General features: G+C 45.8%; 97 protein-coding genes and 1 pseudogene (2 of these 98 only partly in view). 80 read left to right on the forward strand and 18 right to left on the reverse strand.

Going from position 1 to position 115,343, the window contains the following annotated elements:
• Together pepT and ACKPCD_RS08420 are read left to right on the forward strand one after the other, a co-directional pair.
• On the forward strand, positions 1-1,136 hold the 3' portion of the coding sequence (gene pepT, locus ACKPCD_RS08415; protein WP_321432932.1) for a peptidase T. It extends 106 nt beyond the left edge of the window; the window shows 1,136 of its 1,242 coding nt (coding positions 107-1,242); its start codon lies beyond the left edge, outside the window; it ends in the stop codon at positions 1,134-1,136.
• On the forward strand, positions 1,133-1,396 hold the full coding sequence (locus tag ACKPCD_RS08420; RefSeq protein WP_276646665.1) for a DUF1294 domain-containing protein: 264 nt from the start codon (positions 1,133-1,135) through the stop codon (positions 1,394-1,396). Before pepT ends, ACKPCD_RS08420 begins: the two co-directional genes overlap by 4 nt.
• A gap of 41 nt (positions 1,397-1,437) precedes the next feature.
• Here ACKPCD_RS08420 and ACKPCD_RS08425 read toward each other — a convergent pair whose 3' ends face one another.
• Entirely contained in the window at positions 1,438-2,289 is an 852-nt protein-coding gene (locus ACKPCD_RS08425) for a fatty acid kinase binding subunit FakB (protein ID WP_321432933.1), read from the reverse strand.
• A 173-nt stretch (positions 2,290-2,462) separates the two neighbouring features.
• Here ACKPCD_RS08425 and truB point away from each other — a divergent pair, with 173 nt between their 5' ends.
• The 15 genes from truB (at position 2,463) to ACKPCD_RS08500 (ending at position 22,152) form a co-directional block, all read left to right on the forward strand.
• Positions 2,463-3,374, forward strand: a complete 912-nt coding sequence (gene truB, locus ACKPCD_RS08430; RefSeq protein ID WP_321432934.1) for a tRNA pseudouridine(55) synthase TruB — start codon at positions 2,463-2,465, stop codon at positions 3,372-3,374.
• Between the two features lie 22 nt (positions 3,375-3,396).
• Positions 3,397-4,359: a riboflavin biosynthesis protein RibF gene (gene ribF / locus ACKPCD_RS08435; RefSeq protein ID WP_321432935.1), complete on the forward strand. Its 963-nt coding sequence runs from the start codon at positions 3,397-3,399 to the stop codon at positions 4,357-4,359.
• Positions 4,360-5,490: a radical SAM family heme chaperone HemW gene (hemW, locus tag ACKPCD_RS08440; RefSeq protein WP_321432936.1), complete on the forward strand. Its 1,131-nt coding sequence runs from the start codon at positions 4,360-4,362 to the stop codon at positions 5,488-5,490. It begins immediately after the preceding gene.
• Between the two features lie 135 nt (positions 5,491-5,625).
• A complete protein-coding gene (gene hrcA / locus ACKPCD_RS08445) occupies positions 5,626-6,660 on the forward strand; it encodes a heat-inducible transcriptional repressor HrcA (RefSeq protein ID WP_321432937.1) in 1,035 nt (344 codons plus the stop codon).
• Positions 6,661-6,682: 22 nt separating this feature from the next.
• A complete protein-coding gene (grpE, locus tag ACKPCD_RS08450) occupies positions 6,683-7,219 on the forward strand; it encodes a nucleotide exchange factor GrpE (RefSeq protein WP_086988611.1) in 537 nt (178 codons plus the stop codon).
• 45 nt (positions 7,220-7,264) lie between these two features.
• Entirely contained in the window at positions 7,265-9,085 is a 1,821-nt protein-coding gene (gene dnaK, locus ACKPCD_RS08455) for a molecular chaperone DnaK (RefSeq protein ID WP_288927474.1), read from the forward strand.
• Positions 9,086-9,184: 99 nt separating this feature from the next.
• Positions 9,185-10,324 carry a molecular chaperone DnaJ gene (gene dnaJ / locus ACKPCD_RS08460; RefSeq protein ID WP_321432938.1) on the forward strand — a complete coding sequence of 380 codons (1,140 nt, stop codon included), beginning with the start codon at positions 9,185-9,187 and terminating at the stop codon, positions 10,322-10,324.
• 214 nt (positions 10,325-10,538) lie between these two features.
• Complete coding sequence (locus ACKPCD_RS08465) at positions 10,539-12,185, forward strand: phosphoenolpyruvate carboxykinase (ATP) (protein ID WP_321432939.1); 1,647 nt, start codon at positions 10,539-10,541, stop codon at positions 12,183-12,185.
• Between the two features lie 218 nt (positions 12,186-12,403).
• Entirely contained in the window at positions 12,404-14,227 is a 1,824-nt protein-coding gene (gene lepA / locus ACKPCD_RS08470; RefSeq protein ID WP_068560699.1) for a translation elongation factor 4, read from the forward strand.
• A gap of 389 nt (positions 14,228-14,616) precedes the next feature.
• Positions 14,617-15,177 (forward strand): alkyl hydroperoxide reductase subunit C, encoded by a 561-nt coding sequence (gene ahpC / locus ACKPCD_RS08475; protein ID WP_068560700.1) that lies wholly within the window; start codon positions 14,617-14,619, stop codon positions 15,175-15,177.
• Between the two features lie 11 nt (positions 15,178-15,188).
• The gene (ahpF, locus tag ACKPCD_RS08480; RefSeq protein WP_068560703.1) at positions 15,189-16,721 is read left to right on the forward strand and encodes an alkyl hydroperoxide reductase subunit F; all 1,533 of its coding nucleotides are present in this window, start codon (positions 15,189-15,191) and stop codon (positions 16,719-16,721) included.
• 161 nt (positions 16,722-16,882) lie between these two features.
• Positions 16,883-18,559, forward strand: coding sequence for a formate--tetrahydrofolate ligase (locus tag ACKPCD_RS08485; RefSeq protein WP_321432940.1), 1,677 nt, complete (start codon positions 16,883-16,885; stop codon positions 18,557-18,559).
• A 144-nt stretch (positions 18,560-18,703) separates the two neighbouring features.
• The gene (locus tag ACKPCD_RS08490) at positions 18,704-20,599 is read left to right on the forward strand and encodes an ABC-F family ATP-binding cassette domain-containing protein (protein WP_321432941.1); all 1,896 of its coding nucleotides are present in this window, start codon (positions 18,704-18,706) and stop codon (positions 20,597-20,599) included.
• Between the two features lie 19 nt (positions 20,600-20,618).
• Entirely contained in the window at positions 20,619-21,566 is a 948-nt protein-coding gene (locus ACKPCD_RS08495; protein WP_321432942.1) for a thymidylate synthase, read from the forward strand.
• A 97-nt stretch (positions 21,567-21,663) separates the two neighbouring features.
• Positions 21,664-22,152, forward strand: coding sequence for a dihydrofolate reductase (locus ACKPCD_RS08500; protein WP_086988667.1), 489 nt, complete (start codon positions 21,664-21,666; stop codon positions 22,150-22,152).
• A gap of 72 nt (positions 22,153-22,224) precedes the next feature.
• Here ACKPCD_RS08500 and trhA read toward each other — a convergent pair whose 3' ends face one another.
• Positions 22,225-22,875 (reverse strand): PAQR family membrane homeostasis protein TrhA, encoded by a 651-nt coding sequence (gene trhA, locus ACKPCD_RS08505; RefSeq protein WP_232309294.1) that lies wholly within the window; start codon positions 22,873-22,875, stop codon positions 22,225-22,227.
• Positions 22,876-23,055: 180 nt separating this feature from the next.
• Here trhA and ACKPCD_RS08510 point away from each other — a divergent pair, with 180 nt between their 5' ends.
• The 16 genes from ACKPCD_RS08510 (at position 23,056) to ACKPCD_RS08585 (ending at position 38,547) form a co-directional block, all read left to right on the forward strand.
• Positions 23,056-23,679, forward strand: a complete 624-nt coding sequence (locus tag ACKPCD_RS08510; RefSeq protein ID WP_321432943.1) for a YpmS family protein — start codon at positions 23,056-23,058, stop codon at positions 23,677-23,679.
• Positions 23,680-23,694: 15 nt separating this feature from the next.
• Positions 23,695-23,919: a YozE family protein gene (locus ACKPCD_RS08515; RefSeq protein WP_321432944.1), complete on the forward strand. Its 225-nt coding sequence runs from the start codon at positions 23,695-23,697 to the stop codon at positions 23,917-23,919.
• 21 nt (positions 23,920-23,940) lie between these two features.
• A complete protein-coding gene (gene deoD / locus ACKPCD_RS08520; RefSeq protein WP_086989097.1) occupies positions 23,941-24,642 on the forward strand; it encodes a purine-nucleoside phosphorylase in 702 nt (233 codons plus the stop codon).
• A gap of 21 nt (positions 24,643-24,663) precedes the next feature.
• The gene (locus ACKPCD_RS08525) at positions 24,664-26,136 is read left to right on the forward strand and encodes a S41 family peptidase (RefSeq protein WP_321432945.1); all 1,473 of its coding nucleotides are present in this window, start codon (positions 24,664-24,666) and stop codon (positions 26,134-26,136) included.
• 162 nt (positions 26,137-26,298) lie between these two features.
• Positions 26,299-26,847: a signal peptidase I gene (lepB, locus tag ACKPCD_RS08530; protein ID WP_321432946.1), complete on the forward strand. Its 549-nt coding sequence runs from the start codon at positions 26,299-26,301 to the stop codon at positions 26,845-26,847.
• 33 nt (positions 26,848-26,880) lie between these two features.
• Positions 26,881-27,543, forward strand: coding sequence for a signal peptidase I (gene lepB, locus ACKPCD_RS08535; protein WP_288924822.1), 663 nt, complete (start codon positions 26,881-26,883; stop codon positions 27,541-27,543).
• Between the two features lie 86 nt (positions 27,544-27,629).
• The gene (gene ylqF, locus ACKPCD_RS08540) at positions 27,630-28,508 is read left to right on the forward strand and encodes a ribosome biogenesis GTPase YlqF (protein WP_321432947.1); all 879 of its coding nucleotides are present in this window, start codon (positions 27,630-27,632) and stop codon (positions 28,506-28,508) included.
• Positions 28,505-29,281, forward strand: a complete 777-nt coding sequence (locus tag ACKPCD_RS08545) for a ribonuclease HII (protein ID WP_321432948.1) — start codon at positions 28,505-28,507, stop codon at positions 29,279-29,281. The genes ylqF and ACKPCD_RS08545 overlap by 4 nt, the downstream gene beginning before the upstream one ends.
• 92 nt (positions 29,282-29,373) lie before the next feature.
• Entirely contained in the window at positions 29,374-30,282 is a 909-nt protein-coding gene (gene dprA, locus ACKPCD_RS08550; RefSeq protein WP_321432949.1) for a DNA-processing protein DprA, read from the forward strand.
• 115 nt (positions 30,283-30,397) lie between these two features.
• Positions 30,398-32,467, forward strand: a complete 2,070-nt coding sequence (gene topA / locus ACKPCD_RS08555) for a type I DNA topoisomerase (protein WP_321432950.1) — start codon at positions 30,398-30,400, stop codon at positions 32,465-32,467.
• 17 nt (positions 32,468-32,484) lie between these two features.
• The gene (trmFO, locus tag ACKPCD_RS08560; RefSeq protein ID WP_068560727.1) at positions 32,485-33,795 is read left to right on the forward strand and encodes a methylenetetrahydrofolate--tRNA-(uracil(54)-C(5))-methyltransferase (FADH(2)-oxidizing) TrmFO; all 1,311 of its coding nucleotides are present in this window, start codon (positions 32,485-32,487) and stop codon (positions 33,793-33,795) included.
• A gap of 71 nt (positions 33,796-33,866) precedes the next feature.
• Positions 33,867-34,793 carry a tyrosine recombinase XerC gene (gene xerC / locus ACKPCD_RS08565; RefSeq protein WP_068560729.1) on the forward strand — a complete coding sequence of 309 codons (927 nt, stop codon included), beginning with the start codon at positions 33,867-33,869 and terminating at the stop codon, positions 34,791-34,793.
• 3 nt (positions 34,794-34,796) lie between these two features.
• A complete protein-coding gene (hslV, locus tag ACKPCD_RS08570; protein ID WP_321432951.1) occupies positions 34,797-35,321 on the forward strand; it encodes an HslVU peptidase proteolytic subunit in 525 nt (174 codons plus the stop codon).
• 16 nt (positions 35,322-35,337) lie between these two features.
• Positions 35,338-36,747 (forward strand): ATP-dependent protease ATPase subunit HslU, encoded by a 1,410-nt coding sequence (hslU, locus tag ACKPCD_RS08575; protein ID WP_086989108.1) that lies wholly within the window; start codon positions 35,338-35,340, stop codon positions 36,745-36,747.
• A 72-nt stretch (positions 36,748-36,819) separates the two neighbouring features.
• A complete protein-coding gene (gene codY, locus ACKPCD_RS08580; protein WP_086989109.1) occupies positions 36,820-37,638 on the forward strand; it encodes a GTP-sensing pleiotropic transcriptional regulator CodY in 819 nt (272 codons plus the stop codon).
• Positions 37,639-37,674: 36 nt separating this feature from the next.
• Positions 37,675-38,547: an aldose 1-epimerase family protein gene (locus ACKPCD_RS08585; RefSeq protein WP_276644960.1), complete on the forward strand. Its 873-nt coding sequence runs from the start codon at positions 37,675-37,677 to the stop codon at positions 38,545-38,547.
• A gap of 70 nt (positions 38,548-38,617) precedes the next feature.
• Here ACKPCD_RS08585 and plsY read toward each other — a convergent pair whose 3' ends face one another.
• Positions 38,618-39,220: a glycerol-3-phosphate 1-O-acyltransferase PlsY gene (gene plsY / locus ACKPCD_RS08590; RefSeq protein ID WP_086989111.1), complete on the reverse strand. Its 603-nt coding sequence runs from the start codon at positions 39,218-39,220 to the stop codon at positions 38,618-38,620.
• Positions 39,221-39,402: 182 nt separating this feature from the next.
• Here plsY and parE point away from each other — a divergent pair.
• From parE to ACKPCD_RS08635, 9 genes and pseudogenes are all read left to right on the forward strand, one after another.
• Positions 39,403-41,473, forward strand: a pseudogene (parE, locus tag ACKPCD_RS08595) (DNA topoisomerase IV subunit B).
• Positions 41,474-41,499: 26 nt separating this feature from the next.
• On the forward strand, positions 41,500-43,935 hold the full coding sequence (gene parC / locus ACKPCD_RS08600) for a DNA topoisomerase IV subunit A (RefSeq protein ID WP_321434552.1): 2,436 nt from the start codon (positions 41,500-41,502) through the stop codon (positions 43,933-43,935).
• A gap of 300 nt (positions 43,936-44,235) precedes the next feature.
• Positions 44,236-46,464, forward strand: coding sequence for a formate C-acetyltransferase (gene pflB, locus ACKPCD_RS08605; RefSeq protein WP_321432952.1), 2,229 nt, complete (start codon positions 44,236-44,238; stop codon positions 46,462-46,464).
• Positions 46,465-46,626: 162 nt separating this feature from the next.
• Positions 46,627-47,388, forward strand: coding sequence for a pyruvate formate-lyase-activating protein (pflA, locus tag ACKPCD_RS08610; protein WP_321432953.1), 762 nt, complete (start codon positions 46,627-46,629; stop codon positions 47,386-47,388).
• A gap of 100 nt (positions 47,389-47,488) precedes the next feature.
• A complete protein-coding gene (locus ACKPCD_RS08615; protein ID WP_276644968.1) occupies positions 47,489-48,418 on the forward strand; it encodes a manganese-dependent inorganic pyrophosphatase in 930 nt (309 codons plus the stop codon).
• 299 nt (positions 48,419-48,717) lie between these two features.
• On the forward strand, positions 48,718-49,542 hold the full coding sequence (locus ACKPCD_RS08620; protein ID WP_321432954.1) for a putative phosphoesterase: 825 nt from the start codon (positions 48,718-48,720) through the stop codon (positions 49,540-49,542).
• Between the two features lie 146 nt (positions 49,543-49,688).
• A complete protein-coding gene (locus ACKPCD_RS08625; protein WP_086989117.1) occupies positions 49,689-50,642 on the forward strand; it encodes a magnesium transporter CorA family protein in 954 nt (317 codons plus the stop codon).
• A 53-nt stretch (positions 50,643-50,695) separates the two neighbouring features.
• Positions 50,696-52,705, forward strand: a complete 2,010-nt coding sequence (gene pulA, locus ACKPCD_RS08630) for a type I pullulanase (RefSeq protein ID WP_321432955.1) — start codon at positions 50,696-50,698, stop codon at positions 52,703-52,705.
• A gap of 354 nt (positions 52,706-53,059) precedes the next feature.
• On the forward strand, positions 53,060-54,736 hold the full coding sequence (locus ACKPCD_RS08635) for a peptide ABC transporter substrate-binding protein (RefSeq protein ID WP_086627989.1): 1,677 nt from the start codon (positions 53,060-53,062) through the stop codon (positions 54,734-54,736).
• Between the two features lie 54 nt (positions 54,737-54,790).
• On the opposite strand, the gene ACKPCD_RS08640 is transcribed toward ACKPCD_RS08635, so the two are convergent.
• The gene (locus ACKPCD_RS08640) at positions 54,791-55,153 is read right to left on the reverse strand and encodes a DUF3899 domain-containing protein (RefSeq protein ID WP_321432956.1); all 363 of its coding nucleotides are present in this window, start codon (positions 55,151-55,153) and stop codon (positions 54,791-54,793) included.
• A 169-nt stretch (positions 55,154-55,322) separates the two neighbouring features.
• Between ACKPCD_RS08640 and opp3b the strand changes: the two genes are divergently transcribed.
• The 5 genes from opp3b (at position 55,323) to ACKPCD_RS08665 (ending at position 61,227) form a co-directional block, all read left to right on the forward strand.
• Positions 55,323-56,267: an oligopeptide ABC transporter permease gene (opp3b, locus tag ACKPCD_RS08645; protein ID WP_068560758.1), complete on the forward strand. Its 945-nt coding sequence runs from the start codon at positions 55,323-55,325 to the stop codon at positions 56,265-56,267.
• Between the two features lie 2 nt (positions 56,268-56,269).
• The gene (gene opp3C, locus ACKPCD_RS08650; protein ID WP_407702669.1) at positions 56,270-57,316 is read left to right on the forward strand and encodes an oligopeptide ABC transporter permease; all 1,047 of its coding nucleotides are present in this window, start codon (positions 56,270-56,272) and stop codon (positions 57,314-57,316) included.
• Positions 57,317-57,327: 11 nt separating this feature from the next.
• On the forward strand, positions 57,328-58,473 hold the full coding sequence (locus ACKPCD_RS08655; RefSeq protein ID WP_321432957.1) for an ABC transporter ATP-binding protein: 1,146 nt from the start codon (positions 57,328-57,330) through the stop codon (positions 58,471-58,473).
• The gene (locus tag ACKPCD_RS08660; RefSeq protein WP_106448557.1) at positions 58,473-59,417 is read left to right on the forward strand and encodes an ABC transporter ATP-binding protein; all 945 of its coding nucleotides are present in this window, start codon (positions 58,473-58,475) and stop codon (positions 59,415-59,417) included. Before ACKPCD_RS08655 ends, ACKPCD_RS08660 begins: the two co-directional genes overlap by 1 nt.
• 160 nt (positions 59,418-59,577) lie before the next feature.
• On the forward strand, positions 59,578-61,227 hold the full coding sequence (locus ACKPCD_RS08665; RefSeq protein ID WP_321432958.1) for a peptide ABC transporter substrate-binding protein: 1,650 nt from the start codon (positions 59,578-59,580) through the stop codon (positions 61,225-61,227).
• A gap of 375 nt (positions 61,228-61,602) precedes the next feature.
• Here ACKPCD_RS08665 and ilvA read toward each other — a convergent pair whose 3' ends face one another.
• The 5 genes from ilvA to ACKPCD_RS08690 form a co-directional block, all read right to left on the reverse strand.
• Positions 61,603-62,865 carry a threonine ammonia-lyase IlvA gene (ilvA, locus tag ACKPCD_RS08670; protein ID WP_288926264.1) on the reverse strand — a complete coding sequence of 421 codons (1,263 nt, stop codon included), beginning with the start codon at positions 62,863-62,865 and terminating at the stop codon, positions 61,603-61,605.
• A gap of 83 nt (positions 62,866-62,948) precedes the next feature.
• Entirely contained in the window at positions 62,949-63,944 is a 996-nt protein-coding gene (gene ilvC / locus ACKPCD_RS08675) for a ketol-acid reductoisomerase (protein WP_288926261.1), read from the reverse strand.
• 87 nt (positions 63,945-64,031) lie between these two features.
• Positions 64,032-64,292 carry an acetolactate synthase small subunit gene (gene ilvN, locus ACKPCD_RS08680; protein ID WP_119092963.1) on the reverse strand — a complete coding sequence of 87 codons (261 nt, stop codon included), beginning with the start codon at positions 64,290-64,292 and terminating at the stop codon, positions 64,032-64,034.
• Between the two features lie 4 nt (positions 64,293-64,296).
• Positions 64,297-65,994: a biosynthetic-type acetolactate synthase large subunit gene (ilvB, locus tag ACKPCD_RS08685; RefSeq protein ID WP_232309295.1), complete on the reverse strand. Its 1,698-nt coding sequence runs from the start codon at positions 65,992-65,994 to the stop codon at positions 64,297-64,299.
• Positions 65,995-66,365: 371 nt separating this feature from the next.
• Positions 66,366-67,235 (reverse strand): patatin-like phospholipase family protein, encoded by an 870-nt coding sequence (locus ACKPCD_RS08690; protein ID WP_068560776.1) that lies wholly within the window; start codon positions 67,233-67,235, stop codon positions 66,366-66,368.
• 174 nt (positions 67,236-67,409) lie between these two features.
• Between ACKPCD_RS08690 and ACKPCD_RS08695 the strand changes: the two genes are divergently transcribed.
• The gene (locus ACKPCD_RS08695; RefSeq protein ID WP_321432959.1) at positions 67,410-68,183 is read left to right on the forward strand and encodes an ABC transporter ATP-binding protein; all 774 of its coding nucleotides are present in this window, start codon (positions 67,410-67,412) and stop codon (positions 68,181-68,183) included.
• Positions 68,184-68,428: 245 nt separating this feature from the next.
• Positions 68,429-69,970, forward strand: coding sequence for a flavocytochrome c (locus ACKPCD_RS08700; protein WP_321432960.1), 1,542 nt, complete (start codon positions 68,429-68,431; stop codon positions 69,968-69,970).
• Positions 69,971-70,051: 81 nt separating this feature from the next.
• Here the strand turns inward: ACKPCD_RS08700 and ACKPCD_RS08705 are convergent, their stop codons facing one another.
• Together ACKPCD_RS08705 and ACKPCD_RS08710 are read right to left on the reverse strand one after the other, a co-directional pair.
• On the reverse strand, positions 70,052-71,776 hold the full coding sequence (locus ACKPCD_RS08705) for an ABC transporter ATP-binding protein (RefSeq protein ID WP_321432961.1): 1,725 nt from the start codon (positions 71,774-71,776) through the stop codon (positions 70,052-70,054).
• A gap of 184 nt (positions 71,777-71,960) precedes the next feature.
• Positions 71,961-72,689: a GntR family transcriptional regulator gene (locus ACKPCD_RS08710; protein ID WP_321432962.1), complete on the reverse strand. Its 729-nt coding sequence runs from the start codon at positions 72,687-72,689 to the stop codon at positions 71,961-71,963.
• Between the two features lie 165 nt (positions 72,690-72,854).
• Between ACKPCD_RS08710 and ACKPCD_RS08715 the strand changes: the two genes are divergently transcribed.
• Together ACKPCD_RS08715 and ACKPCD_RS08720 are read left to right on the forward strand one after the other, a co-directional pair.
• Positions 72,855-74,240: a glycoside hydrolase family 1 protein gene (locus ACKPCD_RS08715; RefSeq protein WP_321432963.1), complete on the forward strand. Its 1,386-nt coding sequence runs from the start codon at positions 72,855-72,857 to the stop codon at positions 74,238-74,240.
• A 1-nt stretch (position 74,241) separates the two neighbouring features.
• Complete coding sequence (locus ACKPCD_RS08720; protein WP_321432964.1) at positions 74,242-75,597, forward strand: PTS sugar transporter subunit IIC; 1,356 nt, start codon at positions 74,242-74,244, stop codon at positions 75,595-75,597.
• A gap of 94 nt (positions 75,598-75,691) precedes the next feature.
• On the opposite strand, the gene ACKPCD_RS08725 is transcribed toward ACKPCD_RS08720, so the two are convergent.
• Both ACKPCD_RS08725 and ACKPCD_RS08730 read right to left on the reverse strand, forming a co-directional pair.
• A complete protein-coding gene (locus tag ACKPCD_RS08725; protein WP_321432965.1) occupies positions 75,692-76,633 on the reverse strand; it encodes an NmrA family NAD(P)-binding protein in 942 nt (313 codons plus the stop codon).
• 82 nt (positions 76,634-76,715) lie between these two features.
• Complete coding sequence (locus ACKPCD_RS08730) at positions 76,716-77,630, reverse strand: LysR family transcriptional regulator (protein ID WP_321432966.1); 915 nt, start codon at positions 77,628-77,630, stop codon at positions 76,716-76,718.
• Positions 77,631-77,820: 190 nt separating this feature from the next.
• On the opposite strand from ACKPCD_RS08730, the gene ACKPCD_RS08735 reads away from it, so the two are divergent.
• From ACKPCD_RS08735 to addA, 16 genes are all read left to right on the forward strand, one after another.
• Positions 77,821-78,204 (forward strand): VOC family protein, encoded by a 384-nt coding sequence (locus tag ACKPCD_RS08735; RefSeq protein ID WP_321432967.1) that lies wholly within the window; start codon positions 77,821-77,823, stop codon positions 78,202-78,204.
• A 23-nt stretch (positions 78,205-78,227) separates the two neighbouring features.
• On the forward strand, positions 78,228-79,064 hold the full coding sequence (locus ACKPCD_RS08740) for a Cof-type HAD-IIB family hydrolase (protein WP_321432968.1): 837 nt from the start codon (positions 78,228-78,230) through the stop codon (positions 79,062-79,064).
• A 339-nt stretch (positions 79,065-79,403) separates the two neighbouring features.
• On the forward strand, positions 79,404-79,883 hold the full coding sequence (locus tag ACKPCD_RS08745; protein WP_140185764.1) for a DUF2975 domain-containing protein: 480 nt from the start codon (positions 79,404-79,406) through the stop codon (positions 79,881-79,883).
• A 10-nt stretch (positions 79,884-79,893) separates the two neighbouring features.
• Entirely contained in the window at positions 79,894-80,112 is a 219-nt protein-coding gene (locus ACKPCD_RS08750) for a helix-turn-helix domain-containing protein (RefSeq protein WP_119092950.1), read from the forward strand.
• A 106-nt stretch (positions 80,113-80,218) separates the two neighbouring features.
• Entirely contained in the window at positions 80,219-80,986 is a 768-nt protein-coding gene (locus ACKPCD_RS08755) for a SagB/ThcOx family dehydrogenase (protein WP_321432969.1), read from the forward strand.
• Between the two features lie 544 nt (positions 80,987-81,530).
• The gene (locus tag ACKPCD_RS08760) at positions 81,531-82,190 is read left to right on the forward strand and encodes an amino acid ABC transporter permease (protein ID WP_321432970.1); all 660 of its coding nucleotides are present in this window, start codon (positions 81,531-81,533) and stop codon (positions 82,188-82,190) included.
• The gene (locus ACKPCD_RS08765) at positions 82,171-82,848 is read left to right on the forward strand and encodes an amino acid ABC transporter permease (RefSeq protein ID WP_321432971.1); all 678 of its coding nucleotides are present in this window, start codon (positions 82,171-82,173) and stop codon (positions 82,846-82,848) included. The genes ACKPCD_RS08760 and ACKPCD_RS08765 overlap by 20 nt, the downstream gene beginning before the upstream one ends.
• A 17-nt stretch (positions 82,849-82,865) precedes the next feature.
• The gene (locus ACKPCD_RS08770) at positions 82,866-83,609 is read left to right on the forward strand and encodes an amino acid ABC transporter ATP-binding protein (RefSeq protein ID WP_276528509.1); all 744 of its coding nucleotides are present in this window, start codon (positions 82,866-82,868) and stop codon (positions 83,607-83,609) included.
• A 39-nt stretch (positions 83,610-83,648) separates the two neighbouring features.
• Positions 83,649-84,512, forward strand: a complete 864-nt coding sequence (locus tag ACKPCD_RS08775; RefSeq protein WP_068559413.1) for a cysteine ABC transporter substrate-binding protein — start codon at positions 83,649-83,651, stop codon at positions 84,510-84,512.
• Positions 84,513-84,865: 353 nt separating this feature from the next.
• Positions 84,866-87,136, forward strand: coding sequence for a DUF8426 domain-containing protein (locus tag ACKPCD_RS08780; RefSeq protein WP_321432972.1), 2,271 nt, complete (start codon positions 84,866-84,868; stop codon positions 87,134-87,136).
• Between the two features lies 1 nt (position 87,137).
• Positions 87,138-88,394: an McrC family protein gene (locus ACKPCD_RS08785; RefSeq protein ID WP_321432973.1), complete on the forward strand. Its 1,257-nt coding sequence runs from the start codon at positions 87,138-87,140 to the stop codon at positions 88,392-88,394.
• Between the two features lie 83 nt (positions 88,395-88,477).
• Positions 88,478-89,143 carry a hypothetical protein gene (locus ACKPCD_RS08790; protein ID WP_321432974.1) on the forward strand — a complete coding sequence of 222 codons (666 nt, stop codon included), beginning with the start codon at positions 88,478-88,480 and terminating at the stop codon, positions 89,141-89,143.
• A gap of 413 nt (positions 89,144-89,556) precedes the next feature.
• The gene (locus tag ACKPCD_RS08795) at positions 89,557-90,435 is read left to right on the forward strand and encodes a restriction endonuclease (protein ID WP_321432975.1); all 879 of its coding nucleotides are present in this window, start codon (positions 89,557-89,559) and stop codon (positions 90,433-90,435) included.
• A 94-nt stretch (positions 90,436-90,529) separates the two neighbouring features.
• A complete protein-coding gene (locus tag ACKPCD_RS08800) occupies positions 90,530-91,708 on the forward strand; it encodes a GTPase (RefSeq protein WP_321432976.1) in 1,179 nt (392 codons plus the stop codon).
• A gap of 240 nt (positions 91,709-91,948) precedes the next feature.
• Complete coding sequence (locus tag ACKPCD_RS08805; RefSeq protein WP_321432977.1) at positions 91,949-95,581, forward strand: PD-(D/E)XK nuclease family protein; 3,633 nt, start codon at positions 91,949-91,951, stop codon at positions 95,579-95,581.
• Positions 95,581-99,390, forward strand: a complete 3,810-nt coding sequence (addA, locus tag ACKPCD_RS08810; protein WP_321432978.1) for a helicase-exonuclease AddAB subunit AddA — start codon at positions 95,581-95,583, stop codon at positions 99,388-99,390. The genes ACKPCD_RS08805 and addA overlap by 1 nt, the downstream gene beginning before the upstream one ends.
• A gap of 105 nt (positions 99,391-99,495) precedes the next feature.
• Here the strand turns inward: addA and ACKPCD_RS08815 are convergent, their stop codons facing one another.
• From ACKPCD_RS08815 to relB, 3 genes are all read right to left on the reverse strand, one after another.
• Positions 99,496-99,957: a DUF2798 domain-containing protein gene (locus ACKPCD_RS08815; RefSeq protein ID WP_321432979.1), complete on the reverse strand. Its 462-nt coding sequence runs from the start codon at positions 99,955-99,957 to the stop codon at positions 99,496-99,498.
• Positions 99,958-100,106: 149 nt separating this feature from the next.
• Positions 100,107-100,376 (reverse strand): type II toxin-antitoxin system RelE family toxin, encoded by a 270-nt coding sequence (locus tag ACKPCD_RS08820; protein WP_407702670.1) that lies wholly within the window; start codon positions 100,374-100,376, stop codon positions 100,107-100,109.
• Positions 100,376-100,597: a type II toxin-antitoxin system RelB family antitoxin gene (gene relB, locus ACKPCD_RS08825; protein ID WP_319218270.1), complete on the reverse strand. Its 222-nt coding sequence runs from the start codon at positions 100,595-100,597 to the stop codon at positions 100,376-100,378. The genes ACKPCD_RS08820 and relB overlap by 1 nt, the downstream gene beginning before the upstream one ends.
• Positions 100,598-100,789: 192 nt before the next feature.
• On the opposite strand from relB, the gene ACKPCD_RS08830 reads away from it, so the two are divergent.
• The 7 genes from ACKPCD_RS08830 (at position 100,790) to ACKPCD_RS08860 (ending at position 108,426) form a co-directional block, all read left to right on the forward strand.
• Positions 100,790-103,666: a sigma-54-dependent transcriptional regulator gene (locus ACKPCD_RS08830; protein WP_321432980.1), complete on the forward strand. Its 2,877-nt coding sequence runs from the start codon at positions 100,790-100,792 to the stop codon at positions 103,664-103,666.
• A gap of 208 nt (positions 103,667-103,874) precedes the next feature.
• Positions 103,875-104,861: a mannose/fructose/sorbose PTS transporter subunit IIA gene (locus tag ACKPCD_RS08835; RefSeq protein ID WP_068559467.1), complete on the forward strand. Its 987-nt coding sequence runs from the start codon at positions 103,875-103,877 to the stop codon at positions 104,859-104,861.
• A 21-nt stretch (positions 104,862-104,882) separates the two neighbouring features.
• The gene (locus ACKPCD_RS08840) at positions 104,883-105,683 is read left to right on the forward strand and encodes a PTS mannose/fructose/sorbose transporter subunit IIC (protein ID WP_068559470.1); all 801 of its coding nucleotides are present in this window, start codon (positions 104,883-104,885) and stop codon (positions 105,681-105,683) included.
• Between the two features lie 17 nt (positions 105,684-105,700).
• Positions 105,701-106,627 (forward strand): PTS system mannose/fructose/sorbose family transporter subunit IID, encoded by a 927-nt coding sequence (locus ACKPCD_RS08845; RefSeq protein WP_068559472.1) that lies wholly within the window; start codon positions 105,701-105,703, stop codon positions 106,625-106,627.
• Between the two features lie 127 nt (positions 106,628-106,754).
• Positions 106,755-107,135 (forward strand): DUF956 family protein, encoded by a 381-nt coding sequence (locus tag ACKPCD_RS08850; protein ID WP_321432981.1) that lies wholly within the window; start codon positions 106,755-106,757, stop codon positions 107,133-107,135.
• A 68-nt stretch (positions 107,136-107,203) separates the two neighbouring features.
• Entirely contained in the window at positions 107,204-107,701 is a 498-nt protein-coding gene (locus ACKPCD_RS08855; protein ID WP_276647759.1) for a mannose/fructose/sorbose PTS transporter subunit IIB, read from the forward strand.
• A 92-nt stretch (positions 107,702-107,793) separates the two neighbouring features.
• A complete protein-coding gene (locus tag ACKPCD_RS08860) occupies positions 107,794-108,426 on the forward strand; it encodes a copper homeostasis protein CutC (protein ID WP_321432982.1) in 633 nt (210 codons plus the stop codon).
• Positions 108,427-108,501: 75 nt separating this feature from the next.
• Here ACKPCD_RS08860 and ACKPCD_RS08865 read toward each other — a convergent pair whose 3' ends face one another.
• Positions 108,502-109,722, reverse strand: coding sequence for a putative glycoside hydrolase (locus ACKPCD_RS08865; protein WP_321432983.1), 1,221 nt, complete (start codon positions 109,720-109,722; stop codon positions 108,502-108,504).
• Entirely contained in the window at positions 109,722-111,101 is a 1,380-nt protein-coding gene (locus tag ACKPCD_RS08870) for a polysaccharide deacetylase family protein (protein ID WP_321432984.1), read from the reverse strand. The genes ACKPCD_RS08865 and ACKPCD_RS08870 overlap by 1 nt, the downstream gene beginning before the upstream one ends.
• 261 nt (positions 111,102-111,362) lie before the next feature.
• Between ACKPCD_RS08870 and lspA the strand changes: the two genes are divergently transcribed.
• The 6 genes from lspA to pyrF form a co-directional block, all read left to right on the forward strand.
• Entirely contained in the window at positions 111,363-111,839 is a 477-nt protein-coding gene (gene lspA / locus ACKPCD_RS08875; protein ID WP_086987975.1) for a signal peptidase II, read from the forward strand.
• Between the two features lie 12 nt (positions 111,840-111,851).
• Entirely contained in the window at positions 111,852-112,757 is a 906-nt protein-coding gene (locus tag ACKPCD_RS08880; RefSeq protein WP_321432985.1) for an RluA family pseudouridine synthase, read from the forward strand.
• Positions 112,758-112,930: 173 nt separating this feature from the next.
• Positions 112,931-113,470, forward strand: a complete 540-nt coding sequence (pyrR, locus tag ACKPCD_RS08885) for a bifunctional pyr operon transcriptional regulator/uracil phosphoribosyltransferase PyrR (protein WP_086987977.1) — start codon at positions 112,931-112,933, stop codon at positions 113,468-113,470.
• A gap of 122 nt (positions 113,471-113,592) precedes the next feature.
• The gene (locus ACKPCD_RS08890) at positions 113,593-114,369 is read left to right on the forward strand and encodes a dihydroorotate dehydrogenase electron transfer subunit (protein ID WP_321432986.1); all 777 of its coding nucleotides are present in this window, start codon (positions 113,593-113,595) and stop codon (positions 114,367-114,369) included.
• Positions 114,366-115,295, forward strand: a complete 930-nt coding sequence (locus ACKPCD_RS08895) for a dihydroorotate dehydrogenase (RefSeq protein ID WP_321432987.1) — start codon at positions 114,366-114,368, stop codon at positions 115,293-115,295. Before ACKPCD_RS08890 ends, ACKPCD_RS08895 begins: the two co-directional genes overlap by 4 nt.
• Positions 115,285-115,343: the 5' portion of an orotidine-5'-phosphate decarboxylase gene (gene pyrF, locus ACKPCD_RS08900; protein ID WP_321432988.1), read on the forward strand. 655 nt of this gene lie beyond the right edge of the window; only the first 59 of its 714 coding nucleotides appear in the window; its start codon is at positions 115,285-115,287; the stop codon falls past the right edge of the window. The genes ACKPCD_RS08895 and pyrF overlap by 11 nt, the downstream gene beginning before the upstream one ends.

Raw genomic sequence — 115,343 nt, forward strand, 5'->3', positions numbered from 1 at the left:
CAAAAATGGTTTTGATGCCGGAACTGGAAGAAATCGGGCTTTCGGATATCCAATACAATGCAACGAATGGATTCGTGACAGCACGTTTGCCGCGCAACTCAGAGAAAGAGTTCCCTACAATCGGGTTCATCGCTCATATGGACACAGCTGATTTCGAGGCAGCAAATGTAAATCCGCTTATTTGGGAACACTATGCGGGCAACGATCTGATTTTGGATGCGGAAGCGCAGGTGATGCTTTCGCCCAAGGACTTCCCTGCGTTGAAGAACTACATCGGTCAGACATTGATCACTACCGATGGAAAAACGTTGTTGGGTGCTGACGACAAAGCCGGCATCGCTGAAATCATCACAGCCTTGGAAGCGATAAAAGCAGCGGATGACATAGAGCACGGGGACATCAAAGTCGCCTTCGGGCCCGATGAAGAAATTGGCCGCGGAGCCGATCTTTTTGATGTGGCCGGTTTCGGTTGCGACTTTGCCTACACGATGGATGGCGGCCCGTTGGGTGAACTTGAATACGAAAGTTTCAATGCGGCGCAAGCCATCGTGACGATCCGTGGCAAAAACGTGCATCCAGGCACTGCCAAGGACGCAATGGTGAATGCGATCAAATTAGCTATCGCATACGACGGCGCTTTGCCACAAAATGAAGTCCCTGAAAAGACTGAAAAGCGTGAAGGCTTCTATCATCTGTTGGGCATTGAAGGCAATGTGGAAGAAAGCAAGATGACCTACATCATCAGGGACCATGACAAGGAGCTTTTTGAGAACAAGAAAACAACCATGCTTGCGCTGGCAGAGCGCATGAACAAGGAATTGACCGAGGACCGCATTTCTATCGAAATGCACGATCAATACTACAACATGGGTGAAGTGCTGAAGAACGATATGCGTCCGGTCGATTTGGCGGAAACAGCGATGAAGGCATTGGGGATCAATCCGATCATCGAACCGATCCGCGGCGGGACTGACGGCTCAAAATTATCCTTCATGGGTTTGCCGACCCCGAATATTTTTGCCGGGGGAGAAAACTTCCATGGGCGCTATGAATTTGTGTCTGTCCAATCAATGGAAAAAGCAGTAGCTGTCATCGTGGAAATCATCAGACAAAGTCAAGGCTATGGAAAGCAATGAGAAACACCGTTCTGACGTATCTCGTTGTGACGAATGTTTTGCTCTTTATATTGATGGGCGTAGACAAAAAGAAAGCGCGGCAAAAAGCTTGGCGCATACCGGAACGCAATCTACTTTTGCTCGGATTTCTAGGGGGCGGGTTAGGCGGATTCCTGGGGATGCATCACTTTCGCCATAAAACAAAACACCTGATTTTCAAGGTAATCTTCGGTTTGGGTACGCTCTTGATAGGAATAACAACTTATTTCGTATTCATATGAAGAAAATGCCGCTATTCCCCATTCGGGAGTAGCGGCATTTTCTAATTGTTTTTTATCAGGAATTGGAAGGATACGGCTTCGGGGCCGGCATGGGTCATAACGCTTGCGCTGGCGTATGATGTGTGCATTTGGGCATTAGGGAAGGCGTTTTTCAGCATGCCGATGATCTGGTTCGAATAATCCGACAAACCGTCATGCGTGATGCCGATCGCTTCAACATCCGAGTATTTTTGTTTTAGTTCTGCGATGATCTCTTCGTACCGTTTTACGATTGATTTGGTGCCGCGGCCTTTTACGTCGGTAGTCAACGCACCGTCGATCATTTTCAGGTTTGCTTTAATGTTCAGCAGCGTCGTGATTCGGCCCATCGTTTTTCCGATGCGTCCGCCCTTGACCATATTTTCCAGGTTGACGATGCAAATGTACAGCAACGTGCGCTCTTTGACAGCCTGGATCCGAGGCAATGCTTCCGCGACCGTCAATCCTTCAGCGGAACATTTTGCAGCTTCCAACACTTGGAAGGCGGCAGCTCTTGCGCAAAACTGAGAATCGATGGCCGTCACCTTACCGTGGGCGAGTTTAGCCGCCTGATGAGCGGAGTTTACGGTACCGCTCAATGTTTCAGTCACGTAGATGGACAGGACTTCACTACCATCCATTGTCAGTTCATTGTATTTATCCAAGAAAGTTCCCATGGATGGTTGGGATGATTTTGGCAATTCTTTAGTGTTCATCATTTTTTCGAGGAACTCAGGTTTGGTTATGGTTATTCCGTCGTAATAAATCACATTCTCAATCATGGACGAAAGCGGGATTACCGTGATTCCATATCTGTCAATTTCTTCTGCGGACAATTCCGTTGTGGAATCGGTCACAATTTTGAAGTTTGGCATATTGATTCTCCTTAAGTACAGTCATATTTCCTTAAGCATAGCAGATTTTAGAGGAAAAGTAACGCAGTTATCCTTATGATTTGCAGGCATATTCCTCTAATCTTGATGTTTTTTCCTGTAGAATAGATTATGCTATAATAGGTTAGTTGCAGAAGAAAGTGGGTTACAAATATATGGATGGAATATTACCTTTATGGAAAGAACGCGGTATGACAAGTCACGACTGCGTATTCAAATTGAGAAAAATACTGAAAACAAAAAAAGTTGGGCACACCGGAACTTTGGATCCGGAAGTTGATGGCGTTTTGCCGATCTGCATCGGGAAAGCCACGAAAGTCGTCGAGTTTTTGACAGATACGGATAAAGCGTACGAAGGTGAAATCACTATCGGAGTCGCTACGACGACGGAAGATAGCCAAGGTGAACCGATCGCAAAGACACCTGTCGATCGAACGCTGTCATTGGCTGAAATCGACGCAGCCATGGAGGCAATGGTAGGTGAAAGCATTCAAGTTCCACCGATGTACTCCGCAGTCAAGGTGAACGGCAAGAGGCTATATGAATATGCCCGTAAAGGATTGACCGTCGAAAGGCCGCAAAGGACTATCCAAGTGATGCATTTTGAACGGATTTCGGAACCTGTCTATCATGCGGAAGACGAAACGATGTCCTGGTGTTTCCGGGTCACTTGCGGCAAAGGAACCTATGTGAGGACTTTGGCTGTCGATTTGGGGGCAGCCTTGGGTTATCCGGCTTACATGTCAAGTTTGACCCGCACGATGAGCGGAGGCTTCACGCAGACTGATTGCCTGACGTTGCAGCAAGTGGCTGAAGCAATGGCGAATGACGTGATTGACGAGAACCTGAAACCGATTGATTCGGTATTCGCATCATATCGGCAGGTAGCACTTGATGATGAGCTGTGGGATAAAGTGAGAAATGGCGCGGTTCTGTCGAAAGTGGGGCCTTTCGAAGTGATGGATGGCCCGGTTCTGTTCACCTATCAGAGCAAAATCGTGGCGATGTACGAAGCGCATCCGACTAAAGCCGGTTACATAAAACCCAGAAAAATGTTCCTATCATAATCAGCAAGGAGTTGCTAACGCAATGGAAATAATACATATACACCATCCCTATGACCAAAAACAAATACCAGACGAACAAATCGTGCTGGCTTTGGGATATTTTGACGGCGTCCATAGAGGGCATCAAGAAGTAATCAAGAGAGCAAAGGAAATTGCCGAAAATAAGAATTTGAAATTAGCTGTCATGAGCTTCAACCATCACCCGAGCATCGTGTTCCAGAAGATGAATCCAGAAACGATGCAGTATCTGTCGACCATCAACCGGAAGGCCGAAATATTTGAGAACCTGGGTGTTGATTATTTTTTTGTCGTCTCTTTCACATCTGCATTTGCCTCATTAAGACCACAAGAATTCGTCGACCAGTACATTTGCGGCTTGCATGCTAGCGCTGTCGTCGCCGGTTTCGATTATACTTATGGTCCTAGAGAAATCGCGGATATGAAACAATTGGTGCATTATGCTAAAGACCGCTTTGAAGTCATCGAGGTCGCCGAATTGAAGAACGAAGTTGAAAAAATCAGTTCCACGCATATCCGGGAAGCATTAACCGAAGGGGATATGGAAAAAGCGAATGCATATTTAGGCTATGTCTACCAGATCGAAGGCACGGTCATTCATGGTGATGCTAGAGGCAGACTACTGGGTTTCCCGACTGCGAATATTCAGACGGAAAAGCACACGCGCTTGCCTAGGAATGGCGTTTATATCGTGAGCATCAGGGTGAATGGAACGTGGCATCGCGGCACGGCTTCAATCGGGCACAATATCACTTTTGAAGCTGGCCGCGATAAGACTGTTGAAGTGTACATATTGGACTTCGATAAAATGATTTACGGTGAGAACGTAGCTGTCAGATGGCACCATTTTATCCGCAGTGAGATCAAATTTTCGGGCATCGAGCAACTGATTGCGCAGCTGAAAAGCGACGAAGCGGATACAATCGCCTATTTTCAGGACCATCCTTTGGATGAGGTGACACTCTAAATGGCAGCCGCTTATTTACACATCCCATTCTGCGAGCACATCTGCTTTTATTGTGATTTCAACAAAGTGTTTCTGGAAGGCCAACCGGTCGATGAATATGTGGATGCTTTGATAAAGGAAATGCAGTTATCTAAGCTGCTGCATCCTGAAGAAACGCTAAGCACCTTCTATATCGGCGGGGGTACGCCGACCACGCTTAATGAACGACAGTTGGAAAAGCTGTTGAACGGTATCCGCAGCACCTATTCCCTGCCTAAAAGCGCCGAATTCACGATGGAAGCCAATCCGGAGAGCGTTTCATTCGAAAAATTGAAGATCATGCGGGACTACGGTGTCAACCGACTGAGCATGGGGGTCCAATCCTTCAATAACGACATCTTAAAAAAAATCGGCCGCATCCATACAGCCGAGCAGGTGTACACTTCCGTGGCCGATGCACGCAAAGCCGGATTTGATAACATGACCATCGATCTGATTTTCCGGTTGCCGAACCAAACGATGGCTGATTTTGAAGACAGCCTGAAAAAAGCACTGGAATTGGATTTGCCGCATTACTCGATTTACGCCTTGATACTTGAGAATAAAACAGTGTTCTATAACTTGATGCGTCAAGGGAAACTGCCGTTGCCTTCAGAAGACACAGAGGCCGATATGTATGCCTTGGCTATCGAGACGATGACAAAAAACGGCAGGAACCAATACGAAATCTCAAACTTTGCACTGCCGGGCTATGAATCCCAGCATAATCTTACCTATTGGAAGAATGAGACCTATTTCGGTTTCGGAGCAGGCGCGCACGGCTATATCGATGGCATCCGTTACCACAATCATGGACCGATCCAACAATATCTGGCGCCATTACGGGAAAATAATCTGCCGATTATCCGGCAGCAACAGTTATCGAAAAACGAACAAATGGAAGAAGAGATGATTCTGGGGCTGCGCACGATGGCAGGTGTCAGCCAACAGCATTTTGCCGACAAATTCCAGACTTCGTTGCTGGATCAGTATGCTAGCGTCATTTCGGATTTGGTTACAGAAGGCCTGTTGATGCTTGATGGCGACAGAATCCGTCTGACACAAAGGGGCATTTTTCTCGGCAATGAAGTATTTCGTTCTTTCTTGATGTGAATACGCTCGTATCCGATCGGCTGCTGATAATGTTATGAAAAATGATTGTATTCCGTTGACAAAGCCCGTTACCCGTGATAAATTTATTTATGGTTAGCACTCATTGTGGTCAAGTGCTAAAGTGAGGTGAAAATCTTGTTAACAGAAAGACAGTTGCTAATTTTTGATTTGATTGTCAGGCATTACATCGAATTCGAGGAGCCGCTCGGGTCGAAGACACTTCTTAAGGAGTCTTCTTTGCCTTTAAGCTCAGCAACAATCCGCAACGAAATGATGCGGATCGAAGAATTGGGCTTCCTGGAAAAGATGCATTCTTCGTCCGGCAGGATACCATCCATCCAAGGCTATCGTTACTATGTCGATCAACTTTTAGGCAAAGAAAGCGAAGAAGTCGCTGACGAGGTCAAGCAAATGATCAAGCACGGCTTTCAGAATCCTTATCGTGAAGTGCAACAGGTCGTCGAAAAATCAGCTGAAATGTTGTCCTTTTTGACGAATTATACCGCTTTGGCGATCGGACCTGAAACAAAGGACAGCCGTTTGACGGGCTTCCGGCTGGTCGCACTCAATGAAGGACATGTGATGGCGATATTGGTGACTGACAAAGGACATGTGGAAAATCAGATTTTTTCTGTTTCGCCGGGCTTCTCAGCCACTGAGATAGAAAAAATCGTCAACATTTTCAATCAGGAACTGGTCGGCCGCACGCTGCAGGAAGTATTCGTCAAACTGCAAACGGACATTCCGTTGATTATCCGGAAGTACGTCGATGCAAAAATCGATTTCACAGCGATCTTCAATGACATTGTGGCAAAGTTGGAGCATGATCGTTTCCATGTAGGTGGTAGCATGAATCTTCTGAACCATTTGGATTCGACGATGGACAAGAATAAAGTCAAAGCCATTTTAAGCATGTTGAATGGGTCTCCGGACATCCATGCGCTTTTTTCTAACCCCAACGAGGGCGTCGGGGTCAAGATCGGTACGGAATTGAATAATGAGCTGCTGCATAATTTTAGTCTGATCACGGCTACTTATGACACGGCTGGCAACGGTAAAGGCCTGATCGCACTGCTGGGGCCAACCAATATGCCTTATCAAAAAATGATCAGTATCATGAAATTTATGCGCTATGAACTTTCTGATAGCTTGAATGATCTGAACAAATAAGCACGACAAAGGAGATTTTGAAGTGGACAATAACGAAGAATTAGTGGAACAACAGGAAACAACCGTTGAAACATCAATGGAAGAGGGCCAAGAAACAGTCACAGAAATAAGTGAGGTTGAAGCATTACAGGCAACCTTATCCGAAACGGAAGACCGCTTATTGCGCCTGCAAGCAGAACTCGCAAATATCCAGAAACGCAACGCGAAAGAAAGGCAAGATGCGGCGAAATACCGTTCCCAGTCATTAGCGCAGGAGTTATTGCCGGTGATGGATAGCCTGGAGCACGCATTAGCGATTGAAGTTGAAGATGAAAAAGCTGTGAACCTGAAGAAAGGTTTGGAAATGGTCTTGAACTTGTTTACAGATGCTTTCGCCAAAGAGGGGATTTCTGCGATCAATCCGATCGATCAGCCTTTCGATCCGAATTTCCATCAATCCATCCAAGTGCAACCGGCTGCTGAAGGGCAAGCTCCTGATACAGTCGTCGCGGTAGTGCAAAAAGGATACACCTTGAAAGAACGTGTATTAAGGCCAGCAATGGTTGTCGTATCACAATAATTTTATTGATAAACATAAAAATTTCATATAGAGGGGAATAACATCATGAGCAAAATTATCGGTATTGACTTAGGAACAACAAACTCAGCTGTAGCAGTATTAGAAGGCGGAGAAGCTAAAATCATTCCAAATCCAGAGGGAAATCGCACGACACCATCTGTCGTATCATTCAAGAATGGCGAAATCCAAGTGGGCGAGGTTGCAAAGCGTCAAGCAGTGACAAACCCGAATACAATCAGCTCCATCAAACGTCATATGGGCGATGCTGGCTACAAAGTGGAAGTGGAAGGCAAGAGCTACACACCACAAGAAGTTTCAGCGATGATCCTTCAATATTTGAAAGGTTATGCGGAAGACTACCTGGGTGAAAAAGTTGACAAAGCCGTAATTACTGTTCCAGCTTACTTCAACGATGCACAGCGTCAAGCGACTAAAGATGCGGGCAGAATTGCCGGTCTGGAAGTAGAGCGTATCGTCAACGAACCGACGGCTGCTGCTTTGGCATACGGATTGGATAAAACCGATAAAGACGAAAAAATTCTTGTATTCGACTTGGGCGGCGGTACATTCGACGTTTCCATCCTTGAATTGGGCGACGGCGTCTTCGATGTATTGAGTACAGCCGGCGACAACAAATTGGGTGGCGATGACTTCGATAACAAAATCATCGACTACTTGGTTGCAGAATTCAAGAAAGAAAACGGAATCGACCTTTCAAACGACAAAATGGCGAAACAACGTCTGAAAGATGCTGCCGAAAAAGCCAAGAAAGATTTGTCGGGCGTAACGTCAACTCAAATCAGCCTGCCGTTCATCACTGCCGGCGAAGCTGGTCCATTGCACTTGGAATTGACGCTTACCCGCGCGAAATTTGATGAAATCACGTATGACTTGGTTGAACGCACAAAAATTCCTGTACGCCAAGCGTTGAAGGATGCCGGTTTATCCACTTCCGAAATCGACGAAATCATTTTGGTTGGTGGTTCAACACGTATTCCTGCAGTCATCGAAGCGGTCCGCAAAGAAGCCGGCAAAGAGCCGAACAAATCCGTTAACCCGGATGAAGTTGTCGCAATGGGTGCTGCCATCCAAGGCGGAGTCATCTCTGGCGACGTAAAAGACATCGTACTATTGGACGTTACACCTTTATCATTGGGTATCGAAACAATGGGTGGCGTGTTCACAAAATTGATCGACCGCAATACAACAATCCCTACAAGCAAGTCACAAGTCTTCTCGACTGCAGCCGACAATCAACCTGCTGTTGATGTACATGTGTTGCAAGGGGAGCGTCCGATGGCAGCCGACAACAAAACTTTGGGTCGCTTCCAATTGACTGATATTCCAGCTGCACCTCGTGGCGTTCCACAAATCGAAGTATCGTTCGATATCGATAAAAATGGTATCGTAAATGTTCGCGCCAAAGACTTGGGTACGCAAAAAGAACAAACAATCACTATCAAGTCTTCTTCCGGTCTGACTGACGAAGAAATCGAAAAAATGGTGAAAGACGCGGAAGCAAACGCTGAAGCAGACAAATTGCGCAAGGAAGAAGTAGAATTACGCAATGAAGTGGATCAATTGATCTTCCAGACTGACAAAACATTGAAAGAACTTGACGGTAAAGTCGATGCTGATGAAGTGAAGAAAGCTGAAGAAGCGAGAGACGAGCTGAAAGCAGCAGTTGAAGCCAATGATTTGGAACAAATGAAAACGAAGCGTGACGCTTTGAATGAACTTGTTCAAAACCTGACTGTCAAACTGTATGAGCAAGCTGCTCAAGCGCAACAACAAGAAGGTGCGCACAACACAGCGACTGACGATGGTGTCGTAGATGCCGATTTTGAAGAAGTAGACGACAAATAGTCAACTCTAACGGGAGGAAGCCAACGCTTAACTGCATTGGCTTCTCTCACTGTATAGAGAGATAAAGTTCAGATGAAGCCAATCAATGGAGGCGAAACAATGGCGAAAAGAGATTATTATGATATCTTGGGTGTGGCGAAGGATGCCACGGATGACGAGATAAAAAAAGCTTATCGGAAGCTTTCCAAGAAGTTTCACCCGGATATCAACAAAGAAGCGGGTGCAGAAGATAAATTCAAGGAACTTGCTGAAGCTTATGAAGTCTTGAGCGACGGCAATAAACGTGCAGCTTATGACCAGTACGGACATGCCAGTACCGATCCCAACTTCGGCGCAGGCGGCGGTTATGGCGGCGGCTTCGGCGGCTTCTCGGGCGGCTTTGAAGATATCTTCGATTCCTTTTTCGGAGGCGGCGGTGGGCGTGGCAGAAACCCCAACGCCCCCCGTCAAGGCTCCGATTTACAATATCGTATCCACCTTACCTTTGAAGAAGCGATTTTTGGGAAGAAAGAAACCATCCGTTACAAACGTGACGAGGAATGTAAAACTTGCAGCGGTTCCGGTGCAAAACCCGGCACACAACCAAAAACGTGTTCGAAGTGCCATGGTTCAGGAGCGATTGGTGTCGAACGGAATACGCCTTTTGGCCGCGTAATGACGCAAGCAGTCTGTGATGTCTGCGGCGGAACAGGTAAGGAAATCACGGATAAATGTACAACATGCCACGGACACGGGCATGTCGAAACTGACCACTCGGTGGCGGTTACTATCCCTCCAGGTGTTGACGATGGACAACAGATGCGCTTAAACGGACAAGGCGAAGTCGGCAGCAATGGCGGTCCGTACGGTGACTTGTATGTCGTTTTCCAAGTGGAACCAAGTGATATTTTCGATCGTGAAGGAACAGAAATCCATTACACGCTGCCGATCAGCTTCGCCCAAGCCGCATTGGGTGATGAGATTGAAGTGCCTACCGTACACGGTAAAGTCAAACTGAAGATTCCTGCGGGGACACAAACGGGCACCAGTTTCCGTTTGAAAGGCAAAGGAGCGCCACGCTTGCGTGGAACCGGAAATGGCGATCAGCACGTTAAAGTGACCGTCGTCACACCTAAAAACCTTAACGAGAAGCAAAGAGAGGCAATTCGTGCTTTCGCAACAGCGGGCGGCGATACGTTGGTGGAAGATGAATCCAATTTTTTTGATAAAGTTAAGGACGCCTTCAAAAATAAAAAATAAATAAACGGAATGAACCGGTGCTTTGTAAACAACAAGCAACCGGTTCATTTTTTTGCTCCAATACTATTCTGTTAGATTTTTTGTAATTAACATGAGGATTTAAACACTTTTTTTATAGAAATAGCACAAATATTCACAAAATATGGTATGTAAGGGGTTACAATTCCGCGGAATAGGATTATAATGGAAGTATCAAATAAAAGAGGTGACGTAAATGGCTACTATAGAATCGTTCAACAGATCCGAATTAAAGAAGTCCAACCCTTTACTTACGAAATTCCGGACAACGGTCGAAACAGCTTTTTATGGCAAAAACATGCAGGAAGTCACGGACATGACGGAAGCCTATAATCTCGCACTGAACGCTAAAGGTGTGGTCGTGACCGACCTGCCTGTGCTCCATACTGAAGAGCTAGGCTTGCCGAATGATGCCAAAGTACTTGTCGAAAACGGCGGGAGAATCATCGGTCGTACTGCCCGCGCCAAACGGATCATCGGAGAGAACAAGGAAGAGGACGAAAAACTTCAAGCCATCATTATGGATGTCATTTATCAAAACAGACTGCGCCATTATTATAAAGCGACAGGGTATGTCGGTTTGGATAAAGATTTCATCATCAAGGCGCATATCGCTTTTCCTGAAGGAAACGAAAACAATCTTTACTCCTGGCTGTTGAACTTCCAGTGGGACAGTCCGGAATATCAGGAGATGTATGCACAGTCGAAGCTGTACAACGAAGGCGATATCTATATCTACACAGATCCCGACTGGCGCCATCCAGATTATCCGCTAGGTGTGGCTGTGTTCGAGCCTGATAAAAATGTAGCCTGTATCCTGGGAATGCAATATTTTGGTGAATTCAAAAAAGGCACGCTGACGCTTGCATGGGGAACCGGTCATCGGAATGGATTTGTTTCTTGCCACGGCGGACAAAAACACTTCCGCCTACCAAATGGCGGGTCGTATGTCGCTTCCTTCTTTGGGCTTTCGGGGTCAGGAAAATCGACTCTGACCCATTCGAAACATGACAACAAATATGAAGTGAAAGTACTGCATGATGATGCCTTCCTGATTGATTTGACGGATGGATCATCTATCGCGTTGGAACCTTCCTATTTCGATAAAACTCAGGATTATCCCGCTGACCATCCGGAACAAAATTATTTTGTGACGGTTCAGAATGTGGGAGTGACAAAGGATAACGAGGGTAAAATTGTGTTGGTCACCGAAGATATCCGAAACGGTAACGGACGTACAGTCAAATCTCGTTACTCTACTCCAAATCGCGTGGATAAGTTCGAAGAACCGATCAACGCTGTCTACTGGATTATGAAGGATGATGCCTTGCCGCCTTTGGTGAAGGTGGACGATGCGGTCTTGGCAGCAACCTTCGGAACAACGTTGGCCACAAAACGCACGACTGCGGAAACGCTTAAGAAAGGTGAGTCGACCGATACACTGGTCATCGAACCATTCGCAAATCCGTTCCGGGTCTATCCATTGGTTGAAGATTATGATGGTTTCAAAGAACTGTTGGGTCATGAAGAAGTCGCCTGCTATATTATCAATACTGGGTTCTTCATGGGCAAAAAAATACCGAAGGAAGTATCTTTGGGCGTCATCGAAAGCGTCGTTGAAGGGAAAGCCTCATTCGTCCCATTTGGCGATGCGCCGCATCTCAGTTATCTGCCGGTGGATGGTTTCGATCCTGATTTCGAAGATAAAGACTATACGAAATTGGTGAGAAGACGCATGCAGCTAAGAGAAGACTTCTTGGAAGAATTCAATGCTGCCCATCCGACAGTGCCGCTGCCTGATGAAGCCATCCAAGCATTGCAAAATATCATTGATGCGTTTTAAATTTCAATGGGAAAGAATCCGATGGAGAGCCTTCGGATTCTTTTTTTCCGCACGCGTCCGGTAGGGGTGATGACTTAGTGGTGACAGCCCACTCGATTGACATTCCGAACAAATGTGAGAAAGACTTCCCAATCTGAGTCGGCGTCTTGTCATAAAGGCTTTAGATTGGTATAATTTTTAAGTGAACGAATGGACGTCAGAGAAAGTGAGCAACGACAATGAACTTAGAAGAGATGAAGCAACGACAAAAAAAGATAAGAAATTTTTCCATCATTGCCCATATAGACCATGGGAAATCCACATTGGCGGATAGAATTCTCCAAATGACTGATACAGTCGCCGATCGTGATATGCAAGCACAATTATTGGATTCCATGGACCTCGAAAGAGAACGAGGCATTACCATAAAACTAAACGCCGTCGAATTGACTTATAGGGCCAAAGACGGAGAAGATTATATCTTCCATCTGATCGACACACCGGGACACGTCGACTTTACGTATGAAGTATCCCGCAGTTTGGCAGCCTGCGAAGGGGCCATTCTGGTAGTGGATGCTGCGCAAGGAGTCGAGGCACAAACCCTCGCCAACGTATATCTGGCTTTGGACAACAACCTGGAAATCGTGCCTGTCATCAACAAGATTGATTTGCCTGCCGCAGACCCTGAACGCGTCAGGGCTGAGGTGGAGGATGTCATCGGCATCGATGCCAGCGATGCGGTTTTAGCGAGTGCTAAAATCGGCTTGGGCATTCCTGAGCTGTTGGAACAGATTGTCACAAAAGTTCCGGCTCCGGAAGGCGACTTGGAAGCACCTTTGCAGGCTTTGGTTTTTGACTCGGTCTATGACCCATATCGGGGTGTTGTACTGAATATCCGGATCAAAAATGGCGTGGTCCGTCCAGGCGACATGATCAGATTCATGGCTAACGGCAAAGAGTATGAAGTCATCGAAGTAGGGATTTTCTCACCGAAACCGATCAAACGCGACTATTTGATGGTCGGTGATGTGGGCTATTTGACTGCCGGCATCAAAACGATCCAAGACACCCAGGTCGGGGATACGATCACGTTGGCGAACAATCCTGCCAGTGAAGCCTTGGCCGGTTACCGCAAAATGAACCCGATGGTATACTGCGGTATCTACCCAGTTGATGCATCGGACTTCAATGACTTGCGTGAAGCTTTGGAAAAACTGCAGCTGAACGATGCATCCTTGCAGTTCGAAGCGGAATCTTCGCAAGCACTCGGCTTCGGTTTCCGTACCGGATTTTTGGGCATGCTGCACATGGACGTCATCCAAGAACGGATCGAACGCGAATTCGGTTTGGACATCATCACGACGGCTCCATCTGTTATTTATCGCGTCAACAAAACCGATGGCGAATTTTTGGAGATCGATAACCCTTCAGAAATGCCCGATGCGACTACAATCGAAAGTGTTGAAGAGCCATATGTGAAAGCAAGCATGATGGTGCCTAACGACTATGTCGGCGCCGTCATGGATATCGCTCAGAAAAAACGCGGCACTTTCGTCACGATGGATTATTTGGATGATTTCCGTGTCAACGTCGTCTATGAAATGCCCCTGGCGGAGATCATATTTGATTTCTTCGATCGCTTGAAATCCAGCACGAAGGGTTATGCTTCCCTTGACTATGAACTGATCGGTTACCGTCCAAGTAAATTGGTCAAGATGGATATCCTCTTGAACGGTGAAGCAGTCGATGCCTTAAGCCTGATTGTGCATCGCGATTTCGCTTATGCACGCGGGAAAATAATCACCGAAAAACTGCGCGGATTGATTCCACGCCAACAGTTCGAAGTTCCGATCCAAGCGACAATCGGCAACAAGATTTTGGCTCGAACTACCATCAAAGCTTTGCGCAAAAACGTACTGGCTAAATGCTACGGTGGGGATATTTCCCGTAAGCGTAAATTGCTCGATAAACAAAAAGAAGGCAAGAAGCGCATGAAGCAAGTCGGATCCGTCGAGGTCCCTCAAGAAGCCTTCATGGCCGTCCTGAAGATGGAAGAGGACTAACCAAAAGGCAGTCTGTAGATTCTTTAGAATACATACAATATTAGAACGCATCTGGATCATGATATTATCCAGATGCGTTCTTTTTTTAATTGAGAATAGATACGGCTAATTGAGAATGGCTTCACTGTGTTCTCGGATTTATTTTAAGGGGCAGAAGTGTAAAATCTACTTTTGGTAAGTTTCCGATGACTATATCTGGAAATGTGAGATAATAATTAAGTCAGGAAATCCTAGTTATAAAAGGATTTTTAGTTACGGAATTCCTTTTTTTCAAAAATTATCAAATAAATACAGTTCTCAGGTGTTAATACTTGACCCTTAATGATGGATTCTATATAGTTATTGATAGGTACTATTCTAAAATAATTATTCTAATTGGAGGAATCAGAATGTCATTAATCGGAAAAGAAATAGTGGAATTTAAAGCGCATGCTTATCACAAAGGTGAATTTATTGAAGTTTCATCGGAAGACCTAAAAGGAAAATGGAGCATCGTCTGTTTTTACCCTGCGGACTTCACTTTCGTTTGCCCGACTGAATTGGAAGATCTGCAAGACCAATATTCAACCTTGCAAGGCTTGGGAGTAGAGGTTTATTCCGTATCAACCGACACACACTTCACGCATAAAGCATGGCACGATCATTCACCAGCTATCGGAAAAATCGAATACACCATGATCGGAGATCCATCGCATGCGATTTCGATCGGATTTGATGTGTTGGATGAAGAAGGCTTAGCACAACGCGGAACGTTCATCATCGATCCGGACGGCATCGTGCAGGCAGTGGAAATCAACGCTGACGGCATCGGCCGTGACGCAAGCGGATTGATCGACAAAATCCGTGCAGGCCAATATGTCCGCACCCATCCAGGCGAAGTTTGCCCTGCGAAATGGAAAGAAGGCGCGGAAACATTGAAACCTAGCTTGGACTTGGTAGGTAAAATTTAAGGAGGATTCCCATGGCATTAGATACAGAAATCAAAGGGCAACTCGGCCAATATCTAGAACTGTTGGAATCGGATGTGGTTTTCAAAGCCAGTCTGGGTGAGGATGAAAATTCCGGGAAAGTCAGCGAGTTTTTGCAGGAAATTGCTGGAATGTCCGAGAAAATCACTTTCGAAACTGCAACTTTGACCCGTACGCCCAGTTTTACGATAACACGTCCGGAAACGGAAAGCGGCATCACGTTCGCCGGCCTTCCACTTGGACATGAATTCACTTCGTTCATTTTGGCTTTGCTGCAGGTAGGCGGAAGAGCCCCGAAAGTGGATGACAGCATCATCAAGCGAATTAAAGCGATCGACAAAGAGCTTCATTTTGAGACTTATGTCAGCTTGACTTGCCATAACTGTCCGGATGTTGTCCAAGCACTGAACATCATGTCCGTGCTGAACCCGAAAATCTCCCACGTTATGATCGAGGGCGGCATGTTCAAGGATGAAATCGAAGCGAAAAAAATCATGGCTGTACCGACTGTTTTCCTTAACGGGGAAGAGTTTGCCAGCGGACGCATGACAATCGAGCAATTGATCGATCAAGCCGCCGGTCCGACAAGTGCGGATGAGTTTTCCGACAAGGATATCTTCGACGTCCTTGTGGTAGGTGGAGGTCCTGCAGGCAACAGCGCGGCCATCTATGCTGCCCGTAAAGGCATCAACACCGGCATGGTCGTCGAGACCTACGGCGGACAAGTCATGGACACAGTCGGCATCGAAAATATGATCGGAACGCCTTACACGGAAGGACCGAAGCTGATGGCGCAAGTGGAAGCACATGTGAATCAGTACAAGGTCGACATCATGAAAGGCCAACGCGCGAAAAGTATCCGCAAAAATGACCTGATCGAAGTTGAGCTGGAAAACGGCGCAGTGCTCAAAGCCAAGACGGCTATTCTCACAGTCGGAGCGCATTGGCGCAATGTCAACGTTCCCGGTGAGGAAGAGTTCCGCACGAAAGGCGTCACCAACTGTCCGCATTGCGATGGTCCGTTGTTTGAAGGAAAAGACGTTGCTGTCATCGGCGGCGGCAATTCCGGCATAGAAGCGGCGATCGATTTGGCCGGTTTGGCGAAACACGTATACGTGCTCGAGTTCTTGCCGGAATTGAAGGCTGATCAAGTATTGCAGGACCGTGTCCATGCTTTGAAGAACGTCACAGTCCTAACGAATGTGGCCACGAAAGCGATCACCGGGACCGATCAAGTGGAAGCAATCTCCTACGCGGACCGCGCTACGAATGAGGAGCACACCATCGCACTTGAAGGTGTCTTCGTTCAGATTGGCTTGGTTCCGAACACGGCCTGGTTGAAGGATTCCGGCGTTGCGTTGAATGAACGCGGCGAAGTCATCGTCGACAACCATGGTTCAACCAATCTGGAAGGCGTATTCGCTGCCGGAGATTGCACAAATAGTGCGTACAAACAAATCATCATCTCGATGGGCGCCGGAGCGACTGCCGCTTTGGGCGCATTCGATTACCTGATTCGCCAATAAGCTCAAATCCAGAAAGGGATTTCACCTTGAATTCCTTTCTGGATTTTTTGATTTGCCGAAAATGTAAGCAGTTTTATCAACCGAACGCCCATAAAACACGTTCTTTCTCTTGGTCTATGTGCTAAAATGTATGTAAACATGAAGAATTTGGAGTGATGGTTTTGAAGACGGATATCGAGATAGCTCAAGCAAATGAGATGCTTCCGATCAAAGAAGTAGCGGCAACCCTTTCCCTGACAGAAGATGATCTGAAACTGTACGGCAAATACAAGGCAAAAGTGGACATCAAGAAAATCAATTCCTTGAGTGAAGAGGCAGACGGCAAGTTGATCCTTGTCACTGCCATCAACCCTACCCCGGCTGGCGAAGGTAAATCAACCGTAACGGTCGGCCTAGGCGATGCGCTGACACGCATCGGCAAGAAAGCGATGATCGCGATGCGTGAACCTTCACTAGGGCCGACAATGGGCGTCAAGGGCGGAGCGGCAGGCGGCGGTTATGCGCAAGTGCAACCGATGCAGGATATCAACCTGCATTTCACCGGCGACATGCATGCCATCACAGCGACAAACAATACGTTATCAGCTTTAATCGATAACCATATCCAACAAGGCAATGCCTTGAACATCGATCAACGCCGGATCACCTGGAAACGCGTATTGGACATCAACGACCGGGCATTGCGCAACATCGTCATCGGATTGGGCGGACCGATCCAAGGCGTTCCCCGCCAAGACGGCTTCGATATCACTGTAGCGAGCGAAATCATGGCAATCCTATGCTTATCGACTTCGCTGACGGATTTGAAGAACCGGATCGGGAACATTGTCATCGGTTATACGTTTGATCGGGCACCCGTCACTGTCAGAGACTTGAAAGTGGAAGGTGCATTGACCTTGCTGATGAAGGATGCTTTGGAGCCGAATCTGGTCCAAACGTTGTATCATACGCCAGCATTTGTGCATGGCGGACCGTTCGCCAATATCGCGCACGGCTGCAACAGCGTATTGGCAACCAAAACAGCCTTGAAATTGGCTGACTACGTCATTACGGAAGCCGGTTTCGGAGCCGACTTGGGTGCTGAGAAGTTCATGGACATCAAAGTACCGCAACTAGGCAAGAGCCCGGATGCAGTCGTTATCGTAGCGACCGTGCGCTCTTTGAAGATGCACGGCGGCGTATTGGTGAAGGACCTCAATAGCGGTGAAAATGTCGAAGCGGTCAAAGCCGGCTTCGCAAATCTGCAGAAGCACATTGAAAACATGCAGCAGTACGGTGTGCCTGTCGTCGTGGCGCTCAATGAATTCACGAACGACACTGCGGCGGAAATTGAAGCAGTCGTCAGTCTGTGTGCGGCTCAGGAAGTCGAATGCATCCAGACAGCAGTTTGGGCAAAAGGCGCTGAAGGCGGAGAAGCGTTGGCGAACGCTGTCGTCAAAGCAATCGATGAAAACACAAAAGCTTTCGTTCCCCTTTATGTGGCGGAATACAGCGGCATCGAAGAAAAAATCGAAACGATCGTCACCAAAATTTATGGCGGCAAAAGTGTCATCTATTCCAAAGAAGCCAAAAACCAACTGCGCCAGTACAAAAAGAATGGCTGGGACCGTTTGCCGGTATGTATGGCAAAAACACAGTATTCCTTGTCAGATGATCAGCAAGCAATCGGCCGTCCGGAAAACTTCGACATCACCATTCGTTCCTTTGTTCCGAAGATCGGAGCCGGGTTCGTCGTTGCGTTAACGGGGGATATCCTGACCATGCCGGGTCTGCCGAAAGAACCGGCTGCTTTGCGCATGGACGTCACCGAAGATGGTGTCGTTACAGGCTTGTTCTAATTTCATAGAAACTTCAGAAAAGAGAGGGTTTATCCCTCTCTTTTCTTCTGCGTAGAGTGTCCTGATATGTTACAATGTCAAGAGACTATCAAGATCCCTGAACATAAAACGACATGGATTGAAAACAAAGGATGAATGCCACATATGAAAGACTTTAACGCCATCGAGTTAGAAAAATCCTACGGGATGAAGAAACTCTTCAATAAAATATCCTTCACGATCCGCGAAGGTGAACATATCGGTCTGATCGGCCAGAACGGAACCGGCAAAAGTTCCTTGCTGGAGATCATCGCGGGAATCGAAACCCCGGATGCCGGCAGCCTGGAAGTGCCCAGTGATTATCGTGTCGGTTACTTGGCGCAGGAGCCTCAACTGAACAAAGAATCGACTGTTTTTGAAGCGGTCTATGAAGGGGAAGCGCCCATCATCAAGACGGTCCGCGCCTACGAGGAAGCTTTGGAATTGTTGGAGAAAGACAGTCTGAATCCGGATTATCAGAACCGATACAGTAAAGCTGAAGCTGACATGAATGCGCAAGACGCTTGGCAGACAGAGGTTCAGATCAAATCAATCCTGAACAGGTTGGGTTTGGACGACATCACGAAAAAAGTAGGCGAGCTATCCGGTGGGCAACGCAAACGCGTCGGCTTGGCGCAGGTGCTGATCCAAGCGCCGGATCTATTGTTGCTGGATGAACCGACCAACCATCTTGACATGGACTCGATTACGTGGCTGGAAAACTATCTTGCCCAGTACAAAGGCTCCGTCCTGTTGGTGACCCATGATCGCTACTTCCTGGAGAATGCCGTCACGAAAATCATCGAACTGAAAAACGGCGGCTTGGAAGTCTACACAGGAAACTACGAAGACTATTTATTCCAAAAGAGTGAACGTGAAGCCATCCAACAAAAAATGGATGAGAAGCAGCTGAAACTCTACAAAAGCGAACTGCAATGGATGCGCAAGGGTGCCAAAGCGAGAACGACAAAGCAGCAGGCACGGATCCACCGATTTGAGGATTTGGAAAAGGTCACGCAACAAAGCACGACCGATGCCAAACTCGAAATCCAATTGGATGGTTCCCGGTTGGGCAAACGCGTCTTCAATTTGGAGCATATCTCGCTGTTTGCGGGAGAAAAACAGATCCTCAACGATTTTTCCTATATATTCCAGTCGAACGATCGCATCGGTATCGTCGGCAAGAACGGGGCAGGCAAGACAACCTTGCTGAATATGTTGGCAGGTGAAATAGCGATTGCAGGCGGGAATCTGATCATCGGAGAGACTGTCAAAATAGCCTATTACAAACAGCTTTCCGAAGTGCTTCCTGACGATAAGCGCGTCATCAATTACCTGCAGGAAATCGCGGAAGAGGTGAAATTAAGCGACGGCATTGTCGTCAGCGTCACGGAAATGCTGGAGACCTTCCTCTTCCCGCGCGAAACCCACGGCAGCCTAATCAGTTCGTTATCAGGAGGGGAAAAGCGTCGACTTTACTTGTTGAAGCTGCTGATGACGAAACCGAATGTGCTGTTGATGGATGAGCCGACGAACGACTTGGACATCGATACGTTGACGGTGTTGGAGGATTACTTGAACAGCTTCGGCGGAGCCGTCATCACCGTTTCGCATGATCGCTATTTCCTGGATAAAGTGGCCGATAAGCTGTTGATTCTGAACGATGAGGGCAAACCAGGCGTATTCTTTGGCGATATGAGTGAATATTTGCTGGTTTCGAGACAAAAAGAGAGCGAGGCCGCTAAACAGGAAATCAAAAAAGCGGCAGCGCCTGTCCTTACTCAGGATGCGGTCAAAGAAAAGACCAAATGGACCTACATGGAGCAGAAGGAATGGGAGACGATCGAGGACGACATTGCCGAACTTGAGGAAAAAGGTCAGACATTGCAGAGCGCGATGGCTGAAAATGCTTCTGACTTCGAAAAGCTGACCCAATTGCAGCAGGAATTGGACGACGCAGAAGCAGCGCTTGCCGAAAAATGGGAACGTTGGGAATATCTCAGCCAGTTCGCCAAAGATTAATGTATATAGGAGAACAAAGATGACAAAACAATATTTGGATTTAGCAAGAACCGTCCTGGAAACAGGCGCAACAAAACACGACCGTACTGGTACCGGCACGAAAAGCATCTTCGGATATCAGATGCGTTTCGACTTGGCTGAAGGCTTTCCGATCCTGACGACCAAGAAAGTCGCTTTCGGACTCATCAAGAGCGAACTACTGTGGTTCCTAAAAGGTGACACGAACATCAAATACTTGTTGGAAAACAACAACCACATCTGGGATGAGTGGGCATTTGAGCGCTACGTGAAATCAGCAGACTACACAGGGCCGAATATGGCTGACTTCGGCCACCGGGTCCTGAAAGAAGAAGGCTTCAAAGCAATCTATGATGCCGAAATGGCCAAATTCCGCGAAGCGATTTTGACGGATGAAGCCTTTGCAGCAAAACATGGTGAATTGGGCAACATTTATGGGTCCCAATGGCGCCGCTGGAAAACGACGCAAGGGGAATTCATCGATCAGATCAGCGATGTCATCGAAATGATCAAAAAGAATCCGGATTCCAGAAGGCTGATGGTTTCCGCCTGGAATCCGGAAGACGTCCCTTCGATGGCCTTGCCGCCTTGCCACACCCTGTTCCAATTCTATGTCACGGATGGGAAGCTCAGCTGCCAACTGTACCAGCGGAGCGCGGATATATTTTTGGGCGTGCCATTCAACATAGCCAGCTACGCTTTATTGACGCATCTGATCGCAAACGAAACGGGGCTTGAAGTCGGGGAATTCATCCATACGTTCGGGGATGCCCATCTATATCTGAATCATATCGAACAGATCGAGTTGCAGCTTTCCAGAGAACCGTTTGCTTTGCCGAAACTGGTGCTGAAGCATCCGGAGAAATCCATTTTTGAAATGGAAAAAGAGGATATCGACCTGGAGGGCTACAAGAGCCACCCGGGAATCAAAGCACCGATCGCTGTATAAATTTTTCATATCGAGGAAAAGGAGGCTGCCGCCATCAGGTTCCATAAAGGTGCCTGATCGGTCCGGGCGCTGGCTCGGTTGCGCGGCAAAACATAAGATGATCGCATTATTATGGGCTGAAGACGACAATGGAATCATAGGGAAAGGCGGCACATTGCCTTGGCACCTGCCGAATGATCTGAAGTACTTCAAGGAAAAAACATTGAACCACAAAATCGTGATGGGCAGAAAAACGTTCGAGGGAATGGGATCACGCCCGTTGCCGAAAAGGGAAAGCATCATCCTGACGAGGCAAACCGAGTACAGCCATGCAGGCGTTACTGTCCTGCATGACGTCAAAGAAGTATTGGCGTTGGATAATGAAGAGGACACGCTTTTCATCATCGGCGGCAGTGAAATTTTTGAACTATTTCTGCCGTTTGCGGATATCCTGTATCAGACCGTCATTCATGCCGACTTTGACGGGGATACTTATTTCCCTGCAGTCGACTGGAACGAGTGGGGACTTGAGTCATCAACCTTAGGCGTTGTAGATGACAAAAACTGCTTCGAACATGAATTCAAGGTCTTCAAACGGGTGAACTAGGCTGAAAAGGGCTGACTCAATGATTGAGTCAGCCCAATTTTTGCTTTGCATGATGTTATTGATTTTCTGTTTTTAAACATACAAGAAGATGCCGAAAAACATAAAAGCGGCGCCTGCCATAACAAAGAGGTGCCAAATGACATGCATAAAGCCGTATTTTTTGTTCGAGTAAAAAATAGTCCCCAAACTGTAACTCAAACCACCTAAAGCGATCAGCACAATGCCGTTCAGACCGAGTGTCTGGTACATCGGTTGAATGATGAACAGCGCCATCCATCCCATACCCAAGTACAAGAGGGTGGAAATACCGTTGAATTTTCCGACGAAAAAGATCTTCAGGATAATGCCGATGATTGCGATTGCCCAAACGGCAATGAACAAAGCCCTGCTTTGACCGTTACGTACCGCAATCAAACAAAACGGCGTATACGTCCCTGCAATCAACAAATATATGGCTGCGTGATCGATGTAGCGGAATATCTTTTGGAAGCGGGTCATACTGAAACTGTGATAGAGCGTCGATGACAGAAAAAGTAAAATCATCGAAGCGCCGTAAATGGCATAAGCTACGACTTCTGTAACGTTTCCTGATTGGGACCCCTTCAAAATGAGTAAGACGCATCCTACGATGCTAAGCAAGGTCCCGATTCCATGCGTTACGGCATTCAACACTTCGTTTACGATGATTTTGCGTCTGCCTTCTGTTTGCGGAAAAGTAGTCACATTCATTCCTCCTTGTTGCCTGACAGCAATTTTTTTTGGCCAAAGAAAAAAACAGTCTCCAACAACGTCCTTCTGAATGCATTATAGCACATTAAATGGTAAGCTTTAGAAAATAATAGTATCCCTTCCGCAAAAAAAGATTGGGACTTTCAGAAAGATATTTTTAAAGGAGCGAGTTCAATGGGAATCAATCAACAAAGAAGTGTGAGGAATAGTCCGAATCCATGGAAAATTGGATTCATAACCTTGTCGCTCATACTGGTGCTGGCAGCAATTTGGATTTTCTCGAAAATTGCGATGGTTCAGCCTAGCCAAACAGCGACTGATGCTCTAACCACGACGCAATCAGCGGATCAGCTCTCGATAGGGTTGTCCTTGAGCAATAACGAATTGGCGGTCATCGCCAATGAATATCTGAAATCCGAGCAGAGCTTGGATGGCTACTCGTTGGAGATGACGGATGCGGTGACTTTAAAAGGAGAGACTGTACTTTTGGGGCTTTCGATCCCGTTCGCTCTAACAGGAGAGCCGCATGCGACAACGGACGGTAATCTGCAGCTGAAGGTGACCGATATTTCCCTAGGCGGGCTGTCTTTGCCCGAAAAGGAAGCCTTGACTCTTTTGGCTCAATTTTTAGAATTGCCTGCATTCGTCAGCTTGGATGCGGATTCGGAAACCGTACTGATGAATTTGGCCAACATCAAACTTCCGAAAGAGAGTGCCATCCGCTTGCTTTCGATCGATAAAGAGACGAAAGAATATTCGTTTGAAGTAAGCATATCAGCAGAAAATTTGTTAAAATAGAAAGAGGCCTAATTTATGAGACAATCTTTTTACCTTTTCATCCTGACGTATCGAGACCCATACAAAAAGGACAAAAAAACAGCATTTGCGAACCGGCTTTCCGAGGATATCGGCTTTCCGAAGCAAATGACCGATTATCACGAACTTGCCGATTACCTGGAGTTGAGCGGAGAGTACACAGAGTTCATGTCCGTATTTGATGAGTTGTTCGAAGTATACATCGAGAGAAACCAAAATTAGATAAAGAAAGAAGGAAATGAAATGAGTACACACATTGCAGCAAAACCTGGTCAAATCGCGGAAACTGTTTTATTGCCGGGCGACCCATTGAGAGCGAAGTATATTGCCGAGACCTATTTGGAGAATGTCGAACAGTACAATTCTGTCCGGAACATGTTCGGATATACGGGGACATACAAAGGTAAACGTGTCTCTGTCCAAGGCACAGGGATGGGCTTGCCTTCCATCATGATTTACGCAAACGAATTGATCACTGAGTACAATGTACAGAATTTAATCCGGGTCGGTTCCGCAGGGGCAATCCAAAAAGATATCCATGTGCGTGATATCGTCATTGCCCAAGGAGCGACCACCGATTCCAGCGTCGTCAGCAATACGTTCAATGGCCAAGTCAATTTTGCGCCAATCTGTAGCTTTGAATTGATGCACAATGCCTACCTGGTTGCGAAGGAAAGAAATCTATCCGTCCACGTCGGCAATGTCCTGTCTTCGGACCGCTTCTACAATGAAGAGTTGGATAAACAAAAGTTGGCTGACTATGGCGTTCTGGCCGTGGAAATGGAAGCTGCCGGTCTCTACTTGCTGGCCGCCAAATATAACCGGAAAGCTTTAGCTTTATTGACCATCAGCGACCATATCCTGACAGGGGAAGAGACGACTGCCGAAGAGCGTGAAACTACGTTCGATGACATGATGCTCGTTGCTTTAGAATCTATCCTATAATCTTAAAGAGGTGTACTTTGAATGGGCAACAACGGTCATAAACTAAAAAAACGTGGAGTAAAGCTCTCCTTCTACTTCCTGTCCTTACTTATCGTCGCAATTGCGGCTATTGGCGGGACGTATGCGTGGATCGGCAGGAGCGTTACTCTCCCATCGACAGGAGAGATTATCCAAGGCACAAACAGTTCGACATTGGATATAGCTGCATCCGAACGCATCGGAGCTGTCTATCAGACACTGCTCAATAATTATGTCGAAGGTGTCGATAAAGAGGCGTTGATTGAGGGTGCCTTGAGCGGCATGGTGGAAGCAGTCGGCGATCCCTACAGTCAATACTTGAACACAGAAGAGAGCGAGAACTTGGATGAGACGATTTCCGCCTCATTCGAAGGAATTGGAGCTGAAATCATGTCCTTGAATCAGCAGATTGTCATCGTTTCGCCGATCAAGGGCTCTCCAGCTGAAAAAGCAGGACTGTTGCCGAATGACATCATTCTCAGTGCGGATGGCGAATCATTGCAGGGCTTAACGGCAAGCGAAGCAGTCGCGCTGATCAGAGGCGAAAAAGGAAGTGAAGTGGTCCTGGAAATCGTTCGCGGTGACCAGACATTCAAAGTGAATATCACCAGAGACACGATTCCGATCGAAACGGTGACTTTTGAACTGGATGAAGAATATCCGGAAATCGGCATCGTCCACGTTTCCAGTTTCTCGACGCCGACCTATGACGATATCGTCAGCGCTGTAACGGATCTGCGTACACAAGGCGCCACATCCTTTGTGTTTGATTTCAGGCAGAATCCAGGCGGTTTGTTGGATCAAGCTCTGAAGATCAGCAATATGTTCCTTGACGACGGCGACGTCATCATGCAGACGCAAGAAAAAGATGCCGAGCCGAATAAGATTGTGGCCAGCGAAAGCGAGTTCGGAGATTTCAAGATAACCGAACCAAGCGTACTGCTTGTTGATGAGGGAAGTGCCAGTGCATCGGAAATCGTCGCGGGAGCTCTGCAGGAATCATCCGAAATTCCGTTGGTCGGGACAACGACCTTCGGCAAAGGGACAGTTCAAACTGTTTATCCTTTGACGGAGAGCAGCGAATTGAAATTGACGGTCGCCAAGTGGCTGACGCCAAACGGAAACTGGATCCACGAAAAAGGCATTTCGGTCGACTACGAAGTCGCGCTTCCGGAGTACGCCACTTTAACGATCATCGATTCTACGGCAACCTATGAAGAAGGAACTGTCTCGGAAGAGGTCAAGAATGTGGAAGCGATGCTGAACGCCATCGGATACGCGGTCGAAGCAGACGGTTACTACGATGAAGCTACTGTCGAACAGGTAGCCTCATTCCAAGCTGCAAATGAGCTGGATGCAACCGGAATCGTAACGGGCGACACCGCGTTGGCTATTGTTGAAAAATTGCGCGAAGTTCTTACGGAGAACGATACACAGTACGATAAAGCTGTGGAAATATTGATGGGGAACGAATAGTCCGAAAGGTTTGGCTGCTTTTTCGAAGGGCCAAACCTTTTTGTAATGTCCGGAATTGCTTGGAAGTATCGCCTTTGGATTTGTTGCGATTCTTTTTGTGCGTAAAATATGCTAAACTATGAGTATTGTTTTCGTAAACTATAACCAAAAAGGTTGATACCGATGAAAGTAGATAAAAAGATGCAGGATGGGATTTGGGATTGGGTGAAGGCGATCATCTTAGCCTTGTTGCTGGTGCTCATCATCCGTTTTTATGTTTTCATTCCGTTGAAAGTTGAAGGCGACTCAATGAGTCCAACGCTAGCACAGGGAAACTATCTCTTATATGAGACATTTTCGGACATTGATCGCTTTGATATCATCATCTTCAGCAGTGAAGATGGGCAAACGCTCATCAAGAGAGTCATCGGGTTACCGGGTGATTCCATTTCATACAGTGAGGATCAGCTGTATCTGAATGGAGAGGTCATCGAAGAGCCTTTTCTTGGGACGGAGCAGCAACAGGGAATGGATGTTTTCACTTCTGATTTTGATTTGTTGTCCTTGACAGGAGTTGAGATAGTCCCGGAGAGTAGTTATTTTGTGCTTGGGGACAATCGAGTGCGTAGCCGGGACAGCCGGATATTCGGTTTTGTGCCACAGGCTGATATAGCCGGAAAAGCTGCAATGGTGTATTTTCCGTTTGAGGATTTTGGCTTTATTGAAAATTAAGAACCGACTGGGTTTATAAGAAAGGGTGATTCGATGTCATTTGGAAATAAAAATCATGATTATCAAGACTCTGGTTTTGTTTCAAGGAACGAAAGATTCGGAGTCGAACAAAAGAAAGATATTCAACCGGAAAAACGAGGTGGCTTTTTTCGGGAAGCGCTGAGCCTGCTTCTTTCGGTGGCGATTGCCTTTGTGCTGTTTGTTGTTATCCGGACTTATCTGTTTTATCCGTTCCAGGTTGTCGGTGATTCGATGGTACCCACTTTGGAGACGGGAGATCGGCTGATCCTGAACAAATTGGCCGAAGTTGATCGTTTTGATATCGTCGTGTTTCCTGCTCCTGACGGGACGGATGAAGAATATGTGAAACGCGTCATCGGGCTTCCTGGTGACGAAATCACTTATTTCCAGGATGAACTGTATATCAACGGCGAAAAAGTAACGGAACATTATCTGGAGGCTTTAAAAGAAGGATCAAATCAGACATTGACCGGTGATTTCACCCTCTTTAGCCTGACGGGGGAAATGGCAGTCCCTGAAGACATGTATTTTGTTCTTGGGGACAACCGCGTTGTTTCGAAAGATAGTCGTGTCTTCGGATTTATCCCCGCAGCGCAAATCGAAGGGACAGCTGATTTAAGACTGTGGCCTTTAAACAAAATAGGGATCATTGCTGATAATGGGGCAGAAGAATAAAGAGACAACCGCACACAAGTGTATTTGCACTTGTGTTTTGTCTTGAAATGGAAGCGAAGGATTTACTTAGAAAAGGAAGTGTCAATATGTTAATACAATGGTTTCCAGGCCACATGGCAAAAGCGAAACGTGAAGCGTTAGAAAAATTAAAAATGGTCGATTTGGTGATTGAGTTGCTGGATGCGCGCCTTCCGGAATCGAGTCGGAACCCATTGATCGACGATATCATCGGAAACAAACCAAGATTGATTGTGCTCAATAAGGCTGACCTTGCGGATAAGACAGCCACAAAAGAATGGGTGGAATACTTCAAACAGGATAACAAAGCGCAGCGAGCCGTTTCGATTTCGACGCTTAACAATAAAGATGTAGAGAACATCAAAAGAGAACTGAAAGCGATGATGGCGCATAAAACGCAGGCGATGATCGCTAAAGGCGTCAAACCTCGCGCCATCCGTTTGATGATCCTTGGCATCCCTAACGTCGGGAAGTCAACTTTGATCAATAAATTGATGCAGAAGAATCGAGCCCAGACCGGAAACCGACCTGGTGTGACAAAAGGGCAACAATGGCTGAAAATCGGCGGTGATTTCGAGTTGTTGGACACTCCGGGGATACTGTGGCCTAAATTCGAGGATCAGCTGATCGGTCAAAAACTTGCCCTAACCGGAGCAATCAAGGATACCGTTTTCCACAAGGATGATGTCGCTTTATTCGCGTTGCGTCATTTTATGCAGTATTATCCAGGCAGATTGCAGGCATTCTATAAGGTGGAAGAAAAAGAATTCGAAGGAGCGGTTCCGGACCTGTTGATGGAATTGACCACGAAACTGCGCTTTGGCGAGGATTACAGCCGTGCCAGCGAGAGAATCATTTTTGATATCCGCGGCGGCAAACTTGGGCCTTATACTTTGGATCAGGTTCCCGTTAAACTGGCGGAGGCTGGAGAGGACTTAGCAGAATGAACAAACCATTGAGCATCGCTGCCATCAAGGAGCAGTTGCAGGAAATCCGATCGTTGGAAGATCCACGATGGACAACGATCCGAGCCGACTCCCGCAAAGGCGTCCAAGCCGCGATCAAATCGTGGGAGCGGAATTATCAACTCGACCTCACCTTGAAAGAACGGCAAATCCAGATGATGGCCTTCGAAGAGGAACTGAAGGCAAATGGCCGGCTTGCCATCGCAGGTATCGATGAAGTCGGCAGAGGCCCGTTAGCCGGCCCGGTGGTCGCTGCCGCCGTCATTCTGCCGGCAGAGCTCCCTTTCCTTCCGGTCAACGATTCGAAACAACTCTCTGCAAAAAAAAGGGAGCAACTATACGATCAGATCATGGCCATTGCCGATGTCGGGATCGGATTGATTTCCCCGGAAACGATTGATGCCGTGAATATTTATGAAGCCACGAAACTGGCGATGATGCAGGCGATCGCCAATCTGAAACAAGAACCGGACAGCCTGCTGATCGATGCCATGAAGCTTCCTTTGCCGATCGAGCAGCAATCGATCATTAAAGGTGATGCCAAATCGGTCTCCATCGCTGCGGCGAGCATTGTCGCGAAAGTATACCGTGATCGCCTGATGTCCGAATATGCGGTTCAATATCCTTACTATGGTTTTGAGAAGAACGCCGGCTATGGCACCCAACTGCATTTATCCGGTTTGGAATCGCATGGTATTACCCCTATCCACCGGAAGACGTTTGATCCTATCAAAAGCATGCTGAGAGATCAGTAAACATTCTGTACTCCAAATGCAAACAATTGAATAAAGCTTAATGCAACTCCTTGCGTATTATCTTATCAGATTGTACGCAAAGGAGTTTTTTTATGGAAATGAACCACGAGGATCTGACGGTCCGCGATAAGTTGATTTATCATGCAATGACTGGCGTGTGCACGCCACATTTCATGAAGCATCTCTATTTGTCTTGGATGAGGGATCCGGATTATTCAATAGAAGAGAACATCAAAGGTTATGTTCCGATGGCCAATGAATCAAAACATCAGAAACTAAAGTCAGCCATACAAACAGCCTACAGCAGGATGTCTTATGAGGAATTACTGGAACTTTACCGGAGCAATGATATTCAGATTTTGACCATTCTGGATAATGGTTATCCGGAGGGCTGGTTTAATAGCTATCTGCCTCCAATTGTGGTGTTCTGCGCGGGTAATATCGGTTTATTGGAGCAGCCGTGTTTAAGTGTCGTAGGCAGCCGCAGTCCGTCCGCCTATGGAAAGGCAGTCCTGAATGAAATGATACCGCCGTTGGTTGTGGAGGGCATCACGATGGTGAGCGGGCTCGCCAAGGGAATCGATCAGATGGTTCATGCTTATGCAATCGAAAACGGTGGAGCAACGATCGGGGTCATCGGAACAGGGTTGGATGTCACCTATCCAAGAGAAAATGCTTCCCTTCAGCGGAAAATGATGGCGGAACAGCTTGTCATCAGTGAGTATCCTTTGGGCTCAAAGCCGGAACGCTATCATTTTCCGATGCGAAATCGCTTGATCGCCAATCTCTCATCGGCAACACTGGTGATCGAGGCGACAGAAAAGAGTGGAAGCCTTATAACTGCGAATCTAGCCTTGCAGGAAAATCGAGATGTTTTTGCGGTCCCAGGAAATATTACCAGCCACCTCAGCGTCGGTACCAATCAATTGATAAAGGCCGGTGCTGCTTGCATTTTGAATGCGACTGACGTGCTGGAGGAAATGAGAACGCAGTGGAACTGAAGCATCTTCGAAATAACTTCCATTTGACAAACACCTAGTTTATGGCATAAGATGGGAAACGATTTAAATGACAGAAATATACATACAAAATATTTCGTTGAGAGGAGTCGTTTCTTTGGCTTATAAATATTTAGTCATCGTGGAATCACCTACTAAAGCCAAAACGATAGAAAAGTATCTTGGCAGAAACTATAAAGTGGTAGCGAGCAAAGGCCACTTACGCGATTTACCAAAGAGTCGAATGGCGGTTGATATCGAAAATGACTACCAACCGGACTATATTTCCATCCGTGGTAAAGGCGACCTTATAAAAGAATTGAAAAAATATGGACACAAGGCAGAAAAAATTTACTTGGCTTCCGACCCGGATAGAGAAGGGGAGGCCATCTCATGGCATCTTGCACATTTGTTGGGCTTGGACCCAGCAGACAATATCCGTGTCGTTTATAATGAAGTAACCAAAGATGCAGTTAAAGAAGCACTCAAAAACCCAAGACCGATCAATATGGATCTTGTCTCAGCCCAGCAGGCCCGAAGAATCTTGGATCGTCTGGTAGGGTACTCCATTTCACCCATACTATGGAAGAAAGTCAAAAAAGGTTTGAGTGCCGGACGGGTTCAGTCCGTTGCGCTGAAACTGATCATCAACCGTGAGGAAGAGATTGCCGGTTTCGAGCCTGTGGAGTCTTGGACAATAGACGGCACTTTCCTGAAGGACAAACATGTTTTTCAGGCGGCATTTTACGGGTTGGACGGGAAGAAACTGAAGTTGAAGACAAAAGAGGAAGCGGATGCGGTGCTGGAGAAGATTACATCCAATGTCTTTGAAATCACCGATGTTACGAAGAAACAACAAAAACGTAATCCGGCTCAGCCTTTCACGACTTCCAGCATGCAGCAGGAAGCCGCCAACAAACTGAATTTCCGTACGCGGAAAACGATGATGGTCGCGCAAGAACTTTACGAAGGGATCGCACTCGGCAAAGAGGGTTCAGTTGGACTGATCACCTATATGCGAACGGATTCCACACGTGTTTCAGCCGATTCGATTGAAGAAGCCCATGAATACATAACAGGTACATATGGCCCAGAATATGCCATCGAGAAACAACGTGAGAACAAAAAATCTCAATCGGCGCAGGATGCCCATGAAGCCATCCGTCCTTCAAGTGTTTTGAGGGTTCCAAGCGAAATCGAGCCTTTCTTGACGAAGGATCAGTTCAAATTGTACCAATTGATTTGGGCACGCTTTTTGGCTAGCCAAATGACTCCGGCAATCTTCGATACGATGAAGGTAGATCTCAAGCATGAGGATGTTATGTTCCGCGCGACAGGTTCCAAGGAGAACTTTGCCGGTTACCGCAAAGTCTACGTAGAAGGCAATTCCAAAGAAAAAGATAACCTTCTTCCGGAAATGGCTGTCGGCGATACGGTTTTCTCAAAAGACATCGACCCGAATCAGCATTTCTCACAACCGCCGGCCCGATACTCGGAAGCAACGCTCATCAAAGCTTTGGAAGAGAACGGTGTCGGTAGACCTTCGACCTATGCGCCGACAATCGAAACGATCCAGAAGCGTTATTACGTAAAAGTGACGGCAAAACGTTTCGAACCAACCGAATTGGGTACGATCGTAAACGGTTTGATTTCCACTTATTTCCCGGATATCGTGAATATTTCCTTCACTGCCGGGATGGAACAAGATCTAGACAGTGTCGAAGAGGGGAAAATGGAATGGGTTAAAGTAGTCGATCGTTTTTATAAGCCATTCGCCGAAGAGCTAGCGAAAGCGGAAGTCGAGATCGAAAAAATTGAGATCAAGGACGAGCCTGCTGGATTCGATTGCGAATTATGCGGCCATCCGATGGTCATCAAAATCGGCAGATTCGGAAAATTCTATGCATGCAGCAATTTCCCGGAATGCCGCAACACGAAGCCGATCGTCAAGAAAATCAACGTGACGTGTCCTGTGTGCAAAAAAGGCGAGGTCATCGAGAGGAAATCCAAGAAAAATCGGATATTCTATGGGTGTGATCGTTACCCAGAGTGCGAATTCATCTCCTGGGACAAACCGATTGGCCGTGATTGCCCGAAATGTCAACAGTATCTTGTTGAGAAGAAGGTCAAAGGCGGCATCCAAGTGAAATGCAGTCATTGTGAATACGAGGAAGACATACAGAAATAACGTTATGGAGGCATACTATGACAAGTAAAAGAGTTACCGTGATCGGAGCCGGCTTGGCCGGAAGCGAAGCGGCTTTTCAAATAGCGGAGCAGGGTATCCAAGTCGATCTCTATGAGATGAGGCCGAAAAAGATGACGCCTGCCCACCATACTTCAGGCTTCGCGGAATTGGTCTGTACCAATTCACTGCGGGCGAACCAAGTCACGAACGCCGCCGGATTGATAAAGGAAGAAATGCGTCATCTGAATTCCCTCATCATCCAAGCGGCTGATGCGACCGCGCTTCCTGCGGGCGGCGCTTTGGCGGTCGATCGAGAAAATTTTTCAGCTTATGTTACGAAAGCATTGGAAGAACATCCCAATATCACAATCCATCTGGATGAGCTGACGGAATTGCCTGAAGGGATCACGGTGGTAGCGACTGGCCCTTTGACTTCAGAACCATTAAGCCAATCGATTCAACATTTCATTGAAACGGAAGGATTGTACTTCTATGATGCCGCCGCACCCGTGTTGGAAAAAGACAGCATCAATATGGAGAAGGTTTACTTGAAGTCGCGTTATGACAAAGGTGAAGCCGCCTACCTGAACTGTCCGATGACCAAAGAGGAATTCGAAAACTTCTATCATGAACTGATTACGGCTGAAGTAGCCCCATTGAAAGAATTCGAGGAAGAAAAATATTTCGATGGGTGCATGCCATTCGAAGTGATGGCCTCAAGAGGTGAAAAAACGTTGCTGTTCGGTCCGATGAAACCGGTCGGACTGGAAGATCCGAAGACTGGAAAGATTCCCTATGCGGTTGTGCAGCTGCGTCAGGACAACGCTGCCGGATCCCTATACAATATTGTCGGTTTCCAGACTCACCTGAAATGGGGAGAGCAGAAACGGATCCTGCGAATGATCCCGGGGTTGGAAAATGTTGAGATTGTACGTTACGGAGTCATGCATCGGAATACGTTCCTGAACTCTCCAAAAATTCTGCGCGCCACCTATCAGAGCCAAAAACGCGACGACCTGTTCTTCGCCGGCCAGATGACCGGAGTTGAAGGATATGTCGAGAGTGCGGCAAGCGGGCTGTTGGCTGGCCTCAATGCCGCCAGAATGGCGAGCGGACAGGAATGTGTTGTCTTCCCGAAAGAGACGATGATCGGTGCGATGTCCCACTACATCACAAATACAGACAGCAAACATTTCCAACCGATGAACGCCAACTTCGGCATCATTGAACCTTTAGGCGGCAAGAAAATCCGCGATAAACAGCTCAAAAACCAGATGATAGCCGATAAAGCATTGGCTGCTCTGGACGAATTCGTGCAAACGATTTAAGTTCGCCAACTTACATTGAAATCTCTCCAACATTGTGATAAATTTAGTCATAAGATGTTGGAGGGATTTTTTTGTCTAATCAAGAATTAATCGATCGTTTCATAAAATATTTGGCTATCGAGAGGCGCTATTCCGACGAAACCGTCAAGGCCTATCTGTTTGACCTGAAAAAATTTGAATCCTTTCTTGAGGAAAGTGGAACCAGCAATTTGCTGGCGGTGAAATTGTATGATGTCCGACTGTATTTGAGTTTTTTGGACGAACAAAAACTGAGTCGGAATACGATTTCGCGCACATTGTCCAGCTTGAGGGGATTCTATCACTTCCTGATCCGCAATGACCTTCTTGATGAAAACCCTTTATCCTATATCTCATTCAAGAAAAAGCAATTGCGTTTGCCGCAGTACTTATACGAAGAAGAGTTGGAAAAACTATTGCGCGCAGCCGAAGGGACGGAAATGCTCGACTATCGGAACCGAGCGCTGGTGGAATTGTTTTATGCGACCGGAATCCGTGTCAGCGAGTGCAAGAACATCAAGTTACAGGATGTTTCCTTCGAATTGGGTGTCATTTTAATTTTCGGAAAAGGAAACAAAGAACGTTATGTGCCCTTCGGCCATTATGCCGCCGCTGCCATTCAGGAATATCTGGAAATGACCCGGACAGAATTGATGGCTAAACACCAACGCAATCACGATTATCTCTTTGTGAGCCGCTTGGGTGATCCGCTCACGGCAGGCGGTATTGAATACATATTAAAACAGATCATGAAAAAAACCGGATTGACCGGTACCTTGCATCCGCATATGCTGCGGCATACGTTTGCGACCGATATGTTGAACAACGGAGCAGATATGCGGACAGTCCAGGAACTTTTAGGACATGCTAGCCTGTCTTCCACGCAAATATACACTCATGTAACGAAAGATGCCCTCCAAAGGAATTACAACAAATTCCATCCACGGGCGAAACGGGACAGCAAAAAACAGGGGGAATAACAAATGACAACAATCTGCGCAGTGCACCACAACGGACGTTCAGCCATGGCGGGTGATGGCCAGGTAACGATGGGGGAATCCGTCATCATGAAAGGGACCGCAAAAAAAATCAGACGCATCTATCATGATGAAGTCATCGTCGGTTTCGCAGGCGGCGTAGCGGATGCGTTCACCCTTGAGGACAAATTTGAAGAGAAACTGAATCAGTACAAAGGAAACTTTCTGCGCGCCTCCATTGAGGTGGCTAAAGAATGGCGGGGAGATCGCGCTCTTCAGAAACTGGAGGCGTTGTTGATCGTCATGAACAAGGAACAGATGCTGCTTGTTTCCGGAAGTGGGGAAGTCATCGAACCGGATGATGGCATCCTGACGATCGGATCGGGCGGAAATTATGCCTTGGCTGCAGCAAGAGCGCTGAAAAGAAGAGGCTCCGATCTTTCCGCTAAGGAAATCGCCTACGAAAGCCTCAAAATCGCCTCAGAAATCTGCGTATTTACTAACGACAACATCATTGTTGAAGAATTTTAGATAGGTGGCTAATATAATGAAGGAACAGCACAACAGAACACCCAGAGAAATCGTCAAGGAGCTCGATCGTTATATCATCGGCCAGGATGCCGCAAAAAAAGCAATCGCTGTCGCTTTGCGGAATCGCTACCGGAGACAAAAATTGGATGCCGATATGCAAAAAGAAGTGACGCCGAAAAATATTCTGATGATCGGGCCGACCGGGGTAGGAAAGACCGAGCTGGCGAGACGCTTGGCCTTATTGGTCGAAGCACCCTTCGTCAAGGTCGAGGCCACTAAATTCACAGAGGTCGGCTATGTCGGCCGCGACGTTGAGTCGATGGTCCGGGACCTGATGGAGAACGCCATTCAGATTGTCGAAAAGCAGAAGCGTAGCGATGTCTATGCGAAAGCCTATGAGGCTGCTTTAGAAAGGCTCTCAAAGGTAATGAGGCCGGGTACCAAGAAAGCTAAGCCCAAACAGGAAGGTATGAATGACTGGCAAAATATGTTCAAGAATCTAGGGATGCCTCTGCCGGAAAGTCAGGAAGAAGAAGTTGAAGAAGTGACCGCCGAAATCGCCAAGAGCAGAGCGGAAATCATTGAACAATTGCGTAAAGGACTTCTGAATAAGCGTGAAGTCTCCATAAAAGTGGAGGAAAAACAAGCAAATCCCTTAGGTGGCGGCGGAAACAACGAACAAATGATGATGCTTCAGTCGGCATTCGAATCCATGACGCCGAAAAAGAAAATCCAGCGGACACTTTTGGTCGAAGATGCTATCGAGGTACTTGTGCAGGAAGAAACCGACAAACTGGTCAACAAGGATGATATTTCGCAGGAAGCTTTGAAGTTGGCCGAAACCAACGGCATCATTTTCATCGATGAAATCGATAAGATCACTTCCAAATCACAAAATTCAGGTGAAGTGTCGCGGGAAGGTGTGCAACGGGATATCCTTCCGATTGTCGAAGGAAGCCAGGTTTCCACCAAGTATGGGACACTCCAAACAGATCACATCCTCTTCATCGCATCCGGCGCGTTCCATGTTTCCAAGCCAAGCGATCTCATCCCGGAACTGCAAGGTCGTTTCCCGATCCGCGTAGAATTAAATGACCTTACGGAAGATGATTTCGTCAGAATCCTTACCGAACCCAATAATGCGATGCTAAAGCAGTACACTGCGTTGTTGGCAACTGAAGACGTCGATATCACTTTCACCCAGGAAGCTATCCGGAAGATGGCTGCCATCGCGACTGAGGTTAACCAGGAAACCGATAACATCGGAGCTAGACGGCTGCATACGATCATGGAAAAATTATTGGAGGATTTGTTGTTCGAAGCTTCCGAAATACCTGGTACAGAAATTACCATAACAGAACATTATGTCGATGAAAAGCTTGAGAAAATTGTAGAAAATAAAGATTTAAGAAGATATATCCTTTAAGCATAAATAATCCCCTTCAGGATAGATAAACCTTGTGGATATTTTCTGATGGATGATCGTATGGGGGGAAACATGGACGAATTATTAGAAAAGTTGAGAAGGATCAACCACATGCTTCAAAAAGAGGGTGGGTTTGTCACTAACAGTGGCGAAGCGACAGCATTGCCTTTTACGGAAATGGCAAGCGTACTTGGTGATATTTTAAGAGCCAACACGTATCTGATCGATCTATCCGGAAATCTATTGGGCTACAGCGAGGCGACCGATATCAACAATACCCGCATCAAACAAATGCTGGAGGATAAGAAATTTCCGGAACAGTATGCCCAAAATCTCTCTGCTTTATTTCAAACGACCGCGAATATCGGCATTGAATCTGATTTCACTGCCTTTCCGATTGAGAGTAGAGACTTGTTTATTACAGGTGTCACAACAATCGTTCCGATTTTTGCTTCCGGCAAGCGTTTGGGGAGTTTGATTTTGGCACGTATGTTTCCGGCTTTTGACAGCAGCGACTTGATTCTTGCCGAACACGGGGCCACCGTAATCGGTATTGAGTTGCTGCATAGCATCAATTTGCGTACGGAAGAGGCAACAAGAGTGACGACACTGATCCAAATTGCAATAAAATCCTTGTCTTTCAGCGAACTGGAAGCAGTCAAAGCTATTTTTGAGAGTTTTCCATCCTTAGAGGAACGCATCACCGCATCGAAAATTGCGGAAGAAAAAAATATAACGCGCTCCGTGATTGTGAATGCTTTAAGGAAGCTGGAATCAGCCGGCATTCTCGAGACGAGATCGCTCGGCATGAAGGGGACATTCATCAGAGTCGTTTCCCCAGAATTGCTTGATGCTTTAAAAAAGGCTTTGAATCAAAGAAATGATCAGTAATCAAATTGGTGTAAAGCCAAACTAGGGGGAAATGTCATGGAGTTTGTAATCGAAAATGAGCACCTTATAGTAACCGTAAAAGATAAAGGTGCAGAAGTATCCAGTGTAATCGCAAAGAAAACTGGTATCGAATATATTTGGCAAGCTGATGAGAAAGTTTGGAACAGACATGCCCCTGTCCTATTTCCTTTCGTAGGACGCCTGAAGGAGGACTCCTTCCGATATAAAGGTAACACTTATCCAATGGGACAACACGGTTTTGCCCGCGACTCGAAATTTTCAGTGCATGAGCGTCTGACTGACAGCATTACGTTCATTCTTGCGCCGAACGGTCACTTCAAAGATGTTTATCCATTTTTGTTTGAATTGCAGTTGACTTATCAATTGTTCGAGAACCAGTTGTCCGTCATTTACAAGGTGAAGAATCTTGATGAAAATACGATGTATTATTCGATTGGGGGGCATCCAGGCTTTAACGTTCCGTTGACGGAGGGTGAGGCATTCGAAGATTATTACGTCAAGATGACTCCTGAAACTTCCCGAGAGCGCTTATTGCTGGAAGGGCCGTATCTAGCCGCAGACAAAGCACTTGAAGTGGAGCAGAACAATTTCCCGCTGCAAAGAGAACTATTCTTGAATGATGCCATTATTTTGAAAACACCGGAACCGACGACGGTGACGTTGGCATCTAAAAAAGGCGAGCACGGAGTTACAATGTCCTATGAAGATTTTGACTACTTAGGTATTTGGACGAAGCCGCAGCAAGACGCAACTTACGTCTGTTTGGAACCTTGGTGCGGATTGGCTGACAGGTCGGATTCGGATGGGGTGTTGGAACGGAAAACAGCCATCCAATCACTTGAACCAGGAAATAAACGTTATTATGTCCACAGGATCGCGTTCTTCTAGATCGTTGCCTAGTTACACTAAAAAGGCAGGACCGTAAATCAGCAATGATTTACGGTCCTGCCTTATTCTTTTATTCTTTGACGCTCTTTGATTTGTAGCCGAAAGGTACTTTGCTTTCTGTCCCATTCTTGATCCGGTAAATGTTGGAACGGTGACGATAGATGATGAAAACCGTCAAAAGGATCGTCACAATCGTCAACGGCCAATCCTTAAAAAAGAAGGAAAGGAAAATTGCCGTAAAACAGACTAATATGCTGGATAAGCTGACCATTCTGGAAAAATAAAGATAGATGACGAAAGCGATGATGGCTTCTGTAAAAAAAAGGGGGTTATAAGCCAAAATGATGCCGCCGCTTGTAGCGACTGCCTTGCCACCTTTGAATCCCGCAAAAAGGGGATAGGTATGCCCTAATGCTGCCACAACACCGGCCAGTAAAGGGTGAATTTCAGCCCCTAACCATATCGGCAGTAAAGTTGCCGCCGAACCTTTCAGCATGTCCATGATCAAGACGATTGTACCAGCTTTTTTCCCTAAAACGCGGAAGGTATTCGTCGTCCCGCTGTTCCCGCTGCCGTATGTGCGGATGTCTGTATGATAAAAATATTTTCCAATCCAAATGCCTGAAGGGATGGAACCCAAAAGATAGGCCAGGACGATGACAACTGCTGTCATTCTCACTTCACTCCTAATTTAAAACTCCAATATAAAACAATTCCAGTTCATTTTACCATTTAATCCACATTTTTCCTATAGGAGTCAGAATTCTGTCTTATTTTTAATACTTTTCAAAGTGAAAATTATACAGTATGATAGAATAGATGTTCGGTTCAGAACAGAGATGAAGGAGTTTTTTTATGGCACAAAATAATGAGAATAAATACAATGACGACTCCATCCAAGTGTTGGAAGGACTTGAAGCAGTCAGGAAACGGCCAGGTATGTATATCGGTTCGACCGACGCACGTGGACTGCATCATTTAGTATATGAAATAGTCGACAATGCAGTTGACGAGGCTTTATCGGGGTTTGCCGATAAAATCGATATCACGATCCACGAAGACCAAAGCATTAGTGTCAAAGATAATGGCCGCGGCATGCCGACTGGGTTACACGCTTCAGGTGTACCAACCATCCAAGTCATTTTCACAGTGTTGCATGCTGGTGGCAAATTCGGTCAAGGAGGCTACAAAACTTCAGGAGGCCTCCATGGTGTGGGTGCAAGTGTCGTCAATGCCCTGTCCGAGTGGTTGGAAGTGTCCGTCATCCGAGAGAGCACAGTCTATACGATGAAATTCAAGGATGGCGGGAAACCTGCCAGTAAATTGACTAAGGCAAAAAGTGCCGCAAAAGGTTCAGGCTCTTCGATTCACTTTTTGCCCGACAAGGAAGTTTTCGGAACAGCGCAGTTATCCTATGAGGTTTTGGCGGAGCGGTTCAGGGAATCAGCCTTTTTATTGAAAGGGTTGACCATCACGCTGAAAGATGAACGGACGGAACAAAGCGATACTTTTTACTTCGAAGAAGGAATCAAGGAATTCGTTGCTTACTTAAATGAAGAAAAAGATACACTGCATGATGTCGTGTATTTCAGTGGAGAAGCAGATGGGATTGAAATTGAATTTTCCTTCCAGTATAACGATGGTTATTCGGAGACGATTTTGTCTTTCGTCAACAACGTCCGCACTAAGGATGGCGGCACCCACGAAACCGGTGCGAAGACAGCCATCACCAAAGCCTTCAACGAATACGCCCGGAAAATGAACCTGATCAAAGAGAAGGAGAAGAATCTCGAAGGCAGTGATGTCCGTGAAGGTCTTTCGGCAGTGTTGTCCTTGCGCGTTCCAGAGAATCTGCTGCAATTCGAAGGCCAAACGAAAGAAAAATTAGGCACACCACAAGCGCGGGCCGCCGTTGATGGCCTCATCAGCGAAAAATTGAGCATCTATCTGACCGAGAATGGCGAAACGGCCCAAATGCTTGCCAGGAAATCCCTCAAAGCCAGAGAGGCCAGAAATGCAGCGCGAAAAGCCCGTGAAGAGACGCGAAATGGCAAAAAACGCCAAAAAAAACGAATCGCTGTTGTCCGGCAAGTTGACACCTGCGCAAAGCAAAAATCCGAAAAAGAACGAACTATACCTAGTCGAGGGTGATTCCGCCGGCGGATCCGCCAAACAAGGACGCGACCGCAAGTTCCAGGCGATTCTCCCGCTGCGTGGGAAAGTCATCAATACTGAACGCGCGAGCATGCAGGATATACTGAAGAACGAGGAAATCAACACGATCATCTACACAGTAGGCGCGGGCGTCGGGGCGGATTTTGATATCGAGGATTGCAATTATGACAAAATTATCATTATGACAGATGCGGACACGGATGGTGCACACATTCAGATCCTGTTGCTGACTTTCTTCTATCGATACATGAAACCGCTGCTGGAAGCTGGGAAAATTTATCTGGCGCAACCGCCCCTCTATAAAATATCCAAGGGTTTCGGCAAAAACGAAAAAATCGAATACGCATGGACCGAAAAGGAGCTGCAGGAAAAGATCGACATCATCGGTAAGGGCTACATCTTGCAACGCTATAAAGGACTGGGAGAAATGAACGCGGATCAGCTATGGGATACTACAATGGACCCAGAAACCAGAACGTTGATCCGGGTTCTCATCGACGACAAGGCCCAAGCCGAGCGCCGTGTCACGACACTGATGGGGAACAAAGTCGAACCGCGAAGAAAATGGATCGAGAAGCATGTCGAATTTTCGATGGCCGATGATAAGAGCATTTTGGAGCAAGATCTTGCACCGACTTCCGATAGCGGACAGACGCAGCTTCAAGATAAGGTTAAAAAAGCGTCTTCTGGTCAACAGACCGCTCACGACATGGAGCAGATTTCGTTAGATTTTGAAAGTGGTGAACAATAGTGGATAATCTGGAAATTAAAGAGCTGATGCTTGAAAACGTAATGGGAGATCGTTTCGGACGCTATTCGAAGTACATCATCCAAGATCGGGCTTTGCCTGATATCCGCGATGGACTGAAACCTGTCCAAAGACGGATTCTTTATGCGATGGATGTTGCCGGGAACACTTCGGAAAAAGGCTTCCGAAAATCAGCTAAAACTGTCGGGAATGTCATCGGTAATTACCATCCCCATGGCGATTCCAGTGTCTATGAAGCGATGGTACGTTTGAGTCAGGATTGGAAGATGCGAGAAGTATTGGTCGAAATGCACGGCAATAACGGAAGCATGGATGGCGATTCAGCTGCAGCGATGCGGTATACCGAAGCACGTCTTTCGAAAATTTCTGCAGAATTGCTACGCGATATCGATAAAGAAACAGTAGACTTTGTACTGAACTTCGACGATACCGATCAGGAACCTACCGTGTTGCCTGCCAGATACCCGAATCTCTTGGTGAACGGCGCTACCGGCATTTCCGCAGGGTATGCAACCGATATCCCGCCGCATAATTTAGGTGAAGTCATCGATGCAACTTTGCACCTGATCGATCATCCTGATGCGGAGCTCAAAGCGCTTATGAAATATGTTAAAGGACCTGACTTCCCTACCGGAGCAATCATTCAGGGGTTGGAAGGCTTGCAGGATGCATACAGAACCGGAAAAGGTAAAGTTGTTGTCCGTTCGCGCACGTCCATAGAGAGCATTCGTGGCGGCAAACAGCAAATCGTCATTTCGGAGATTCCTTATGACGTCAATAAAGCGACGCTTGTGAAGAGGATGGATGAAATCCGCATTAACCGTAAAATTGAAGGAATCGCTGAAGTGCGGGATGAATCGGATCGCTCGGGACTCCAGATTGTCGTTGAACTGAAAAAAGAGGCAAATGCAGAGGGGATTCTCAATTATCTGCTCAAAAATACGGATCTGCAAGTGAACTATAATTTCAATATGGTCGCAATCGATGAACGTCGTCCGATGCAGGTCGGGTTGCACCAAATACTGAAAGCCTATATCCGTCATCAGAAAGTCGTCATCACCCGCAGGACGAATTATAACCTGAAGAAGGCAGAGACGCGCCTGCACATTGTGGATGCATTAATCAGAGTGATTTCGATCCTTGATGAAGTCATTCAATTGATCCGTGACAGCAAAGACAAAAAGGACTCGAAACAGAATCTGATGAGGCAATATGCTTTTTCGGAAGCGCAAGCGGAAGCTATCGTTTCGTTACAACTGTACCGGTTATCCAACACGGATATCACTGCCCTGCAAAACGAAAAGTTGGAACTGAATGAGCAGATTGCGACGTACCTTGAAATTCTGAAGCAAGAAAAAACATTGTACGCTGTGATGAAAAATGAGCTTGCCACGGTCAAAAAGCAATACGCTAACCCTCGCAGGACTACAATCCAGCATGAGATCGAGGAAATCAAAATCGATACGGAAGTGTTGGTGCCGATAGAAGAAGTCATTGTCGTAATCACTAAAGAAGGCTATTACAAGCGTACCAGCCTGCGTTCTTTTGGAGCGTCGACAATCGAAGAAATCGGCTTGCGCGAAGGAGATAAGCCGCTATTTGTCGGGAAAGCTTCGACCCTGGATGCCATCGTGATGTTCACCAACAAGGGGGACTATCTTCATTTCCCGGTACATGAGTTGCCTGAGTTGAAATGGAAAGATACGGGCCATCATATCTCGCAAAACATTCCCTTCGCTTCGGAGGAGAAAATCATCAGTGTGGAAATGATTCCGAATAACGGTGAACCAACCGGTACCCTTCTTTTTGTATCAAAAGAAGGGTACATCAAACAGACACTGATGAGCGATTTCCGGACTTTCCGTGGTTACAGGAATAAAAAGGCAGTCGCCATGAAGATGAAGAGCGAGACAGATACGATCGTTTCAATCCAACGTCTGGAGGATAAGCAAAATTACGAGGTTCTGTTGGTGACGCATTTCGGATTTAGTTTGCGATACGCCGTCAGCGAGGTTGGCATCATCGGAACGCGCGCCAGCGGAGTTAAGTCCATTAACCTGAAAGAAGGAGATTTTGTAGTAGGGGGAGCCGCATTTAAAGAAGGTGATGATGAGTTCCCGATTCTTGTGCTTACACAAAGAGGGAACATCAAAAAATTCAAATCCGGAGAAGTTCCGATTTTGGGTCGTGCAAAACGAGGGCTGATGCTTCTGAAGGAGCTGAAGGCCAAGCCGCACCGGATCATTTTTATGGATTGCAATCTGTCCATCCCTAATCATTATGCAATCCGAACGAGCAACGGCAAGACTATTATGGTGGAAAGCAAAGAAACGCCATTCAGTCCGAGATATTCCAACGGCAGCTTCGCAATCAACGAAAAGACCGATGGCGAAGTATCGGATATCGAAAAAGAGTTTGATTTTTCACAAATTAGAATTTCTTAATTTTCTGTTATAAACAAAATATCAAAACGGAAACTGTGTAATAGTACAGTTTCCGTTTTTTTATGAAACAGATTTTTGGTCAAAATAAAGGTTTCACTAACTAATCAGAAGCTTTAATCGTAAACCTTCTTTTGGAAATCCCTACATAACAAGGTTTAAAAATATTTATTTCAAATAATATAAAAAGTTCGGAAAAAAGATTGATAGTTGTTGCACTTTTATCTGTACGTGTTATAATGTTCGTGTAGAAACCTGTTACACATATCACAATGTGAGGGCACTTTATAGGAGGAACATATAATGGAACAATGGCAAGGTTTTAAAGGTAAAACTTGGAAAGAAGAAGTCGACGTAAGAGACTTCATCATCAACAACTTCTCTGAATATACAGGCGACGAAAGTTTCTTGGCTGGTCCTACTGAAACCACTACTCAATTATGGGATCAAGTAATGGATCTTACAAAACAAGAAAGAGAAGCTGGCGGCGTATTGGATATGGATACAAAAGTTGTCTCATCCATCACATCACATGCAGCGGGTTACTTGAATAAAGAAAAAGAGCAAATTGTTGGTTTCCAGACTGAAAAACCACTTAAACGCAGCTTGATGCCTTTCGGCGGTATCCGTATGAGCGAACAGGCTTGTGAAGAAGCTGGCTACAAAGTTGATCCAGAAGTTTCAATGATCTTCCGTGATTACAGAAAAACACATAACCAAGGCGTATTTGACGCGTACACTCCAGAAATGCGCGCAGCAAGAACAACCGGCGTCATCACAGGCTTGCCGGATGCTTATGGCCGCGGACGCATCATCGGCGATTACCGTCGTGTTGCTTTGTATGGCGTGGACTACCTGATGCAAGACAAACTGAAAGAATTCGCTAAGATCGGCGACGGCACAATGACTGAAGAAATCATCCGTTTGAGAGAAGAATTCAGCGAACAATACCGCGCTTTGAAAGAATTGAAAGAATTGGGAAACATCTATGGATTTGATATTTCCAAACCAGCCACAAACGCTAAAGAAGCTTTCCAATGGTTATACTTCGGTTACTTGGCAGCTGTTAAACAACAAAACGGTGCTGCAATGTCATTAGGCCGTACTTCCACTTTCTTGGATATCTATATCCAACGCGATTTGGAAAACGGAACATTGACTGAAGAAGAAGCACAAGAAATCGTTGACCACTTCGTAATGAAATTACGTATGATCAAATTTGCACGTACGCCAGAATATCAAGAATTGTACTCAGGGGATCCTCAATGGGTTACTGAAGCAATCGCAGGTATGGCACATGACGGACGCTCAATGGTTACAAAATCAAGCTTCCGTTTCTTGAACACATTGACTAACTTGGGAGCTGCTCCAGAACCTAACTTGACAGTCCTTTGGTCAACTAAATTGCCTGAAAGATTCAAGAAATACTGTGCTAAAATGTCTATCGAAACAAGCGCAATCCAATACGAAAATGATGACATGATGAGCCTTGAATGGGGCGACGACTACGGCATCGCATGCTGCGTTTCCGCGATGAGAATCGGGAAACAAATGCAATTCTTCGGAGCGCGTGCTAACTTGGCCAAAACATTGCTTTACGCTATCAACGGTGGGGTTGACGAAACGAAGAAAAAACAAGTCGGACCTAAATTGCAACCAATCACTTCAGAGTACCTTGATTACGATGAAGTTGCCGAGAAATTCGATGTTATGATGGACTGGATCGTAGCTTTGTATGTGAATACATTGAACGTTATCCACTATATGCACGATAAATATTCTTACGAATCATTAGAAATGGCGTTACATGATACAAACGTTGTCCGCACATTGGCGACTGGTGTCGCTGGTTTCTCAGTGACGATCGATTCACTTTCAGCTATTAAATACGCGAAAGTTAAACCTATCCGCGACGAAAATGGCATTGCGATTGACTTCGAAATCGAAGGCGACTTCCCTAAATACGGTAACAATGATGATCGCGCTGACCAAATCGGTATCGACTTGTTGAAACAATACATGGGCAAAGTTAAGAAACATCAAACATACCGCAACTCAATCCCGACAACTTCTATCCTTACGATCACTTCAAACGTGGTATATGGTAAGAAAACTGGTAGCACGCCAGACGGACGTAAAGCCGGCGAACCATTCGCACCTGGTGCTAACCCAATGCACGGAAGAGATACACACGGCGCTTTGGCAAGCTTGTCTTCAGTTGCTAAGATCCCTTACAAATATTCATTGGACGGTATCTCCAATACATTCTCGATCATCCCTAAAGCATTAGGACGCGAAGAGGAAGTACAAAAAGACAACCTTGCAACAATGTTGGATGGATACATCGCTAAAGGTGGCCATCACTTGAACGTCAACGTATTCAACCGTGAAACATTGCTTGATGCAATGGATCATCCTGAAAACTATCCGCAATTGACGATCCGTGTTTCCGGATACGCTGTTAACTTCATCAAGTTGACTCGTGAACAACAAATGGACGTAATCAACCGTACAATGCACGAAATGATGTAATTTGTTTCACCCTGCATATTAATCGTATAAAATTAAACGGATGGATCATTTGATTCATCCGTTTTCTATCAAAGGGAGCGAAAAATCGCTCTTTTTGATAGGAAATATTCCTTATAAAAGATACAATGAGGTTAAGAAATAAATGATAGAGGAGTTTTCGAAATGACTGAACCTTTAAAAGGATTTGTGCATTCAACAGAGAGTTTCGGTTCCGTTGATGGACCCGGAATCCGTTTTATTATATTTATGCAAGGCTGCCGCATGCGTTGCCAATTCTGCCACAACCCGGACACATGGAACATCGGTGGCGGCAATGAAATGACAAGTGATGAGTTGCTCGATATGGCTCTGCAATACAAGCCATTCTGGGGGCAAAAAGGCGGCATTACCGTCAGCGGAGGCGAACCGTTGCTGCAGATCGACTTCTTGATTGAATTATTCACGAAAGCCAAAGCGCAAGGTGTACATACAACACTGGATACTTGTGGCTTGCCGTTCACTTATGATGAACCATTCTTCAGCCAATTCAATAAATTATTGGCTGTGACGGATTTGATTCTGCTGGACATCAAACACATCGATAGTCAGAAACACAAAGAACTGACAATGTGGCCGAATGAAAGCATTATCGAACTGGCAAAATATTTGTCGGAAATCAACAAACCGATTTGGGTCCGTCATGTTCTGGTTCCGGAACGTACCGATTACGATGAATTTTTGATCCGTTTGGATGCTTTTCTGAAAACATTGAAAAACATCGTCAAAGTAGAGGTTCTGCCTTACCATAAAATGGGCATCTATAAGTGGCAAACATTGGGCATCCCTTATCAGTTGGAGGGAATCGATCCGCCAACCGCAGAACGAGTCGAGAATGCAAGAAAACTGTTGCATACGGAAGATTACAAAGGTTATTTGGATCTGTAAAATAATACTATTTTTTCAAGGGAGAAAAGAGAATTGCCATTGCTCTTTTCTTCCTTTTTTATTATGATAAATTAAGATAATGGAAGAGAGAGTGAATTAAATGAACAAACTATTAGTTTTTGGACACCAGAATCCGGATACGGATGCGATTACATCCGCTATCGCATACGCCTACTATCTGAATCACAATGGAACCGAGGCAGAAGCTGTGGCTCTAGGTCTGCCAAGCGAAGAAACAATCTATGCGCTGAATCAATTCAAGATAGACGCCCCACGTGTCATCGAGACTGCTGCAAACGAAACGGATACGGTCGCTTTGGTCGATCATAACGAAGCGCAGCAAAGCGTCAGTGACATCAAGGATGTTGAAGTCTATGCCGTAGTGGATCACCACCGCATCGCGAACTTCGAAACAGCCAACCCGTTGTATTACCGTGCAGAGCCTGTCGGTTGCACAAATACAATCCTGTATAAAATGTTCCAGGAAAAGAATATCGCGATCCCAGCCGATATCGCTGGCTTGATGCTTTCTGCCATCATTTCCGATACGCTATTGTTCAAATCTCCGACTTGCACGCCGGAAGATGAAGCAGCGGCAGCAGCCTTGACTGAAATCGCCGGTGTCTCTTTGCAGGAATATGGCTTGGCGATGCTGAAAGCCGGAACGAATTTGGACGACAAGTCGATCGCAGAATTGTTGACTTTGGACGCAAAATCATTCCCGATGGGCGCTAAAAACGTGCGCATCGCACAGGTTAACACGGTCGACGTCCAAGATGTGCTGAACCGAAAAGATGAGTTGGTCGCTGCCATGGAAACAGAAAACGCTGTTCAAGGTTACGACGTCTTCTTGTTGGTGGTGACAAACATCATCGACAGCGATTCAGCCTTATTGGCTGTAGGCTCGCATTTGGACACAGTCGCGTCAGCATTCGGTGTCTCATTGATCGATAACGTTGCGCTGCTTCCAGGAGTTGTTTCACGCAAAAAACAAGTAGTGCCACCATTAACGGAAGCATTCTCAAAATAATCACTGCAAAAGGGCGGAGTTGCAACTCAGATAATCTGATATGCAACTTCGCTTTTTTAAACATATAGGAATTTATAAATTTTTTTCAACTCAGAAGTGCATCGCCGTACGTGTTTCACAAGTTTGAAAAATGTTTCATGCATCTAAAATGATGTCCAGCTTCACGGGTTAGCCCTTCGGAAATTAGATAAATCTGTCCTATTGCGCTCTTCGATGCTCATTCGGACAGATTTCCTAAATTTCTTTCAGGGCTGAACAAACCCGTTCAGCTTTTCTTGTTAAAAAAGGGGGTTGAGGACGTGAAAATTGGCGTATTATCGGATTTGCATATCGATTCGAACGCAAAAAGGCTGGCGCCGGGTCAAACCTATGATCATCTCTTGGCGGAATTGCTCTATAATCAAGAAATCGACCTGCTTTTGTTGGCTGGTGATGTGTCTTCTGATTACCATGATACCTTCGCTTTCCTCGATCGTATGCGTGATCACAACGTTTCGAAAATCCAATTCGTGCCCGGAAACCATGATTTCTGGTCCATCCGCAATCACGAAGAGGATACGGATCGCATCTATCAGTTGTTCAAGCAGCGGGATGAGAATCCTGTCGGAAATCCGTTTCTTATCGGGGATGAATGGGCAGTAGTGGGGAACCCAGGCTGGTATGATTATGGCTTCGCCAGTGATAGCTATACGATAGAAGAATTTTCAAGAAAAAAACTAAAAGTCGGCGGTTGGAATGACCGCCGTTATGTGCATTGGGAAAAAGATGATCGTACTGTTGCTGCAGAGATGCTGGCTGAACTGGAAAATGACCTGAAAAGAGTCAGCAACCGGAAAATAATCATGCAGACACATGTTGTAACACATCCGCAGTTCGTTATCCCGCTTCCGCATAAGGTCTATGATTACTACAACGCTTTCCTGGGCAGCAAAAGCTATATGCAAGTCTATGATCGCTATCCGATTGCTTACAGTGTCATGGGCCATGTCCATTTCCGTAAAATGTTCCACGAGAACGATACTACCTTCTATTGCGCCTGTCTCGGCAGTTCGCGACACTGGTACACGGAAGATCCTTATATCGAAATGGCTTATACTATGGAGGAAATCGTCGTTGACTTGTAGTTTTCCGCTCTTTCTCGGTGGGCATTTTTTTTCTGACCGACTAAGACCGTCCCGAAAGGGTTATTGCTTTCATTTTGATCAAAATACGTTATGCTATTCCTATAGAATACAACACTTAGATTATGGTGGGTAAGAGGTGGTTTTCAATGAGAGCGTTCAACTTATCGGATAAAGGGGTATATTCACAAACAAAGAATTGGAAATCGGCTGAATGGATACATGTGGAGAATCCGGACAGTGATGACGTCGCGGATTTGATGAGTACTTTTGGCATCCCGATGGATTATATCCTGGATTCATTGGATGAATATGAAATACCCCGGCAAGAGAGAGTCAACAATGGGTCCGGGGATTCGATCAATCTGCTTATCGTCCTTTTCCCTAAAATGCGGTCGGTTCAGGAAAAATTTACGGAATATCATACATATCCTTTGTCGATCATCACGGTCAATGACACATTGATCACAATCTGCAAAGAGACGCCTTCTTTTTTGACACGCATCATGAAGAATGAGTCTTTCAAAAATGAACCGGCGACAACTCAGCAGCATATCATCCTGTATATTTTGTGGGAACTGACCAAAAGTTTTGTCCACCATCTGAGAGAAATTGACGGTACAATCGAAGATCTGCAAATAAAAATCACCAGTGCGACCCACAATGAACATTTCTATAATTTGATTGCCCTTCACAAAAGCTTGGTTTATTTTGAAACGTCAATCAACAAAAATCATCCCTTGATTACGAAATCCATTCAGAATGCTTCCTTAGGCGACGATTTGCAAAGTCAGGAATTATTGCGTGATATCATCGATATCTCCAGCCAGGCAGAGGTGATGGTCACAGAATCAAGTAAGATGATCGATCAGCTGAGTGAAGTTTTTTCGAGCGTAATCGCGAACAATCTGAATAACATCATGAAAGTTTTGACTTCGATCACCATTGTCCTGACGATTCCGACTATCATAGCCGGTTTCTGGGGCATGAATGTTGATTTGCCTTTTGAAAATCATCCTTGGGCGTTTGGTATCACTAGCTTGCTTACGATTTTCATCTGCTTTTTAACCGTCTACTGGTTGAAGAAGAAAGACTATTTTTGACAGGAAAAGCAATCAATCTTGGCTAGTATACTAGGTATGGGTGGTGATGCAACATGGTCGAGGACTTCCAGAGTTGGTTGGATAGCAATGATTTAGAAAAACTCTTCAGTGATAAAAGGGATAAAGAAACAATCGACAAGGAAATGTTTCTTTTCGTCCGATCAAATGATTTTGACAACTACTTTTCTTATGACGGCGAATTGGGTGCGCTATACGAAAAAGAGGGTACTTTGCTGAGGGTATGGACCCCTACGGCAAAATCTGTGGAGGTATGGATTTATGCTGACGATTCCTTCAAGGGCCCTTCAACGAAAATAGAGATGGTGCAGAAGCCGAAAGGGATATTTGAAGTATATCTGCCCGGTGATCAACACGGAACCATTTATGTATATAAGATTTTGTTCTTGAATAACCGCGAGACCATCAGTGTAGATCCCTATGCTCGGGCAACGATGGTAAACGGGATGAAATCGGTCATCGCAGACTTGAATAGGACGAATCCTGACGGTTGGGGAGAACGGCTGCCTGCTTTTGGGTTACCGGAAGAGGCGATCATTTATGAACTGCACATCCGGGATTTTTCCATATCCGAAACGAGTGGTATAGTGAACAAAGGGAAATTCCTGGGGCTTACCGAGAAAAACACCCAGAATGCTAGTGGCAGAAAAACTGGTTTGGATTACCTGATCGATTTGGGCATCACTCATATCCAGATTCTGCCGATGTTCGATTATGCCACAGTCGATGAGGCGAATCTGACGGAGCCGCAATACAATTGGGGCTACGATCCGCTGAACTATAATGTGCCGGAAGGCTCCTACTCAACGGATCCCTTCGATCCGTTCAATAGGATTTTCGAATTGAAGCAGATGATCCGGACATTGCATGAGAACGGGTTGCGGGTAATTATGGACGTCGTCTACAATCACGTCTATGACCCAAAGGATCAAGCTTTGGAAAGGACGGTACCGGGATATTTTTACCGTTACAATGCAGATGGGTCGTTGGCGAATGGGACTGGAGTCGGGAATGACACGGCTTCGGAAAGGCATATGATGCGGAAATACATCATTGACAGTGTCAAATATTGGGCTAAAGAATACCATCTTGATGGCTTCCGCTTCGATTTGATGGGAATCCATGACTCGGTCACGATGAATGCAATCCGGGAAGCGTTGGATAAAATCGATCCATCCATCATCATCATCGGTGAGGGATGGGAAATGAGCACGCCGCTCCCGGAGGACTTAAAAGCTTCCCAGAGGAATGCGCAAGCGATGCCCAGAATTGCCCACTTCAACGATTCGATCAGGATAGCGTTAAAAGGCAGTGATTTTGGAGATGAAAAGGACAGGGGCTTCATCAGCGGCAAAAATTATTTGGAAGATTTGTTGCTCCGGAATATAAAGGGAGCCATGCATTTATCCAGCCACAGCAGTTATGTCGATCCGGAACAAGTTATCCAGTATGTGGAAGCTCATGATAACTTGACGCTTTACGATAAATTATTGCGGTCCAATCCGGATGACAGTGAAGAGGTGCGTATCAAAAGGCATACTTTGGCAACGAGCATCGTCCTGCTGTCGCAAGGTGTTCCTTTTATCCACGGCGGACAGGAATTTTTGAGGACAAAAGCCGGAGTAGCCAATAGCTACCAATCTCCCGACGAAATCAATCAATTTGAATGGGAGCGGGTGACGACGTACCAGGAATCAGTAGCCTACGTCAAAGGGTTGATTGCCTTGCGCAAGAGTGAATATCTTTTCCGCCTGCATACCCACGAAGAAATTGACGCCCATTTCACGATGCTCAGCGAAAATTTCAACATTATAGCCTTTTCCTTAACAAACTCTGAAAAAAAATATATCGTCATTTTCAACGGAAATCGAAGCGATGTCATCTTCAGGATACAAAAGGGGAAATATGCTATCCTTGTTGAAGACAATCAAGTCTTTTTGGAGTCAATGCCAGAAGCTGTCCTCATGGAAAAAATTCTTGTCAAAGCCCATACAACTTCCGTTTTATGCGCAGATAATCAGTATGAAGGCAATCTTCAGTCATAAGATTCGATGGATTTCCTGTGAGAACGATTAAATGCACCTTTATCATGCGAATATATCAATATTAATATAATAAATCATTGTTTGTTAATAAACATATGTTTGTTGCTGGTATTTGCCGATTTAACAGCGTTTGGTTTCGCTTTCGCTATTTTTTGGATGTTCTGACATTCTATGTCAGGTTCTCAATATATAACTAATATAATAATATGTTGCATATATAAAGACAAATATGAATATATTAATCTAATTTTAATCAATTTATTAAATTTCCAAACTTGATTTTAATAACAGTCACAACTATAATTAAGCTTACTATAGAAATTATAGAAACAGAGGGAATGGGGGAAAAGAAATATGGGCAACAAGAAACTATCATCTTTAGTGTTATTATCTTTAAGCTCCGCACTTGTATTGGCTGCATGCGGCGGAGAGGGAAGCACGGCTGATTCATCCGGGTCTGCAGGTGCAACAGACAGCGATCAGGTGTTAAATCTGGTTGAAAGCGCTGAAATCCCTACAATGGATTCTGTACAAGCTACAGATACAGTTGCGTTTACTGCTTTAAGCAACGTAAATGAAGGACTGTATCGTCAAGGCTTGGATGGAACGGTTGAATTAGGTATCGCAGCAGAAGATCCTACAGTCAGCGAAGATGGTTTGGTCTACACTTTCACTATCCGTGATGAAGCGAACTGGTCAAACGGCGAGCCTGTAACGGCAGAAGATTTTGTTTATTCATGGCGTAAATTGGTGGATCCTGCAGAGGCTGCTTCATATTCTTACATGATGGCAGGTGTCATCGCCAACGCAACTGAAATTATTGATGGTGCCGTTGCGCCTGAAGAATTGGGCGTCAAAGCGATCGACGAAAAAACGCTGGAAATCACATTGACATCTCCAGTGCCATACTTCAAAGATCTTCTGACATTGGCTATGTTCTTCCCTCAAAATCAAGCATTTGTTGAAGAACAAGGCGACCAATACGCATTAAGCAGCGATGCTTTATTGTATAACGGACCATTCGTGTTAGCTAACTGGGATGCAGCGAGCTTATCATGGACGTACGAACCAAATGCAGAGTACTGGGATAAAGATGCTGTAAAATTACAAGCAATCAACGTAGAAGTCATCAAAGAGACTTCCACTGCCTTGAATCTGTATGATACAGACGCAATCGACCGCATGATCTTGACTGGTGAGTACGTAGCACAAAGAGCCGGCGATGCTGAAGTCCACACAATGCCGACTTCTTCTGTATTCTACTTGAAGTTCAACCAACAAAGAGAAGGCACACCATTGCAAAATGCCAACATCCGTAAAGCTTTAGCTATGGCTTTCGACAAACAAGCGTACGCTGATGTGGTATTGCAGAACGGTTCCATCCCTGCAAACGGATTGGTTCCTGAAAAACTTGCTTTGGATCCTTCAACTGGCGAAGACTACCGTAAACAAAATGGCGATCTTCTGACATTCAATGCTGAAGAAGCTAAAACATACTTCGAAAAAGGCTTGGCTGAGTTGGGTGTTGAATCCATCACTTTGGAATTGTTGAGCGATGACACAGAAAATGCGAAACGGTCTTCTGAGTTCCTGCAAAGCCAACTACAGACAAACCTTCCTGGGTTGACTGTTACCTTGCGTAATGTACCTTTCAAAGTCCGTCTTGAAGCTGATACATCCGGCGAATACGATATCGAATTAGCTGGATGGGGAGCTGACTATGCTGACCCGATCAACTTCCTGGAATTGTTCCAGACAGAAAACGGCAACAACAAATCCGGTTACTCCAACGCTGAATACGATGCTTTGATCGATGAAGCACGCACAAACGTGACTGACCTTGATGCAAGATGGGCTAGCCTGCTTGCAGCTGAAAAGATCTTGATGGAAGATGCGGGTATCGCTCCTCTGTATCAACGTTCTTATGCAGTTCTACAAAAACCGTATGTCACAGATTTGGGTGAGCACTTAGTCGGTGCTGACTACTCATACAAATGGGCTTCAAATTCTGGCACTCAGAACGTGGATTAATTAAGGCAATAAAAAATCCATCTGGCAGACATTCATGCCAGATGGATGTTTTATTTATAAAATATAATCCCAGAGACAGATGATGCTGATCGCCAACAACAACAGACCGATAGTCAGGACATTTTGATAACTTTTCCCGACAGAAGATGATAGAGCTTGCGGATTCAATGGTTCCCTGAAGCCATCCTCCTTTGGTTCTCTTCTGAGCGTTTTTCTGACGCTGTAGTGAAAGAAATCGAAACTTCCGGAAGCCAACACAAGTCCGGATAAACCGATGATCAACAAAAGCCCCGCTATCATAAACAGGATGTTGGATGTTCCGGTCCAGCTTAAGGATCCGTATTTAATCAGTTGATAAACCAGTGCACATATAAAAATGAATAATGAGACAAGTGCGTTTTTTTTTGTGAAGTTCACTTATTTTGGCTCCTTTTTGTTTTCTCAATTTTAAATGTACAAAAAAAAGAAAGAAAACTCAATTAAAATATGATTTGATTTGGTGTTCATTTTCTTTTTTGTATATTTAAATATGATATACTATCAGGTGCTATTTACAAAAAAACTAAATAATGGAGGATGACAAACGATGAAAAGTTATGCAAAGTACATCGGCAAGCGTATTTTATATATGGCAATTACGTTGTTTTTGATTGCATCGATAACTTTTTTTCTGATGAAAGCTTTGCCGGGTACACCATACAGTAACCAAGACAAGTTATCTGAGGAACAAATTTTTATCATGAATGAGAAGTATGGACTGAATAAACCGATTTTGGTCCAATACGCAGTCTACATTTTTGGACTATTACGTGGAGACATGGGTGTTTCATTCCAGTTCAACAATACTCCGGTTACGGATTTGCTGAGCAGCAGAATAGGACCCTCCATGCAATTAGGGCTTCAAGCAGTTATTATAGGGACGATCCTCGGTATTGTGCTGGGTGTGATCGCAGCGATGAGACAAGGGACTTGGGTGGATACCGTTGCCACTTTGACAGCCATCGTCGGCCGTTCGATTCCTAACTTTGTATTTGCTGTTATTCTGCAATTGGTATTCGGAGTTTGGTTGAAAGTGTTACCGATCGCTTTGTGGAATGAAGGCTTCCGCTCTTCGATTCTGCCAACGATAGCGTTGAGCATTTCGCCGCTGGCCGACTCTGCCCGATTCATGCGAACCGAAATGGTTGATGTATTGGGAAGCGATTATGTAGAACTCGCGCGGGCAAAAGGCCTGAGCCGTTGGGAAGTCGCATTCAAACACGGTATCCGTAATGCGCTGATTCCGTTGGTCACCATCATTGGCCCGATGACAGTCGGGTTGATGACCGGTTCGATGGTTGTTGAAAATATTTTTGCCATCCCTGGTATCGGGGAACAATTCGTAAAATCCATCTTGACGAATGACTACCCGACAATCATGGGTGTCACGATGATGTATTCGACCATGTTGGTAATCGTCATTTTGTTGGTTGACATCCTTTATGGTATCATCGACCCTCGTATCCGAGTCGCTACAGAAGGAGGGGAATAAGAATGAGTGAGAATAAATTACGCAATACTTCAGCTATGCCGACAATCACGAAAGATCTTTTCGAATCGGCATCCGAATCAAGTATGCAGGATAAAGAAAAAATCTCAGCGCCTTCCCTGAGTTTCATGGCGGATTCTTGGCGCCGTCTGAAGAAAAACAAAGTTGCCATGGTCAGCTTGATCATCTTGATCATCATCAGCATGTCCAGTTTGTTGGCTCCTGTCATCGCACCGCATGACCCGAATGCGCAAACTGTCCAGTACGCCAATATGCCACCGAAGATTCCCGGCATCGATATCAATGGTTTGAACGGAACCGTGAAACAGAATGGCGTAGTCATCGACAAGTACGAAGCATCCAATGTTCCAGAGGACGTCTATTACTATCTCGGTACGGACAGCCTGGGACGCGATTTGTTGTCGCGGATCCTGTATGGTACCCGCGTGTCTCTGTTCATTGCTTTTATGGCAGCTTTATTCAACTTGACGCTTGGTGTTGTTTATGGTCTGACTTCCGGCTGGTTGGGCGGAAAAGTCGACAATATCATGCAACGTATTCTGGAAATCCTTTCCGGCGTTCCGAACTTGGTAGTCGTTATTTTGATGCTGCTTGTTTTGAAGCCCGGCATCAGCTCCATCATCATTGCTCTGGCATTGACTGAATGGCTTTCGATGGCGCGTGTCGTACGAGCGCAAACATTAAAACTGAAAAATCAAGAATACATTTTGGCAGCCCGTACGTTAGGCCAGTCACCGATGAAAATTGCCTTCAGGCACATCCTGCCTAACTTGGCTGGCGTCATCATCATTCAAGTTATGTTCTCGATTCCATCGGCAATCTTCTTCGAAGCATTCCTGAGCTTTATCGGTATCGGTATCCCTGCTCCGAATGCATCGCTTGGTACATTGATCAACGATGGCTACAAGACATTCCGTTTCTTGCCGCATCTGATGTGGTATCCAGCCGGAATCATGAGCGTCATCATGATTTGCTTCAACTTATTGGCTGATGGACTTCGTGACGCGTTCGATCCAAAAATGAGAGATTAGGAGGTAACCAGATGGAAAATATATTGGAAGTAAAAGACCTACAAATTACTTTTGATACCTATGCAGGTAAAGTAAAAGCTATCCGTGGCGTCAGTTTTGACCTGAAGCCAGGTGAAACATTAGCCATCGTTGGTGAATCCGGCTCTGGTAAATCAGTGACTAGCCGCAGCATCATGCGTCTATTGGCAAACAATGCCAACATTGAACACGGTGAGATCTTGTTCAAGGGCGAAGATCTAGTGCACAAAACCGAAAAAGAAATGCAGAAGATCCGTGGTTCGGAGATCGCAATGATTTTCCAAGATCCGATGACTTCTTTGAACCCGACTCAAAAAATCGGCAAGCAAATCGCTGAACCGATCATCAAGCACCAAAACATCAGCAAAGAGGAAGCTTATAAAAAAGCTGAAGAATTGTTGCAGCTTGTAGGCATCCCGAATCCTGCCAAAAGAATGAAGCAGTATCCCCACCAATTTTCGGGTGGACAACGTCAACGGATCGTTATCGCAATCGCCTTGGGCTGCAACCCAGATATTTTGATTGCGGATGAACCGACTACAGCACTTGACGTTACGATCCAAGCGCAAATCCTGGAATTGATGAAGGATTTGCAAACAAAAATCAAGACATCAATCATTTTCATCACCCATGACTTGGGAGTGGTGGCGAATGTCGCAGACCGCGTTGCCGTCATGTATGCCGGCAAAATCGTCGAAGTAGGGACTGTGGATGAAATTTTTTATAATCCGCAACATCCGTATACATGGGGTCTATTGAGCTCAATGCCTACACTGGATACGCAAGGAACGCTATATGCGATCCCTGGAACACCGCCTGATTTGTTGGATCCTCCAAATGGTGATGCTTTTGCTCCCCGCAGCGAGTATGCGATGAAAATCGATACTTTGTACGATCCGCCGTTCTTTAAGGTATCCGATACCCATGCGGCTGCAACCTGGCTGTTGCATCCCGACGCACCGTCCGTGAATCCGCCAGAGGGCATCATGAATCGACGTGCAACTTTCTCAAAAATGAACCTTGCGCCATCGGATGAATTGAAAGTGATGGACACCGCCGATAAAGAACCGGCTGTTTTGCCTCATGGCAAAGACCCGGACATCGATTCTAAAATAACCGAGAAAGGAGGTCTGCTGTAATGTATGATACAACAGGACAGAAAAAGATTCTGGAAGTAAAAAATTTGAAGCAGTATTTCAATGTCGGCACAAAGAATGAAGTCCGAGCTGTTGATGATGTTTCCTTTGACATATATGAAGGTGAAACACTGGGCTTGGTAGGTGAATCCGGTTGTGGAAAAACGACAACTGGTCGTGCAATCATCCGTTTGTACAACCCTACGTCCGGTGAAATATTTTTTGACGGTACCGAAATCCATACGTTACATGATAGAAAAGAGCAATTGGCTTTCCGAAAAGACATGCAAATGATTTTCCAAGATCCTTACGCATCTTTGAACCCCCGTATGAAAGTCCGCGATATCGTTGCGGAAGGATTAAAAATTCATGGACTTGCGACTACCGAGAAGGAAGTTGATGATCGGGTTGCGGAATTGTTGGATTTGGTTGGATTGAACAAAGATCATTCCTCACGTTATCCGCATGAGTTCTCAGGTGGCCAAAGACAGCGTATCGGAATCGCCAGAGCCTTAGCTGTAAATCCAAAACTCATCATTGCCGATGAGCCCATTTCCGCTTTGGACGTATCCATTCAGGCCCAAGTAGTCAACTTGCTGATGGAATTACAGAAAAAACAAAAGCTGACTTTCTTGTTCATCGCGCATGATCTATCGATGGTCAAGTACATCAGCAACCGTATCGGTGTTATGTACTTCGGCAAATTGGTCGAATTAGCGCCCGCAGACGACGTTTACAACAAACCTTTACATCCTTATACGGAAAGCCTGTTATCGGCCATACCGCTGCCGGATCCGGTTTATGAGCGCAACCGCACGCGCTTCACTTATGTTCCCCGTGAAGAGAATGGTGAGCCGGAAGCGATGCGAGAAATCGTTCCAGGGCACTTTGTTTATTGCCGCGAGTCCGATGTTCCCGTGTTGAAAGCAAAATACGAAAATTACTGATACAAAAAGTCCGGAACTTGTTCCGGGCTTTTTTGCCATAAAAAATTAATGAAATGAAGGTTTTATGAATTTTTTATGATAATAATCTCCAAATTTTATGGAATATACTGATTCTTTGTAGTATAATATTAAAATACGAAGAGAAAAAGGGGAGAGTTACATGAGGAGATTGAGAAGTTCTTTCATTTTAGCAACAACAGCGATCATCTTGGCTGCTTGCGGAGGAGACGGCGCAACGGACGACAGCGCAACAAATTCAACAAGTGAAAGTACTGGTGGACAAGTTGTCAATTATACGGCACCTACAGAATTGGCCACGTTGGATACAACGCTGATGACGGACATCAACAGTTCAAACTACATCAGCCACGCCATCGAAGGCTTATTGAAAATCGATGCGGACGGAAAGCCTGTTCCCGCAATCGCTGCCGAAGCAGGCACGATAGCTGAGGACGGATTGACCTATACCTATAAACTCCGTGATGATGCTGTCTGGTCTAACGGAGAGCCTGTGACAGCCAATGATTTCGTATTCGCTTGGCAACGATTGGTGGATCCGGAAGCGGGCGCATCTTATTCTTACTTGGCTGAGACCATCAAGAATGCCACTGAAATCATGGCCGGAGAAATGGCCCCTTCAGAGTTGGGCGTAACGGCAGTCAGTGACACTGAAATCACCATCGAGTTGACGCAACCGACGCCATACTTCGAATCGTTATTGGCTTTCAGCGCGTTCTTCCCGCAAAACGAGGCATTCGTGACTGAAAAAGGCGATAAGTATGGAACAAGCAGTGAAAATATATTGGCAAACGGACCTTTCACAATCGAGAACTGGGATGGCACTGGCCTGACTTGGGATCTTGTGAAGAACGAAGATTACTACGCAGCTGACGAAGTGCAGTTGGAAGAAGTCAACGTTCAGGTAATCAAAGAAACAAGCACTGTCGTGAACTTGTTCCAGCAAGGATCAGTTGACAATGCACAAGTGACCGGCGAATTGGTTAAACAATTGGCGACTGATCCTAACGTAGTCGTTCAGAAAAAAGCCCGCACAGCATACATCGAATTCAACCACGATAACGTCTACCTGCAAAATGCGAAGCTGCGAGCTGCCATCGGACTTGTCATCAATCGCGATGAATTGGTTGATAGTGTCATCGGTGACGGTTCGACAGCCATCGGTGGCTTCCTGCCAGCTGATTTTGTAAGCAACCCGACGACGGGTGAAGATTTTGCTGCTGAAGCCGGCTCTTACCTGGACTATGATCTGGAACAAGCAAAAACGCTTTTGGCTGAAGCTAAAGCTGAATTAGGCGTAGAAGAAATCACTTTCTCTTTAGTTGGGGATGATGATGAGAAGAACAAAAAGATCAGCCAATATATCCAAGGCCAAATCCAAAACAACTTGGAAGGCATCACTGTCGAATTGCGCAATGTACCGAAGAAAAACCGTTTGGAATTAGCGAACCAAGACGAGTTCGACTTGTTGCAAACCGGTTGGGGAGCGGATTTCGCCGACGCAATCAACTACATGGACTTGTTGTACAGCACATCTGCTTATAACGAAGGCCAATATGCGAATGCGGCATTTGATGCTTTGATCGATTCTTCAAAAACAACAAATGCAAACGACCCTGAAGCGCGCTGGGCTGACTTGCTGGCTGCTCACAAGCTTATCATGGAAGATGCAGCAATCATCCCGCTTTACCAAGAAGCAGAGACACAGCTCAGAAATCCTAATTTGAAGGGCATCATCTTCAATTCTGTTGGAAATGAATTTGACCTGAGCCGAGCATATATCGAAGAATAAGAATGTTTAGAACCTAAAGAAGGGCCGACTCGGTTGTTGAGAGTCGGCCCTTCTTTGGGTTTCTGAAGAGCGTGAGGGCCATGGATAGTTAGCGGAGATATGGGGCTCGGGGCCAAAAAGATGAATTCTTTGGTTTTATTCATCTTTTCGGTAACATTTTGGTCCCTAAACATGAATACTCAGCAGATATTCATGCTTTCCTGTGATATCCATGCCGAAACTATGAATACTTCGCAGTTATTCATGGTTTTCGGCCGCACAAGGATGGGCCAGTCCGCAATCCGTAACAACCCAAACAACCCAACCAAAAAACTGACGCAAGCCTCTTAATTGGCTTGCGTCAGTCTCTAACTTACTGTATGAAATTAGTCGAAATCAGATCAAGAAAGAATACAGTTTGGAATTCTCGTTAACCGAAATGTAATGCGGATCGAATTTTTCGAGCCTGCTGAGCAAGCCTTCGATATCGTCCTTATTTTTCAACAAGATTCCGATCAGTACAGGTCCTTCGCTGCGATGGACTTTTTTCGTATATTCGAACTTGGTGATGTCATCGTTGCCGCCCAATATGTCATTCACGAACTCTTTCAGCGCGCCGGCCCTCTGCGGGAAGTTCACGATGAAGTAGTGCTTCAGACCTTGATAGAGTAGGGAGCGTTCATCAATTTCAGCCATCCGATTGATATCGTTGTTACCGCCGCTGACGATGCAGACGACCGTTTTGTCTCTGATCTCATCTTTGTATTGTTCCAAGGCAGAAACGGATAGTGCGCCGGATGGTTCCGCTACAATCGCTTGTTTAGTGTATAAATCGATGATGGTTCCGCAAACTTGTCCTTCAGGAACGACCAGAATGTCATCGACATTTTTTTGGCAGTGTCTGAAAGTCAAGTCACCGACAGTCGCTACGGCTGTCCCATCACAGAATTTATCAATATCAGTCAAAGTCGTGACTTTATCCGCATCAAGCGAAGCTTTCATACCTGGGGCGCCCAAGGACTCCACACCGATGATTTTTGTTTCTGGCATGGCTTCCTTCATGTAGCTGCTGATGCCTGAAATCAAACCGCCTCCGCCGATTGCAGCGAATACCATATCAGCCGTTTCTCCCTCTGCCACGAGATCCTGGTGAATTTCCACTGCCAAACTGCCTTGCCCGGCAATCACATTGCGATCATTGAAAGGTTCAATGAAAGTCAGCTTGTGTTCTTCTGCATAGCTATGGGCAGCTTTATTCGACTCGTCGAAAGTATCTCCGATCAGTTTGATTTCAACATAATCCTTTCCGAAATAACGGACTTGGTCAATTTTTTGGGAAGGGGTTGTCGATGGCATGAAGATGGTCGCTTTGATACCCAGATGGTTGCAGGTATAGGCTACTCCTTGGGCATGATTGCCGGCGGAGGCACAGATTACTCCGTTCTCCGTTTCGGCTTCGCTCAGCTGCGAAATCGCATAATAAGCACCCCTCAATTTGAAGGATCGGACGATCTGTAGGTCCTCCCGTTTCAAAAAGATATTGGCATGATACTTCTGCGATAGATACGCATCATGCTGCAAAGGGGTCTGCTTGACCACGTTGCGCAGTACTTTATATGCTTTAAGCACGTCTTCTTTGTTCACTAACTCATCCGTCATTCTATCTGCTCCTAATCTATTGAATACAATGATGAAGAGAGAAGGCTTAAAAATAAGGATGCTCTCAACCTACATCTGATTCATTATTGTTGTTCATTCACGAAAGGCATCATTTTACGCAATTCAGCACCGACTGCTTCGATCTGGTGGCCTTGTTGCTCAGCGCGCATTGCGTGGAAGTCAGGGAAGCCAGCTTTGTAATCGTCAGTGAAGCGTTTTGCGAACGCGCCAGTTTGAATGTCAGTCAAAACGTCTTTCATGCGGTCTTTCACATCAGAAGTGATGACGCGAGGTCCTGAAACGTAATCACCGAATTCAGCCGTGTTTGAGATGGAGTAGCGCATTTTTTCCATGCCGCCTTCATACATCAAGTCAACAATCAATTTCAATTCGTGCAACACTTCGAAATAGGCGATTTCTGGTTGGTAGCCAGCTTCGACCAATGTTTCGAAACCTGCTTGAACCAAGTGCGTTGTTCCGCCGCACAATACAGCTTGCTCACCGAACAAGTCAGTTTCAGTTTCCTCTTTGAATGTTGTTTCCAAAACGCCTACACGTGTTGCGCCGACTCCTTGTGTCCAAGCAAGAGCGAGGTCTCTTGCGTTGCCTGTTGCATCTTGGTAGACTGCGAACAAAGCAGGTACTGCCGATCCTTTAGCGAATTGACGACGAACCATGTGGCCTGGGCCTTTTGGAGCAACCATGAATACATCGATATCAGCAGCAGGTGTGATCGTACCGAAATGGATGTTGAATCCATGACCGAATGCGATGGCATTTCCAGCTTCCAAGTTAGGAGCGATCTCAGCTGCATATACCTCAGCTTGCTGCTCATCAGGGATAAGGATCATTACTACGTCAGCTTGTTTTGTTGCTTCAGCAACAGAGAATACTTCGAATCCGTCTTCTTTTGCTTTGTCTGCAGATTTACCTGCACGGATTCCGATGATGACATCATTACCGTTGTCGCGTAGGTTTTGTGAATGGGCATGTCCTTGAGAACCATATCCGATAACGGCGATTTTTTTGCCCTCTAGTGCTTTTACTGTTACGTCTTGATCGTAGTATACTTTAGTCATATTGAAATGACCTCCTTATTTTTTTTATATTCTCAATGCTTTTTAAGCAATTTGATTCGGTCAGTAGGGTAGTGCGGTTGGTTGGGTTTACGCTCTGAGGCCTAAACGTTTTTCGGTGATGTCGGTTGCGCTGATGACGTCGACTTGTTTTTCCAACTGCTTCGTCAATAATTCAGCTGCATCCAAGGTATCGAAGTTGATGCCGACTGTGATCAAAGATACGTCATAATCTTCCGTACCGGTCAGCGTCAAGGTATCGATATTGTATTGCGGCTTCAGGATAACTTGCGTGATACGGTTCAATACGCCGGGTTTATTCACGACTTTGGTTTGGATTAATCTTAGCATCGTCCTACACACCTTCCATTTCGTTATTTGGCCTGCCTGAAGCAACCATAGGGTATACCAATTCATCTTTGGAAATCAGGATATCCAAGACATAAGGACCAGGATAATTCAAGGCTGTCTGGATCGCTTCATCGACTTTATCCGGATCGGATACCCTCGCAGCTGTGATGCCGTAAGCATCAGCAAGTTTAACAAAATCAGGTGAATCCGGAATCTCGGAATGAGAGTAACGGCCTTTGTAAAATTTGTTCTGCCATTGATGAACCATGCCCAGTACTTCATTATTCAGAATAAAGTACTTCACGTCCAGCCTATTGGCGTTCAGAATCGCCAATTCCTGGTTGGTCATCTGGAAGCCGCCGTCTCCGACGAAGCAGACAACCGTTTTATCAGGGTAAGCCATTTTGGCACCGATAGCTGCCGGAATACCGAAGCCCATCGTTCCCAAGCCACCGCTTGTCAGCAATTGTTTACCACGCGTGAAAGGATAATATTGAGCCGCCCACATTTGGTGCTGGCCAACGTCCGTTACGACAATGGCTTCACCATTCGTCAATTCGCCGATATACTCGACTACATGTTGCGGTTTGATGAACGTATCGGATTTTTCGTAACGGAAAGGGTGTTGCTTTTTGTTGTCCATAACGTGATTGAACCAAACCGAGTGATCAGGCACTTCTGCCAGCTTCGTGTCATTCAGCATCAGCAACGCCAATTTGGCATCAGACAATACTGGGATATCAGTGTGCATGATCTTGCCGATTTCGGCATTATCGATGTCAACATGGACAATGACAGCCTCCGGGGCAAAATTGGTTGGATCGCTTGCGACACGGTCATCGAAACGTGCGCCGAAGTTGAGAAGCAAGTCGCACTCCATCAAAGCCATATTTGAGGCGTAGGAGCCGTGCATGCCGCCCATACCTAACGCAAGCTCATGTTTGACGGGGAAGCTTCCCAGACCCAACAACGTGTTCACAACGGGAATTTGGTAGTATTCCGCAAAAGCCAACAGTTCTTTCTCAGCTTGTGCGTGAATAACGCCTTGACCGGCCAAAATGATTGGTTTTTTGCTGGCTGCAATCGCTTCGTTCACTTTTGCGACCTGTTCCGGTACGGGCAAACATTCCGGATTGTAGCCCGGCAGGTTTCTTACTGGACCGATATTTTCTGTGCAGTCTTCACATTCCACTTCCTGGACACCGATATTTTTCGGGATATCGATGACAACCGGTCCTTTTCTGCCTGTATTCGCCAGGTAGAAAGCTTCGTGGATGATGCGCGGGATATCTTTGGCATCACGCACTTGATAGTTGTATTTTGTAACAGGTGTGGTCATGCCAATCATGTCAGTTTCCTGGAAAGCGTCTTTACCGATGCCTGCCTCATGCACTTGGCCAGTGATCACAATCAATGGAATGGAATCCATTTGAGCGGTCGCGATTCCGGTCAAAGCATTCGTTGCGCCGGGTCCGCTTGTAACGATACAGACGCCAGGTTTGCCGGTAGCACGGGCATAACCGTCAGCTGCATGGACCGCGCCTTGCTCGTGTCTCGTCAAAACATGATTCGATTCGGATTTGTAGAATTCATCATAGATGTGCAGGACAGCGCCGCCTGGGTAACCAAACAGAACTTCGACACCTTCATTTTTCAACGCTTCAACAAGAAGGGTTACGCCTTTTTTTGTTTTAGTTTTCATTTCGGATTCCATTTTTATCTCCCCATTTCTCGTTTTTCCTATGACTGTCCGCAATATGAATAAAAAAAAGCATCCTCATCAGTCAATGATGGGATGCTTCATCCCATTTGATTACCACAAATAGGACTTAAACAATCTGTAAAAAATTTCTACAGTGTTTAACTCCTAGATCATTAAGACGATAATAATGTTTAGTGGATTCATCGTTTTCATATGGGATACCTGATTTCTATATGGATTTGTTATTGCTTAAGTGATTGATATAATCATATAAGATTTACATGAGAGTGTCAACGGTAATTTTCATATTATTTTCACTTATTTCTAATAATTGTCCAAAATGAACGTGCCGGACGATTTTTTTGTGCGCTTCACCGGCTTGACAAAAAGTCCTGCAACTCAGGCAGCTGCCTTTCCGCGGCCCTTTCGGCATACTGATAATAAGCATCCAGACGCTGCACGTTCCGTTCCATCCTGCCTATGGAAAGCTGGTCAGGCGCAATGACAAATGCCTTGTTCTCATGTTCCAATTGCTCGATCAACGCCATCGATCGGTTGTAGGCGATATGCCGCTGTTCGATGGCTGCAACAACTTCGGGATAAGCCCGCAGATGGCGCCGGATGATGGCGCTGAAGCGCTGCTTTTCCTTGATATAGCCACGCGGCCGCGTAAGGAGAATCACGTGCTTTTGGTTGCCGTCAGCGATCGCTTTTTCAATCGGAAGCGAGTCGACGATACCGCCGTCCAGATAGTATTTGCCATTGATTTGGGTTGGGGGCATCAGCAAAGGTACAGTGGATGATGCCCTGATTTTGAGACCCAATTCTGCACTGGTTGCGATGTCATCCTTATCGAAATAAACAGGTTTTGCGGTTTCCATATCCGTGACAACGATTTTCATGGAAGTTGGATTTTGCTTGAATGTCTCGAATTGAAAGGGGATATCGGTCGTGATTGCATCCTCATAAATATATTTGGTATTGAAATAACCTTGTCCGTTGAGCAAATATTTCATTCCCGAAAAGGCCGGATTGGCGGCGATATCAACAAATGAAGCTTTCGTGCGGGTCAGGTCCCGGCTGACATAATTGATGCCATTGGCCGATCCGGAAGAGACACCGATGACATAATCCAAGTAGATTTCTTGACGCAGCAAAGTGCTGATGATTCCTGCGCAAAAGACGCCCCGCATGGCGCCTCCTTCTATGATTAAGGATACTTTTTCTTTATTCTGTTCCATACATTTTCCACCTCACTCTATAGTATAGATGACATTGCGGTGTGATGCGATGCTTTTCTCATTATTTTGTTGCGCAGGGCACACGATGACGAAAGCCTTTTCCGGATGGGGCAAATGTGGTATATTCGCAATAAAGATACCTAATGACCACAAAACTATAGATGGGGTGATGGAATGATCAGATTCGACCACGTGAACGTCATTCGCGAAAAACGGAAAATTTTGAACGACATCAATTGGCACGCCAAAAAAGGCGAGCATTGGGCCATACTCGGCTTGAACGGCTCCGGCAAGACAACCTTGCTGCAACTCTTGAACGGCTATCTGTGGCCCAGCAGCGGCAAACTGGTCGTGTTGGGCGAGACTTTCGGGCAGACGGCCATCCCCGAGTTGCGCAAACGGATAGGCTGGGTCAGCTCGGCCCTGCAGCAACAGCTGAATCCCAACGACATCGCCGAACACATCGTCTTGAGCGGGAAATTCGCTTCGATAGGCGTCTGGACCATCCCGACTGAAGCTGAAAAACAACAGGCGCTGGAGCTCTTGATCAAATGCGGCGGCAAAGAATTGATCGGGTTTCGCTACGGCATCCTGTCCCAAGGGCAACAGCAGATCATTTTGATAGCGCGCGCTTTGATGACCGAACCGGAAATACTGATTTTGGACGAGCCCTGCAATGGCCTGGACCTGTTCGCAAAAGAAAAGCTTCTGGAGGATATCCAGCGAATCGCCGATGAGCCTGAAGGGCCAACGATGATCTATGTCAGCCACCACACCGAGGAAATCCTGCCTTGCTTCAAGAAACTGATGCTGCTGAAGGACGGTTCCATCCATAAGACCGGCAAAACTGTGGACTTGCTGAAAGAGGAAACATTGAATGATTTCTATGAAAAACCGGTTCAGACGATCCGCATGTCCAAGAACAGGCTAGCAGTCTTTCCGAAATGAAGCGTCTGAATCAATAGAAAACAGCGGCGAACCCAATATGAAGATACTTGGTTTCGCTGCTGTTTTTTGATGTATTGCCTTCACAGGTAAAAAGATTGTGCATAAAATATAAAAGTATCCGATGTACCATCTTGGTTATAAATAAGAATATTTTCAGAAAGCGATATTTGTAAAATTATTACTGTACAAATCATGATAAAAAAAATACAATATTAAAGTAAGTAGAAGAAATGGGGGAGTAAAAAATGAAGAAAAGAATTGGCTTATTTTCTGCTTTAAGTATGTTTATGTTGTTATCCGGATGTGGAGCGAACACGGACAGCGCAGCAGACTCAAGCGCTGCTGTTGAAAGTGAGGAATCGGTTGCTGCAAGTTCTGAATCAGTGGAGGCTGTGACAGGCGCATCAGAGGTTACCTATTCTGATCCGGAAGAACTGAAAGAAAGCTATGACGTCATTATCATCGGTTCCGGTGGTTCCGGCATGTCGGCTGCAATCTCAGCGAAAGATGCCGGCCTGAATCCGGTCATCTTCGAAAAAATGCCGGTCCACGGCGGAAACACAATCAAATCATCCGCTGGTATGAATGCATCCGCAACGAAATTCCAAGCGGAACAAGGCATCGCAGATTCAAATGAATTTTTCTACGAAGAAACATTAGCCGGCGGGAAAAATACGAACGATCCAGAATTGTTGCACTACCTTGTCGACAATTCAGGTCCTGCAATCGACTGGTTAGACACAATGGGAATCACTTTGGACAACATCACCGTTACCGGCGGCATGAGCGTGAACCGTACCCACCGTCCATCTGACGGCTCTGCTGTCGGTCAATATTTGGTCGAAGGCTTATATGCGAATATCATGGAACGCGAGATTCCTGTGTTCGTGAATTCCGCAGTGACTGAAATCGTCATGACGGATGACAAAGCAAGCGGCGTCAAAGTCGACTTCAACAACGAAGGTGAAATCACCGTTTCATCCGATGCAGTCATCATCGCAACCGGCGGATTCGGTGCCGATTTTGATATGGTCACGGAACTTGCACCGCAACTCGAAGGCTATGTAACCACTAACCAACCGGGATCGACAGGCGACGGCATCAAAATGGCGCAAGCCATCGGAGCCGCTGTCGTTGACATGGATCAAATCCAGATCCACCCAACCGTTCATCAAGAATCTTCTTACCTGATCACTGAAGCGATCCGTGGCGAAGGCGCCATCCTTGTGAATCAACAAGGCGAACGTTTCGTCAATGAAATGGAAACCCGCGACACTGTTTCGGCAGCGATCAACGCTTTGGAAGAAGGCTATGCTTACCTGATTTTTGATGCAGGCGTGAAGGACCGCGTGAAAGCAGTCAACACATACATCGAAAAAGGTTTTGTCCAGTCGGATGAAACAATCGAAGCTTTGGCTGGTCAATTGGAAATGGACAGCGCAACATTGGCTCAAACGTTGACTTCATGGAATGAAACGATCGCTTCCCAAGTGGATGGCGCATTCAACCGTACAACAGGTATGGTTAACCCATTAGCGGCTGCACCATACTACGCAATTCAAATCGCACCTGGAATCCACCATACAATGGGCGGATTAAAGATCAATTCCAACGCACAAGTCATCAGCACTGAAGGCACTGTTATCGAAGGCCTTTACGCTGCTGGTGAAGTTACCGGAGGCGTACACGGCAGCAACCGTATCGGCGGCAATGCTGTTGCGGACATCATCGTATTCGGACGCCAAGCAGGGGTACAATCCGCCAGCTACGTCCAATCAATGGAATAAATGAATCACTGATAACAAACAAGAACGGCAACCCAATCGCTGGGTTGCCGTTCTTGTTTTTTCTTTAGTTACTTTTGAGAATCACTGGTCGATTCCCAAAAACTGGGCCTCATAAAGGCGACGATAAGTTCCATCTTGAGCCAACAATTCCTTGTGTGATCCCTGTTCGGAAATCCCTTGTTCATCGACGACGATGATCCGATCGGCATGCTTGATGGTCGTCAAACGGTGCGCGATGATCAATGTCGTCCGACCTTTCGACAAGTTATCCAATGATTCCTGGATGACTTGCTCGGTCTCGGTATCCAGCGCGGAAGTCGCCTCATCCAAAATCAGGATCGGCGGATTTTTCAGGAACATGCGCGCAATCGAAAGCCGCTGCTTTTGCCCACCGGATAATTTGACCCCGCGCTCTCCGATCATCGTATCGAATCCAAGCGGCATCTCTGCGATGACCTTGTCGAGATTGGCCATCCGGGCGGCTTGTTCGATTTCGGCATCGCTCGCATCCAATTTACCGTAGGCGATGTTGTCCCTGACGGTTCCCGGGAAGAGGAAGACATCCTGCTGCACGACGCCGATTTGGTTGCGCAAAGAACGCAGCGTCAAATCCTGGATGTTGATGCCGTCGACAGTGATGGTCCCTTCCGTGGCCTCGTAAAAGCGGGGGAGGAGGTTGCATAAGGTCGTTTTCCCCGCGCCGCTTGGACCGACGAAAGCGACTGTCTCACCAGCGCGGATCTTCAGATCGATCCCGTCCAACACTTTTTTGGAACCGTCATAGCCGAACGACACTTGGCTATAGACGATATCGCCATTAAGATGGCTCACTTCGATGGCACCGGGTTTATCCAGAATATCCGGCGTGCGGTCCAACTCTTCGGTGAAGCGTCTGAAACCGGCGATGCCTTTCGGATAGCTTTCGATCATCGTGTTCACTTTTTCGATCGGCCGCACAAAAATGTTGGACAAGAGGATGAACCCGACGAACTCGCCGTAGGAAAGTTGGCCTTGGATCGTGTAGTAGGCGCCGAAGAACAGTGCAAACAAGTTGATCAACCGGATCAGCAGATAGTTATAGGAAGAACTGATGCCCATCATTTTGTAGAAGGCCATCTTGGAACGGCGATAGGCTTGATTCAGCCCCTCGAACCGTTTCGCTTCATAGGCTTCGTTCGCGAAAGCCTGCACGACACGGATGCCGCTGACCGACGCTTCGATACCTGCGCTGAATTCACCCAGATCTTCAAAAATGCGGGTATTGATCTTCGTCATTTTCTTGTTGAAAAATACGAGCGCGATCGTGATGAAAGGAATCATGACGAAAGTGGCGATCGCCAGCGGCACATGAATCTGCAGCATCAACAGGAAGGATCCCAACAAGGTGATGATGGTAATGAAAATATCCTCAGGGCCGTGATGCGCCACTTCGGAGATTTCGAACAGATCCGTCGTCAGCCGCGCCATCAATTTGCCGGTCTGTTGGTCATCATAGTAGCTGAAAGGTTGCTTCTGCATGTGGCCATAAAGTTCACGGCGCATATCGGTCTCGATGTTGACCCCGAGCACGTGACCGAAATAAACAACGATATATTGCATCGCTGTGTTGACGATGTACAAAACCAACAACCCGAGCGAAACCAAGAGAATCAAATTCCACTGCCCGGAAGGCAAAATGGAATCAATGACACTGTTGACAACGACCGGGAAAGAAAGTTCCAGGACAGCCGCCAAAATAGCGCAACAAAAATCAAGCAAAAACAGATGCTTGTAGGGTTTATAATAGCCGAAAAAACGTTTAAGCATAGATACCTCCTCCAAAAAATCATTCAAATATAGTTATAACATAGATTCATGGAATGATACATTTTTGTGCATCCTCGAAACATGAAAAGTATTTGAGGCTATTAACCCATGCGTAGTTTAAAGACACTATCTGAATTGAGTTTTCAACCAAAGTAAAACTTCCTGGAGTATCTTCAGGAAGTTTTTAGCGGTCTTTTTTTTTGTTCAAATTCACCATGACAATGTGACCTTTGTCATATCTGCGGCGAGTTTGAGAGTATTCGAACGCGACACCATTATCAAGGAAAACGACTTGATCAACTTCCAGGACAGGATCATCCATTTGACACCTTAGATACTCTTCGTCATCTTTGTTTGGCTTATCGGCCCCAATCATCCGATTTGCCGCGCCTATGCCTAACTTAAGCCTGGTTTCGATATAATCATAAATCGATCCAGCCAATACTTCTTCAGTAATACCAGGAATGACATGAATTGGCATAACGGTGTGTTCCAACAGTAGTGGATCCGCATTCAGAAACCGCAACCGACGGATATCATATACTGGTTGTGAAGGGAGAATCTGTAAACTTTGGCATTCTATCTCATTAGGGAAACGGATAGTGAACGAGAGGACTTTACTTGTTACTGTGCCCGTTCCAGCCATCTGCTTGGTTAAGCCGATGTATTCATCGGCTTTGCTGTCCAACTTGGATAATGTATCAGCGTTTTTTTTTACAAAAGTGCCGGACCCTCTTACAGAATAAATAAACCCTTCATATCTAAGAATTTCCAGTGCTTTTTGAATGGTCATCCGACTCGTTTCAAACTCTTCAGCCAACCCGTGTTGGTCTGGGAATGGTTTCCCGGCCTCATAGGTACCATCAATGATCCGCTGTTTGATAGTATTGGCAATCTCTTTGTATTTAACCATGTCATGTCCTCCTTTGAAGGTGCTCACGCTCTCATTATATCCACAAATCCTGATTTCTGCCACATTCTAATAAAAGTAATTACAAAAAACATTAAATGACTTTACAACTTTATGATATTGGTATATATTATTCATTGTAAGCGGTTAATATAAGGAGGAAGAAGAATGGAAAAGGAAAAACATCGTTTTTTGTGGGGCAATTCCGTATCCAGTATGCAGACGGAAGGTGGGTGGAATGAAGGCGGTAAGGGGAAATCAGTCTATGATATCCGTGAAGCAACGGAAAACACTTCGGATTGGAAATTCGCGAACGACAACTTCCACCATTACGTAGAGGACTTCGATTTGATGAAGGATGTCGGCATGAATTGTTATCGTTTCCAAATATCTTGGAGCCGGGTCAATCCGATGGGAGACGGAGAATTCAACGAAGAAGGCATCGCGTACTACGATCGCTTCATTGATGATTTATTGGAACGCGGAATTGAGCCGATGATCTGTCTTTACCACTTCGATATGCCGTTGCATTTAGCAGAAACCTATAACGGGCTGATCGATAAACATGTTGTCGATGCATTCATCCGTTACGGAAAAGAGATGGTGGACCGTTTCAGCAAAAAAGTGAAGTATTGGATCGTTTTCAACGAACAAAACCTCTATCATGTTCCCGAAGCTTTCAAAATCAGCGGTTACATGCATGGGGAGAAAACTGTCGCAGAGCTATACCAAATCGCGCATAACGTGATGGTATGCCACGCGCATATCGCAAATTATATCCACGAAACGACGGATGCTCTTATCGGAGGGATGCTTGCCTATTCTGAAGTCTATCCTGCTACTTGCAAACCGGCTGATATATTAGCTGCCCGAAAATGGGATGAATTCGTTAATTTTACGCTGTTGGATGCCTATACCAAAGGTGCTTATTCGAAAGAAATGATGACATATATAAGTGCAAATAATATCGATATGAAAGCAACAGACAGCGAAATGGAAGCTATCTCAAAACAAAAAAATGATTTCTTATCTTTCAGCTATTATGCATCGACTACTATTGACAGTGGTGCGATTCCGGATGGAACAGCACCAAATCTTTATCTCCAGTACGGAAAAAAAGACAATCCACATATCGAAACGACAGAATGGAATTGGCAGATTGATCCGCTTGGTTTCCGAGATGTCCTGAATAAAATGTATCAGCGCTACAGACTTCCGGTTTTCCCGATTGAGAACGGCATAGGCGTCCGAGAAGAATGGGATGGTGTGAATCCGATTGAAGATGATTATCGCATCAGCTATCACAAGGAACACCTGAAAGCCATGTATGATGCCATGGAGGAAGATGGTGTGGAAGTATGGGGCTATCTTGGTTGGGGGTTGATTGATATCCTAAGTTCGCAAGGGGATATGGAGAAGCGCTATGGCTTAGTGTATGTGAATCGCAACAATCATGAGCTAAAAGACATGAAGCGGATTCCGAAAAAAAGTTATGCATGGTTCAAAAAGGTAATTGCATCCGATGGGAAGGCTTTATTCGAAGGGGAGATCTAGTATGGCTGACAATCAAAAAATGAGTTTCATTGATAAATTCACGGAAGTTTCGGTCAAAGTAGGCGGTCAAGTACATCTGCGCAGTTTAAGAGATGCTTTTACGACCATCATGCCAATGTTCATTCTGGCTGGTTTAGCAGTATTAACCAATAATGTAATCTTCCCATGGTTCCTTGAAGGCGAGCGGTTGGCGAGCTTTCAAACTTTCGGCAATGTCATCACTAATGGGACTCTTAATATAGCTGGATTATTGATTGCTCCTATGATCGCTTATTATCTCGCTAAAAACAAGGATTTTGAAAATCCAGTTTCTGCAATTGCCGTAGCGACATCGACACTCGTCATCATGATGGCGGTCCAGTATAGCGTCACACCAGTTGGGATGGAAGAAGCTGTTACGGTTGGAGGGATCTTGACCTACGGCAGTCTAGGGACACAAGGGATGTTTGCGGGTATACTTATCGGCCTACTAGCCACCGAAATATATATGAAGCTAGCGAACATAAAGCAATTACAAATCAATTTGGGAGATCAAGTACCACCAGCGGTAGGCAAAAGTTTTTCGGCGTTGATTCCCACTTTGTTGACATTGGGCATATTTGCAGTCATCTCAGCAGTTCTTATCGAAGCGTTCGATACTGACTTGATCACAATTATCTCCACGATGATCCAAGAACCATTGCGCAAAGTAAATACCTCTTTATTGGGATTCCTGTTGATATACTCTACTGGTAATTTCCTGTTCACTTTAGGGATCCACCAGACGGTCATAAACGGTTCGTTGCTTGATCCGTTGCTATTGGTAAACATGAATGAAAATATGGCGGCAGCCAATGCAGGCGAAGCCGCACCCAATATAATTAATAGCGCTTTCGTAACGGTTTTCACGCAGATGGGCGGAACCGGTGGTACATTCGCGCTCATCTTGGCAGTCCTTCTTTTTGTGAAGTACAAACCCTACAAAGATGTCGTGAATTTATCTTTAGCACCGGGATTGTTCGAAATAAATGAACCTATCATTTTCGGCCTACCAATTGTTTTCAATATTCCAATGATGATTCCATTCGTCTTGACTCCTGTCATCGGTGCACTGATTGGTTATTCAGCAACTGCCATCGGCTTCATCAAACCACTGACAGTACTTATTCCATGGACGACACCACCACTGCTAAGTGGATACTTGGCTAGTTCCGGCGATTTCAAAGTTGTACTTGTACAATTAGTGATCTTGACTGTTACGATGTTATTTTACTTACCGTTCCTGAAAATATCTGAAAGAGTATCTCGAAAGCAAGCTGAACAGGCACAATCAGAAAACGAGTCGCAAGAAGTATTGGAAACACAGATCCAAAGGTGATTTTCTTGTAATATATTCTTAGAACAAACAAGCGCTATACGGATTGTTCCGTATAGCGCTTGTTTGTTAACTGTCACTAATAGATGCTTTTGGGTTAATTATCTTCCGAATGGCGCTCGCCGACTTGGAATTCATCGGCATACTCAAACATATATTTCACTGTGATGGCTTCTTCACCGGTCAGTTGTTTGAAATCATCCGTGAAGTTATCCATCTTACCTAGGCGGATCGCTTCTCCGAAAGTGACCATGCCTTCAGAAGAGAAGGGTGCTTCGGAGTCTTTTTTGAATGCGCCTTCCGTTGTTCTCGGAACGCCCATCGCGTCAAAGATGGCATAGTTCTCTTCGTCGGAGATGGCTTGATAAGTGACGTTGTTGCCGGTCGCTGCGTTGCCGTAATTCACGAAGTCGGTGATGGTCATCAGTTCAGGTCCGTTGATGTTCAACACCGCATTGTGGTATTTATCGGTGGCCAATGCATGTGCAACAGCTTTGGCGCAATCTTTACGGGAAATGTAGGCCATTTTGCCGTTAGCTTGATTGTTCTGCATGACACCACCCATTTTTACGAAGGTGAAGTAGTTGGTGACCATGGCTTCGGCATATTGTGAGTTGCGCAGGAAAATATGATCCATGCCGACTTCATTGATATAGTCCTCTGTGAAGATGTGGTCGATTTTTTCGACGCTCGGGTTGGATTCGTCAGCCGCATTGACCAATGAAGTGTAGATGATCTGCTGAACGCCGACTTCTTTGGCGGCATCGACAACGTTTTTATGTGCGTTTTGACGTTTTGCGCCGACGAAAGGCATCGAAATCAGCGCGACTTTATCGGCATTGGCGAAGGCCTCAGCCAAGCCGCCCTTATGATTGAAATTTGTGACATGTGTTTCAATCCCTAGGTCTGCATATTTCTTTAGAGCAGCCTCGCTGTATGCGCAGAAAATCAGTTGGTCTTTTTCGACTAAATCCAAAAGGTATTCCGCTGCTTGATTTCCAAGGTTACCGTCCACGCCTGTCAATAATAATTTACCCATATTTGTATCGTCTCCTGTCTGTTTTAACTATCTTCATGATATGTGAAACAAAGAGCAAACTCCAATACAAAAAGCGAATGGGTTATCCGGAAATCGAATAATGCGCTTTGATGGAACGGATCAGCGCTTGGATGCCTGGCTTTGAATTGACGGATAAGTATCCCAAGGCAATCACGAATGTATGGAAGGAGCCTTCGATTGGAATCATGCGGATTTCCTCTGACGAGTAGTTCAGATTGTAGTTGTCCGGAAAGAAGCCGATCAGGTTTTCGGTCCGGATTGCGAACAATTCGGTTTCGACATCGTCCACTGTTTTGGCAATCTGTGGCTGATAACCGTCTTTTTGGGCATGCTGCACCATCAAATCGTAGGATGCGCCGATGACGGAAGGGTCCAGCATGACGAGCGGGTGCTGATACAGTTCAACAAGGGTAACCGACGTTTTGTCGAACAAGGGATGGCCTGCACTGACGACGGCCTGGTATTTACCGGCATACAAAGGGACTATCGTGATGTCCTTTTTGCCTTCGAATTCGGAATCGAAAGCGATAGCTAAATCATAGATGCCCTTTACGAGATAATCGGAAATGTTCTTCAACAGCACCTTATTCAGATTCAGTTCGACCAGCGGGTTTTCTTTGCGGAAAGCCGGGATGACGGAAAGCAGCGTCTGGATATCCGTCATGGCGGAATATTCGATCGACAAGGTTTCCCGCTGATTAGCCTGGAAATTGCGCATTTTCTGCTGCATGCCCTGATATTGCTTCCAAAGTACCAGCGCTTCTTCGTAGAAAAGCTGTCCCGCTTCCGTAGGCTCGATCGGCGTCTTTTTGCGGTTGATCAACCGGATCTGGAACGTCTCCTCCAGCGAAGCGATTGTCTGGCTGATGGTGGTCTGTGACACATAGTTCCGCTTGGCCGTCTCCGTGAAGCTGCGGCAGTCCACCAAGTCAATGTAGTACTTGATTTTTTCGATATTGATGCGATTCGCCTCCAATCAAAAATCCTTCTTTCTGTAAAGTACCACATACTCCCATTAAGAGGCAATCAGAGATTTTGAAAGGAATGTTTCACGTATTCGAGGCTGAATGGAAGTGTATAGACAAATTTATTTCAACCGAAGCGTTTCGTCTGTCATTTTTGGATGAATGGCATATACTAGCGTTAGTTATCAAGGAGGTTATTAAATGAAAATAGAACATATCGGTCTTTGGACTGCGGATTTGGAAAAAATGAAAGAATTTTACTGTGATTTCTTCAAAGCAACGGCGGGTGAAAAGTACCACAATCAGAAATCAGGATTCCAATCCTATTTCCTGTCCTTCACGGATGGCGCCAGACTTGAGATCATGCATCGCGAAGATGTGATCAAAGGTGCCCAAACCAATGAAATACTTGGCTTTGCGCATCTGGCCATTTCTGTCGGCAGCAAAGAAATAGTGGACGCCTTGACTGAAAAACTGGTGGATGCAGGTTATCCTTTGTTGAGCCCATGCAGAGTGACCGGCGATGGCTATTATGAATCGGTCATCGGCGATCCGGAAGGAAATCGAATCGAAATCACGATCTAAAATAGAATGATGAGGTGAACTGAGTGGATTTGAAAGCGATCGTTTTGGACATCGACGGCACATTGTTGAATGACCAGAAAGTAATCACGCCAAGGACGAGAGAATCATTATTGCGTGCTCAAGAAGCCGGCGTGAAACTTGTGCTGGCTTCCGGTAGGCCCTTGCCGGCGATGCTGAAATTCTCAAAAGAACTAAAGATGGAACACTATCATGGCTTGCTCCTTTCCAATAATGGGGCTTGTGTGACAGATTGTGCAACGGATGAGATGCTCTTCAGCCAAAGCATTTCCGAAGAAATAGGCGCAGCGCTGCTTACGCACTTGGAGCAATTCGAGGTCAAACCGATGATTGCGCACAAAGATTATATGTATGTTAACAATGTGTATGATTGCATGATCACCGCACCACCGCACGGCTTGAGGAACATCATCGAGTACGAGTCCCGCAGCGGAGACTTTAAATTATGCGAAGTGGAACATCTGGCGGACTTTGTCGATTTCCCCCTGCATAAAATTTTGATCGCGGGAGAACCGGATTACTTGGCGCAGCACTGGCAAGAAATCATGCAGCCATTTGAAGGACGGATCAATGGCTTTTTCTCGGCGCCGTTCTATTTCGAGATTGCCGACAAAGGCATCGATAAAGCCTATGCGCTGGACAAGACACTGCGGTCATTGGGGATCAATGCTGAGCAGGTCATCTCATTCGGGGACGGGCAGAACGATGCATCCATCATCGCCTATGCAGGAGTCGGCGTCGCGATGGGAAACGCGATCGACGTGCTGAAAGCGAGCGCGAATGAAATCACCTTGTCCAACAACGAAGACGGCATCGCCCATATGCTTAAAAGATACTTGTGAGACCAGAATAAACTGAAAAGCCAGATCGCATCCTTAACTTTGGATGCGGTCTGGCTTTTTTGGATTTTTGATTGGGTTACAGGGATAATACCCGGTGAGGAGCGCTTCGCCGGGTATTATCCGGCAAATGAGGACCTCTTTCCCGGCGAAGGAGGCTTTACCGGGAATTTTCAGCCAAATGAAGTCGGAAATACCGGCGAGCAAGTCCTCACCGGTATTTCGCGTCCATAGCGGTGGCGCACGTTCGTTAAGAATTGCTTAAAAGAATAAATATTTATTGTAAAACGATAAATGTAAAGCTACACTAACAGTAACAAATCCAAAAGAGGTGTTGTAGACATGAAACGAGAAACATTCTTTTTGAAGGCGGTCGTCGTTCTGATGGGCCTTCCGGTAGTAGCGCTCTGCATTTTTATTATCCCGGAAATCGCGGCTTTCTTGGTCGAACTGGTCCCAAGCCTTACTTATTTGCAATATCCATTTATGATCGGACTGTATGCATCCGCTGGCATCTATTTCGTCGCCCTGCACCAAGTCTTTAAATTGTTGGGCTACATCGATATGGACTTGGCGTTTTCCGATTTGACGGTGCAAGTCCTGAAAAACATCAAACTTTGTGCAGCGGCGATCGGCGGGCTGTTCATCCTGTTCATGCCGCTCATTTTTATGATGGGTGATATGGATGACGCTCCAGGCATCGTCCTGATCGGCTTGATCATCATTTTCGCCTGCATGGTGATTGCCGTCTTTGCCGCTGTCCTTCAGAAACTCCTGCAAAATGCGATCGCAATCAAGCAAGAAAACGACTATACGATATGAGGTGTGCAAAATGGCAATAATCATCAATATAGACGTTATGTTGGCAAAACGAAAAATGAGCGTCACCGAACTGTCACAGCACGTCGGCATCACGATGGCCAATCTCTCCATCCTGAAAACCGGAAAAGCGAAGGCGATCCGCTTCTCGACCTTGGAAGCCATCTGCAAAGCCTTGGACTGCCAACCCGGGGATATTTTGGAATACCGAGAGGATGAAGAAGAGGAATAGCGATGCTGCGCCCACATGACCTGGAAATACAGGGGAAACCCTTAATCCGACATAGTGCGAACATTCACAATGCGTGGTAAAATAGTAATAAAAATGGAGGTTTATCATGACTAGATATGAAGAACAACGCAATTTTCTGAAGTCGGATTTCAAAACATTCAGCGCGATCGAAACGGATAAACAAAAGGGGATTCCGCAACCACCCAACGTCAAAGCCTACGATGCGGGTGCGGAAATCGTGGACTTGCCTGCCGTCAACGGCGGGGTTGTGAAGAAGGAGAACATCTACGAAATCATCAAAGAAAGAAGAAGCGTCCGCCACTATGCGAAAGATGCGCTCACGATAGATGAACTTTCCTACCTATTGTGGAGCACGCAGGCCATCACCGGTACCAACCGTTCAGGCATCACTTTCCGCACGGTCCCCTGCAGCGGCGGGACGCATTCGTTTGAGACCTATCTGTTCATCCTCAATGTGGATGGGTTGAAGAAGGGCGTATACCGTTATTTGGCGGATTGCCACAAACTGTTGTACCTGAGTGAAGTCAACGACATCGATGAACAGGTCGACAAAATGACGCTCGATCAACCATTCGTGCCGAATTTCGCCAAACGCGCATCGGTCATCTTCTCCTGGAGCTGCATCCCGTACCGCTCTGAGTGGAAATACGACATCACCGCCCACAAAAAGATCCTGATCGACATCGGTGCGGTCATGGAAAACTTGTACCTGACGAGCGAGTCGATCGATGCCGGCACTTGCGCATTGGGTATCTACGATCAGGACATGGTCGATGAACTTCTGCATTTGGACGGCGATGATGAATTCACGATCTTCCTGGCGGCTGTTGGGAAGAAAGTCGAGAAGAAGTAGCATCGGAATTGAATGTATAATAAGAAATAGCCCGCCAAAGTGTTTTTGGCGGGCTATTTCCGTTCAAATAACATTCAGAAAAACCGCCTAAATCAACTTAACGGGGTATCTCGTGTTGCTCTTATACATTTTACCCCGCTAAATGGTTTTTCGCGGGGTAAATATTAACTCATTACATCAGCATATAGTGAGCTGTTTCGTTCTAGCATGCCTTTAGCGAAGGCGCAGCGAGGTATGATTTTTTTACTGCGTTCAGCTGTTCGGCAAAACCTATCAACTGTGTTCGGTTCTGCATAATATTCATTTATTGGCAGTCATGATACCATATGTGAATAGATATTCAATGGAAAAAATACTACAGAAAATTGCTAGTTTTATCAGCGATTTACAGAAATTATGTCTTGGTATCTTGATCCAAACAAAAGGTAATAGCTGAAAAAGACGCTAAATTTATCGTTTCTTCCTGAAGGTACCGGGAAGTATTTTTATTTGTGAGCAGATGATCAGAAGCTGCAAATAAGCAATAAAGGATAGGAGGTTAACAATGGACTTGGATTTTATAAGAAAGGCTATCCCCATGTATCAGGAAGCGGCATTCCTTGTGTTGCGGCTTGGCGGGATCGGGATTATCTTTGCCTTTATCATAGGCCTGATCATCAGTATCGTGCGCTATTATAAATTGCCTATCTTATCAAAGATTTTTGAAGGATACATCGAATTGTCACGTAATACCCCATTGATGATCCAATTGTTTTTTCTGTATTTTGGATTGCCGCAAGTCGGCATCCAGTTGAGCGCCGAAGTCTGCGGCATACTGGGGTTAACCTTTTTGGGAGGCAGCTACTTTGCGGAAGCGATAAGAGGTGGTTTGGAATCCGTCCCGAATATTCAGATGGAATCAGCGTCCAGTCTGGGTTTATCAAACACGCAAACTTTTCTGTATGTTATTTTCCCGCAGGCAATCGCAAATTCCTTTCCCAGCATCGGGGCTAACATCATCTTTCTGCTGAAAGAAACCTCCGTGTTCAGCGCAATCGCATTAGCCGATCTGGTTTTTGTCGCGAAAGATATCATGGGATTGTATTACAAGACCAATGAAGCGCTATTCTTGATGGTCACAACCTATCTGGTGTTTTTATTGCCGATATCCCTTTTGATCCATTTCATCGAAAGGAGGTTGCGTTTTGCAGGATTCGGGAATTAACATTTTATTCGAAGGTCAAAATCTGCAACGTATCTTGGAAGGCCTTGGGCAAACAGTTTTTGTCGCAATCATATCAGTCGTGCTTTCATTCATACTGGGACTTTTGGTCGGAATGCTCATGACAAGCAGAAATATCGTTGTTCGGTTCGTCACAAGGCTCTACCTCGAAGTCGTCCGGATTGTCCCCGTATTGGTGATGCTGTACATCCTGTATTTCGGCCTTACACGTTGGACAGGCATTCATATTGATAATAGGGTGATCGCCATTTTCGTGTTTACCTTTTGGGGAACTGCTGAAATGGCCGACATCGTCAGATCATCCGTCACATCCATACCCAAAATCCAATGGGAAAGCGGACAGGCATTGGGATTATCTGCAGGACAACTCTATGTGCATGTCATTATTCCCCAGACCGTCCGGCGCATCGTTCCACCGGCCATCAATTTGGCTACCAGGATGGTGAAAACGACAGCCCTGCTGCCACTGATAGGAATTATCGAAGTCATCAAGGTCGGACAGCAAGTGATTGAAGTATCCGTGAAGGACTATCCGAGTGCTTCCTTCTGGATCTATGGGTTGATCTTCTTCCTGTACTTCATCGTCTGTTACCCGTTATCGAAATTATCCAAAAAATTGGAATTGAAATGGCAAGAGTGAGAAGGGGTGAAGAAACATTGGAAAGTCCAATATTAAAGCTGAAACATGTAAATAAATATTACGGAGAAACTCAGGCCTTGGCTGATATCCAGTTGGATGTAGCCAAAGGAGAAGTTGTGACCATCATCGGACAATCAGGTTGCGGCAAATCGACTGCCCTGCGCTGTATCAATGGTCTGGAGCAAATTCAGTCCGGTAGCATCTTGCTGGATGGAAAAGAGATAGCCGCAGCAGGGACGAATTGGAAAGAAGTCAGGCAGAAAATCGGAATGGTCTTTCAAAAGTATGATCTGTTTCCGCACATGACAGTTCTTGATAATGTCCTATTGGCTCCTTTAAAAGTTCAAAAACGCAAGAAAGAGGAGGCAGCCGAAGAAGCCATTGCGTTGCTGAAGCGGGTTGGTCTGGAAGATAAAGCGCATAGCTTCCCGAGGCAGTTGTCCGGCGGGCAGCAGCAACGGGTTGCAATCGTGCGCGCATTGATGACGCACCCGGAAATCATGCTCTTCGATGAAGTGACGGCGGCGCTCGATCCCGAGATGATCAGGGAAGTCTTGAACGTCATCCTCGATCTGGCAAAAGACGGCATGACGATGCTGATCGTCACCCATGAAATGGCTTTTGCGGAGGCAGTCAGCGATAAAATCGTCTTTATGGAAAAAGGGAACATTGTTGAAATTTCTGAGGATCCGAAAGCTTTTTTCACGCAGCCACAATCGCAAAGGGCTAACGAATTCATCAACACATTCAGGTTTCAATAGAAAGACAATATATAGGAAAAAACATTGGAGGAATGAAGAATGAAAAACAAATTTATCAAATCATTGGCTATATTATCAGCGACAGTGGGGCTAGCGGCTTGCGGCGCGGGTGCAACAAATGATTCTTCAGAAGGCTCCGTTGCCAATATTGAAGATAAAACAACAGTGGACACAATCAAAGAAAATGACGTCATCCGCATCGGTGTTTTCGGCGACAAACCGCCGTTCAGTTATGTGGATGCGAACGGAGACAACCAAGGCTTCGACGTTGAGATTTCCAAAAAAATCGCAGAAGATCTGCTAGGGGACTCTTCAAAAATCGAATGGGTCATCACAGAAGCAGCAAACCGAGTGGAGTATCTGGAAACAGGCAAGGTTGACCTGATGATGGCCAACTTCACCGTCACACCGGAACGTGCAGAAGTAGTGGACTTCGCCAACCCATATATGAAAGTATCTATTGGAATCGTTTCTCCAGAAGGGGATGTCATCACGGATGTTTCTCAATTGGAAGGCAAACAATTGATCGTCAACAAAGGAACAACTGCAGAAGCTTATTTCAGAGAAAATTACCCTGATATCGAACTGTTGGTCTATGAGCAAAACACAGAAACGTTCCAAGCCTTATTGGATGGCCGTGGCGCCGCTTTGGCACACGACAATACCTTGATCTTCGGTTGGATCAAAGACAATCCTGGCTTTGTGGCAGGCGTTGAAGCCATCGGGAACGAAGATACCATCGCGCCAGCAGTAGCTAAAGGCGACACCGCATTGTCGGAATGGGTGAATGCAGAGATTGATACGTTGAATGAAAGTGGCTTTATCGCAGAAGCATACGAAAAGACATTAGCCCCAGCATTCAGCTCCGATATTGATCCTGCATCAGTCCTGATAAATCAATAAATTGAAGAATTGTAAATTAGCTGATTGGTCGGCGATAAAAGTATCCTCAATAAAGAAAACAGGTCGGGACTTCGGTTCCGGCCTATTTAGGTTTAAATTATTTAGTTGTTGCTCAATATGTCAATCATTGAGATAATTAAATGAGTGATGATGTATATGCTGTTAAATGGATTTTGGACGTTTTGAGAGGGATTCTGTAACTAAAGAACTTTTACTCAAAAGTTAAATAAGGTCTGCTTATTGGACATCAATGAAATTCCGTCCGAGGTCATCAATCAAGTGTCCAGTGATGTTATCGGGTACGGAACTGAATAAACAATTCTAAAATCTAGGAAGATGGGTGAATTTTGAATATGGCTAAATTATTTATTGGCAGCTTCAACTTAGGTGATCAACTGGATAAAAATTATTATCGGATAGATACACTGGATGAAAATTTTCGAGACAAGCATTTTGGAGGTTTGGCAATAGGTGATTTCGTTTTACCGATGCAGAGAGGGATGGTTTCGAAACTGTTTAAGTTTACAGGATTTGAAACAATAAATGCCGGCATCGAAGCAAAATTTGATGTCGTCAAAAATTATGAAAAAGAGATATCCTTCTCAAAATTATGCTTTTGTAAATATTTTGAACCCGATTTGGTCCTCATGAATAAGGCGGTAAAGGCTACAAAAGGAGTCGGTTTCCATGAACTGAAAATATCAGCTGATACCCCGGCCTATGACAAAATCGATTTTTTCAAAGATGTAAGGCGGTATTTTATATGCCTGGAAGAAAAACTTTCTGACACAGACTACTTCAAACAATCAGATATCTGTGTTGTTATATCGGATGATGAAATAGGCAACATCGTGGATATCGTAGAATTCAACGGGCACGCATTCAATCGGCAAGACACTTTCTGGGAGTTGTTCACTGAGAAAGTACAACAAAGTAAGAAACAATATACCTTACGAGAATTATTGACGTATGCTGATGCCAAAAATGATAACGCTCCATCGAAAAAAAAGTATTTGAAATCCTTGCTGAAAGCGCTAAGTGAAGAAGCGGTTTTTTCTGTAGATAAGATAGTAGCTCTTTATGATAATGTCATCGTCGGTCGTAAAAGAACAGCTGCACCGAAGAAAAAAACAGTTACTGGTCCTACCTCTGATGAAGATGATGATATGGTTGATGGAACTATCGAGAATCAAACTGTTTACGAACAATACGCAAGCCTTATGGATTTTAATCCGAACATTATCCTTTATGGACCTCCGGGCACCGGAAAAACATATGGTGCAATGAAGATGATTGATGCTTTTGAAAAGCTGTCGGGCAGCACATCCTCTTTCCATGAGGTTATTGATGAAGAGAGAGCAAAATTTATAACCTTCCATCAGGCGTTTTCTTATGAAGAGTTTGTTGAAGGAATAAGACCTCGAATCGATGAAGCCGGGAACATATCCTATCCAGTTGAACCAGGCGTTCTGAAAGAAATAGCTGATGCTTGCAGAATTCAGAATAAGAAAAAGGATATAAAAAATGATGCTCTTTCCAATACAACGCAAAATAGTCGTGTCTGGAAAGTCTCACTTGGGAGAAGAAATACAGATGTGCATATTTTTAAAGCATTAAGAGATGGAAACGAAATTGCCATTGGGTATGGGCCAGATGAAGATATAACTGATTGGGATGATAACCGGATTGATGCCAGCGATAAAACTGGCCTTCTGAAAGTATTGCACTCCAAAGTTGAAATTGGAGATATCGTATTTATTTTTGACAGTATTCGTACCATCAGACTAATAGGCGTAGTGACTAGTGACTACCTTTATACTGAAAAAGATGCTTTTGGATATCCACACCGCCGAAAAGTGCAATGGCTTATGAATTGCGAAGAAAATCCGATTGATATACTTCCTCTAAATCAGGGGAAACAACTCACTCTTTCTTCGATATATGAACTGAAGATCCCGGTTTCGGATGCAGTTGCTTTAATTGATACCGAGGAAAATTTGGATACCCCTATGAAACCATACTACTTAATCATCGATGAAATAAACAGAGGGAATATCGCCAAAATATTCGGAGAATTGATTACACTTATCGAAAAAGATAAACGTGAAATTCTATCCTGCACACTCCCTTATTCAAGAACGCAATTAACGTTGCCTAAGAATCTTTACATTATTGGGACAATGAATACCAGCGACCGCTCAATTGCCTTGTTGGATACAGCGTTACGGCGAAGATTTGCATTCATCGAAATAAATCCGGAAGTATCGCTTGTCGAAAAACAGCACCCAACCCTTGGGGGCCACGTTACGCCGTCTCTATTGTTACAGGAGCTCAATAAGCGCATCACAAATAAACTGGATAGGGACCACCGCATCGGGCACAGTTATTTTCTCGGTGAAGATCTTGTCACTAAGGATGACCTCTTTAACCTTTGGTATTATAAAGTTCTGCCATTGTTGATGGAATACTTCTACAATGATATGAAACAAGTAAGCGCTGTTGTGGGTTCCATTTTCTTTGATGACCAGACCGGCGAAGTGGTTCATTTGAGCTTGAAAGCTGATAAGAGTGGCATTTCTGAATTTGAACAAGCCCTGATCGCAATCTACGAAAGAGGAGAATAGTATGTCTCAGACAGTCATCACTGTTTATGAGGACAGAAAAAAACATGTCCCTTTAACCCATTCGCAAAAAACTGATATTCTTTCTTTTCGAACCATTATTGGGGGAAATCACATCCATCTTGATTACGATGGCACTTTACAGGTAATGAAATATGTGGGCTTCATATCGAAAGGGAATACCCGCTTACAGATATTGCCAAAAATTTATGAAAAAACATCCTCCAATGAGACTGATGTGCAGCGGGAATCCATGCGTGTCATGCAAAATTTGCTGCGGGTTTCTGAATTCAATAAGATACTTCAGCTTCCAGACCAGACAAGTTCTGCTGAGCAGTTGGATTTAATGGAGTTATTCATTGGAATTTTTGCTGATAAAATAATCAGCTTATATTCCCGCCAGATGTACCGCGAATATATTGATATCGAAGAGAACAGCACTTTTGTTAAAGGTCGTATTCAATTCTCTGAAAATATTCGGCAAAATCCTGTGAGAATGGATAGGCATGTCGTGAATTATCAAAACTACGAACAGAATAACGCGCTCAATAATATAGTTAAAACCATGGTGATAAGGTTGCTAAGATTGACACAAGATTCCAACATCAAAAACAGGCTCAAAAAAGCTCTACTATTCTTGGATGACGCAAGTGAAACTTTGTTATCCATAGAGTTATTTGATTCAGTCAGGTTTACAAGATTAAATATGCAATTTAAGCCTGTTTTTGAGATGGCAAAGATGTTCTTCCTGAATCTTTCACCTGAGAGTTACGCAGGAGATGAAACCGTCTTCTCTTTTTTGGTCCCTTTGAATGAACTGTTTGAATATTATCTCTATAAAGTCTTTTCCAATCTAGGAAATGAGTTCAACGCTAAATATCAAAATCGTCATCGTTTTGTATTTTCTCCAAAGGGGGACGATGTTTATATCAAGCCAGACATACTTCTTGAAAAGAGCAATAAGCTGGTCCTCATCGCAGATGCAAAATACAAAAACCCAAATTACGAAAACGGGCGATACACAAAAATTAACCAAAGTGATATTTATCAAGTTTTTGCATATGCGAGGTCTTATGGCATTAACAATGTAGCGTTGGTGTACCCATTATTTGATGACCATCAAATACCTCCGCAATATTTTACGCTTAAGGACAGCAACGGTGATATAGCATTAACCATTGCTTGTGTAGATGTTAAAAATCCGGAAATCAGCGATCACGGTGAGTATTTACGAATGCTATTAATCCCAAGTGATTCATAGCGAATCCTTTTTTGCTGCTTAAGGGGTAACTGAGAGGGAAGTAAATTAAATAAATATTGAATACCCTTAATAACATTGAGATAATGAGAGCAAACCAAGATGAGGCGGTGGATGCTTTGGTTAATCGTAATAAAGATATTTATGTATCATGGGAATCTGTCAGAGATCAAAGTCCAAGCGAATATATTGAAAGAGGCTATTTAGATGCAGATGACGATATACGCTTACGAACAGTTGCGGAGTGCTGCAACTGCTTTGGGGCAGGTTACAAAGGATTCCAGGGCAGCGGTGCGAAGCATAAATTTGAGGAAGATACGGATATCAAGCGTTTGAAGTTTTATCCGAATGGAGAGTGGGATAACCGCTTGACTTCAGATGGAAATAGATTTACGGAATTCCATATTAATTCTGAGGAAAATGACAAATATGCTTGGAGTAGATTAACAGAGCTGAATCAAAAAATAGCGCTATTCTCTCACGAAAAAATATCTTCAACGAAATACGAAGCCATTTTTAAAGGCTTGTACCATGTCAATAAAGTGGAAAGCTTGAAGAATAAGAAAGTTACCTATGATCGCATTTCGAAAATAATGCCAACTTACTATCCAAAGAATGTAATAGCACCAAAAGTAATTGCCGAAGCCTATGATAAAGAAGGTTATATGGTTGCCCATTTTTATGATGTTGAGGTGTTGGATGTCTTCAAGCAGAAATATGAAGATGAATACGAATATATCTGGAATAAGTAGGTAGAAGAGGTGAGGAAATACTTACTGCTGAACAAGCTACGTGGGGAATAATCTCAAAAGCCATAAATAATTATGAAAGGCATTTTTGCACAATATTTCCGATATACGAATATATAATAATAACGGGCGGTGGTGGTTACGATTTTTCCATTTCCGGTGGTAAAAACTTAGAATCATTTAATAAAAAACGCATAGAAACCGATCAACCTGTTGACATGCCTGAAAACTATGAAAAAAGCGCTTGTTGAAAGTATTTACTCTACGAGCATAATTTTTTCAACAAGAGCTATTGTATTGATCGATTAGATCAATACTGGGACAACAGAAATGAAAGCGGAACCAAAAAGTGTTTTAAGTGAATTGAAATTCTTTTCTAAACAGTTATTGTGATTATAGGTAAGGAGGAATAATTGATGATTCCCAAATACGATGAAATCTATAAGGATTTTTTAGAAATACTTGTTGATGAGAGGGAACATGCAATAAAAGAAATCCGCAACAAAATTGCCGATAAATGGGGAGTAAGCAAAAAAGAGCGTCTTCTTCGTACCCGCGGCGGGACTCGGTATGTTTTCGATAGCCGGGTAGGTTGGGCGAGAACGCACTTGATGAAAGCTGGTTTAATCGAAAGTCCGGCGAAAGGCTTCCTTAGGATTTCTTCATTCGGTTCTAAGATACTGCGTGAGAATCCGGGCTCTAAAATTGATAATAACTTTTTGGCGCAGTTCGTGGAAATCGATCCAAAAACCGATGATGACAGAGGGGAGAGCCCTGAAGAACTGATGGATCAAAATTATTCTTTAATTGTAGAAGGATTGATGGAAGAGCTGCTGACTGAAGTGATAAAAATGACGTCGGATGCCTTCGAACATCTAGTCGTCGACTTACTTTTGGCAATGGGATACGGAGGAAGCCTACCAGAAAATGGCTTAGTTACCCGACAAAATGGGGATGAAGGAATTGATGGGGTCATCAAAGAAGATAAGCTCGGATTCGATCAAATTTATATTCAAGCCAAAAAATGGGATCGTAATGGGAGTGTCAGTAGACCCGAAATACAAAAGTTTGCAGGCGCTTTACTCGGGCAAGGTGCCACTAAGGGGTTGTACATCACCACTACAAATTTTAGCAACCAAGCGAAAGAGTTTGCTGCAAAACAACTATCAACCAAGATTGTGTTGATAGATGGTGAGCAACTTGCACGATTACTGATTGAGAATAATTTGGGTGTGACAATCACGAACACATATGTAATCCGAAGATTGGATTCAGATTTTTTTAGCGAACTTTGACGTAGGGAAAATACATTCCGGGGCTATTACTAAAAAATGTAGCAAGATATGGTTGAGAAAATTAGCTCTTCTTACTATATACGGGGAAATTATTATGGAAAGAGGAAATGTATTAGTAATTGGAAATTCAGGAGCAGGAAAATCAACTTTGATTAATTCTGTTCTTGGAGACGAAAAAGCGAAGACGGGGTACGGCTCTTCTGGAACGACGGACAAATTGGAAATATATGAAAGTGAAGAAATACCTTTTAGAATTATTGATACTATTGGTTTTGAACCTTCATTTATCAAGGAACATAAGGCGATCAATGCAGTAAAAAAATGGTCAAAGGATAGCGCTAAAAAAGGAAAAGAAGATAGTGAAATCAATTTAATCTGGTTTTGTGTTGAGGGGACAACAAGTAAGTTATTCCCGAAGACCATCAAAGACCTTTCGAAAGCAACAGCGATGTGGAAGACAGTCCCGATTGTTGTCGTGATTACGAAGTCCTATTCTGTTCCAGAGAGGGAACTGAATATTAAAATGGTAAAAGACGCTTTTGCGATGCAAAAGAGACATTCGAAAAATCTGAAGGATATCGTTCCTGTTGTTGCATCAATATATACTCTTAATGATACTGCATTTGCAGCTCCCGAAGGGATTACAGAACTCATTGATGTGACGAATGCATTAATGCCAGAAGGAATAAAAGCCGGCGCAAATGACGTCTACAAGTTCAAATTGAAAAGGAAAAAGGCTTTAGCCCAAAGTATAGTTGCAGTGTCAACCACTGCAGCAGTATCGGTAGGTGCCATTACTATTAGGTTTGCTGATGCTTTAATATTGTCCCCGATTGAAGTCGGCCAAATAAATGCACTTGCTCGACTATACGAAATTGACAATAGTATGGAGTCTAAACAACTCATCAAGTCTATTGTTGAAGTCGGAACAGTTAGTACGGCTGCAAAAGCTGTCATCAGCGCATTGAAAGCTATTCCGGGAATTAATATTGCGGAGAGGATGCTAAATTCAATTATTGCCGGTGCTATTGTTGCTGCAATTGGTGAAAGTTCCATTTATGTGTTTGAAAAGGTATATACGGGAGAAAAAAGCGTTGAAGACATCGAATGGGTTAAAAAAATAATGGAAGCTAAACTTTCTCCTCAATTCACCGATAGGGTGATAACCATTGTAGAAAAAATATCAAAGAGTGATAATACTAAGGATACTGGTAAGCTCATCAGCTCACTATTGTCAATGGTGTTCACAACAAAAGCACAAAAGGAAATCTAAGCAAATATAGAGTACAAAAGAGCGAGGCTACTTATGATATTCGTAAGCAGGCTTGCTTTTTGAATTATCCATCAACATAAACTAACATCGGATTTGAATTCCACTGAGGAGTGTTCATTGAACATAGTAGATATCCTGATTTGTAGGATTTTCGCTTTTTATTTACCCAAAATCCCAATGTTTCTCCACCCCCTTATGGTAAAATAATCATATTGACTTACACGAACAGGAGGCGATCCGATGGGGTTGCAGTTTATTTTAGGCAAGGAATCGGCGGACAAGAAACAAGCGATATATGAGCGGATATCGCGGATCATGACAGAGGAGCCGGATGCAGAGGTGTTTGTGCTGGTTCCGGAGCATGCGAAGTTCGAGGCGGAGATGTCGATATTGGAAAAGCTTTGGCAATTCGCGGCTTTCCGCGATCAAGACATGATGGGCTCGATGAATCTGCAGACGTTCAGTTTCAGCCGGTTGGCGTGGTATTTGCTGAAGAAGTCGCCGATTTTCCAACAGCAGCAATTGTCGGAAGCCGGCCTCAGCATGCTGGTTCGGAAGATTTTGATGGAGAAGGAACAGGAGCTGATCCTTTTCCGCCGGGAAGCCAACAAAGAAGGCTTCATCAAACAGCTGACTGATCTGTTTCTGGAGCTGCGCAGCGGCCGCATCGAAGAGGAGGATTTGCAGGGGATTCTGGCGAATCAAGCCGAATCAGGCAACGAGGCCGATTTCCAGCTGAAGCTGACGGAACTGAAGGAGCTTTACCACGCCTTCAATGAAGCGCTGCTGGACAAATACCTCGAAAAGGAGGTCATCCTTGAGGCACTGGCCGGCGTCATCGAAACGCTGGATATGCAGAACACCTATGTCTTCATCGATGGTTTCTACCGTTTCACAGCCCGCGAGCTGCAGATCGTCACGACGCTGCTGCGCTCCGCCAAACAGGTCACGATCACATTGGCTTTGGACAAAGCCTATGTCGACGAACCGCCGGCGATGCATCAACTATTTTACACGGCCGGATCTACCTATTACACCCTCTATCATTTGGCTAGAGGTCTGCGCGTTCCTGTCATGAAGGATCAACGGATTGCGAAGGACACGGACGGCTACAGGGATGCTATGTTGGTTCTGGAGAATTATTGGATCGCATCCACCGATGCCACAGCCAACAAAGTCCAAGGCACATTCGAGCTTACGGCTGCTCAGAAGGAAGCTATCCGGGTCTGGGGCTGCGAAACGAAACAGGCGGAAGTTTTCCATGTGGCCAATGAAATCAAAAAACTGGTCGCCGAGGACGGCTACCGTTACAAGGATATCCTGATTTTGGCGCGGACGGTCGAGGAATACGAAACGATCGTCAAGCCAATCTTCGACAAGGACGGTATGGATGTTTTTTATGATAAAGCGGACGCAATGAAGCATCATCCGTTCATGGATTTCATCGACGCACTATTCCGCATCCGCCGCCATCATTGGCGCTATCCGGACATCATGCGTTTGCTGCGCACGGAACTTTTGATGCCGCCGGCCAATCCTGACAATCCGCAAGCGCTCGAGGAAACGGCGGCAGCCGTGCTGTGCTTCCGCGAACAGGTCGATGTGATCGAGAACGTCCTGTTGGCATACGGCTACGAAGGCAACAGCTGGCTTTCGAAAGATGACTGGTATTTTGCGACATTCAGGGACGAGAACGGCAACAGCAACCAGAGCCCCGAGGATAGACGGATGCAGGACACCTCCAACGAGGTCCGCAATTATCTGAGGGATCTGCTGCTGCCGTTTTTTCAGAAGATGGCTAAGGCCAAAACCGGCGGAGAAGCGGCGAGGAACCTGTACAATTTCCTGATCGCCGCCAAAGTCGACAAACAGATGCTGTTCTGGCGCGATGAAGCATTGGCGCAGGGGGACCTGATCCAAGCGCGGCAGCAGGAACAGATCTGGAAAGTTTTCCTGAATCTGCTGGACGAATACGTCGAAATTTTGGGGGACAGCCCTTTCCAGGCGGCAGCTTTCCATGAAATCCTTTTGACCGGTTTTCAGAACGCAACCTTCAGTCTGGTGCCGCCGAGCATCGATCAGGTCGTCTTCTCGAGCATCGAGGGGGCGCGTTTCGAGCCGGCAAAGGTGGTCTTCTTGATGGGGATGACCCAGGACCATCTGCCTGCGCAGAAAGAGAACAAATCATTGTTGACGGAAGAGGACCGCGAGCGGCTCAGTGGCTCGTTGAATAATAATGAAGAGAAATACCTGCACCCGACGACCGCGGAATCGATGGCCGCTGAACCGTATGTGGCCTACCAGGCTTTCCTTTCGGGGACGAAAAAGCTCATCTTCAGCTATCCGATGAGTGCGGACGACAGCAAGAAATCGCCGAAGATTTCGCCTTATGTGTCGCGCGTAGCCAATGCGCTGCAGATCCCTGTCGAAATCAAACACCAGGACATTGCCGATGCGGAGGATACGACGGCCTTCCTCGGCAGCAAACAACAGAACATCAGCCAGCTTGTCCATCTCTTGCGCCATCAGCGCGCGACGAATGAGCCGGTGCCGACGCTATGGAAATACATCTTGGCGTACATCTCCAAGGATCCACAAGCCAAACGGATTATGCAGCAGGTCTTCGCCAGCCTCTGGCACAAGAATGTGCCGAGCAAGCTGACGGCGCCGGTAGCCGAACAGCTCTACGGGAAAGACCTGTATCTGTCGGTCTCGCAACTCGAGCGCTATTTCGAAGATCCGTACAGCCACTTCCTGCAATACGGCCTGAAGCTCAAGGAACGGGCGAAATACGAGCTGTCCGCTGCCGGCACGGGCGAATTTTTCCATGAAGCCTTGGAACAGATCGTTAACCAGCTGAAGAGCAGGCTCATCGATACCGCTGACCTGAGCGAGGAGACGGTCAAGCAGATTGCCGATGCCGTTCTGAATAATCTCTACGGGAGCGAGAAGTACCAGATTCTGATGACGTCGAACCGGATGGCCTTCATCCGCGACCAATTGGGAGAAACGATCCAGAAGATGGCTTGGGTGCTCAACCAGCACAGCCGACGGACGGCCCTGAAGAACATCCGCACCGAAGCGGTCTTTGGGCAATTGGGTGGCGAACAGATGCTGGACGGATTGGACATGCCGCTGAACAACGGCGGCACCCTGCACATCCGCGGGAAAATCGACCGGATCGATCTGGTCAATGCCGGGGAAGAGAATTACCTGACCATCCTCGACTACAAATCGAGCGCGCACAGCTTCAATTTCTCCGACGCCTACTACGGGTTGGCGATGCAGATGATCACCTATCTGGATGTGGCCTTGTTGAATGCCGACAAGTTGCTGGCTGGAAAGACCTTGCCGGCAGGTGCTTTCTATCTGCACGTCAAGAACCCGTTCATCAAGCAGAACAGTTTCATGACGCTCGAGGATTACCAGAAGACGATCATCGCCGATTACAAGCTGAAAGGGCTGTTGTTGAACGACACAGCCGTTTTGGATCTGATCGATCCGGCTGTCGAAAGCGGTCAGGCTTCGGAAATCTTCACTTTCAAAAAACTGAAGGCCGGCAATCTGGGCAAAAATGACGATTTGATCACACTGGATGATTTCACCCACCTGATCGCCAAGAACCGGGCCAACATGGTGGAGGCCGGCGAGAAGATCCTCTCCGGCGACCTGAAACTCGACCCGATCAAGGAACGGCCGTATACGCCGACAGTCAGCGGTCCTTATCGCGCCATCTCGCAGTTCGACAACACGTTGCCGGAGAACCGTTACCGCAAATACATCAAGTTGACGAAGGATGATGTCCTTTCAAAGATCAAGCAAGAACGCGACGAGAACAATCAAGAATCCAACGAGGAAGGGGAGGAGCAATGATGACGGGCATACCGGCACGCACACCCAATGAAAAATTCACGGAAACGCAATGGCAATCGATCTATCAGACCGGGGACAACATCCTCGTCTCCGCCTCGGCAGGCTCCGGCAAAACGACGGTTCTGATTCAGCGGATCATCGAAAAAGTGAAGGGCGGAACGAACGTCGATGAACTGCTGGTCGTGACCTTCACCGAATCGGCCGCCAAGGAAATGAAGGAGCGGATGACGGGCGCCATCCAGACCGCCATCAACGAAGCCCAGTCGCAAGAACAATACCTGCACCTGATCAAGCAGCTCTCACTGATGCCGCAGGCGAACATCTCGACAATCCACGCCTTCTGCCTGAAGGTCATCCAGCGCTATTTCTACCTGATCGATCTAGATCCGGTTTTCCGCTTGCTGGCGGACACGATCGAAGTAGAGCTGCTGAAGGAGGATGTCTGGGAAGAGGTCAAGGAGGAACTCTACGGGGAGCCGGATACGCACTTCAAGAATCTGGCCAAGGCCTACTCGAAGGACCGCAGCGACGACGATCTGATGAAGCTGATCTTCTCGCTCTACGATTTTTCGCGTGCAAATCCGATTCCTTACCGATGGCTGGATTCCTTGCCGTCTTTGTACAACACTGAAGACGGGTTGACGAACAGTGTCCTCTACCAGGAATTGCTGAAGCCACAGCTGCTGAGCCTGATCGAAGGCATCCGCTACGACATCGAACAAGCGCGGCATCTGGCCGGGCAAGATGTGGAGACGGCTGCCCAGCGTGAAATTTTTGAAACGGAACAGGGCTATGCCGATCGCCTGTTGGAAGCTGTCCAGCAGGATGACTACGAATTGGCCTACACGATTGCTAACGAACAAGTGCAGTTTGCGCGTTGGCCGAGTGCTAAGAAGGCCGATGCGGATGAAGTGAAGGATCAAAAAGCACTGCTGAAAGGCCTGCGCGACAAATACAAGAAGGATTTCGCCGCGTTGAGCGCGCAGTACCTCAACCGGCCGCTTGCGGAGCAGGAGGAAGTGCTGCGGGGCATCCACCCGTATGCTGAAGAGATGGCCCGGGTGACGAAACGCTTTTCCGAAGCCTATTGGGAACGAAAATTGGACGACAATGTGCTCGATTTTAACGATCTGGAGCATCTGACGCTGCAGATTCTGGCGCCGATCGCCGAGGACGGGGAGCGCAAGATGAGCGACGCGAGCGCCTATTACCGCAACAAATTCGAAGAAGTGCTGATTGACGAATACCAGGACGTGAACCAGCTGCAGGAGAGCATCCTCTATTGGGTGACACGGCACCAACCGGAAACCGAGAATTTGTTCATGGTTGGGGATGTCAAACAGTCCATCTACGCCTTCCGCTTGGCCGACCCGAGCCTGTTCCTGCGCAAATATGCGGCTTTTGCCGACAAAAACGGCGGGGAACGGATCATTCTGGCGGAAAACTTCCGGTCGCGCGCAGAAGTCATCCATTTCACGAATTTCATCTTTGAGCAATTGATGGACGAAAAAGTCGGCCAGATGGACTACGACGAAGCCGCGAAGCTCCAGGCCGGCAACAAATCCTTCCCGGAGAGCGAGCGCAACCAGACCGAACTGCTGATCTACCTGTCGGAGAACGCCGACAATGACGAGGAAGCCCTCACGCCGGAGAACGACCTCGAAGCCGACCTGACGATCGACGACAAAACGGCCGGGGAAGTCACGATGGTGGCGCAGAAAATCAAGGCGCTGATCGATGAGAAGTTCCTGATCTACGACAAAAAGACCAAGGAAGAACGGCCGCTTTCCTACCGCGATATCGTGCTGTTGACGCCGACGAAGAAAAATAACCTTGTCATCCTGGAGATCTTCAAGGATTTCCAGATTCCGGTCATCCTGAACGACACGGAAAGCTATTTCCAGCGCACTGAGGTTTCGATCATCCTCTCTTTGCTGAAGGTGATCGACAATCCGCGTCAGGATATCCCGCTTGCGGCAGTGCTGCGTTCGCCGATTGTCGGTTTGGACGAGAAGCAGTTGGCGCTGATCCGCATCCAGCAGAAGAATGGCGATTTCTACGAAGCTGTGCAGCATTTCATCAAAATATGCGAAGCTTCCGGAATCGAGCAGACTGCGGAAATAAAGGATGCGTACAGCAAACTGGCACTGTTCATGGGACGCCTGCACGAATGGCGCAACACGGCCAGACGGAGCAGCCTTGTCACTTTGATCTGGACTATCTACAACGATACCCACTTCCTCGACTACGTCGGCGGAATGGTCGCCGGCAAACAGCGGACGGCCAACCTGCACGCACTCTACGAGCGGGCCAAAAAATACGAGGAAACGAACTACAAAGGGCTGTTCCAATTCATCCGCTTCATCGAGAAGATCCAGCAGCGCGACAAAGATTTGGCGGAGCCGACTTCTTTCAGCGACGATGAGGATGCCGTAAGGGTCATGACCATCCACGCCAGCAAAGGCCTGGAGTTCCCGGTCGTCTTCCTGATGGATCTGTCGAAGCGGTTCAACCTGAGCGATACGCAAAGCAAATACATCTTCTCGGAAACGTTTGGACTAGGAACCGATTATTTCGACGTCCAGCAACGGGTTCAGTATCCGTCCCTGGCGCGCCAAGCGTTGGCGATCGAAAAGAAAAAGAAACTGCTGGCGGAAGAGATGCGCAAGCTCTATGTGGCTTTGACCCGGGCCGAGCAGAAGCTGTTCCTGGTAGGCTCCTACAAATCCGAGGAGAAGCTCTGGGCTGATTGGCAAGTGGCCGATGGAACAAGCGGGAAACTGCTGCCGGATTACCTGCGGCTGCAAGCCAGCTCGATGATGAAATGGCTCGGCATGTGCCTGTACCGACACGAGGATGCCGAGAATGACCATTTCCACAAGGAGTACCGCGGCGAACTGACGCATTACCCAGTGCACTTCAGCATCCAGACTTTCCGCGAGGAAGACCTGTTATCCTACATTCCGGTCGCCATGGAGGAAATCAACGAATCGCAGTGGAAAGACGAAATCGAGCAGATGGCGACGGCAAAAGTCGAAACGCATGAGCATTCCTTGGCTGAAGAGATGAAGCTGGCCGTTGCCCTGATGGAGGCGCAGTATCCCCACGAAGCGGCAACGACGACCACCAGCTACCAGTCCGTTTCCGAAATCAAGCGACTGTTCGAAGATCCTGACGAAAGCCATATGCTGAAGTTGGATCTGTCCGACACCAAACGGGTCTCCCGCTATGTGGAGCCCGAGTTCCCGCGTCCGCGCTTCATGCAGGAGACGGTGATGCCGAACAGCGCCGAAATCGGTACCGCGACGCATTTCGTGATGCAGTCCGTGGATCTGGAAAAGGAAATTACCGCAGCCTATGTGACGCAGCTGTTGCTTGAATTGGTAGGGGATGGGCTGCTGGAGCAAGCCGTCGCGGAGAAGCTCGATGCGGAACAGATTGCCAAGTTCTTCGAAACCGAGTTGGGACAGGAAATCCAAGCGAACGCGGACAGGGTGAGACGGGAAATGCCGTTCTCATTGCTGATTCCGGCCAGTAGGATCTTCACTGAGATACCGGAAGACTCAACCGACAATCTGCTGATCCACGGTATCATCGACGGCTTCATCGAGTACGACGATCACATCGTCCTCTACGACTTCAAAACCGACTTCGTGGGCGACCAAGCGCCGGTATTGCCCGAGAATATCGTCGACAAGTACCGCGGCCAGATGAACCTGTACAAAAAGGGACTCGAAACCATCCGTCAGAAACCCGTCAGCGCGGCATACATCGCGTTGCTTTCGAACCATACGAATGTGATCATCTGATCACTGCGGTATGTTACTGAACGACAAATAGAAGGTGCAGCTCCCTTGGCGAAAACCAAGGATGCTGCACCTTCTATTTGTTTTTAACCAACTGTGCGTTAAAGCTTATTCCAAAATAAGTTGACTATTGGCTTGGATTTTGCCAAGAATTGTCCGGGACACAGGTCCAACAATCAGTAGCTGTAATGGTAAAGCGACAATAACATTCATTCTCCAGGCTTCACTATAGGCCGCCCATAAATTATCGAGGATGCCGACTTCCATCAGAACGCCGAATAATGACATGAACGTGACCATGCCTAAGACCATCAGACTGGAAATCGTCAAAATTAACTGCACCTTGCTTTTTTTATTGATAGGCAATTGAAAAGCAATCTTCTTTGCGATTACTCCCACAACGAATACGTCCAAAATAAACGCAACGACGAAACCTGGAACTAATCCTGCCAAAAGCGTCACTAAACCAAAATTGTCATGCAGCAGCAGATTGTATATACTCATTCCTAACACCATCATACAGCACATGATTGTCGTAAAAATAATTCCTTCTTTTTTGTTTGTGGGCATATAAACACTCCTTCTATTTTTGTGCAACGTCAACCATGGTATCACAAAAATAAAATCTGTGTAAGAAGTATTTTCATAATTAATTTAATTATTTTGAAACTCATTATATGGCTATTAGATATGGAAGTGACACTAGAGAAAGACTCTTACTATTTATAGATATCTTTCCGGTGGCCGATTTCAAGAATTAATATAGTGATTGTATCATCATTGATGTCTGCAATCAGACGGTAATCACCAATCCGATAACGCCATTCACCGGAATGATTCGCGACAAGTCCCTTTCCATGCTGTCTGGGATTCTCCGTATCCACTAGATTCTTTTTAATCCAAGATAAAATGATTTGCGCTTGATAGCGATCCATTTTCTTCAGTGTCTTTTGAGCGTTGCTTTCAAAGGCTACTTTAAATGCCACCATCAGAAATCTAATTCCTTCATCATTTCATCGAAAGAAAGAACTTGAGGGTTCTTAATGTGTTGTTTCATGGCAACATGGTAAAGATCTAAGTCAATTTCATCTTCAATTTTTTCTAATACTGCATTCCTGAAGAGAGCAGAAATCGTAATGTTTTTGGCTTTTGCATATTCTTTGATTAATTTTTCTTCTTCTTCATCCATACGTAATGATATAGTACTCATCATGATCACTCCTTTGTATGTACATTGTATTACAAATTTAGCTATTATTCAAATTTTCTGAAAGCATATTTGGAGTTATTTCTGACGCATTGAAAAAGCAGAATGCGGAACGGCATCTTCCATAAGCTGCCACTTTCGTTTCTTTCGGGATTATGGTACTTTTATGGTGATGAAGTAAGAGGAGGAATCCGGGTGAAACGAATTGACAGAATCTATGAGTATATCAGAATCCGGTCACAGGAGTTGACAGAAGCTGCTTTTGAACAAGCGAACGAAGGCGTGACGACTCAGGAAGTCGTGATGGAACTCGACATCAAACGGCCCAATGCAAGCAGCGACTTGAACGAGCTCGTTCGTCAGGGAAAACTGATCAAATCCTCTGGACGGCCGGTCAGATATGCGGACCACTCTTTGCAAATCCAGAAACAACCACAACAAAAGATGCACTCATATATAGAGGACCAACACAAGCCTACAGCAAAGCCAAAAAAACAAACGGGCGTAACTGCTTCAGAAATTTCTGGCATATCCTCAATCCGAGAAGGAAGTAATGCGGGTAATCGCGAAACAAATAACGAAGGATTTGCAAATGTAGTAGGGTCGAATGACAGCATGCGGACTCAAGTTGATCAGGCTAAAGCAGCAATCCTCTATCCTCCTAAGGGTTTGAGTTGCTTGATAACTGGACCTACAGGAAGCGGGAAAACTTTTTTTGTTCATTCGATGTTTCGGTTCGCGCAAGCAAATCAAGTTTTTGCAGCTGATAAGGAGCTGGTTGTGTTCAACTGTGCCGACTATGCGCACAATCCCGAATTATTGATGGCTCATTTATTCGGCTATCGCAAGGGTGCCTTTACAGGAGCGACGGAAACGACGGACGGCTTGATCCAACGGGCAGACGGCGGCATGCTCTTTATGGATGAAGTGCACCGCCTGCCGCCTGAAGGACAAGAAATGATATTTTATCTGATGGATCACGGCACCTACAATCGCTTGGGCGAAACCGATAAAGCCAATAAAGTCAATGTCCGACTTGTTTGCGCAACGACGGAAGATCCCGCTTCCAGTTTGCTGCAGACCTTTGTGAGGCGCATCCCGATCGTCATCAAGTTGCCTCAATTTTCAGAGCGGCCGATTGCAGAACAGGTGGACTTGCTGAAACGGATGGTTGCCATCGAAGCCAATCGCATCCAAAGAAGTATCCATGTGAAACAGGATGCGGTGAAGGCTTTGATCGGCAGTGTCACCTATGGAAATGTTGGTCAGCTGAAATCGAATGTGCAACTTGTTTGCGCGCGGGCTTTTTTGAACTATATGAGTTCCAGTGACATATCGATTACGTTGGATGAGCTGACACCAGAAATCCAAAACGGTCTGATGAATCTGGCGAATAATCATCGTGAGCGCTTGAATGAACTCACTCGGATACTGGAGCCCGTGCTGACCTTGGTACCGAATGAAGGAACGGAAAGCCCAATGATAAGGGATTCCTACGATCTTCCATATAATCTGTATGAGATAATCGGGAATAAGGCTGCGTTGCTGCGGGAGGAGGGGCTTGACCAAGAATCCATCAACCAATTCATTATGACCGACATCAATGTCCACCTGAAATCTTTTTATCGTGATACGGGTTTGACCTTCGATACAGAGAAGAAGCTTTCTGAGATCATTGATCAGCGGATCATTGGCTTTGCAAAAAATATGTTTGAGTATGCCCAAAAACATCTGGATTATCACTTCCAGCGGAATTTCGTCTATGCGATGAGTCTGCATATCAGTTCGTTTTTAAAACGAATTCAATTGGGAGAAAGCAGCCGCACGCTCCATGCAAGCATCAAAAATATGGTGGAAGATTACCCCAAAGAGTTTTCGGTCGCCAAATGGATGAAACAAGAGCTACAAAAAGAATACAACATCAACATACCTGAAGTGGAGACCTATTACCTGACGCTGTTGTTGGTCTCGCTAAAGCAAGACAATGTTACAGGCCGCGTGGGCGTTGTGATTGCAGCCCATGGCAGGAGCACAGCAACGAGCATGGCTGAGGTTGTGACGACATTGCTGGGGGTCGACAATATCCGTGCCGTGGATATGCCGCTTGAGATGAAGCCCCAAGTAGCCCTCGAAAAAATTATTCATTGTGTCCAAGAAATCGATCGAGGGAGTGGCGTGATTTTGTTGGTGGATATGGGTTCGCTGACGACGTTTTCGGAAAAAATCACGGAGAAAACAGGGATTGAGGTCAAAACCATCGACATGGTCACGACCCCTATCGTTTTGGAGACCGTGCGGAAGACGGACCTTGTAGAAACGACACTTGATGAAATTTATCGATCGCTTCAATCTTTTCGCGGTTATGCAGGCAGCCACGTGACCACAAGGGAAGAGAACGGTCACTCCTTAAAGCTCAAAAAGGCAATCGTTGCTATTTGCGCTTCGGGCGAAGGGACCGCGCAAAAGATGAAAGAGATGCTCGACAAACATCTGGAGAAATATTTTGATGTGGACATCGAGGTGCTGCCGATTTCGGTGATCGATATGGATAAGCAGCTCGTAACCTTGCAACAGAAATATGAAATCTTAGCGACAACAGGAATCGTCAAACCAAAAATCGATGCCGTTTACATTCCAATGGAACATTTTTTCAGTGGGGATGCCGAAAAAGTATTGGACTATTTGGTGGAAGAGTCCGAATCCTATGATGAAAATGAGTTGACATCGGAAAAGGCAAAGCAGATATGTCTGGAATACATGGGCGAAAGCTTTACTTTCTTGAATCCACAAAAGCTGATTGAGCCTTTGTGGAAATTCAGCAGTTCCTTATTGGAAAATAAAGAAAATTATTCTCAATTAATCAATATTCTGATGCACCTGGCGGGAATGTTTGAGCGGGCCTTGCGCCAGGATACATTGATTGCACCGCAAGAAGAACTGAAATTGACTGAACAGACAGAGCGGTTCCAGCAGTTGGAACAGGCTTTAAATATTCTGAGCGGCACCTTTCAAATCGAAATGCCAAAAGATGAGATATACTATCTGGAGCAACTGTTGGCCTATCAAGAATAATGATACAGTAAACCATACACTAGCTTTCAGTGTGAAGGATACACTAAAACACTAATTGTTTTAGTGTATTTTTTTGTTTCTTAATTCCGTATGATTAAGCCATACACTAAGTTGGCACGCTTTTTGCTTATAGTATAATGACTGGTAAATCGCCTGCCAAGCTTTTTATCCAAACAGTCGCAAAATATATTCAATGGGAGGTATACAAATGGTAGGAATTATCCTAGCAAGTCATGGGAATTTCGCTGAAGGTATTCTGCAATCGGCTTCGATGATTTTCGGCGAACAAGAAAATGTCAAAGCAGTGACACTGGCGCCTAGTGAAGGACCGGACGATGTCAAAGCAAAGATGCAAGAGGCTATTTCATCCTTTGACAACCAAGATGAAGTACTGTTCTTAGTCGATTTATGGGGCGGCACGCCGTTCAACCAAGCCAACAGTCTTTTCGAAGCACATAAAGACACATGGGCGATAATCGCCGGAATGAACCTTCCGATGGTCATCGAAGCGTATGCTGCACGATTGAGCATGGACTCAGCACAAAAAATTGCTGCACAAATTCTTCCAGCAGCGAAGGACGGTGTGAGAGCTAAGCCGGAAAGTTTAGAGCCGAAGAAAGTGGAAGCGGCTTCTGCAGTGCAACAACCAAAAGGCAACCTTCCTGTAGGGACAGTCGTTGGTGATGGAAAAATCAAGTTAGCTTTAGTTCGATTGGATTCACGATTGCTTCATGGACAAGTAGCAACAACGTGGGCGAAATCAGCTGGAACAAATCGGATCATCGTGGTTTCGGATGATGTCTCAAGAGATGAATTGCGGAAAAACCTGATCGTGCAAGCAGCACCGCCAGGAGTCAAAGCCAATGTGATTCCAATCAAAAAAATGATTGAGATTGCGAAAGATCCTCGTTTTGGGAACACCCATGCCCTCTTGCTTTTTGAAAATGTGCAAGATGTCGTTCGGGTAATTGAAGGCGGCGTGAAGATTGAGGAGTTGAATGTTGGATCAATGGCTCACTCAGTCGGCAAGGTTGTCGTGAATAAGGTCTTGTCAATGGGGCCTGAAGATGTGAAAGCATTTGAAGCATTGAAAGCAAAAGGTGTTAAATTTGATGTCCGGAAAGTTCCGAATGATTCATCGGAAAAAATGGATGCGTTGCTGAAAAAAGCTAAAGAAGAATTAGCTAAGGCATAACAAGAAAAGAGGAGGTATATTATGTCAGTCGTTTCTATTATTCTGGTTATCATCGTGGCGTTCTTTGCCGGGATGGAAGGTATTTTGGATGAGTTCCAATTCCATCAACCACTCGTTGCATGTACATTGATCGGTCTGGTCACAGGAAATCTTGAAGCTGGTATTATTCTTGGAGGATCATTACAGATGATCGCATTAGGTTGGGCAAACATCGGAGCCGCTGTAGCACCTGACGCAGCACTCGCTTCTGTCGCATCTGCAATTATTTTAGTTTTGGGTGGTCAAGGGGTAGACGGCGTATCTTCCGCTATTGCCATTGCGATCCCTCTGGCTGTAGCTGGATTGGTTTTGACGATGTTCGTTCGTACACTGGCAGTTCCTGTGGTTCATATGATGGACGCAGCTGCAGAACAAGGTGACTATCGTAAAATTGAGTTGCTTCAAATTGGAGCAATTGCCATGCAAGGTTTGCGGATTGCAATTCCTGCAGCATTGCTTTTGTTCATCCCTGCAGACGCAGTCCGTTCTGGATTGGAAGCAATGCCGGGCTGGCTGACTGATGGAATGGCAATCGGTGGTGGTATGGTTGTAGCGGTTGGTTATGCAATGGTAATCAATATGATGGCCACCAAAGAAGTATGGCCGTTCTTCATCATCGGTTTCGTCGTTGCCGCTGTATCTGAATTGACATTGATCGCATTAGGAGCCCTAGGTGTCGCAATGGCATTGATCTACTTGAACCTTTCTAAAATGGGCGGTTCCGGTAATGGCGGTTCCAGCAATACTGGCGATCCACTTGATTCGATACTCAATGACTATTAGGAAAGGAGACTGCAAACATGGCACAAAATACGGTAGATAAAAAATTCGTATTAACTAAAAAAGATAGACTAGCTGTCGCTTGGCGTTCCACTTTCATTCAAGGATCATGGAACTACGAACGGATGCAAAATGGTGGCTGGGCTTTCGCAATGATTCCAGCAATCAAGAAACTTTATCCAGCAAAAGAAGATCGCGTCCTAGCGTTGAAACGCCACTTGGAATTCTTCAACACACATCCATATGTGGCATCTCCGGTATTAGGAGTAACGCTGGCTCTGGAAGAAGAACGTGCAAACGGAGCTCCAGTAGATGATGTTACGATTCAAGGTGTGAAGGTCGGAATGATGGGACCTCTTGCCGGTGTTGGTGATCCTGTGTTCTGGTTTACAGTCCGTCCGATTTTGGGAGCTTTAGGCGCATCCTTGGCCTTAACAGGAAACATCCTAGGACCTATCCTGTTCTTTGTTGCCTGGAACGCTATCCGTTGGGGATTCATGTGGTATACCCAAGAATTCGGTTATAAGGCTGGATCAAAAATCACTGAGGATTTGTCCGGCGGAATCCTGCAAGATTTGACAAAAGGAGCTTCCATTCTGGGGATGTTCGTATTGGCGGCCTTGGTGCAACGTTGGGTATCGATCTCGTTTGCTCCAACCGTTTCATCAGTCAAGCTTCAAGAAGGCGCATTTATCGATTGGGAAAACCTGCCAAGTGGCACTGCCGGCATCCAGGAAGCCCTGATGCAGTATACTTCAGGCTTGTCGTTGACGGACACTAAAGTCACAACCTTGCAAAACAACCTGGATCAATTGATCCCTGGATTGGCAGCGCTGCTGTTGACATTCCTTTGCATGTGGTTGTTGAAGAAGAAAGTATCTCCAATCGTGATCATTCTTGGCTTGTTCATTGTCGGTATCGGCGGACGCTTGATCGGATTGCTGTAATTTTCGGATGCATCAAAAATAACGATTATGAGGCTCAGGCAAACCAGCCTGAGCCTTGTTTTTCTTGTAAAAAGTAAAGAGTGTATATTATACTCAAATCAGACACAAAGAGAGAGGGGCTTATACAATGGTTGAATCCCTGAATGCAAAGGTTGACATGGTAGTGGATGGTACTTCATATATGGGGCTGACCGACTATGGTAAAATTATGATTGGAGATCAAGCGTTTGAATTTTATCATCATCGTGATCCGCGAAAGTACATTCAAATTCCTTGGGAAGAGGTTGATTATGTACTGGCATCCGTGATGTTCAAAGGGAAGTGGATTCCACGTTTTGCGCTTCAAACAAAGAAGGATGGTACGTACACTTTTTCAGCAAAAAATCCCAAGGACGTGTTGCGTGCGATCCGCATCTATGTAAGCCCGGATCATATGGTTCAATCATTGGGCTTCTTCGATGTTTTGAAGAATGCCTTCAAGCATATGTTCAATAAGAAAGCATCCTAAATAGTGGCAGGAAATCAATTTGCATACGGTTTACGGTTGCTGGATGAACGATTTAAGGAGGTTCTAATGTGGTAATGGATATTCGGTTGGTACGAATCGACGATCGTTTGATTCATGGGCAGGTGGCAACCGTGTGGACAAGACTAAGTAAGGCAGAGCGGATTATTGTCATCAGCGACGAGGTGGCGAGGGATCATCTGCGTAAGACGCTCTTGCGGCAAGTCGCCCCACCTGGTGTAAAGGTCAATGTGATTCCAGTGGAGAAGTTTGTCGAAATTTACTTCGATGATGCGCATAACCAATTTCGGGCGATGCTCTTGTTTACGAATCCACTCGATGTCGCACGCATCGTCCAAAGGGGCGTTCAGCTTAATTCCGTCAATATCGGCAGTATGAGTTATTCAGATGGAAAAAAGATGATCACGAATGCAGTAGCGGTTGATAAACGCGATGTTCAGGCTTTCGAGTACCTGAATTTTAAGGGTATCCACTTGGATATCCGGAAGGTCGTCGCTGACAATAAATTGGATCTCATGCAAGTGCTGAAAAAAGAAGGTTTGGTCTGAGCGCATATTAAAAGAAGACACGAAGCGAATGGAACAGCGCCTTGTGCCTTCTTTGTTTTTACGGAATGGTATATTATCCAGGGGGTGACAGCGTGCTAAAAGAAGCATGTGCAGAAAATTTTACGAACGTCCCAGAACTCATCGAGCGCGGGGCTAAACGGATTGAATTGTGCGATAATTTGGCAGTGGGGGGAACAACACCAAGCGTTGGCGTCATCAAAATTGCAACGGCGTATTGTTCCGACAAAAATGTATCCCTTATCGTGATTCTGCGACCAAGAGGCGGAGATTTTGTTTATTCTGCTATGGAAAAAGCCATCATGATGAGGGACTTAGAAGAAATAATTGTCTTGCAGGCCAATGGTATAGCGGTAGGTGCGTTAACTGCAGCGAACGCATTGGATAAACCCTTTTTGGAAGAAATCGCCAAGCTGGCCAGCGATAATGGAATCGAGCTTGCTTTCCACATGGCGTTTGATGAAATACCGGAAGAAAAGCAACGAGACGCCTTATTGTGGTTGGGAGAAATTGGTTTCAAACGGATTTTGACGCATGGCGGTCCTAAAGAAAATACAATTTTTGATAACGCAGCGCACATCGCCGAACTTGCGAAAATCACTCCGGATATGACGATCATGCCGGGTGGCGGCATTACGAAAGATAATCTCGCAGATCTCGAAAAAGTTTTAGAGTTAACCGAAGTACACGGGACACGAATTGTGTAAGAATCCAGATTACTGAATGGCGACAAAAAACTCGGCCGGAGAAATTTTCCGGCCGAGCTTTTCGTTATGCTTTTCTTAATAGGTGTAGTTATTCAGCGCATTCCACAACAAGAACTCATTTACGCCGGCATCATACAGCGCCTGCACTTGCGCATCGACTTGTGCTTTTCCATAGGTTTGGTAGAATCCCGAACCGAGGTAGGAAGCGGTGAAATCCTGCAGCCAAGGTCGGCTGATTGGCGGCGTTTCAAGCGTACCAAGCAACTCGTTTTCAACTTTCATATATTCGGCGACCAGTTCATACGGGTATAGATCCGGCTTGTAGATACCGAAATAATTTGTTCCCCAGTGGCTCGGGTAAATCATAGAGGAGATGACATCGACATTTTCGGAAATCTGCGGGAAGTTTTGGCCGATGCCGGATGCTTCGATAACAGAAGCAGTATAACCGAAGATATCCACGGACACATCCACGCCGTAAGGCATCAGTTTTTCTTTTGCATAAGCAGTGAAATCAGTGATGGCCTGCACGCGTTTTTCATCGTCGGTCATGTCAAGGTCTGCATATTCACCCATGTCATAGTTCAGCGTGTCGCCCCAAACTTCAAAGCCTTCCGGGAAGCGGACATAGTCGAACTGGATTTCTTTGAATCCGACTTTGGCTGCTTCGATACCGACATTGACGGCATAATCCCAAGTCTGCTTCAGGAATGGGTTGATGAATGATTCGCCATTCGATGCGACCCAGACGGACCCGTCGCTTTCGGTGAAGGACATATCCGGTTGCTCGTTAGCCAGTAACGTATCCTTGAAGGTCACGATGCGGGCAATCGGATAGATTTGTTTTTCTTCCATCAAATCCATCAGTTCCTTGATATCGGGAATGTATTCTTCCGTATTTTCCTGGATGTGGCTATCTTCCGAATTGAAGTCAGCTGTCACAACGCCCATGTCGTCTTTGATGTCGATTACCATCGCGTTCAAGTCGTTCGAATCGACGTAATCAACCAGCTTAGTGAATTTTTCCTCGTAGCCGACCGAGTAGGCGGTCACATAGATCCCTTTGACGCCATCAGCCGGGTAGGCGATTTCCACTCCACTGTCATAGAAGAACTTTTTCGGCAATTCTTTGGCGGTAGGGGTCTTCAAAAGGGCACCTTGGCGCATCGTGAGCGTGCTTGTGGCTGCTGTCGTTTCGGCTGAGCTTTCGGTTTCGCTGGCCGATGCAATTGTCGTGCCTGACAGGAATAACAATAAACCTGCGGCAGCGAGTGTCTGTTTAAAATATGTCATCATTACATTTCCTCCCGTTCAGGCGATTCGATTACGTTCGGGTCCACAATCGTAATATCTTTCGCGCGCAGGCCATCGATGATGGCACCGATTGCGTCGTTTGTCCATGGGCGATCATGCATCAGCAGGTTCGCGCCATCTCCCAGGTACTTCGAATTCACCATGACGTCGGCTAAAGCAGTGCCTTCCATGAATTCCTCCACCCAGTCGTAGCCGTAGGTCCAGTTCATGATGGTCATGCCTTCCGCTGCGGCGATTGCCATGGTGTCGTCATTGTACTGGCCGTAAGGGGCACGCAAGAAGCGCGGACGCTCGCCAGTAATCTCTTCAATCAGGTCATTCGTTGATTTTATTTCTTCCAGTTGCTCGTCATAGGTCAATGATTGGAAGTCGGGATGCGAATAGGAATGGTTTCCGATTTCGAAGCCCATGTCGTAGACGGTCTTGATGTCTTCGCGTGCTTGTTCGTTCGTAAGGAATTGTCCCATCACGAAGAAAATGGCATTTGCCCCTTTCGATTTGACGGTTTCAGCAATTTCCACGGTATAGCTGTTCGGTTGTTGCGGCGCATCATCGAAAGTCAGTAAAGCGACCTTTGCGTTGCCGTCCTCAGCGATTGGTTGGACAGTGGAAATTTCTGAGTTGATGCGGTATTCATAATTGACGGGTTCAACTTTTTTTGCTGGCTTTTCTGCAGCGGAAGCCTCAGAGGATTCCTCAGCGCCGGCAGAAGAATCGGCGGCTGCACTTCCTTCCGTACCGATTGCGGCAATGGCTGCTTCCAATTCAACCAATTGTGCATCCAGAGTCGTCAAATTCTCAGCGATGGGTGCAAGGTTGGTTTGGTTCGTTTCGGCGTTCAGATTGATTTCTTCGATACCCGCAAAGAACGTATCAAAAGTCGCATCATCCGCTCCGAACCCGGTCAACAGTTCTTCTTCCTTATCCAAGCTGTCTCGATAGGCAGCTAGGTAAGCCAATGAATTTTCGCTGAACAAATCCAGTGTTTCACCGATTGCCTGCATCTGATCCAGCGGCAGGGTTTCTTCATCGAATGCAGTAAAATCAGTTTTGGTCTCGGTCAAATCTTCCAAAGCGCTTTCAATCGAATCGACTATAGCACGGCGCTCTTCAAGATTGCTGAACACGGCTGCCGAGCCATCTTTGAATGTTTTTAATTCCTCATCGCTGGTCAACGATTCATCAAATGTTTTCTGTAAAGCAATCTCCAATTGTTGTAGCTCATTCATTTGGGAAACAATTTCGGTTTCCTCGGTTTTAAGCTGGTTGACTGTCTCTGTCGCTTCCTTGACTTGGTCTGCGCAAGCTGACAATACCAGTGCACCGGCAAAAACTAATGCAATCTTCTTTCCTCTCAACATAAACAAGCTCCTTTATCACGTGATATATAACAATACAAGCTTCATTATACCGAAAATGGCGTTCCTTTATCAAGGCAGTTTGGAATATCTTCGAAATAATATTAAGAATTCATTAAAAAAGTGGGTGCAGCGAGTATGCTGGCTTAAAAAACAAACGGAAAGGCTGGATTCAATGACTATACAATTCGAAAAATTAGTTTACAATAGATAGAGGTAAAAGATACGTAGTGACGTTAATTTCAGAATAAGTGAGGCTATCGGATGATTATCTATTATATATTGGCCATCTTGCTGTTGGTCCTGGACCAGTGGAGCAAACTTGCCATCGTGAATAATTTTGCATTACACGAAATGAAGGAAGTTCTACCGGGAATCTTGTCTCTGTTCTATATCCAGAACAAGGGTGCTGCTTGGGGGATTTTTGAAGGAAGAATGTTCTTTTTCTTCATCATCACAGTAGTTGTTGTGGGTGCGATGGTTTATAATGCGCATAAACAGGGGTTCGACAAAAAAATCGTGGGCATCAGTTACGCTTTTCTTTTGAGCGGTGCCATCGGAAATTTCATCGACCGGATGCGGTTGGGTTATGTTGTCGATATGTTCCGTTTGGACTTCATCGATTTTCCGATTTTTAATGTGGCGGATGTCTGTTTGACGATAGGCGTCATCCTGATGACGATCTATATCCTTTTCATGGAAGAGGAAGAAAAAGTAATTACAAAAAATAAGCTAAAGTAAAGTGGGATTCAAATGACAGAAAAAATCGTTTTTAATATTGATGGTCAAACCGGCAGAATCGATAAGATCTTGGCGGATTTCATGACCGGTACGAGCCGTTCGCAAATTCAGGCATGGATCAAAGACGGCAACTTGATGGTGAACGATAAAGCCGTCAAATCGAATTATAAGGTCCAGGATGGGGATCTTCTGGAATTGACGATTCCGGAACCAGAACAAATCAACGTTACACCCGAAGACATTGCATTGGATGTCATCTACGAAGACGATGCGTTATTGGTGGTCAATAAGCCGTCAGGAATGGTTGTGCATCCATCCAAAGGGCATCTTTCAGGCACCTTGGTCAACGGCTTGTTGTTCCACGTAAATTCGCTATCTGATGGTACGGCCAACATCCGTCCTGGCATTGTGCACCGCATCGATATGGATACATCCGGCTTATTGGTCGTAGCTAAGACGAACGAAGCGCACCAAAAATTGGCGGAGCAACTTGAGAACCACACGATGGAAAGGGCCTATCTTGCTTTGGTCCATGGCGTCATTCCGCATGAGGATGGCACCATCGATGCGCCGATTGCCCGGATGATGGTCGACCGCAAGAAGCGCACCGTAGCTGACGGTGGTAAAAAAGCAGTGACGCATTTTGATGTCATTGAGCGTTTCCGTGATTTCACCTTACTGAAGTTGCGGCTTGAAACCGGCCGGACGCATCAGATCCGCGTCCACATGAAATACATTGGCCATCCGTTAGCCGGAGATCCTATGTACGGACCGGCTGAAACGCTCGGTGGTCACGGCCAATATTTGCATGCAGCAACTTTAGGCTTCATCCATCCGAAGACGGGCGAAAAAATGCACTTCGAAGCGCCATTGCCCGACTTCTATAGCGAAAAATTAACTGAACTGCGCAAAAACTGATTGACAGAAACGGCTCTATTCGTTATCATTACAGTAATATTCAAGGAACCTTTAAAATAGTCCAGAGAGGCTACAAGGTGCATCACATTTTGTATAGCGTCACGTGACTGTACCCTTATGCCCACATGCATAAGGGTATTTTTTTTATTATTGATGACGAAGGAGTAGTGGAGATGGCAGAAGAAATCGAAATCATGGATGCTCAGACGATGAAACGCGCGCTGACCCGCATCACGCATGAAATATTGGAAAAAAACGATGGTACCAAGAACCTGATTTTGGTGGGCATCAAAACGCGCGGCATCTACCTGGCCCAGCGGATTGCGGAACGAATCAAAGATTTTGAAGGCATTGAGGTGCCTGTGGGCGAGTTGGACATCACGCTTTACCGCGATGATGTGCACCGCGAAACGAATGAGAACCCGGTGTTGCATGAAACGAACATTCCGTTTTCGGTTGCCGGCAAGCATGTCGTACTGGTGGATGATGTACTGTTCACTGCCCGAACGATCCGGGCTGGCATGGATGCAGTGATGGATCTCGGGAGAGCGAAACGGATCACAGTTGCGGTCCTGATCGACAGAGGCCACCGGGAACTGCCGATCAAGGCGGATTACGTCGGCAAAAACATTCCCACATCCCAAGCGGAACAGATTTCCGTCCGTCTGGATGAAGTGGATGGCATTGAAAAAGTAACATTAATCAAGGCGTAAACAAATAGATTGGTGATTCTTTAACTGTGTCCTGAGAGACTCAGAAGAATTTGCTTTGAAGCTTGCTCCATTGCATTTTTTTAGATCACCTTATTTTGTCAAAATTAAGGAGGAAAATAATTATGAGTCAAGCTATGATGACAGTCGTCAGTCAGACAGAAATCGCGAAAGATATCTTCGAATTGCGCTTGAAAGGTGCATTGGTGAATGAGATGGGCGCACCGGATCAGTTCTTGCATATCCGGGTCCCTGGGGATGAACTGCTTTTGAGACGCCCCATCAGCATCGCTGCAATCGATGCCGATAAAGAAGAGTGTGTCATCATCTATCGTACCGAAGGGAAAGGCACCACCATCATCAGCAAGCTTACAGCAGGCGATGAATTGGACATCTTGGGGCCGTTGGGTAACGGTTATCCGATCGATATGCTCGCAGCAGGTCAAAATGCTTTATTGATTGGTGGCGGCATCGGTGTTCCTCCGCTTTATGAATTGGCGAAACAGTTGCACGCGAAAGGTGTCAACATCGTCAGCTGCTTCGGTTTTAAAAACAAAGACGAAGTTTTCTATGAAGAGGAATTTGCCGCATTCGGCAAAGTGAACATCGCAACTGATGACGGAAGCTACGGCAAACATGGCTTCGTCACGCAATATTTCGATGAACTGGATGGCTTTGTGCCGGACGCAGTCTTCGCTTGCGGTCCGAAAGGCTTGTTGGTGGCGGTCTCGAAGACATTCGACCCAAGCCTCACTTACCTTTCTTTGGAAGAACGGATGGCTTGCGGTATTGGGGCATGCTACGGCTGCGTCTGCGACAAGAAAAACAGCACATCCGCTTACGATAATTACAGAGTCTGTGTCGAAGGACCGGTCTTCAGAGCAGAGGAGATAGTATTATGAATCGATTAGCAGTCAGTTTACCTGGGTTGGAATTAAAAAACCCGATCATCCCAGCGAGCGGATGTTTCGGTTTCGGAGAGGATTACGGCAAGTTTTACGATTTGAGTTTATTGGGCGCCATCATGACGAAAGCAACGACGCTTGAACCTCGTAAAGGCAATGCCACACCGCGATTGGCGGAAACGCCATCCGGTATGTTGAATGCCATAGGATTGCAGAATCCCGGCGTTGAAGTCGTTGTCGCACAGAAGCATACGGCGCTTGAAAAATTCGATGTGCCGTTGATCTCGAACGTTGCCGGAAATACAGTCGATGATTATTACCAAGTCTGTAAGGCCGTCTCTAAATCTCCGAACGTCAAAGCAATCGAGTTGAACATCTCTTGCCCAAACGTGCACAAAGGTGGATTGCAGTTCGGAACCGATCCGGAGATGGCAGCTGCTGTCACGCGCGCGGCCAAACAAGGTGCAACGGTTCCTGTTTATGTGAAACTATCGCCGAACGTGACGGATATCGTTGAGATTGCAAAAGCGGTTGAAGCAGCTGGAGCAGACGGTATTACGATGATCAACACACTGGTAGGGATGCGCATCGATCTGCATACACGCAAACCAGTCATCGCAAACAAGACGGGAGGCCTGTCTGGTCCTGCAATCAAACCGGTAGCCATCCGCATGATTTATCAAGTGGCACGCGCAGTCGATATTCCGATCATCGGGATGGGTGGCGTCTATACAGTTGATGATGTTCTGGAAATGTTCATGGCCGGAGCAAGCGCAGTCGGCGTCGGCATGGCCAATTTTACAGATCCATTCGTCTGCCCGAAACTGATCGAACAGCTTCCGCAACGCATGGATGAACTTGGTATAAGCAGCCTGAAAGAATTAATCAATGAAGTGAGAGAAGGCATACTAAATGAACGATAAACCGATAATAGCATTGGACTTTTCAACAAGCGAAGAAATCAAGGACTT

Origin of the sequence: Trichococcus flocculiformis (genome assembly GCF_963662535.1) — a bacterium.
Classification (GTDB): domain Bacteria; phylum Bacillota; class Bacilli; order Lactobacillales; family Aerococcaceae; genus Trichococcus; species Trichococcus flocculiformis.

What these genes read in the sequence shown, in the direction of transcription:
- ACKPCD_RS08890 (WP_321432986.1), top strand. Translation starts at nt 113,593, where the DNA reads ATGAGTCAAGCTATGATGACAGTCGTCAGTCAGACAGAAATCGCGAAA.
- plsY (WP_086989111.1), bottom strand. Translation starts at nt 39,220, where the DNA reads ATGACAGCAGTTGTCATCGTCCTGGCCTATCTTTTGGGTTCCATCCCT.
- ACKPCD_RS08785 (WP_321432973.1), top strand. Translation starts at nt 87,138, where the DNA reads ATGTCTCAGACAGTCATCACTGTTTATGAGGACAGAAAAAAACATGTC.
- ACKPCD_RS08615 (WP_276644968.1), top strand. Translation starts at nt 47,489, where the DNA reads ATGAACAAACTATTAGTTTTTGGACACCAGAATCCGGATACGGATGCG.
- ACKPCD_RS08895 (WP_321432987.1), top strand. Translation starts at nt 114,366, where the DNA reads ATGAATCGATTAGCAGTCAGTTTACCTGGGTTGGAATTAAAAAACCCG.
- ilvA (WP_288926264.1), bottom strand. Translation starts at nt 62,865, where the DNA reads ATGACGGATGAGTTAGTGAACAAAGAAGACGTGCTTAAAGCATATAAA.
- ACKPCD_RS08625 (WP_086989117.1), top strand. Translation starts at nt 49,689, where the DNA reads ATGAGAGCGTTCAACTTATCGGATAAAGGGGTATATTCACAAACAAAG.
- ylqF (WP_321432947.1), top strand. Translation starts at nt 27,630, where the DNA reads ATGTTAATACAATGGTTTCCAGGCCACATGGCAAAAGCGAAACGTGAA.
- ilvC (WP_288926261.1), bottom strand. Translation starts at nt 63,944, where the DNA reads ATGACTAAAGTATACTACGATCAAGACGTAACAGTAAAAGCACTAGAG.
- parC (WP_321434552.1), top strand. Translation starts at nt 41,500, where the DNA reads ATGCTTGAAAACGTAATGGGAGATCGTTTCGGACGCTATTCGAAGTAC.
- pflB (WP_321432952.1), top strand. Translation starts at nt 44,236, where the DNA reads ATGGAACAATGGCAAGGTTTTAAAGGTAAAACTTGGAAAGAAGAAGTC.
- ACKPCD_RS08495 (WP_321432942.1), top strand. Translation starts at nt 20,619, where the DNA reads ATGACAAAACAATATTTGGATTTAGCAAGAACCGTCCTGGAAACAGGC.
- ACKPCD_RS08800 (WP_321432976.1), top strand. Translation starts at nt 90,530, where the DNA reads ATGGAAAGAGGAAATGTATTAGTAATTGGAAATTCAGGAGCAGGAAAA.
- ACKPCD_RS08660 (WP_106448557.1), top strand. Translation starts at nt 58,473, where the DNA reads ATGTATGATACAACAGGACAGAAAAAGATTCTGGAAGTAAAAAATTTG.
- ACKPCD_RS08500 (WP_086988667.1), top strand. Translation starts at nt 21,664, where the DNA reads ATGATCGCATTATTATGGGCTGAAGACGACAATGGAATCATAGGGAAA.
- relB (WP_319218270.1), bottom strand. Translation starts at nt 100,597, where the DNA reads ATGAGTACTATATCATTACGTATGGATGAAGAAGAAGAAAAATTAATC.
- hslV (WP_321432951.1), top strand. Translation starts at nt 34,797, where the DNA reads ATGACAACAATCTGCGCAGTGCACCACAACGGACGTTCAGCCATGGCG.
- pulA (WP_321432955.1), top strand. Translation starts at nt 50,696, where the DNA reads ATGGTCGAGGACTTCCAGAGTTGGTTGGATAGCAATGATTTAGAAAAA.
- ACKPCD_RS08755 (WP_321432969.1), top strand. Translation starts at nt 80,219, where the DNA reads ATGACTAGATATGAAGAACAACGCAATTTTCTGAAGTCGGATTTCAAA.
- ACKPCD_RS08775 (WP_068559413.1), top strand. Translation starts at nt 83,649, where the DNA reads ATGAAAAACAAATTTATCAAATCATTGGCTATATTATCAGCGACAGTG.
- ACKPCD_RS08815 (WP_321432979.1), bottom strand. Translation starts at nt 99,957, where the DNA reads ATGCCCACAAACAAAAAAGAAGGAATTATTTTTACGACAATCATGTGC.
- ACKPCD_RS08710 (WP_321432962.1), bottom strand. Translation starts at nt 72,689, where the DNA reads ATGGTTAAATACAAAGAGATTGCCAATACTATCAAACAGCGGATCATT.
- ACKPCD_RS08795 (WP_321432975.1), top strand. Translation starts at nt 89,557, where the DNA reads ATGATTCCCAAATACGATGAAATCTATAAGGATTTTTTAGAAATACTT.
- trmFO (WP_068560727.1), top strand. Translation starts at nt 32,485, where the DNA reads ATGACAAGTAAAAGAGTTACCGTGATCGGAGCCGGCTTGGCCGGAAGC.
- lspA (WP_086987975.1), top strand. Translation starts at nt 111,363, where the DNA reads ATGATTATCTATTATATATTGGCCATCTTGCTGTTGGTCCTGGACCAG.
- ACKPCD_RS08695 (WP_321432959.1), top strand. Translation starts at nt 67,410, where the DNA reads ATGATCAGATTCGACCACGTGAACGTCATTCGCGAAAAACGGAAAATT.
- lepA (WP_068560699.1), top strand. Translation starts at nt 12,404, where the DNA reads ATGAACTTAGAAGAGATGAAGCAACGACAAAAAAAGATAAGAAATTTT.
- hslU (WP_086989108.1), top strand. Translation starts at nt 35,338, where the DNA reads ATGAAGGAACAGCACAACAGAACACCCAGAGAAATCGTCAAGGAGCTC.
- ACKPCD_RS08655 (WP_321432957.1), top strand. Translation starts at nt 57,328, where the DNA reads ATGGAAAATATATTGGAAGTAAAAGACCTACAAATTACTTTTGATACC.
- ACKPCD_RS08845 (WP_068559472.1), top strand. Translation starts at nt 105,701, where the DNA reads ATGGCACAAAATACGGTAGATAAAAAATTCGTATTAACTAAAAAAGAT.
- ACKPCD_RS08665 (WP_321432958.1), top strand. Translation starts at nt 59,578, where the DNA reads ATGAGGAGATTGAGAAGTTCTTTCATTTTAGCAACAACAGCGATCATC.
- hemW (WP_321432936.1), top strand. Translation starts at nt 4,360, where the DNA reads ATGGCAGCCGCTTATTTACACATCCCATTCTGCGAGCACATCTGCTTT.
- ACKPCD_RS08840 (WP_068559470.1), top strand. Translation starts at nt 104,883, where the DNA reads ATGTCAGTCGTTTCTATTATTCTGGTTATCATCGTGGCGTTCTTTGCC.
- ACKPCD_RS08865 (WP_321432983.1), bottom strand. Translation starts at nt 109,722, where the DNA reads ATGATGACATATTTTAAACAGACACTCGCTGCCGCAGGTTTATTGTTA.
- ahpF (WP_068560703.1), top strand. Translation starts at nt 15,189, where the DNA reads ATGGCATTAGATACAGAAATCAAAGGGCAACTCGGCCAATATCTAGAA.
- ACKPCD_RS08725 (WP_321432965.1), bottom strand. Translation starts at nt 76,633, where the DNA reads ATGGGTAAATTATTATTGACAGGCGTGGACGGTAACCTTGGAAATCAA.
- ACKPCD_RS08715 (WP_321432963.1), top strand. Translation starts at nt 72,855, where the DNA reads ATGGAAAAGGAAAAACATCGTTTTTTGTGGGGCAATTCCGTATCCAGT.
- opp3b (WP_068560758.1), top strand. Translation starts at nt 55,323, where the DNA reads ATGAAAAGTTATGCAAAGTACATCGGCAAGCGTATTTTATATATGGCA.
- truB (WP_321432934.1), top strand. Translation starts at nt 2,463, where the DNA reads ATGGATGGAATATTACCTTTATGGAAAGAACGCGGTATGACAAGTCAC.
- ACKPCD_RS08850 (WP_321432981.1), top strand. Translation starts at nt 106,755, where the DNA reads ATGGTTGAATCCCTGAATGCAAAGGTTGACATGGTAGTGGATGGTACT.
- ACKPCD_RS08820 (WP_407702670.1), bottom strand. Translation starts at nt 100,376, where the DNA reads ATGGTGGCATTTAAAGTAGCCTTTGAAAGCAACGCTCAAAAGACACTG.
- ACKPCD_RS08870 (WP_321432984.1), bottom strand. Translation starts at nt 111,101, where the DNA reads ATGTTGAGAGGAAAGAAGATTGCATTAGTTTTTGCCGGTGCACTGGTA.
- ACKPCD_RS08425 (WP_321432933.1), bottom strand. Translation starts at nt 2,289, where the DNA reads ATGCCAAACTTCAAAATTGTGACCGATTCCACAACGGAATTGTCCGCA.
- ilvB (WP_232309295.1), bottom strand. Translation starts at nt 65,994, where the DNA reads ATGAAAACTAAAACAAAAAAAGGCGTAACCCTTCTTGTTGAAGCGTTG.
- ACKPCD_RS08585 (WP_276644960.1), top strand. Translation starts at nt 37,675, where the DNA reads ATGGAGTTTGTAATCGAAAATGAGCACCTTATAGTAACCGTAAAAGAT.
- ACKPCD_RS08515 (WP_321432944.1), top strand. Translation starts at nt 23,695, where the DNA reads ATGAGACAATCTTTTTACCTTTTCATCCTGACGTATCGAGACCCATAC.
- ACKPCD_RS08760 (WP_321432970.1), top strand. Translation starts at nt 81,531, where the DNA reads ATGGACTTGGATTTTATAAGAAAGGCTATCCCCATGTATCAGGAAGCG.
- ACKPCD_RS08835 (WP_068559467.1), top strand. Translation starts at nt 103,875, where the DNA reads ATGGTAGGAATTATCCTAGCAAGTCATGGGAATTTCGCTGAAGGTATT.
- ACKPCD_RS08705 (WP_321432961.1), bottom strand. Translation starts at nt 71,776, where the DNA reads ATGCTTAAACGTTTTTTCGGCTATTATAAACCCTACAAGCATCTGTTT.
- ilvN (WP_119092963.1), bottom strand. Translation starts at nt 64,292, where the DNA reads ATGCTAAGATTAATCCAAACCAAAGTCGTGAATAAACCCGGCGTATTG.
- pyrR (WP_086987977.1), top strand. Translation starts at nt 112,931, where the DNA reads ATGGCAGAAGAAATCGAAATCATGGATGCTCAGACGATGAAACGCGCG.
- ACKPCD_RS08420 (WP_276646665.1), top strand. Translation starts at nt 1,133, where the DNA reads ATGAGAAACACCGTTCTGACGTATCTCGTTGTGACGAATGTTTTGCTC.
- lepB (WP_321432946.1), top strand. Translation starts at nt 26,299, where the DNA reads ATGAAAGTAGATAAAAAGATGCAGGATGGGATTTGGGATTGGGTGAAG.
- lepB (WP_288924822.1), top strand. Translation starts at nt 26,881, where the DNA reads ATGTCATTTGGAAATAAAAATCATGATTATCAAGACTCTGGTTTTGTT.
- ACKPCD_RS08545 (WP_321432948.1), top strand. Translation starts at nt 28,505, where the DNA reads ATGAACAAACCATTGAGCATCGCTGCCATCAAGGAGCAGTTGCAGGAA.
- ACKPCD_RS08525 (WP_321432945.1), top strand. Translation starts at nt 24,664, where the DNA reads ATGGGCAACAACGGTCATAAACTAAAAAAACGTGGAGTAAAGCTCTCC.
- codY (WP_086989109.1), top strand. Translation starts at nt 36,820, where the DNA reads ATGGACGAATTATTAGAAAAGTTGAGAAGGATCAACCACATGCTTCAA.
- dnaJ (WP_321432938.1), top strand. Translation starts at nt 9,185, where the DNA reads ATGGCGAAAAGAGATTATTATGATATCTTGGGTGTGGCGAAGGATGCC.
- dprA (WP_321432949.1), top strand. Translation starts at nt 29,374, where the DNA reads ATGGAAATGAACCACGAGGATCTGACGGTCCGCGATAAGTTGATTTAT.
- ACKPCD_RS08490 (WP_321432941.1), top strand. Translation starts at nt 18,704, where the DNA reads ATGAAAGACTTTAACGCCATCGAGTTAGAAAAATCCTACGGGATGAAG.
- ACKPCD_RS08750 (WP_119092950.1), top strand. Translation starts at nt 79,894, where the DNA reads ATGGCAATAATCATCAATATAGACGTTATGTTGGCAAAACGAAAAATG.
- ACKPCD_RS08635 (WP_086627989.1), top strand. Translation starts at nt 53,060, where the DNA reads ATGGGCAACAAGAAACTATCATCTTTAGTGTTATTATCTTTAAGCTCC.
- ACKPCD_RS08465 (WP_321432939.1), top strand. Translation starts at nt 10,539, where the DNA reads ATGGCTACTATAGAATCGTTCAACAGATCCGAATTAAAGAAGTCCAAC.
- ACKPCD_RS08735 (WP_321432967.1), top strand. Translation starts at nt 77,821, where the DNA reads ATGAAAATAGAACATATCGGTCTTTGGACTGCGGATTTGGAAAAAATG.
- ACKPCD_RS08805 (WP_321432977.1), top strand. Translation starts at nt 91,949, where the DNA reads ATGGGGTTGCAGTTTATTTTAGGCAAGGAATCGGCGGACAAGAAACAA.
- ACKPCD_RS08510 (WP_321432943.1), top strand. Translation starts at nt 23,056, where the DNA reads ATGGGAATCAATCAACAAAGAAGTGTGAGGAATAGTCCGAATCCATGG.
- deoD (WP_086989097.1), top strand. Translation starts at nt 23,941, where the DNA reads ATGAGTACACACATTGCAGCAAAACCTGGTCAAATCGCGGAAACTGTT.
- ACKPCD_RS08690 (WP_068560776.1), bottom strand. Translation starts at nt 67,235, where the DNA reads ATGGAACAGAATAAAGAAAAAGTATCCTTAATCATAGAAGGAGGCGCC.
- ACKPCD_RS08700 (WP_321432960.1), top strand. Translation starts at nt 68,429, where the DNA reads ATGAAGAAAAGAATTGGCTTATTTTCTGCTTTAAGTATGTTTATGTTG.
- ACKPCD_RS08880 (WP_321432985.1), top strand. Translation starts at nt 111,852, where the DNA reads ATGACAGAAAAAATCGTTTTTAATATTGATGGTCAAACCGGCAGAATC.
- ribF (WP_321432935.1), top strand. Translation starts at nt 3,397, where the DNA reads ATGGAAATAATACATATACACCATCCCTATGACCAAAAACAAATACCA.
- pflA (WP_321432953.1), top strand. Translation starts at nt 46,627, where the DNA reads ATGACTGAACCTTTAAAAGGATTTGTGCATTCAACAGAGAGTTTCGGT.
- ACKPCD_RS08720 (WP_321432964.1), top strand. Translation starts at nt 74,242, where the DNA reads ATGGCTGACAATCAAAAAATGAGTTTCATTGATAAATTCACGGAAGTT.
- ACKPCD_RS08745 (WP_140185764.1), top strand. Translation starts at nt 79,404, where the DNA reads ATGAAACGAGAAACATTCTTTTTGAAGGCGGTCGTCGTTCTGATGGGC.
- addA (WP_321432978.1), top strand. Translation starts at nt 95,581, where the DNA reads ATGACGGGCATACCGGCACGCACACCCAATGAAAAATTCACGGAAACG.
- dnaK (WP_288927474.1), top strand. Translation starts at nt 7,265, where the DNA reads ATGAGCAAAATTATCGGTATTGACTTAGGAACAACAAACTCAGCTGTA.
- ACKPCD_RS08790 (WP_321432974.1), top strand. Translation starts at nt 88,478, where the DNA reads ATGAGAGCAAACCAAGATGAGGCGGTGGATGCTTTGGTTAATCGTAAT.
- ahpC (WP_068560700.1), top strand. Translation starts at nt 14,617, where the DNA reads ATGTCATTAATCGGAAAAGAAATAGTGGAATTTAAAGCGCATGCTTAT.
- ACKPCD_RS08780 (WP_321432972.1), top strand. Translation starts at nt 84,866, where the DNA reads ATGGCTAAATTATTTATTGGCAGCTTCAACTTAGGTGATCAACTGGAT.
- opp3C (WP_407702669.1), top strand. Translation starts at nt 56,270, where the DNA reads ATGAGTGAGAATAAATTACGCAATACTTCAGCTATGCCGACAATCACG.